This window comes from Gilliamella sp. Gris3-2 (genome assembly GCF_001690345.1).
GTDB classification, from domain to species: domain Bacteria; phylum Pseudomonadota; class Gammaproteobacteria; order Enterobacterales; family Orbaceae; genus Gilliamella; species Gilliamella bombi.
Genome location: NZ_LZHB01000008.1, coordinates 1 through 115,343 on the forward strand (window position 1 = coordinate 1; position 115,343 = coordinate 115,343).

A 115,343-nucleotide genomic window follows, 5' to 3' on the forward strand; every position below is an offset into this window, starting at 1 on the left:
CTTTTATCGTTTTAAAAAGGTAGTTGATATAACAAAAATATAATTTTATATATTATTAAGAATAATAATGTTAGAGGGCATGCCAATATGGCACGCTTTTTTTCGATATTAACATCTCATAAAAATTTTAATTTATTTTCGTATTTAACAATTCAATATTTTGTTAATCCATTATTACTTAATCAAAAATCATTAAGCTTAAGCCATTAACTTTTATTAATAGCAAATTTTAAGATTTTTATTAGATTCTTGAAATATTGCTTGCCATAAAACCAAAAATAAATAAAAATACATAAAAAGTGAATAAGTATTCAGTTTGAGGTGGTTGTTAAAATGAAAGAACGTACAACTGAGTTAGTTGATGGCTTAAGACATTCAGTACCTTATATTAATGCACATCATGGTAAAACATTTGTAATTTTGCTCACAGGCGCAGTGTTAAAAAGTAATAATTATTCAAGTATTATCAGTGATATTGGTTTACTTTATAGTCTTGGTATTAAACTTGTTATTGTTAATGGTGCTCGCAATCAGATTGATGAATCTTTAAAAAATCATAATATCACACCTAAATATTATAAAAATACGCGTATTACCGATGCAACAACACTGGACATCATTAAACAAGTTACTGGTTCATTACAACTCAATATTACCGCAAGTTTATCAATGAGTTTAAATAATACTCCATTACAAGGAGCTCATATCAGTGTTGTAAGTGGTAATTTTGTGATTGCACAACCTTTAGGGGTAGATGATGGGATTGATTATTGTCATACAGGTAAAATCCGCCGTATAAACAACGAGGCTATAGCTGAACAACTAGATCGTGGCTCAATTGTGTTACTAGGCCCTGTTGGCGTTTCGGTTACTGGTGAAAGTTTCAATTTAGCGTCTGAGGATGTCGCAACCGAAGTTGCTATTCGCTTAAAAGCGGATAAATTAATCAGTTTTTGCGCTGAACAAGGAGTACTAGATGAAAACGGTCGTGTTATTACCGACCTTTATCCTGTTGATGCGGATAATTATGTCAATAAAAAAGAGCAGCAAGGTAAGCCTTTATCTAGTGAAGCACGTTTTTTACGTGCAGCATCTAAAGCATGCCGTAGTGGGGTCAGACGAAGCCATTTGGTAAGTTATTTGGTTGATGGCTCAATTTTACAAGAATTATTTTCGCGTGATGGGATTGGAACACAAGTAGCGATGGAGCATTCTGAACAAGTGCGTTTAGCAACTATTAACGATATTGGAGGAATTCTAGAACTCATACGCCCACTTGAAGAACAAGGTATTTTGGTTAAACGTTCACGTGAGCAGTTAGAAATGGAGATCGATAAATTTACCATTATTGAACGTGATAATATGACAATTGGTTGTGCAGCGCTTTACCCATATCCTGAAGAAAAAATGGGAGAAATGGCCTGTGTAGCTATTCATCCTGATTATCGCAATTCATCTCGAGGAGATGACTTAATTGAAAAGTTAACAGAAAAAGCAATCCAGTTAGGGCTCGAAAAAATATTTGTTTTAACTACACGTAGTATTCATTGGTTTAGAGAAAAAGGTTTTAACCCTGCAGAAGTTGATAATTTACCGATTAAAAAGAAAAAACTTTATAATTATCAAAGGAATTCTAAAATTTTAATGCTTGATATTCTTTGACCTATATTTAAATAAGGTTGGGAGCGACTAAAATTTCTAATATTATAAATCTGGTATTAAATAATGGGATATTAACGCCAGCTATAAAAAGTAATTAGAATTAGTATGTTACAAAAGTATTTAAAATTTGCATTGTAAATGTTTTTTTTAAGTAAAACCCACGTGGTCGAGTTAAAATAATATCACCATTTTCACCAATTGCTTCCGTAAGAGCTTGCCCATTGGCTGCTTTAGGCCTAATTTGTAAATAAGTACCATATCGAGCAGTAATTTTTTCAACATGCCCTAGTGCTATCATATCCATTAACTCTTCCCAGTCTTGTTTGAGCTGTTGCTCTTGTTTTTTAGTTGGTGTCCACATAATAGGTTTTCCAACTTTTCTATCTGCGAGAGGAATAGTTCTTTCACCTTCTATCGGAATCCAAAGCACTTTTGCAAGTTTATATCTAACATGGCTTGTCTCCCAAATAACACCATGATTAGCCATTAATGGTGTGACACTAACGAAGGTTGTTTCAAGTGGTTTACCGTGTTTATCAACAGGAATAGTTTTAAGCTCTATACCAAGATTAGCAAAATCTTGCTCAGCTTTACTACCAGCATTTGCTCCTAAAAAAGTTTCAATAAGATTGCCTACCCAACCCTTTTGTTTATTTAGATTATTCGGTATAGGTATGTTTAAGTATTGTGCTATCTCGCCAAAAGTATAACCTGCTGCTAACTGAGCTCGTTGCAATAATTCTTGTTCACTATTAGGAAAAAATATAGGCATGGCAAAAATAGTTAACTTACTTGTTAAGAAAACACAGTCAATTATATTGACTGTGAATCTTAAAATAAAGAGTTATTAGCTTAACTTTTCAACCCAACTTGCATAGCTATTAATAATAAGGGCTAAGAATTCTTTACTTTTTTCAGTAATATTACCACTTTCATCAAAAGTAGAAGCTACATTACCAATATAAGCTTCAGGCTGTTGTAATGTCGGCATATCAAGAAATACTAATGATTGACGAAGTTGATGGTTAGCGCCAAACCCACCAATTGCACCTTGTGAAACGGAAACAATTGCAGCGGCTTTTTTAGACCAAATGCTCTTACCATAAGGACGAGAACCAATATCTATTGCATTTTTGATAACAGCAGGAACTCCACGATTATATTCTGGTGTCACAAAAATAACACCCTGACAATCGGCTACTTCTTTGCGGAAACGAGTATAAGAGGCAGGAGGGGTATCATTATCAATATCTTCATTATATAAAGGTAAATCGCCAATTTGAATAATTTGTAATGAAAGTGATGGTGGTGCAATTTTTTGAAAAACTTTTGCTACTTTTAAGTTATAAGAGTCTTTGCGCAAACTTCCTACCAGTACAGCAATTTTTTTACTCATCTTAAATCTCCACTTTTTTATAAGAGGTATTTTTAATACCTCTTAAATTAATAGTATTTGTTAATGTCCTGATGAGTCGACTTTTCGGCCTGCTTCAAATAAGAACCATGCACGTTGTTCTGTTTGATCGATCCACTCTTCAATTAAACTGGCAGTAGCGGTATCATTGTATTTATCACAAATATCATGTGCAACACGCATACGTTCTGTTAGTTTTACATTATCTTGGCATAGCTCGGCAAGCATATCTGATGGTTCAACGAAATCTGCATCATTATCAGAAATACTCTGTAATTTAGCAATGTGACCAATTGAGCGTAGAGTTGTGCCACCTAACTTACGGACACGTTCCGCAATCGGATCTGTCATTGCAAATAGCTCTTCACCTTGATCATCTAGCATTAAGTGGTAATCACGGAAATGAGGACCACTAACATGCCAATGAAAGTTTTTAGTTTTTAAATATAAAGCAAATACATCTGCTAAAACAGAATTCATTGCTCCAGAAATATCTTTTGATGCCTTTTGTCCTAAATCAGTAGGAAACAAAATAGCTGATTGTTGTAGTTTTTTAGCAGAAGCCGTACTTTTAGCCATGATATATTCTCCTTTAAATTGAATAATAAATACCCGTATTGACAAAATTACGCCAACTTAATGTTAATGTCCAATAAAAAACGTTAATTTTTTACTATCATTGCTATTTCAGTAACCTATGGTTTTTTTATCTCTTTCTTCTTTCTTGTTTTTATTTATATGAAACAATATCTTTCAAAATAAAAGAAAATATTTCAAAATGTGATTTAGTTAAAAGTTTTTATATTTCAAAGTTGATAGCATTAATGCGAAATTTAACTCAATAGGAGACAATATGATTGATGCTATTTCATTTGGTGCCGAATGGTTTATTGGTTTATTCCAAGAAGGCGGCAAGGTATTTGTGGGTATGGTAACAAGTATATTACCATTATTAATTTCATTACTCGTTGTGATGAACGCAGTGATTAAATTTATTGGGCAAGAACGTATTGAACGTTTAGCGCAAGCTTGTGCGGGCAATCCTGTTTCTCGATATCTATTATTACCACTTATCGGAACTTTCGTATTTTGTAATCCAATGACATTAAGCCTAGGTCGTTTTATGCCAGAGTTTTACAAACCGAGTTATTATGCAGCTTCATCTTATAGTTGCCATTCAATGAATGGACTCTTTCCACACGTTAACCCTGGTGAACTTTTTGTTTATTTGGGAATAGCTGCTGGTTTAACTACCCTAAATTTACCTTTAGGTCCTCTTGCTGTGAGTTATTTCCTTGTTGGTTTAGGTACTAACTTCTTTAGGGGGTGGATTACTGACTTTTGTACTGCCATTTTTGAAAGAAAAATGGGCATCAAGTTAGAAAGAAAAGTTCATCTATAATAAAAATAAGGAATATAAAAAATGGCAAAATTTATCCACATTGAAAAAGGCGAAGCAGGTTGGGGTGGACCTTTGGAACTTCCAGTTATTGCTGGTAAAAAAATTGTTTATATTGCAGCAGGTACTCGTCCAGCCATAGTTGACATTTTAGTTGATCTAACTGGTTGGGAAGCTATTGATGGTTTTAAAGATGGTGAGCCGCCTAAAGATGAAATTGGCGTTGCTGTGATTGATTGTGGAGGAACATTACGTTGTGGAATTTATCCAAAAAATCGTATACCAACTATCAATATTCATGCCACAGGTAAATCAGGCCCTCTGGCTCAATATATTGTTGAAGATATTTATGTTTCTGCGGTAAAACCTCACAATATCAAACTAATAGAAAAAGAAGGGAATGTTGTAAGCGAACCAGCAACAAACGATAAATCGTCTGAATTTAAAGATTATGACAGCAGCAAAAAAATTACTGAACAAAGCGATGGTTTGTTAGCAAGAATTGGTATCGGTATGGGTTCTGGCGTTGCTGTCTTCTTCCAAGCTGGCCGAGATACAATTGACACTGTACTGAAAACAATACTTCCTTTTATGGCGTTTGTATCGGCACTAATTGGTATCATCATTGCATCTGGATTGGGTAACTTTATTGCGCATGGGCTAGTACCACTGGCAAACAATCCGCTTGGATTGGTTATTTTAGCCTTAATTTGTTCATTTCCATTACTTTCCCCATTCTTAGGTCCTGGTGCGGTTATTGCTCAAGTTATTGGGACATTAGTTGGTGTTCAAATTGGACTTGGTAATATTCCACCGCATTTAGCATTGCCAGCATTATTTGCCATTAATGCACAAGCAGCATGCGACTTTATTCCGGTTGGTTTATCACTTGCTGAAGCTAAACAAGATACAGTTCGAGTAGGGGTACCATCGGTGTTAGTTAGCCGCTTTTTAACCGGTGCGCCAACAGTATTAGTTGCATGGGCGGTATCGTTATTTATCTATCAATAGATTGTCTAAAAAATGGGATGGTTCCATCCCATTTTAAACTAACGTTAAAAATAAAAAGCTTGGATTAAGTGAAAGCAAGAAATAAGAAGGTTAATGATGTCAAATATTATCTATCAATCAAAAATTAGTCAAATTGGTGAGTTTGCTCAAGATGCATTAACTGATGGTATGTTAATCCTGTTTAAAACTGGAGCACCAGCAGATTTAGCGGATTATTGTTTTGTGCATAGTCATGATGATTTAAAACAAGATTTACAAGTTGGGCAGACCATTTATCTAGGTAAACAGAGTTACAAAATTACCGCGGTGGGTGATGTTGCTAGCGTTAATTTCCGTGAATTAGGTCATATCACATTAAAATTTGATAGTAATAATCAAGCCGAATTACCAGGAACCATTCATATAGAAGGTGAAACTCCAAGTCAGCTTTTTGTGGGTGATGAAATTAGAATTGTAAATGATTAAGGAACATAAAAAATGAAACAAGTAGCAGTTGTTATAGGTGGCGGACAAACTCTTGGTGAATTCTTATGTAAAGGTATCGCTGATGCTGGATACAAAGTTGCCGTTGCAGATTTGAATGCCGCTAATGCAAACAAAGTTGCAGATGAAATAAATCAAAAACATGGCGCTGGCACGGCAAAAGGCTTTGTTGTTGATGCAACCAAAGAAGATAGTGTCATCAAGTTAGCACAAGACGTTGAAGCTACATTTAAACATGCTGACTTATTAGTCTACAGTGCAGGAATTGCACGTGCAGCTCCAATTACCAGTTTTGCATTAAGTGATTTTCAATTATCGGTTGATGTCAACTTAACTGGTTATTTCTTATGTGCGCGTGAATTTGCAAAATTAATGGTAAAACATAATACCGCTGGTCGTATTATCCAAATCAATTCGAAATCTGGAAAAGTGGGTAGCAAACATAATTCAGGATACAGCGCAGCCAAATTTGGTGGGGTAGGGTTAACACAATCACTTGCCCTAGATCTTGCTGATTGTGGTATTACTGTAAACTCATTAATGTTAGGTAACTTATTAAAATCCCCTATGTTCCAATCGTTAATACCACAGTATGCTAAAAAATTAGGTATTCCTGAAAACCAAGTGGAACAAGTTTATATTGATAAAGTTCCCTTAAAACGAGGTTGTGATTATCAAGATGTACTTGACGTATTGCTATTTTATGCAAGTGATAAAGCATCATATTGCACAGGGCAATCAATCAACATTACTGGTGGACAAGTGATGTTCTAGTTAAAATAAAGTGCGAAAGTTAATTTAAACTTATCGCACTTTTTATTCTAGCTTAAAAAAATGGAAAAATATTAAATATGACGACTACTCTAGTTGCTATAGCGCTTATTGCTTGGTGTATTCAAATTATTTTTAGTTGGTTTCAAATTCGTCGTTTCAATAAAGCGTTTCTAGCTTTAAAAAAAGGTTGCTACTTAGGTGTTGGTCGTAGTAAAAGTAAACGATTTAGACCAAGAGTATTAATCGCAATTTCATTAGATGAAAATAAAGTTGTGATTGATTCTATCATAATGAAAGGGATCACGGTATTTGCATTGCCTAAATCTATTTCCCAGCTCCATGGCTTATCTGTATCAGAAATAATCCCTGAAAAAATATTTCCAAACGACGTAATATCACAAAGTGCGTTGATTGTTGCCTTAACAGCAAAAAATTAATAATTATCTTTTATTTTGAAAAGTAATTTCTTTCATTATAAAGTATAATGGTTTGCAAAATAAAATTTCCTATATACTAATAATGATGGAATCATAATATGAAAGTAAGGCAACGACAAACAGCTATTTTAGAATACCTGCAAAATAATGGGCAAGTTAGTATTGATGAATTAGTTGAGTATTTCAAAACGACTGGAACTACAATTCGTAAAGATCTCACTCAACTCAGCCAAAGTGGTCTAGTTTTACGTACTTACGGCGGCGCCATGTTAAACCGTGAAATTGGTGATAGAGCTATTGATCATAAAACTTATATCAACATTGCATCTAAAAAATCAATTGCATGCGAAGCAGTTAAATTGATCCACGAAGGTGACTCAATTATTTTTGACTCTGGAAGTACTGTTGCTCAGATGATTCCTATACTGACAAGTTTCAATAATTTGACTATTATGACTAACAGCTTACACATTGTAAATGAACTTGTTGCACATAATAATGATCATACTATTATCTTATCAGGTGGCACTTTTCGCCGTAAATCGGCCTCTTTTCACAGTAACAGTGCATCAACTGCGGCCATATTTGAATCTTACACTTTTGATAAACTATTTATGGGGGCCGATGGGATTGATTTAGTAGGGGGCGTGACAACATTTAATGAAAGCTATCACGGCAGTGTTGCCATGAGTAAAGCTGCGGCAAAATTAATATTATTAGCTGACTCAACCAAGTTTGGCAGGCGTAGTCCTAATGTTGTGTGTGACTTAAATGCTGTTGATACCATCATCACCGACAATAAATTAGATGACAAATATTATGAAGCACTCATACAACGAGGCATCAAAGTCATTAAAGTAGACGTAATTGATAAAGAATAAAAAATAGCATTGTTTAAATGTTGCATTAGCGGGAATCTATTTGAGTGATGCAAATTATTAACAAAACAAATTTAATTTACTCAAAATTAAAAACCCGCTAAAGCTGAGTGGCTAACAAGCGTACCGACTTATCACCTTAAAATAACAATCTAGCACGAATTGTTCCTGGCACGTTTTTCAGTTTAGATAACAACTCTTCAGCCTTACTTTGTTTAACTCTATCGATATCAATAACAACATAACCAATCTGAGGATCAGTTTGTAAATATTGTGCTGAAATATTAAGCCCTTGTTCAGCGAATAACGTATTGATAGCAGTTAGAACACCAGGTTGGTTACGATGAATATTAATAAAACGACTAGAGCCTTTAGCTGGAATAGGTAAAGAGGCTTCAGGAAAATTAACTGCTGAAAGTGTTGCACCAGTATCAGAATATTTAGCTAGTTTACTTGCGACCTCAATCCCAATATTTTCTTGTGCTTCGCTAGTTGAACCACCGATATGCGGAGTAATAATTACATTATCAAATTGACATAATGGAGATTCAAAAGGGTCGTTGTTACTAGCAGGTTCTGTTGGAAAAACATCAATAGCTGCCCCACTGAGTTTATTGGCTTTCAAAGCTTTAGTTAAAGCCTCAAGATCGATAACTTTACCGCGTGAAGCATTGATTAAAATTGCGTCTTGTTTCATTGCATCAATTTCGTTATCACTAATCATTTTGATGGTTGTTGGATTTTCTGGCACATGCATTGAAACAATATCGCTTATTGCTAGTAATTCTTTCATTGTTGAAACTTGTTTAGCATTACCTAAAGGTAGTTTTGTTTCAATATCATAAAAATAAACATTCATCCCTAACGATTCAGCCAAAATACTTAGTTGGCTACCAATATGCCCATAACCAATAATACCCAAATTTTTACCACGAGCTTCGTGTGAACCTGTCGCAATCTTATTCCATTTTCCTCGGTGTGCTTTAGCATTTGCATCTGGTACTCGACGAAGTAATAATATTGCTTCGGCTAATACTAGTTCTGCTACAGATCGCGTATTTGAAAATGGTGCATTAAAAACAGGAATCCCTTTTACTGTCGCTGCATCAAGATCAACTTGGTTGGTACCTATACAAAAACAGCCAATGCCAGCAAGTTTAGGTGCAGAATCGATAATGTCCTTAGTTAATTGTGTTCTTGACCGGATCCCAATAAACCGGACATCTTTCAGAGCTTGCTTAAGTTCTTCAGGCGATAATGCGCTTTTATGATATTCAATATTGGTAAAGCCGGCGGATTTTAATATTTCAATTGCGCTAGGATGAACTCCCTCAAGTAATAAAAACTTATTTTCATCTTTGGTTAAAGTTTGAATAACCATTATTTCCTCTCTTTCCTTCAGCATACAAATTGGTACTTATAATTAAATACCATTATTAACTTTATTGTTGTAAATGATTTTATCTCAGCTCTTTTACACCCGTACTGCATCCAACAAGCGCAATATCAGCGCCTTTATTGGCAAATAATCCAACAGTAACCACACCTGAAATGCTATTAATTCGGTTTTCAAGCTCCATTGGTTTGGCAATGACAAGATCATGAACATCTAAAATCACATTACCATTATCAGTTATAACGCCTTGACGATATATTGGTTTACCGCCCAGCTTATATAACTCACGAGCAACATAGGAACGTGCCATTGGGATCACTTCAACCGGTAATGGGAATTTACCTAATACATCAACAACTTTTGATTCATCAACAATACAAATAAATTGTTTAGCAATGGCTGAAACAATTTTTTCGCGCGTTAAAGCTGCGCCACCACCTTTAATCATTTGCAACTGGTGATTAATTTCATCTGCACCATCGACATAGACATCCAAATAATCGACTTCATTACAATCGAGAACAGGAATACCATAGCTTTTTAATTTTTGGGTGGATGCTTCCGAACTAGATACAGTGCCTTTGATTTGATCTTTTATTGTAGCTAATGCATCAATAAAATGGGATGCGGTGGAGCCTGTTCCTACACCAATAAAAGAATCGGGTTTGATAAATTTTAAGGCTGACCAGCCTACGGCTTTTTTTAACTCGTCTTGTGTCATAAGAACCCCCTATTTTGAGGATAATTTTTCTTAAAAAAATAAAATTTTGAAAGCAAAATTGTTGAAGATATGGCATAGTACCCAATTAGAAAGCAAAAATCATTAGGATTTTAAGAATTAAATCAACTTTGTGATATGTTTAAAACTTATTACGATATTAAAGTAGATTTAATATTTGAGCAATGATTAAATCATTAATAAAGAGATTATGAAGCGTCCAGATTATAGAGCGTTACAAGCATTAGATGCGGTGATAAAGGAACGAGGATTTGAAAGAGCTGCTGATAAATTGTGTATTACACAACCTGCGGTTTCGCAACGTATCAAACAATTAGAAAGCTTTTTTGGTCAACAACTGCTAGTTAGGACCATTCCTCCGAAAGCAACCAAACAAGGTGAGCACCTGCTTGGCTTATTACATCAAGTTGAATTATTAGAACAGCAATGGTTAGGTGATAACGAGCAAAATGCCACACCGTTGTCGTTATCTATTGCGATTAATGCTGATTCTTTAGCAACTTGGTTTTTACCTGCGTTAAAACCAGTTTTAGATAAAAATATCTTACGTTTTGATATTCAAGTCAAAGATGAAGAACATACGTTAGAATTATTGCGTTTAGGGACAGTAGTTGGTGCGATTAGCATTCAAGCTAATCCTTTACCAGGTTGCTTGTCTGATTTATTAGGTGCTTTAGACTATATTTTTGTGGCTTCACCTGATTTTGCTAAAAAGTACTTTCCAACTGGGGTAACTCGATCATCTTTATTAAAAGCGCCTGCTGTTGCATTCGATCATTTAGATGATATGCATCAGGCCTTCTTACAAGAAAACTTTAACCTTACGCCAGGTAGTGTAATTTGCCATATCACTAGTTCATCTGAAGCTTTTGTGCAATTAGCTAAACAAGGTTCGGCCTGCTGTATGTTACCAAAGTTGCAAGTTGAGCAAGAATTAAAAAATGGTGAGTTAATTAACTTAACTGATGGGTTATATCAAAGACGTATGCTATATTGGCATCGTTTTGCTCCTGAAAGTAGTGTAATGCAAAATATCTCTGAAACCTTGATTCGTTATGCACAACAAACATTATCATAGCCTCAGGATTTAGATCACAAATAATAGATAAATTAAGTGATTTTTATACTGAAACACATACTTACCTGAAACTTTTTAACAAAATAAAGTCTATATTTAAAGAGCTGAAGATATGAGCCAATTAAAAAATGATCGTTATTTACGAGCTTTACAATGTTTGCCTGTAGACTATACACCAGTTTGGATGATGCGACAGGCTGGTCGTTATTTACCTGAGTATCGTCAATTAAGATCAAAAGCGGGTGATTTTATGACGATGTGTCAAACGCCAGAATTAGCTTGTGAGGTCACCTTACAACCATTACAACGATTTGAGCTTGATGCTGCTATTATTTTCTCTGATATTTTAACAATCCCTGATGCTATGGGGCTTGGCCTATATTTTGAATCGGGTGAAGGACCTAAATTTAAAAAATCGATATCTTGCATATCAGATATTGAACAATTACCCATCCCAGATCCAGAGCAATCACTTAAATATGTGATGGATGCGATTCGATTAACAAAAAAAGAACTCAATGGTAAAGTTCCACTAATTGGTTTTTCGGGAAGCCCATGGACACTAGCCACCTACATGATTGAAGGAGGCAGTAGCAAAGCATTCACCAAAATTAAAAAGATGCTTTATAGTGAGCCCAAAGCATTGCATCAACTACTTGAAAAACTTGCAAACAGTATCGCATTATATTTAAATGCACAAATTCAAGCGGGAGCACAATCGATTATGATTTTTGATACTTGGGGCGGCGTATTAAGTCATCAAAGCTATCAAACATTTTCACTTGACTATATGCAACAGATCTTATCGCAATTAAAACAAGGTAAAAAAAGTCAAGATATAACCTCGTACATTCCTGTTACTTTATTTACTAAAGGAGGAGGAATATGGCTTGATCGTATTATTAATACAGGTTGTGATGCGGTGGGAGTGGATTGGACTGTAAATTTAAGCCAGATTGCTCAAAAAGGGAAAATAGCAGTACAAGGGAATTTAGATCCTTCCGTTTTATATGCAGGAAAGCAAACAATTGAATCCAATGTAGAGGCCGTTCTTAATGAATATGGCTATCACAATGGGCATGTTTTTAATTTAGGGCATGGTATTCACCAAGATATCCCTGTAGATAATGTACAGCATTTGATTGAAGCGGTACATCGACTATCAAAAAGGTTTCATCATGATTAAAAATCCTGTTCAATTAAGGCTAGAAAAGTTACCACAATGGAAACAACGTCTATTTATGGTCTGCTTATGTGAACGAATGTATCCCAACTTTGTTTTTTATTGTCATCAACAACAAAATGAAGATGATGCTAAAAATTACAAAAAAATACTGGATTTAGTTTGGGAATCGCTATTAGTTGAAGATGTAAAAATTAATTTTGATTTACAGCTTGAGAAATTAGAACTCATTATTCCAACTGTAACTGATGATAGTCCTTATATGGTTTATCCAGCCATCGATGCTTGTCATGCACTTGGCGAGGTCTTACACTCTTACTTGAGTGGTGAAATCGCTGAACATATCGCTAAAGTCAGTAGTATATCAGCAACTACAGTTGCTGAATTTGAAATGACCAAAACAAATGTTACTCTTTCAGAAGATGAACAACAAACTTTGCCTAGTGTTATTGATGAATTTGATTTGCAGTGGGAAATATTTCGATTGCTACGCGAAGAAAATAATGAAATGAATGAGTTGATAAAAGGCTTGAAAGATGAAATTCGAGCAGCGGGAACTAGTAATATTGGTGTTTTTTTGAGCTATCAAGGCGTTTAAAGTGTAATTTTTAAAATTTTTATTAAATTTTTCTTTAATATTGGACAAATATAGACTACATTTAACAGCAATGTAATCTAAGCAACGTTTACAGTAACGACGCTAAAATATTAAGTTTTAGCTTCGTTTATAATGTTAACTTTAACAATAAAATAATATGTAAGGATATACCCATGAATAAAACAGAACTTGTCGACGCTATTGCTAGCAAAGCTGATATTACCAAAGTAGCTGCAAAAACGGCGTTGGAAGCTACATTAGCCGCTATTACTGAATCATTGAAAGCTGGTGAGCCAGTTCAATTAGTTGGTTTTGGTACATTTAAAGTTAATTCTCGTAAAGCTCGTACTGGTCGTAATCCAAAAACTGGTAAAGAAATTAAAATTGCAGCAAGTAAAGTACCAGCATTCGTATCAGGTAAAACTTTAAAAGAGGCAATCAAATAAGTTGCTTTTTCTTACTGTCAACTTGATTGATAGAAGTATTAGGTCATAGGGTATAGTCTTATGACCTTATCAACTCAATAAAAATACATTATTTTAAGGCAAATTGCTTTCGCTTTTTCTTGTTTATAAGTAGTATTAGAACCAAATTAAAATTATATTACTAATAATTTTAAGTGGTTATTTCAACCCATTTCGCTTGTAATATATCAATCAAATCTTGAGGCGCAATTTCAATTTCTAATCCTCTTCGCCCGCCTGATATAAACATTGTTGTGTGCTCACTTGCACTTAAATCAATGAGTGTGGGTAGTTGCTGTTTTTGACCGAGTGGACTAATTCCTCCCACCAAATAACCTGTTACCTTTTGAGCTAAATTAGGATCAGCTAAATCTATTTTTTTACATTTTAGTGCTTTTGCGACTTTTTTAAGATCCAAATGTCTATCGACGGGCAATACACAAACCGCTAACGTCTTATTATTACCGTTTAAACTTACAATCAAGGTTTTAAATACCTGTGTAGCTGTAACATTCAAACTGGGATCAAGTTTATTAACCGCTTCTTGCCCGTAGTTAGTTTGGTTGGGATCGTGTTTATATTGGTGGATATTAAATTTGATTTTTAGCTTTTTAAGTAAATCAATTGCTGGAGTCATAGCTTTTATCCAATAGATTTAGTTAAATCAAAATAGTATATGGTAAGCGATATCCTTACCAAAATAGAGTTGGTAAGGAAATGAATAACAATTAAAGAATTAATTAGTGGTCTTCTTTATTTTTATCATCATTGCTAGTAGACGGTGCTGCTGAGTTAGAGGCACTATTTGCTAGCGTATAAAGACGATAGAAAAAGCTAGTAACAAAAATATCAAAAAAGATACTACAGAAAGAGAAGATGGTATCAAGGACAAAATTGTCACTATCGAACGCAATAGCTAATTGAGTAAAAACCATCACGAATGCTAGGAAGATTAATACCATCAAAATAGCTGAGCGCCACTGGGTTTTTGATGACTGAATGCTTAATGAAAGTGAGTCAAGAATATTGTTTTGACCAGGTTCAACCAGCGAAGCAAAAAAGAAGTTACAAAAGATAATTAAAATTAGAATTGGAATCAGTAGTACTAAAAAAATTAATATAAAAATAAGTTCTTTAGGTAAAAGCAAATTTAAACTAATAAGTACTATAGATAACATAAATGAGACTAAAAATATAAAGACTCCAATGATAAGATAAAAAAGAATAATTTTTAATGTATTTGATAACGCTTTAGACAGTAATAGATTTAAATTAAGTTTATCGCTGATATAAAGGTTAGAAATAGTTGCTATACTAATTGCTTTTAAAATAATGCTAATTAATAATGTCAACATCACGAATAAAACATAGTTAGTTAAATTTTGTGAAAAATAGATTTGTTCAGCTAGATTTTGTTTGTCAAAGAAAGAATTAAAAAACGCATGAATTAAAGCTAGCGTTAGACTAACAAGAACAAATTGCGTAATGCGATTACGAATAAAATTGCATGTTTGTATAAAAACTAAAGAAAAAGAGATTTTTTTTTGCATTTCTATGTAAGTTCCTTATATGTGGTAACTGATTTAGTTACCACTATTATTTTTGAATGATTAAATTCGTAAATTAAGCTTGCAATAATGAAATATCCGCAACTTTTAAGAATAAATTTTGTAGCTTTTTCAAAAGTGCTAATCGATTAAGCCTAATCCCTTCATTGTCAACCATAACCATGACAGAATCAAAAAACGCATTCACTGCCTCTTTTAATGACGATAATTCAATTAACGCATCTTGATAACGGCTTTCACTAAAATACGGTGAAAGTTTATCGGTTAAAATCGCCAATTTTTTAGCTAATTCACCTTCTGCGCCTGTCTCTAGCAAGGCTGCATTGATCTGCTCAGGAATAGTAACCTCAATTTTAGATAAAATATTTGACACACGCTTATTAGCTTCGGCTAATGACGAGGCTTCGGGCAAGGTTCTAAAGTGAGTGACTGCCTTAACGCGTGCATCAAAATCAGCGGGTTTAGTTGGATTCAGTGCTAAAACTGCTTGAATCGTATCAATTGCAAAGCCTTGTTCTTGATACCAAGCTCGGAAACGACCCTGCATAAAATTAACAATATCGTCAACTACGTTTTTATTATTAAGCTTATCGCCATATAATGATGCGGCATAATTGGCTAATTCAACTAGATCTAAAGGCAGTGCCTTTTCAACAATAATACGTAAAACACCAATAGCAGCGCGACGCAATGCAAAAGGATCTTTATCACCTTTAGGATGCTGACCAATACCAAAAATGCCGGCTAAAGTATCCAATTTTTCAGCGATAGAAACTGAACAAGAAACAGCAGTACTTGGTAATTCATCACCAGCAAAACGCGGTTTATATTGTTCTTCAATGGCGGTTGCAACTTCAATACTTTCGCCATCTTTAAGGGCCAAATAACGTCCCATAATACCTTGTGTTTCAGGGAATTCAAAAACAGTATTAGTCACTAAATCGCATTTTGTTAATTTGCCCGCTCGTTTGGCTTGCTCAACATCAGCCCCAATTTTATCGGCAATAAAGCCAGATAACGATTCAATGCGAATTGCTTTATCCTTAACTGTTCCAAGCTGTTGTTGAAATAAAACTGTTTCAAGACGAGGCAAACGGTCTTCTAAACGTTGTTTTAAATCAGTTTGATAAAAGAATTCAGCATCGGCAAGGCGAGGGCGAACCACTTTCTCATTACCTGAAATTACAACTTGGGGATCTTTTGACTCAATATTAGCCACAAAAATAAAGTTTGGTAATAATTTGCCTTGTTTGTCATAAACAGGAAAGTATTTTTGATCGCCTTTCATGGTATAAACCAATGATTCAGCAGGAACCTCTAAAAATCGCTCCTCAAATTTAGCAGTTAACACAACAGGCCATTCAACTAGAGAGGAAACTTCTTCAAGCAAATTATCTGTTAAATCTGCTTTACCATTTAATTTTGCAGCTTCTTCTTCAGCTTGTTGTTTAATAATAGATTTACGTTTATCGTAGTCAGCAATTACCTTACCACGTTGTTCCAAAATTTCAGGATACTGGTCTGCATTATCAATAGTGAACTCTTGCTCACCCATAAAACGATGGCCACGAATAATACGATCTGATTTAATCTCTAAAATCGTACCAGGCACAAGCTCATCACCATACAACATGGTAACAGTATGACATGGACGAATAAATTCAACTTGGCGAGCCGCCCAATGCATTGGTTTAGGGATAGGTAATTTGCTTAATGCGGTTTTAACCATATCACATAACAAATTAACAACTGGCTGACCTTTTTGATTTTGAGTATAAGAAAGCCATTCACCTTTATCAGTTTGTATACGCTCAGCCTGATCAACTGTAATACCACAACCACGAGCCCAACCCTCAGCAGCTTTAGTTGCATTGCCATTGGCATCAAAGGCTGCGCTGACCGCAGGACCACGTTTAACAATTTGGCTATCGGGTTGCGTATCATTCAAATTTAAAACTTTTAATGCTAAACGGCGAGGCGATGCATACCAAAGCACTTCACCATGTTCCAAATTGGCATTATCAAGCTGTTGTATAAAATTAGCCGCAAAGCTTTCTGCTAACGTGCGGAGTGATTTGGGTGGTAACTCTTCGGTACCAATTTCCACTAAAAATGTTTTTTGCATAATCTTCTAATTCCTACTTTGATGCACTTTCGTTCGATTGTGAATTTTGGCACATAGGGAAGCCAAGTGCTTCGCGAGATGCGTAATAGGCTTCCGCCACCATTTTGGTTAATGTTCTGATGCGCAAAATATAACGTTGTCGCTCAGTTACTGAAATCGCTTTACGAGCATCAAGTAAATTAAAACAGTGGGCCGCTTTTAAGATGCGTTCATAAGCAGGTAGTGGTAGTGGTTTTTCTAACTCAAGCAAAAACTTGGCTTCTTTTTCGTGTTGTTCAAAACAATAAAATAAAAATTCAACATTGGCGTATTCAAAATTATAAGTGGACTGCTCAACCTCGTTTTGATGAAACACATCACCATAGGTTGTTTTACCAAATGCTCCATCACTCCAAACCAAATCATAAACACTATCCACGCCTTGAATATACATTGCTAAGCGCTCAAGTCCATAAGTGATTTCACCAGTAACTGGTTTACATTCAAGCCCACCAATTTGTTGAAAATAAGTAAATTGGGTTACTTCCATACCATTTAACCAAACTTCCCATCCAAGCCCCCAAGCACCAAGGGTTGGGTTTTCCCAATTATCTTCAACAAAACGGATATCATTAACAGTTGGATCAAGACCTAATTGTTTTAACGAACCTAAATAAAGCTCTTGAATATTATCAGGAGAAGGTTTTAAGATAACTTGAAATTGATAATAATGCTGAAGCCTGTTTGGATTCTCGCCATAGCGGCCATCGGTTGGGCGGCGAGATGGTTGAACATAAGCTGCATTAATAGGTTCTGGCCCAAGCGCTCGTAGGCAAGTCATCGGGTGAGACGTTCCCGCACCGACTTCCATATCCAAAGGCTGAATCACAGTGCATCCCTGATTAGCCCAGTAGTCTTGTAACGTAAGAATTAACCCCTGAAAGGTTTTGACATTAAACTTTTGCATGATGTTATCTTTATGGTTGAATTGGTTTTTCGATAATTTAAATAGTGCTATATATTATACTTTTTATCAATACTTGTGAAATGCCTAATCAGGCTCTGTCTAATATTGAATAAATGATTGATTTTTCTTTAAAAGTAAAAAAATTAAATAAAATCAATGCTCTACCTGAACGTTTTTTATGGAAAAGTAGAACCACATATAACCTTTTCTGATTAACATTAATTAATCTTTTAATATCAGCTAAATAGATTATATTTTATTGGTAATATGTAATGTACCTTATTTAGCTGTTGGATAAATAGCCACGACATTTATGTATTATTTTTATTGTCATTTGTTAAAAATTGACAAATTTCTTGTTGTGATTTGAGTGTTCTAATGTTTTGTAAGACTTCTGACGCTTGAACATAGTGCTGTTTTAAGTAAGCAAGCCATTGTTTGATGCGAGCAGAGTGATAAAGCGGTTTAGCATTATCAATAGATGATGTTGCATAGTGAATTAAAATTTCCATCACTTGTTGCCAATTTAATGCTGATTGCTCAGTTCGTATCATATTAGCTAGGTTTGGAATAGTTAAAATACCGCGCCCTAGCATAATGTCATTAGTTTGGCTTTGGCTTATGCAATTTTTTGCATCTGCAATAGAGAAAATTTCACCATTAGCAATAACAGGAATTTTTAAGTGCTGTTTGATTTGGCCTATTGTTTGCCAATCTATTTTTTCGGTTTTATAGCCGTCTTCTTTGGTCCTTCCGTGAATTGCTATTTCATTGGCTCCAGCAAGTTCAATTGCGTTGGCAATTTCGTGACAATGCGATTTATTATCCCAACCTAAGCGAATTTTGACTGATAATTTATTTGTTGTACCTATAGCTTGTCGTACCTGGCTGACAATATTAAATATCTGCTCTGGATATTGTAATAAATAAGCGCCACCGTGGCTGCCAACTACAGTTTTGGCTGGGCAACCAAAATTGATATCTATACCATAAGAACCTAATTCGATAGCTTTAATAGCATTTTCAGCCATCCACTCTGGTGACTGTCCTAAAATTTGGACACGAACTGGCGTGCCAGATTCGGTTTTTCCATTATTGTAAAGTTCAGGACATAGGCGATAGAAAGTCCTATTTGATAATTTGTGATGGGTCACTCTGATAAATTCTGTAACACAATAATCAAATTGGTTAATTTCAGTTAAAAGTTGCCTGACTTGATAATCAAGTACTCCCTCCATAGGAGCTAAAATAATTCGATTAATTTTCATTGAGAAACCTGATTGGTATTACCACTACCACAAACGGGACAATTAGGTTGTTTGGTAAATTTAACTTGGCTAAACTCCATTGTCATTGTATCAATCATTAATACACGACCAATTAATGGTTTTCCATATTGAGTTAACACTTTTATCGCTTCTAAGGCTTGCATGGAACCAAACATTCCAACAAGCGGAGCCATGACGCCGGTCTCAACACAAGTGAGTTGATCTTTACCAAATAAGCGACTTAAACAGTGATAACAGGGTTCATTAGGTTGGTATGTAAATACACTTAATAACCCCTCCATACGGATTGCCGCTCCAGAAACTAACGTTTTTTTTACTTGAAAGCAACAGCGGTTAATTTGCTCTCGTGTCACTAGGTTATCCGTACAGTCTATGACAATATCATGTTGTTTAATAAGTGAAATAAGCTTATTATCATCAAGTCGCTGATTTACTGTTTCAATTAACGTATTGGCATTTATATTGGTTAAGGCCTCTTTTGCCACCTCGACTTTGTATTGATTAATAAAGCTTTCGGTATATAAGATTTGTCGATTTAAGTTGGATTTTGATATGGTGTCAAAATCAACTAACGTTAATTTGCCTAAACCTGATGCCGCTAAATAGAGTGATGCAGCGCAACCAAGTCCGCCTAAACCAATGATCAGTGCTGAACTGTTTTTCAATATTTGCTGTTTATCAATATCGAAATCACGCAATGTGATTTGTCTATCATAACGAAACAATTCTTGATCAGTAAGTTCTAGCATATTGTGCGATTATTATTGTGGTTAATTATGAAGAAGCATTATAACAGAAACTTGGCACAACAATGTGCCAAGCTATTAAGATTATTTGTCAAAGCCAGATAGAAAGGTTAAATATTCCTCTTTGGTCATTAGTGGTTTATATTCTGACATCAGTTTCTGTGCAGGTTTGGCATCATCATAAAGTAAATCAATAATTGTACATGCCATCATTTGTGCAGGGCGGATGTAAGCCATTTCTTCATCAAATACCGTATAATCTTTACCATGTAAAACACCTCGAACTGAACCAATCCATGGGTGGCTAACAGGCATAATGTGAGATAAATCTCCAGTATCCGTACTACCTGTCATATGAGGCGCAATCCAAACATTATCAGCACCAATTAGATCTTGTGCATTACTTTGTAAAAAGTCATTAAGTGTTGGATTGTTTTGCAAAGGTAAATAACCTGGTAGATCTTTAATTTCACACGTTGCCCCAACAGCCATTGCTCCAGCTTTTAATGCTTGATTTATTCGTTCATTGGCATCAATCATGGCAGGCACATTGCCTGCGCGCACATAGCTTTCCATTCTGACATCGCTTGGAACTACATTTACTAAATCACCACCTTGGGTAATAATTGGATGGAATCTAATGTAGTCTTTTTCTTGAAATGTTTCACGAATAGCATGCACCCCCATCATTCCCATCATCGCAGCATTTAAGGCATTGACGCCAGCATGAGGCGCTGCAGCAGCATGTGCTGCCTCACCTTTATATTTAATTAATTTTCCGATAAAACCATTGCTAGTTGTTGATATTTCGATAAAACCATTTTGACGTTCATTAGGTACACTAGTTAAATGTATTTGTAATGCCATATCAATATCGTCAAACTCGCCACGTGAAATTAACTCTGGTTTGCCACCAATATATTTGATTTTACCTTCTTCTATTAAGCGATTTCGATAAGTGATTTCAACATATTCTTCAGCTGGAACAGCAAATGGTACGACATCGCCAGCTAAAAATTGCATAGCCCCTGAATCAATTAATCCCATCGTTACTGCCATCATATTTGCAATTTGAGCATTATGTCCACAGCAGTGCGCAGCACCAGATGTTTCGTCAGCAGCAGGGTGATCTGCACAAATAATAGCATCAAGCTCGCCGATAACGGCAATGCTATATTTACTACCTTTTCCTCCTTTTAGGCGACCTTTTACTCCTGTTATTGCTAATTTATTTTTAAATGGAATACCTAGTTTTTCAAAAGTTTGCTCAACTTTTTGAGCTGTTTTGTGTTCTTTATAACCAAGTTCAGGTTCTACCCAAATTGATTCAGCAATCGCCTTAATATCGGCTTTACGGTTTGCAATTGCACTACAAACCTTTTTTTTAAGTTCTTCTTTTGTCATAAATTAAATCCTAGTGCAAATTAGATAACACCTTCCCAATGCAAGGTGATTTGAGCAATGATTGCTGCCAAAATAAAAGTGCCTGAAAATACCGCTAATGAAACAGGAATAATTCGCCATGAGATACTTTTAAATAATGCTAAATCTTTACCAATAGCCAATCCAGCATAAGCAAGCACTGGGGTACAAACCGCTAATAAAGAAACCTTGTCAGTAAGTGAAACAACTTGTTCATGAAAAGGGAAAATAGGTGATGAAGCCACTGCGGCTACAACTGATACCCATAAAATAACTGGAAATTTGTTTAATACTGGAATTTTGCCAACAAAATAACCAACAATTGATATAACAACTAAAATTGATAACGCTTCTAATGACAGCATAAAATCAATTTTGTAACCTACTGTATTACCAGCAGCCATAATAATGGCAACTAAGATCAGTAAAAATATTGTTTCTAAACTTTTCATTATAGCGCTCCTTCTTTATTACGTCGTAAACGGGAAAAGATGTTATATAAGAAAGAGGCAAACGGTAGTGAAAATAATGTATAAATATAAATACCAACAACACTCGACATTAAGTTTGCTGTTGTTGCATAGGCTTTGATTTCACTAGCCATTTCTGGATAAAGGTCACTTATTGGAGCAAGTGATGCCGCCATCATACTACCACTTCCAACCCCAGCTCCCATGGCTAAAGCATAAGGATGGAGAATATCTAGTTTTGCCATCACACTGGCTAGTATACTCATCCAAATAGCACCATAAAGTGTGCCACAAACATACATCGCCATAACGCCTCGACCTTCAGCGGAATCCAATCCATATTTATCTGCAACAATTGCTATATTCGGTTCGCGAGCAACAGAATAAGTTGCACCTACAGCTTCCCGTTTCATGCCTAATATCATTGCTAGTGGCAAACCCAATAAAATCGTACCAGCAAAATGACCTAATTCCTGAAAAATTAATGCTAACTTAGCATCTTTTAGAATCATATCAATCTTAGGACCGACAGAAACGCCAAGCTTGGCAATAAGTAACATCAAAGTTACAATCATGATGGCGCTGGCATTATTCATATTTTTTAGTTTTAATATTTTTAATTTGGGAATACTTATTACTCCACCGATGATCATGGCGTATAACATCGGATACACGGCGATAATCCAAATAGACTGCTTACCGATAAACTCACATGCCAAAACAACGACTAGTGCAAGTAAATGCACTTTATAATCTCGTAAAACTTTCATTATTACTCCTTAATTTATTTAAAATATTTTTAAAGTATCGTTGCCCCTAATGTATTTTTAAAATGATTTAAAGCCCATTGATGACCGATTGGATCAAAGCTGGCTACTGCCTTTTTATGAATAAATATTTTATACCCTAAATTATAGGCATCTACTGCTGTGTGCAATATGCAAATATCAGTACAAACTCCTGTCAAATGGATTTCACTGATGCATCTTTCGCGTAATCGTAAATCAAGATCTGTCCCACAAAAAGCTGAATAGTGGCGCTTATTTATCCAATAGATATGATTAGTATTTTTATATTTTTGATAAAGGTTATCTAAACTACCAAATAATTGTTGTCCTAAAGTACCAATTATATTATGAGGCGGAAAAAGAGAATATTCAGGGTGAAATCTATCAGAAGGGTCATGAGAATCGATAGCAAAAACGATAAAATTATTATTTTTTATAAATGATTCTGCTAAGTTTAGCATTTCCGCTTCAATTTTTTGACCAGCTAGGCCTGTAGTTAAAGCTCCATTATCAGCAACAAAATCATTTGTATAATCAATTGAAATTAACGCTTTCATATCAAGTGTATAGGCTATTAAATAATATTAAAGCTTATTAATAAATATTTGATATGACAAGTTATTTTCAATAAGTAATTTGATTATGTTTTTTATAAAATTAAGATCTAATTGGTATCTTTTTGAATTTAATTTATTTTATAAAAACTTTTATAAAGTAAATTTATTATTAAAAACTAACTATAAATAAATTAAATGAAAATTATTTTAAATCATGGTCTTTATACCCTGATAAATTGCTCTATAATAATTATCATTATTGCTAATAGTACACAGGATATTTTAATGAGAACAATTTATTGCGGACAACTCAATGCAAGTTATATTAATCAAGAAGTAACATTATGTGGTTGGGTCAATAAACGCCGAGACTTAGGCGGTATGATTTTTATCGATATGCGTGATCGTGAAGGTATTGTACAAGTTTTTTTTGATCCTGATTATCAACAAGCATATCAACTTGCTGGTGAACTTCGTAATGAATTTTGTATCCAAATTAAAGGCAAAGTAAGAGCTCGTCCGGAAGGTCAAATCAATAAAGATATGGCAACCGGAGAGGTTGAAATTTTGGCAACTGAATTGACAATATTTAACCGTAGCGATGTATTGCCTCTTGATTTCAATCAAAACAACAGTGAAGAGCAACGTCTAAAATATCGTTATATTGACTTGCGTCGCCCTGAAATGGCAACGATCTTTAAAACGCGAGCTAAAATTACCGCATTTGTTCGTTCGTTTATGAACGAACATGGTTTTTTAGATATCGAAACGCCAATGTTAACCAAAGCAACTCCTGAGGGCGCACGAGATTACTTGGTTCCAAGTCGAATTCATAAAGGTGAGTTTTATGCGCTGCCACAATCGCCACAATTATTTAAACAATTGCTAATGATGTCAGGATTCGACCGTTATTATCAAATTGTAAAATGTTTTCGCGATGAAGATTTAAGAGCCGATCGTCAACCTGAGTTTACGCAAATCGATGTTGAAACTTCATTTATGACAGCAGAGCAAGTGCGTGATGTTATGGAGAAGATGATTCATGAGCTTTGGTTACATGTGAAAAATGTGGATTTAGGTAAGTTTCCTATTATGACTTTTGCTGAAGCGATGCGTCGCTTTGGAAGTGATAAGCCTGATCTGCGTAATCCGCTTGAAATTATTGATGTGGCTGATTTGGTTAAAGATGTTGATTTTAAAGTGTTTTCAACACCAGCTAACGATCCGAAAGGACGCGTTGCGTTGCTTTGTGTTCCAAACGGTGCACAATTAACACGTAAACAACTTGATGAATATACGCAATTCATTTCAGTTTACGGCGCAAAAGGTATGGCTTGGATTAAAGTTAATGAACGTTGCAAAGGGTTAGAAGGTGTACAAAGCCCAGTTGCTAAATTCTTTAATGAATTGCAAATGGAAGCACTGCTTAATCGTGCCAATGCTAAAGATGGTGATATTTTATTATTTGGTGCCGATAGCTATAAAGTAGTGAGTGATGCGTTAGGGGCATTACGTTTAAAAGTTGGTAAAGATTTAGGTTTAACCGATGAAAGTAAATGGGCGGTACTTTGGGTTATTGATTTCCCGATGTTTGAAGAAACAGATGAAGGTTTAAGTGCTATGCATCATCCATTTACGTCACCAAAAGATTATACACCAGAAGAACTTTTGAATAATCCTGAAAATGCTGTTGCAAATGCTTATGATATGGTAATCAATGGTTATGAGGTTGGTGGTGGATCGGTTCGTATTCACCGTAGCGAAATGCAACAAGCCGTCTTTTCAATTTTAGGTATTAATGAACATGATCAACGTGAGAAATTTGGCTTTTTGCTTGATGCATTAAAATATGGTACACCTCCTCATGCAGGATTGGCATTTGGATTAGATCGATTAAGTATGTTATTAACTGGAACGGATAATATTCGCGATGTAATAGCGTTTCCTAAAACTACAGCAGCAACTTGTTTACTTACTGATGCTCCAAGTCCAGCCAATATTGCAGCATTGACTGAACTTGGTATTGAAGTAAGTAAAAGATAGTGATATTTGATGCGAAAATTCAAAAAACCTGAATCTGTTCTGGTGGTGATTTTCTGCCAGACAACAAACCGTTGCCTTATGTTACAGCGCCAAGACGACCCTTGTTTTTGGCAATCAGTAACAGGTAGTATGGAAAATAATGAGCTACCACGAGAAACAGCAATTCGTGAGGTTTTTGAAGAAACAGGCATTGATATTATAGGGCAAAATCTTGAGTTAATTGATGCAAAGTATTCCGTTGAATTTGAGATTTTCCCGCAATTTAGACATAAATATGCACCAGAAGTTAAGCTAAATAAAGAACATTGGTTTTATCTGCCTATTATTAATGAGATAATACCAGTACTTACTGAGCATTTAGATTATCAATGGTTAACAATTGATGAAGCAATCAATCTTACTTTATCTCCAAATAACAGTAAAGCTATTGGTAATATTCACAATTTGATTAAATCTAATTAAGAGGTTTGAAAATGAAATTAAGCCTATATGCCGTTGCGTTGTCCTGCTTATGTTTTTTTGTACCAACTTGTAATGCCGATATAAATATAAAAAAGTGCCAACCTAATCAAAATGATTATATTATTTTCGATGAGTATGACGTTAAAATATCAGAGAAGATAATTGATTATAAATTACATGATCAACCTGAAAAACGTGAAAATAGTATTATTCAGATATTTGCTAATGAAAATAGTGATGATCGAAATGACTGGATAGCCTCGTTTCTATTTGATGATCAATCTGAACAATTTTTATTTTATCAAGCTGAGCAAGATAAATTTATTGAAATCGATAAAAAACAATTTGATGCCTTATTACCTAAAATAGTTGAGTGTAATCAAAATAAACAAGTACCTATATATAGTGAAAACTTTGATGCAGACTAGTTAAATATCAAAGCTACATTAGTATTAAGTATTAAAAATGATTTTAGGATTTGGTTAACTAAAGACTATTAAGTAACAGGGAGTAGTAATAAATGAATTTTTCAAATTTTAGAGATTTTTTAGATTATCTTGAACAACAAGGTGAATTAAAAAAAATTACTTTTCCTGTTAATCCTTATCTCGAAATGACCGAAATTGCTGATCGTGTTTTACGTAATGGAGGCCCTGCTTTATTATTCGAAAATCCGATTGGTTATGATATGCCTGTTTTATGTAATTTGTTTGGTACCGCTAAACGTGTTGCAATGGGAATGGGGCGTGAAGATACTTCAGCTTTGCGTGAAATTGGTGAGTTATTGGCATTTTTACGTGAACCCGAACCCCCTAAGGGCATACGGCAATTTTTTAATGTATTACCTAAGTATAAACAAGTACTAAATATGCCAGTCAAACATCGTTCTTCAGCACCATGCCAAGAGGTGATTTTTAAGGATGATGAGGTGGATTTGACTCGCTTACCTATTATGCATTGCTGGCCCGATGATGTAGCACCTCTGTTATCATGGGGACTGACTATTACTAAAGGCCCTTATAAAGATCGACAAAATGTGGGCATTTATCGCCTGCAACTTTTAGGAAAAAATAAATTGATCATGCGCTGGCTTTCACATCGTGGTGGTGCACTTGATTTTGCCGAATGGCAACAAGCACATCCAAACGAAAGATTTCCAGTTAGTATTGCTATTGGTGCTGATCCAGCCACCATTTTAGGTGCAGTGACACCAGTGCCAGATACTCTACCTGAATATGCTTTTTCTGGATTATTACGTGGTAGCCGAACAGAGGTAGTCAAATCGTTATCAAATGATTTAGAGGTTCCAGCTAGTGCAGAGATAATTCTTGAAGGTTATATTGATCCTAATGAGTTAGCATCAGAAGGTCCGTATGGTGATCACACAGGTTATTATAATGAAGTTGAGCAATTTTCCGTATTTACCGTAACGCACTTAACTCGCCGCAAAGATGCGATTTATCACTCAACTTATACAGGTAGACCACCAGATGAACCCGCAATTATGGGACTTGCTTTGAATGAAGTTTTTATTCCAATTTTACAAAAGCAGTTCCCTGAAATTGTTGATTTTTATTTACCGCCAGAAGGATGTTCATACCGTATTGCAATTGTTACTATTAAAAAGCAATATCCAGGTCATGCTAAACGAGTTATGATGGGAATTTGGTCGTATTTACGACAATTTATGTATACCAAATTTGTAATTGTCTGTGATGATGATATTAATGCACGTGACTGGAAAGATGTAATGTGGGCTATTTCGACACGTATGGATCCTCATCGGGATACGACTTTTATTGATAATACACCGATCGATTATTTGGACTTTGCTTCACCTGTATCAGGATTAGGCTCTAAAATGGGTTTAGATGCTACCAATAAATGGACAGGTGAAACAAATCGTGAATGGGGAAAGATAATTAAGAAAGATCCAAAAGTCATTGCCCATATTGACGAAATATGGGACGAATTAGGTTTATAGAATTGTATTTTTAGCTAATATTAATTGTATAAATAAAATAGCAACTATAAGAATTAAACAAAACTATTCCCTTTGCTTACAATTATGTATAATTATTTTAGATGTCATAATAATCATAAAAATATGAAAAAATTTCAAATATTATTAGTACTATTGTTATCTATTTCTTATAGTGCAATGGCTACAAATTATAAGACGCAATCAGATGATACTCAATTAAAGCTTAAAGCGTCAGATTCATTGCTCCCTTCTTTACGTTTGTCTGCAGAAAAAGGGAACTCAGAAGCTCAGTACTCATTAGGAAATATTTATAAACAAGGATTAGGTGTTGAGGTTAGTGATGTTCGAGCTTTTTTCTGGTATAAAAAAGCGGCTGAACAAGGGCTTGCCAAAGCACAAAATAATTTAGCATTTATGTACCAAAGTGGTTTAGGTACTGAACCTGATTTAAATAAAGCATTTAAATATTTTAAATTAGCGGCAGATCAAAATTATGCATTAGCTAAATATAATTTAGCTTTAATGTATAAAGAAGGCAATGGAGTAGAAAAAAACATACCGACTGCGATTGATTATTTTACACAGGCTGGTGATGAAGGTATTTATGACGCTTATCTAAATCTTGGTATTATGTATTTTTTTGGTGATGGCGTAAAAGAAGATCGCATGACGGCAGCTGATTGGTTTAGTAAAGCAGCTAAAGATAATATTCCAGAAGCACAATATTATTTGGGGTTAATGTCTGAAAATGGCGATGGTTTAACCCAAGATTATGTGGCAGCTAGCTATTTTTATACACAAGCGGCAGAGCATGGCCATGTATTAGCGATGTACAATTTAGCAATTATGTATGTAACAGGTACAGGAACTAAACCGGACAATACGCAAGCGGCATATTGGTTTACTAAAGCCGCTGAAGCTGGTAACGCTGATGCTCAATATAATATTGGTGTGATGTATGATGTAGGTGGAGGAGTGCCTAAAGACGAGGAAAAAGCCGTTGAATGGTATCTAAAAGCTGCAGAGCAGGGCAGTGTTGATGCTCAATATAATTTAGGTGTTAAATATCTAGAAGGTGAAGGTACGGATAAAGATCAAGAGCGTGCTATTTATTGGTTTACTAAAGCTAGCGAGCAAGGAGATCAAGACGCTAAAGCTTATTTAGAACAATTATTACCAGAAAATTAAAAAAGGCATTAGCCTTTTTTAATTTATCCAGAGTTTCTCATACCCGCTGCGATTCCTGAGATGGTGATCATTAGCCCTTGTTCAACTATAATGTTTTCATTATTATTATCGTTGTTTTTTCGTGAGCGACTTAGTAACTCTACTTGTAATAAGTTTAATGGTTCAATGTAAGTATTACGTAATGCTACCGACTCTGCGATCCAAGGTAAATCAGCCATTAAACTAATATCATCAGTGATAGTTAATACTGTATTGATATCTTGGGTTAGCAAATTTCTTAATTCTTCACCTAATGGCCATAATGCAGGGTCGACTAAACGTTGTTCGTAATATTGGTGAATATTTGGCGCAGATTTTGCGTAAACCATTTCAAGCATACCTAATCGGGCATTAAAGAAAGGCCAATTGTGGTACATCTCTTTAAGAATGTTTTGTCTGCCTTCTCCAATAATAGCTCTTAGTGCACTACCTGCACCGAGCCAAGATGGCACCATTAAACGGTTTTGTGTCCAAGCAAAAATCCAAGGAATAGCTCGTAAACTTTCAATCCCTCCACCTATTCGGCGCTTTTGTGGCCTTGAGCCTAGTGGTAATCTGGCTAATTCAACCTCTGGTGTTACTGCTCTAAAATAATCAACAAATTCAGAACGTTCTCGTACATAACTACGATAACAATTACATGAAATTTCTGACATTTCGTCCATGATACTGCGCCATTCCTGTTTAGGTTCTGGAGGTGGTAATAAGTTGGCTTGTAAAATAGCTGAGGTATAAAGCATAAGACTACTGAGAGCAACCTCTGGCAGGCCGAGTTTAAAGCGGATCATTTCTCCTTGTTCAGTAACTCTAAGTCCTCCTTTTAATGATCCTGGTGGTTGCGAAAGTAGTGCGGCATGAGCTGGTGCGCCCCCTCGACCAATTGATCCTCCTCGTCCATGGAATAACACCAAATTAATATTATATTTTTCAAATAAGTTAACTAATTCCTCTTGTGACCGATATTGTGCCCAAGACGCGGCAAGAGTGCCAGCATCTTTAGCCGAATCAGAATAACCTATCATTACCATCTGTTTACCTTGAATTTTATTATAATACCAAGGTATATCCAATAGTTTTTGCATGACTGATTTAGCATTATTTAAGTCTTCTAGAGTTTCAAATAACGGTACTATGGGAATGTGTTTTTGGCAGTCAACGATTTTTAATAATAGATAAACCGCTAAAATATCAGAAGGTGCTTTAGCCATTGAAATTACATAAGAAGCAATTGATTCTTCGCCTGCTTTTTTTATTACACGACAAGTGTCTAATACTTCTTGAACCATTTGATCTGGTTGCCAACTGTAAGGTAATAACGGTCGATTTGATTTTAACTCCGTTAATAAAAATGCTTGTTTTTCTTCTTCAGACCATTGAGCATAGTTACCTAAGTTAAGTTCTTTGGTTAATGCGTCGAGCGCTTCTGTATGTACTGAACTGTCTTGACGGATATCTAATCTGACTAATTGTAACCCAAAGCTTTTTATACGACGCAGTGTGTCTAACAATGGTCCATGAGCAATTGTTGACATTCCATTGTCAATTAACGATTCATAACATACATAAAGCGGATTCCACAACTGCTCATTTTTAATCAAAATATCGCAAGGCGCTAATATAGGTTCATTATTCAATAAAGCTTCAATATAGTTGTGAGTTTTGATTAAACGTGTTCGTAACTGCTTCATTACAGCTCGATATGGCTCTGAAACGTTTTTGTTTTTTTCATCTAACAGTTCAATGACCGAATTACTGCATTCCGTCATTGAAAGTTCACGAACAAGTATTTGAATATCTGCTAAAAATAACTCAATTGCCTTTAATCTGGCTTGTAACATGACTTTTTCTGTTATTTTTGCTGTGACATTTGGATTACCATCACGATCTCCCCCCATCCATGAGGTGAATTTAATAGGGACATGATCAACCGATAATTGTTCATCAAACGCATCAACTAATTGGTCATTAAGTTCACGTAAAAATAGAGGTACACCATTCCATAAGCTATCTTCAATGACTGAGAATCCCCATTTCGCTTCATCAATTGGAGTAGGGCGTTTTTTACGTATTTCATCAGTATACCAAGCCTGACAAACTAACTGCTTCAAACGTCGCATAATGCGCTCAATTTCGTAGTCAGCTAAATCATCATGGTCCAGTTGTGATAGACAGTTATTTATGGCTGTATAAGTATTAATCATCGTTCGGCGATTGATTTCGGTCGGGTGTGCGGTCAATACTAATTCAATTGACAAATCATTAATTGCTTTTGTAATAGTTTGATTTGAAAAATTAAGGTTTTTTAGTGTGCTAAATAATTCGGTCATTTTTTTAGGACTACTAGAAGCTTCCCCATGGGGTGAAATACCATAATACTCAGCGGCTGTATTGACCAAATTCAAAAACTGATTGAATGCCCGTGCAACATGTAATAAATCGTCATCATTAAGGTTTTCAATTAATTTAAGTAACTCATTATGAGCTTGAGTATCTCCTTGTTGAGCTGATTTTGATAATTGTCTTACCATTTCAACTAAATCAAATGTTTCATTACCGGTAGCACGTTTGATTGCGTTCCCTAGTAAAGTACCTAACATATTGACATTACTTCTCATTGATGAGTATTGGTTATTCATGATTTTCTCGTCTTCGATTTTATTATGCCTAAGCACCTTTAAGCTGTATGAATCAAAATGACAATTTAATGGGATAGGTATAATGTTGATTAATGTGCATAAGTTATACTTTATTACAATTTGATTTTGAATTTAAATAATAAAATTTTATGGTTTTTATTTGTTTTAGTTGTTTTAATTATATCTATCATGAAAAATTAGATTTCGAATGTTTATTCGATATTAGAAATATTCATTAGAAAACTTATTTAACAGGATTATTTTTTATGAATACAGTGGTAAACTGTATCTTGATATCATTTGGGTATATACTAGCTATATTATGAATACACATTGGATTATTTAATGATTGCTGTTTTTTATATCGCGTCGATTATTGCTGTCGTTGCTAGTATAAAAGTAATTAGTAGTTTACGTGTTGATAAAGCAATTTTATATCTTGTTATTTCACTTTTTGCTTCAGCATTAATATTTATTCTACTTAATACATATTATTCAGCTATTTTATATATTTTACTGTTTATTGGTGGATCGGTAACTCTTTTTTTACTTGTCGCTTCAATTTTGAAAATTAAAGATGATAATGTTGAAAACCACAAGCAAGGAATTAGTCCTAAAATCTGGTTAGGTCCACTTGTCTTAGCATTTGTATTATTAGTCGCCCTAATTTATAGTGTAGTAAGTACTGACTATTCAGAACTGAAAGAGTCTCATGAATTAATGCATGAAATGTCTAAATATGCATACATTTTGATAGCTGAATTGGCACTGTTTTTACTATTGGGCGCAGTTGTGATTGCTTATCATTTTATGCATCGGCTTATGTTGGAGAAATAATATGATTCCACTCATACATAGTCTTATTCTTGCTTCTATTTTATTTGTGATTGGTTTGTTAGGAATAATGATTCGACGCCATTTCTATTTTTTATTACTTAGCCTTATTATTATGAATAATGGGGTTATAGTTGCGTTGTTTGCAGCAAGTAGCTATTGGCAACAATCTGATGGGCAAGTACTTGCTATATTAGCAGTAATAACTGCCTTAGCCGAAGTTTGTGTCGGTCTTGCATTGATGATAAAACTATTTTACCGTCGAAAAACATTTAATATTGACTCATTGAGTGAAATGAAAGGATGAATTTACTTTATTTAACTATTATTGTTCCCTTATTTTCTTTTTTAGTATTGGTGAGCTTGGGAAGACATATCAGATCAATTAATGTGATAATTATTGGTATTACTACTATGCTGATAATAGCATTAATTACTGTATTTTCTTGTATCGATTTTAGTTCAAATACAGTACCTGATATGACCTTAGTTTATACTCGACCACTGTGGAATTGGTTTTCGGTAGGTGACTTTTCAGTACCTATTTCCTTAACCTTGGATGGATTATCATTAACCTTTTTAGCGTTGATTTCATTTTTTGGTTTTTGGGTCTATCTTTTTGCAGCTTGTGATTTAACTTCAAAAAAAGATATTTACACCTTTTATGCTTACAGTAATTTATTAATTGCTAGCATATTAACTATAATATTGGTCAATAATTTGTTTGTTATGCTAATGGGTTGGGAAGGTTTGAGTATAAGTGCATACTTGCTCATTGGTATTTACTATAAACAGCCTCGTAATGGTTATGCTGCAGTTAGAGCATTTGTGATTATGCATTTAACTGATATTTTTCTAATTATTGGTATATTTTTACTGTATCAAACTCTAGAAACATTAAATATCCGTGACGTTTTGACGCAAGCACATGATAATTTGGCTGTTGATTCTGATATCATATTTTGGATTACTCTAATGCTATTCCTTGGGGCAATGGGCAAGTCGGCACTATTTCCTATGCATTCATGGTTTGCTGAAACAACATTAGCTCCAATGCCTGCGATGGCTTTATTGCAATCTTCAACAGTAATTTTAGCTGGTGTCTATTTAGTTTTAAGACTTAGTGATTTGTTTATGATGTCGAGCGATGTTCTTGTTATTATAGCAATGATTTCATCATTGACTATATTATTTGCTAGCACCATTGCATTAGTGCAGTATGATATTAAACGAATTGTTACATATATTAATTTAACGCAAATTAGCTATTTATTTTATGCTTTTTCAACAAAAAGTTGGAGTTTATCTCTTAATTGCTTAATTAATTATGTCGTAACAAGCACATTGCTAATTTTAGCTTCATCTATTTTAATTAAGAAATGTCAAGGTGAACGAGATATCAGTAAACTAGGTGGTTTACTTAAAACGTTTCCGATGTTATATGCGATATTTTTGTTAATCATGCTATCACTTAGTGCTATGCCTTGGGTTTCATCATCATTTTATATTAAAGGCGATATCATATTGGGTTTAATGACTCAAGATAAATTGATATTAGGAACCATTGGTTTGTTTGGTATTTTACTTTCTAGTTTAGGTATTTGGCGCTTAATTTCAATGGTTTTTTATCGTAAACAAAAACAGTATGATTTTACTAAAACCAAGTGGTTAAGTTATTTACCAATTTTCATCTTATTAATATTTACTACAGCTTTATTTATCTACTTCCCATTACCAACTCAAGGTATTATTCCGATAGCTGAGTTAGATACTAATGGGCAGTTACCTTTTCAACTACTTCTAGTAGCTGTGACTGGATTGAGTTTTTTGATTGCTTATATTTTATATGCTCATCCAAATAGCGAAGTACAAGAAATTCTAAATACGCCAATGGTTAAATTCCTTTTACGTTTATGTAATAGTGATTGGCATTATGATTATTTATTGCATACTTTATTTGTTAAACCTTATGTCTATTTAGCCCGTTTTTTGAAAAAAGATCCACTAGCTTTTTGGGATAATTGGATAATGAGGGGAATCAAAAAAGTAAACGCGTTCACCGTTGATCTAGAAAATGGGCAAATTCGGTGGTATATGGTTTCGATGGTTATAGGTAGTATTTTCATATTAATGCTACTGATTTTTATTTAATAAAGGTGTAATCATTCATGTTATTATGGCTCGTTTTTTTACCTATAATAGGCGGATTTATTGGTTGGTTATGCCATGTATGTTTACAAAGAGGCGTTGTTTCAGCCAATGTACAAATGCGTTGGTCAAAATTACCAATAATTGTAGCTTTTATTACTATTTTTCTTACATTATTGATGTCGATATTATTATGGATAGATGCTATAAATATATTAAATCAAGGGGGAAATTGGGTAAAAGAAGTTAATCTAGAATGGATCCCTCTATTAGGAATTCGTTTTCATCTTGTCTTAGATGGTTTATCTATGGTTGTTATTACCTCAACCTTATTTATTGTATTATTGACTATTATCTATTCTAGTAAAGAAAGCTTAAACAATCTTGGTCTATTTTACTTATGTCTATTATTTATGACATCGGCAATCATGATGTTATTTGTAATCACTGACTTATTTTTAATGTTTTTCTTTTGGGAAGCTGTAGCAATCCCCATCTATTTTTTAATCTCCTTATGGGGACGACGAGATTCAAGTTCGCAATTGCGTTTTAATGGTGCAAGTAAATTCCTGATTTATACTCAAGTGAGCAGTTTACTTATGCTAATTTCGATAGTTTCATTAGCTTTGATTAACTGGAATTTAACAGGACATTGGACGTTTGATTATCAAGAATTAACCAAAACGCCAATTTCAAGTTATACTGAATTTTTAATTATGCTTGGATTTTTAGCTGCTTTTATCGTTCGTATACCATTTGTTCCATTTCATGGTTGGTTTATTGAAGCCCATATTGAATCTTCAACAACTGGCTCAATGATGATTAGTGGATTATTACTTAACACAGCTGCATTTGGCTTATTGCGTTTTGTTATACCATTATTTCCTAATGCATCAATCATTATTATGCCGTTAATGTTAGCATTTGCACTACTTACGGTTGTTTATGCTGCTTTACTTGCTTTTAACCAAACTGATATTAAAAAGCTAATAGCTTATATTCATATTGCTTTAATGGGATTTGTAACTGCAATAATCTATAGTGGTTCTGTTCTTGCTTATCAAGGTGTGGTTATTCAAATGATAGCCATCAATTTGGCAATCGTCGGTATGTTTATAATTAGTGGATTATTAGTTGAATGTTATTCAACGCGAAATATAAATCAATTTGTTGGGCTTAAAGAAAGAGTGCCTTATTTATCTTCTTTTACTTTGTTTTTTATATTGGCAGTGTTAGGCATTCCTGGTACGGCTAATTTTATTGGGAATTATATGATGTTGCTTGGTAGTTATAATGCTTTTTCCTATTATACAATTTTACTAGTAATTGGTTTATTATTACTGTCCATTTCATTTATTGTACGTATACAGCCAATTTTTTATGGTGTAGTTGATAAAGGAGCTGCAACAAAATGCCGGCTTAGTAAGAAAGATCTTTTATTATTATCAAGTATTTTAAGTGTACTTATTTTTATCGGTTTATATCCTCAAGTAGTTTTAGATATGTCTTATTCTGTCGTGAATCAAACACAGCAATACATAACCATAGAGCGGGTAGGGGAGTAATAAACTATGATAGCTTTATCTCCCATTTTTGTATTAAGTCTAGCCATCATCGTTTTTTTATCTTTACTATTTGCTTTTAAGCTAAGTACCAAAGGATGTGCTATTTTAACGGTATGCGGATTAACCTGTGCTTTAATTTGCTCTGTGATGGTTGGATATAAAATTTCTTTTAGTACTCAAGCTATTACTGATATCAGCAGTGATAATATGCAAATATCAGCATCGATTTCAGAGCCAGCTAAAGAACAAATCCGATCGAGTGAAGAAACTATTGCAATTGATACGGTGTCTACAGAAACGACCGAATCATCTAATGAAGATGAAACTTTAAATATTGATAGTAATACCGAAGATAATAGCATTGACAATAAAAATATCGATACTAATTCTAATTTTAGGGATAATTCGAATATTGATGATGAGTCAACAGACGAGTGGAAAGCACACCATATCACAGCTCTTTTTACTTGTGATGGCTATGGGCTACTTTACACCAGTTTGATTTTAATGATATCTATTTCAGTTGCATGTTTTGCTTATCGCTGGTTTAAACAAGAACAGAATCATCATGGATTATTTTATTTAATTTTACTTTTCATGGCATTAGGTGGTGTAACACTTGTTTACGCAAGCCATTTAATTGCATTTTTTATTGGGATCGAACTATTATCTATTCCATTTGTTGGATTAATTGGTTATCAATATACGCAGACTCATTCATTGGAAGCCGCAGTTAAATACATGATTTTATCTGCTATCGCCAGCGTGTTTTTATTAATGGGGATTGCTTTTTATTATGCAACTACTGGAGAACTTACTTTTAGTGGTTTAAGTTATCAACTCTCAACAATGTCTTATCCAAGTCTATTATTACTGATAGGTGTGTGCTTAATGCTAGTCGGCATCGGTTTTAAATTATCTCTTGTACCATTTCAACTTTGGTTACCAGATGTTTATCAAGGTGCACCAACAATAGTCGCCTTATTGTTATCAACAGTCGGAAAAGTTGCAATTTTTTGTGCTATCGCAAGACTTTTTTTATTGGCACCTATTGTTAACAATGAAACTATTCGTATTATTTTAGTTATTATGGCGTTTTGCTCTATTCTGTGGGGTAACTTATTGGCGCTAATGCAAAGTAGTTTAAAGCGACTATTAGCTTATTCATCGATAGCACATTTTGGATATTTATTAACGGCATTAATAGCTGTGCAATATCAAGTATTAGCATTAGAAACTATTGGTGTTTATCTAATTGGATATATTTTAGCTAATATCTGTATTTTAGGTGCGATCAGTTTAGATTCACACTCTGATGAACTTCAAGATCATGAAAACGAAATTGACCTATCAGGACTATTTTGGCGAAGGCCAATTCTAGCATTAGCCATGGGAGTTGGACTTTTATCTTTAGCAGGAACTCCCTTAACTGCGGGATTTGTTGGGCGATTTTTATTAGTGTTATTAGGTGTAACTGCCGAATTATGGTGGCTAGTCGCAGCCGTTGTTATTGGCAGTGCATTAGGCCTTTACTTCTATGCTCGCTTAATTATCAACCTTTATATAAGACCAGTTTGTCGTGATGATCTAATATCAAGCAAATCTTCAATTAAATTAAAATGGACTGATATTAGAATAAGTGAATTAATCATTGTGTTATGTGCTTTATTGACGATGCTTTGTGGAATATACCCTAAATGGCTATTTAATTTAGTCAGTATGGCGCAATATTTGACCACCTAATTACCATTTATCTGCCACATCGTTTTATTGGCGGAATTATATCAGCCTAGGTAGCATTGAATGCTTCGTTTTTATACTAGAACGCATAGTTACCTGAAACTTTTTGACAAGAAATAGTTAATAATAGCTTAATTTATTATGTTATAATTCCGACCTTTAAAATTTATTTTAATCAAGAGGACCAATATGGAATTTTTAATCTCTAATGCTTATGCAGCTGATGGTAACCAGCCAGGTGGTGATTATATTCTGCCAATTATGTTAGTTGTATTTGGCTTATTTTTCTATTTTATGATTATGCGACCTCAGCAAAAACGTGCCAAAGCTCATCGTGATCTAATGGCTTCTATTTCAAAAGGTGATGAAGTGTTAACTAATGGTGGACTTATTGGTCGTGTATCAAAAGTTAACGAAAATGGTTACATTGCGTTAGAATTAAATGATACGACTGAAGTTGTGATCAAACGTGACTTTATTACATCAGTCTTACCAAAAGGGACAATGAAATCATTATAATAGAAATAGTATTTATTCGCTATTATTGTTCATTGTATTAATTACCTAATACCACAAGAGAATATGTCGTGTTAAACCGTTATCCTTTGTGGAAGTACATTATGTTGGTCGTCGTAATTTGCCTCGGCCTTCTTTATGCACTTCCAAATATTTATGGTGAAGATCCTGCTATACAAATTTCAGGATCAGATACTGCTGAAATTAACGTTGCTACGCAAGATAAAATCAAAAAACTTTTAACTGATAATCATATCGAACCAAAATCACTGGTTTACGAAAATAAGTCCATTTTAATTCGTCTTGGTGATAACGATACACAGCTTAAAGCAAAAGAAATTATATCCGAAGCATTAGGTGAGCAGTATATCGTTGCATTAAATTTAGCACCAGCAACACCAACTTGGCTTACGGTGTTAGGTGCAGAACCAATGAAGCTTGGTCTCGATTTACGCGGTGGTGTTCACTTTTTAATGGAAGTTGATATGACAACCGCATTAAGTAAACTCACCGAACAATCTATTGAAAACATAAAAACCGAATTTACTAATAGCAAATTAAATTATAAAACGATCAGTAAAGATAGTAATCAGCAAATTTTAATACAATTTGACAATACTGAAGATCGCAATAAAGCTATCACTAAGATCAACGGTATACAAGATTTCAAAGTTGTTTCTCAAAGAGATAATGCTATTGTAATTAATGTTAGTGAACAACGGTTACAACAAGCCAAAAATGATGCTGTACAACAAAACACTACAATTTTACGAAATCGTGTTAATCAGTTGGGTGTAGCTGAACCAATTGTTCAACGCCAAGGAGCAGATCGTATAGTTGTTGAATTACCTGGTATACAAGACACAGCATTAGCTAAACGCATTTTGGGAGCAACAGCAACACTTGAATTTAGACAAGTTAATGAAGAAAGCTCTCCTAACTTGCCAGCTATCTTAAAGGGTGATATGCGTGTTCCTTATGGCTCAGAAATTAAATATATGGAGAACGGCCGCCCAGTATTACTTTATAAGCGTATTGTATTAACAGGGGATCATATAACTGATTCTTCATATCGTACTAATCAATATGGCCAACCCGAAGTTGCAATTACTCTTGATGGCTCGGGGGGTAAAAGAATGTTTGATTTTACCCAAAAAAATCTTCATAAAGCGATGGCAACATTGTTTGTTGAATACAAAGACACTGGTAAACGTGATGAAAACGATAAACCAATTCTTGAAAAACAAGAGCGTGTTATCAATGTAGCAACGATTCAAGGTATTTTCAGTGACCGTTTTCAGGTAACGGGTATTGGTAATATTGATGAAGCTAAAAATTTATCATTATTATTACGTGCAGGAGCTTTAATTGCTCCGATTCAAATCATTGAAGAGCGCACTGTTGGACCATCAATGGGGCAAGAAAATATAACTCAAGGGTTAGAATCTTGCGCATGGGGTTTAGCGATTTCAGTCATCTTTATGTTAGTGATGTATCGTCTGTTTGGCGTATTTGCTAGCCTTGCGTTAGTTGCTAACTTAATTTTAATTGTTGGTGCAATGTCTTTACTTCCTGGGGCAACGCTAAGCATGCCAGGTATTGCGGGTATTGTGTTAACCGTTGGCATGGCTGTTGATGCCAACGTACTGATTAATGAAAGAATAAAAGAAGAACTTAGCAATGGACGCAGTGTTCAGCATGCAATTAATGAAGGGTATGCTGGTGCTTGGAGCAGTATTTTTGACGCCAACCTAACAACATTAATTACAGCTGTTATTCTTTATGCTGTTGGTACAGGCTCAATTAAAGGCTTTGCCATTACATTAGGCATCGGTATTGTAACATCAATGTTTACATCGATTGTTGGTACTCGCGCATTAGCCAATCTTATTTATGGCGGACGCCGTGTTAATAAGTTATCAATTTAGAGGTTTATTGTGGTTATTAATAAAAAAGAAAATCATGATGTTAGAGATTTAAATCATGGTCGCAGAGTCCTCGACTTTTTAAAATTTGGCTTTATTGCTTTTGTTATTTCAATGTTATTGGTAGTTGCATCGTTTGTGGTTATTTTTGTTAAAGGATTTAATCTAGGACAAGACTTCACTGGCGGTACGACAGTAGAACTCACAGTAACAAAAGTGGTTAACCTTGATGACCTTCGTAACAGTTTACGCGACGCTGGCTATCATGAGCCGATAGTACAATATTATGGTAGCAGTAAAGATATCATTATTCGATTACCTTCAGCTAAACAAGAAGATGGCAGTACGTCATCTGCTATTGATAATGCACTAGGTACAAAAATTTCCAATTTAATACATAAAGATATTGATGCCGATGCTCAAATCAAACGTATTGAATTTGTAGGACCAACAGTAGGCTCTGAACTTGCCCAAGATGGTATTTTGGCAATCTGCGCCGCATTAGTGTGTATTTTAATCTATATTGCCTTTCGTTTTGAATGGCGATTTGGTACTGGTGCCGTTGTTGCCTTAGCGCATGATGTTATCATCACCGCAGGTTATCTATCGTTATTTGAACGAGAACTAGATTTAACTATCATTGCTGCAATGTTATCGATAATTGGTTATTCGCTCAATGATACCATTGTAGTTTTCGACCGAATTCGTGAGAATTTTAGAAAGATTCGACGAGCAGAGCCTTATGATGTTATCAACATCTCGTTAACACAAACATTGCACCGTACTTTGATGACATCAGGAACAACCCTTGCAGTAGTCATCATTTTGTATATCTTTGGCGGTTCAATGTTAAAAGGTTTCTCTGAAACATTAGGCGTTGGTATTGTGCTTGGTACAATCTCATCAATTTATGTGGCTGCGTATATGTCACTCAAATTAGGCGTAAAACGTGAACACTTTATGCCACCAAAAATTGAAGCTGAAGGTGCAGATCAACCTTCAATATTGCGTTAATTATGTGAACTCTGCCATTAATTGGCAGAGTTTTATTAGACTGTTTTTCAAACAAATAGTACCAAACTAATTGACACTTATCGTTTAGTTGCATATTATTAGCCACAGTTTTATCCCTTTCATTTGGGGCCATAGCTCAGCTGGGAGAGCGCAACGCTGGCAGCGTTGAGGTCAGGGGTTCGATCCCCCTTGGCTCCACCAATTCAATATTCTGTAAGATCCTTTAAAACCCATTAAAATACAAAAAATCAGCGAATCTTTTACTAGCAGGATATAAACAAAATTTTTAGTTATATTATTGTGTTATTGGGCGGTATCAATGAAAAACGAAATTGATTTAATAAATAAAAAAATCAATTAATTATTGAATATCTCCAAATATTAAACTCAATTCTATTAAAAGTGCACAATCAATTTTGTATATATAAATATAGTGCAATGATGACATCTACTAAGTGATACTTTTGTGCATAATCTAATAGTGATAGGATATAAAAAGTTAAATAAACAAAAGGTATAAAATCGTGACTTATAAACCTACCCAAGCGCCAAACAAATGTGAGAATATGAACCACATTCGTGCCGAAATAGATCAGATTGACCATTCCATAATTAAATTGCTTGCTACACGCTTTGAATACGTCAAAGCTGCCAGTAAGTTCAAGAAAAATACCACTGACGTACAAGCCAAAGAACGTTTTGACAGTATGCTAGAGCAACGAAAACAATGGTCGAATGAATTAGGACTTAATGGCGAAATCATCAAAGATCTATATGCAAATCTAGTACGATATTTTATCGATGAAGAATTGAAATATTTCAAAAACAAAGAAAATAAAAACAGAGATTTCATTAAAAATATTTAGATAAGATATTGATTTTATGTTATCTTTAAAGATATGAATGATCTCATAAGAAGTAGGTGACATGGCTTATGCAACTAAACAGCAGTTATTAGATGAAATAAACAAAACGGCCAAGTTGTTTATTGATGAGTTTACAGTTTTGTCTGAATCACAAAAAGACACCTTAGTGGAGGGTGTTGATCGTACTCCAGCACAAATGATTGCTTATCAACTAGGTTGGCTTAATTTGGTGAAATCTTGGGATGATGATGAGCTTGCTGGTCAAACACCTGAATTACCGGCCCCTGGATACAAATGGAATCAATTGGGTAATTTGTATCGGCAATTTTATAAAACATATCAATACCTATCATTACAGGCATTAATTCAAGCATTTAATCAGCAAATCACCATTTGGAATGATTGGATTCAATCTTTGAACGAAGACACTTTGTTTATAAAAGATAGCCGTAATTGGACTAAACCTTATCCTGAATCTTGGACTGTTGCTCGATTTATCCATATCAATTCTGTGGCGCCTTTTAAATCGTTTAGAGCAAAAATAAGAAAGTGGAAAAAGCTAAATGCATCAGTTTAAAATTATATTCAATATAATGTAAGGAGAATAATATGGCCTTTACAGAAACAGAACGACAGCAGTTGATGGAGCTTAAATTCGTGGGTACCAAAATTATTGAAAGGCTTGAAGAGATGAAGTTCGCTTCTTTCGATAAATTGCGTAATGCTAGTTTAGATGAAATCCTTAACAAAGGTGCATTATTAATAAGTTCAACTTGTTGGAAAAATAGCCATCAAGCAAAAACGGCAATAAGTAATATTTTGAGTTTAGTCAACAATACGTAATATCCCTTTTTATGAGCAGCAAGTGCATCCAACTTTTCAATTGAACAATGATAGTCAATTTTTTGATTTCGTATCTATTTTTAAGATATTTATACTGAAACGTATAATTACCTGAAACTTTTTTACAAAAATTGTAAAGTTTTGCCGACAATGTCGGCAAAGCAGGAATTAAGCAAAGCCTTTCAAACCAACTACATGCACATGTTCTTGGTTATTGATAACTTTACGTACGAGTTTATAGGTTGTTCCTTTTTCAGGACTGATGTTTTCTGGAGCAGCAATGATTAATTGCATTTCTAATCGTTCACAAAGTTCAAATAGTGTTGCAATTGATTTGGCATCTAGTCGAGCTGCTTCATCTAAGAATAGTAGACGACATGGCAAAATATCTTTATTCCGAAGTCGCTTGGATTCTTCTTCCCAACTTTGAATCACCATAAGTAAAATTGACATACCTGTACCAATTGCTTCACCCGTTGATAATGCACCGCTTTCAGCACGTAACCAACCATCTGCACCTCGATTCACCTCAACATCCATTTCAAGATAATTTCGATAATCTAGCAGTTCTTCACCAATATTTTGAGCAGTTCGTTGTCCCATATCAATATGTGGATTTAAACGTTGATAGAGTTTAGCTAACGCTTCTGAGAAGGTAATACGATTATTACTAAATAGATCTTGATGTTCATTTTGCTCATCGGCAAGTGCAGCTAAAAGAGTTGAATGAGCTTCGCGAACATTGACATTTAAACGCACGCCATTAACTTGACCAAATGCCACTGCTTGTAATCCTTGGTTAAGCATACGAATACGATTTTGTTCGCGCTGTATGGTTTTACGAATAATATTCGATACACTCTTCGAGCTAATTGCCAGTTGCTGTTCACGCGAAGTGAGTTCTTCTGTTAAGCGTGACAATTCAATTTCCATCTGTTCAATGGCTTCAATTGGATCGTCAGTTTTAACAATATCTTGGCGAATTCGTTCACGCAAATGTGCGTAAACAGCGATATAGAATTGGATTTTACGTTCTGGGCGTTTTGGATCTTCTGATAGTCTTAATACATCCCGTAAATGTTCATTGTCATTAACAGCTAAACGTAAGGAACCTAATGCTTTATCTGACATTGAGCGCAATTCATCAGCACTTAAATAAGCAAGTTCACGTCGATGTAAACGCCGTTCCACACTATTTTCTTTAACAAGCCTTAAGACTAAACACCACCCCGCTTTGGCTTGCACTACCTGTTCGCGTAGGTGCTTATAATCTCGCAGTGTTTGAGTTAGTCGTTTTTGTAATTGTGTCATTTCGCTTTCGCACATAATGAGTTGCTTTTCAAGCGATGTACAATGTTGACGATTATTATTTAATTTTTGATGGATTTCATCACGACGTAATCGAGCACGTTCTTCAGTGATCGCATCGGCTTTTACCCCAATTTGTTCAATTTCTTTTTGTAGCTCATGCAACATATCTCGCTTAGTTTCAAATGCACTTTTAAGCGAAGCTAGCGTTTGGTTATATTGATTGTATTTGTCTTGATACTGTTGCATCTGACTGCGCGCTTCAGTTCTTTGAACTTCGACGACTTCTAAGCGAGAACGTAATTTTTCATTTAAATCACTATTTTCATTTAGCATACCAGCCGAGTCTTCATAGCTAAAGTGGGCACGACGTTGCATTACTTCAGTTAAGGCAAAAACTTGTTGGCGGATAGTCTGTTGTTGTGCTTTAACTGTATTGTATTGTTCTCGTAAAGCCTCATTTTGTTCAGGATCACTTTGTAAAACAGCTAAAATTGGTTCAAGTTCTGAAACGGTATTACCATTACGACTAACATATTGCGCAGATTCTTGTGCTTGTGCTACTTGTTCACGTAAATCGTCAACCCTATCGGCCAGATCATCATCAGCCAATAAATGCATTTGCGCAACCAAGCGATTTATGGTTGCTAATTGTTCTTTGCAATTAGTAACTTGTTGCTGATTTTGTTTATCAATACTTTCCTGAGACGATAATTGTCGTTCAATTTCAGTGCGTCTTGTCGTTAATTTTTGCGCTTCAGCTTCAGGATCGATATCAAAAGCAACTCCTAAATGTTGACCAATAAATTGCCCAACATTTTGTTCAATTCGTTGTAATTTTTGTAAATCAAATGAGATAGTTGCATAGCGCTCATGTAATTCATCACGTTCGGCAGATAATTTTTCAAGGTGAATCTCACGAGCTGCACGACCAAATAGTGGTACTTTAGGAAAGCTTGAGAATCGCCATTGACGATCGCCCGTTTTGACAAGTACCGCTTTATTCATCTCCTCACAATCAAAAACACTATCATCAAATGATGAAGGATCACCTTCGATAAAATAGATATCTTCAGGGTAATCTTCATCACTTGCGGTAAGGTTTTCTAATTGCTGTTTAACTAATGATAAATCTGGTACAACAATAGCTTGTCTTGATGGACCATATAATGCAGAAAAGTAAGGTGCATCATCAATTGTTACATCTTCATAAATTTCAGAAAGTAATACACCATTAAATCGTTCTGCTAACGAAGACAAACGTCCATCATCGACACCACTAGGTTGATTTAGTTGCTCAATTTGAACATCTAATTGGTTGCGTCTAAAACTAATTTGGTCTCGCTCAGTAACAAGTATTCGCTCTTTTTCTAGCAGTTTTTGCATATGTTGAGTGACATCTTGACTGTTATTAAACTGTTCGCTAGTTTGTTCTTGTAAAGCGATTAATGCATCTTGTGCTTTCAACCATAATGGAGCTTTTTGACGATAATCAGCTATTTTTGATTGAATTTGTTCAAGCTCTTGCCTAAATTCGATACGTTTTTCGCTAGATTCATTAGCTCGTTCGGCTGTTTCGTCTAATTGCAATTCAAGTTCTTGCTTTAAATCATCTAGTTCATCGTAATTAACTTGGCGTTCAATACGTTTACAAAATTGTGTTAATAACGATTCTGCTTCTTTTTGTTCAAAAAATCGTTGTTCTAGCTCATCTAGTTGTAGCTGTAAATGCTCGGCTTGTTCTGCTTGGTAACATTGTGATGGCCATTGTCTTAATGCTTCTTTAGCTGCCGCAAAAGCGTCACTTCGGGTAACATTGCCGACTAATTTAATCACTAATTGATAAGCACGGTCAAACTGATTAATTGCCGCATCAGATACACTTAATTTTTGCTCAAGTTCAAGAACTTGTTCCGTGATCTCTTTTTGCTTTTCTTCAAACAATTCATAGTGATTTTCAATATTACTAATATCTAATTTTGGTAACTGGCATAATGACTGAGCATTTTTTAACGCCTGTAAGGCCTGTTGGTATTGAATTGCACGTGTTTGTTGAACATCAAGAGCCTGTTGATAATCAGCTAATTGAGTCTTGATTTCGTCAACTTCTTGTTCTGTTTGTTCTACTTGCTCACGATAGGTTTGGTACTGTTCATTCGCTTCAAGTACCACTTCGTTTTGTTCTTCTAACTTTAAGTTTAAATCATCTAAATCTGCTTGATAACGGTCGATTTTTTCCTGTTGACGTAATGCAGTTTGCGCTAAATTGAGGTGATCATTAGCAGCCTGTAAATCGGTTTCCAAATCATTTTGCGCATCTTGATATTCTTTAAGTTCTTTTGCCATTTCAACTTGGCGGTATTGATTGCTTATAAGCAGATCTTGCGTTTTAAACATGTCACGACGCAGGCCAAGTACTGATTCTATATGAACTCGGCGTTCATTATTATGGCGCATATAATCAGCTGCCACATAATTAGTTGACTCAGTAATTAAGTGTTTAAATAAGTCACGATCTGATTGAGTTACTCGAATAGCTTCTAACGTCATCCGATTCTCGCGTAATGCGGCTTCCATATCTTGGAAAGCTTTTCGCACACCACTATTTTCTGGTAATAAATAATCACGTAGGGAACGAGTAATAGCACTTGAGATACCACCATAAAGTGATGCCTCAATCAAACGGTAGTATTTACTTCTATCAGATGGAGAGCGTAAGCGTTTTGGTAAAATACCAAAATCAAACATAACCGAATGATAATCAGTAATTGAGTTAAATTGTTTAAAGATAATGCCTTCCATTGATTCGGCTTTATCTTTTAACTCTGGTAACGATAAAATTCGCGCTTGTTTATCATTTAAACGCTCCGTAACCAACTCTGTTGGGCTTACACTGATAGATAATCCTTGCAATAAAAAAGGCTTGATATCGACTTTTTTGTCTCGCCCTGCTACTTGTTGCAAACGTACACCACAAATAATTCTTTGATTCCGTGAGTTAATTACGTCCAGCATAGAATAACAGACGCCTGGTTTTAATTTACCATGCAAGCCTTTATCTCGTGAGCCTGATGTGGCTCCAGCTTCGGTTGTATTTCTAAAGTGTAATAAAGTTAAGTCAGGTATTAATGCAGTTACAAATGCCGCCATGGTAGTTGATTTACCAGCACCATTACCACCAGATAATGTCGTAACTAATTGGTCAAGCTCAAAAGTTCGTGCAAAAAAACCATTCCAGTTAATTAGCGTTAATGAGTGAAATTTACCGTGTCCAATCATGATTATTCAGTCTCCTCATTAACATCTTCATCTTGTTCTTCATTATTATCATCTAAAATAAGTGCTGATTCGATTTTAATTGCTTCGCCATCTCGAATTAGGCGTAATTGCGCTTCTTGTGCGTCATCACTACTTCGTACATCCGCACCAAAACGGAAAATTGATTCGTTAATGCGAAAACGGCTACTGTCATTACCAACAATAAAAAAAATCATACCTAGTCGACGCAGGCGATTTAGCGCTGTTTTCACTTTATCAAATAGTTTTTGGCGATCTAAATCTGAACCTGTTGAACGTTGGTTTACTAATCTGAGTAACTTACTTTCATCTGCTAATGAAACCAGTTCATCAAACAATTCTTGTAAGGTAAAAATCCCCTCATGCGCTAATCTCTCGGGACTTAAATACAAATAACAAAGTACTTTGCCAACAAGCATATCAAGCTCCGATAATACTGAACGAGGAATCAATGTTGTTGAGCGAGGACGAAGATAGAAAAATCCTTCAGGCGCACGGATTAGCTCAACATTATAACGTTGATAAAATTGTTCAAGCTCAAGTTGAAAATCCATTAGAAAAGCATGATGATCAAGCTCATCAATACCAATATGACGGCCAGAGCGTAGTAAACTATCCAGTTCTGGAAAGATCGGATTAGCAATTGCTTGGGCCAACTTAACGGGCATATATTTATCGATAGAAGCCTGAGAACTAGCGACTATGCGCCCCATAACTTCATCTAGATGATGTGCAGTTTGTTGTGTTTCGAAATCGTTAGTATCTGTTGATGACATGTGCTTGTACCTTAGCTCCATAATCGTTAATAGGTTTCCATTCGGCAGGAATTCCAAGCCAATCATCTTCAGCAATACCGAGACGAATGGCTTGATCAATAAATAATCTTGCTATATCAAAATGTTGTTCGCGCGGGAACTGAGCCAAATAGCTATGAATGGTAGCGCCCATATCAAGTGGTTTATTTTCTTGCTTAAATACCATTAAATTTTGTTCAATATGAGCAATAATATGTTCTTGAATCTCTTCAATCATTTCAAATTCAAGTTCCGACGGTAATTCCCCAGTTACTTCAGCATCATGTAAAGCCAATTCTTCATCACGCATATCTAGTAAGCGATCGGCATTAGCAAAAGTGAGTGACCAAGGCAAATCAAAGTATCCTTGAATCGATTTTCGTAAGCGTTGTGAAAACACACGATTTTTATCTAGATCAATAGCAGTACGAATAAATTTATGAACATGGCGATCATAACCGATCCAAAGGTCAATCGCTTTTTGCCCCCAACCAATAATGCGATCTAGTTTACCTTGCAGATCCATAACTACATTGTTGATTTTATCGAGTTCTGGATTATCAAGCGTCGCATCTTGTATTAAAAGTAAACTGGCTTGTAATTTATCACCTGCAGCAGCCAAAGTATCTTGTAACTCCCGCAATGTTTGTGATGTTTCAGTCAGCAACCCTTCACAACTGCTAATTGCTGCTTGCCAATCTTGACTTAATAGGGCAGAAATATTTTGTTTAACATCAGCTTGTTGTTCATCCATCACTCGTTGTGTGATATCGATACTATCAAAAATTTCAGCGACTGAATATTTTAATGGAGCAAAGACATTTCGATGCCAATGTAAATCATCACCACCTTCGATGGCTGCATCTGCAGCTCGTTTTAACTCTTGCGCAACAATAGATAACTGAATGGATAAACGCAGCGTTGAGAATTCACGTTGGCGAATATAATAATCAGAAATACCTATACCTAACGGAGTTAAACGATAAATCGAGAAACCGTCTGTCATTTCACTTGCAAAACGTGTGATTAAGCGTTGGCGTACCAAATCATTGATAGCATTATTGGCTCGCAATGTAATAGTGTCTTCACTCTGCTCGAAAATTTGTGAAACATGCCTAAAAGCATCAATTAATTCAGATTCCGTCATTTCACCGTCAAAACGTTCGCTATTTAATACGGCAATAGCTAATAAAAAAGCTAACCTTTCCACAGGCAAAGCGATCGAAAAATCATTCTTTTTTGCCCAAGAGACCAGTTCTGGCACTGATTGGGAAAAATCAATCATAAAAAATCCTTAATTCAAGGAGAACAAAATCGAATCATGCCTTAAAGTTTACACTTCAAGGTAGACACAAAAATAACGCCAATTATATAACAATATAGAGTAAATTTGTAATGGAATTCGATGAAAGCATTAAAACTGTTTTATTTAAATTATAGCTATTTCGATATAGCCTTATAATATTAATTAATAAATATTACTCAAATAATTTAAAAATCTTATTTCTTGAATAAAAAATAGATTCACTACTCGCACAGAACCCTATTTATGCTAAAATCAACTTACATACAATAAACTAACATAAGGACGTAACGAAATGCATATCGGTATACCTAAAGAACGGTTAGCCAATGAAGCTAGAGTTGCAGCGACTCCTTTAACTGTTGGACAACTGTTAAAACTGGGTTTTACAGTTTCCGTAGAACAAGGCGCTGGCCATGCTGCTCATTATGAAGACCAAGCTTTTATTGATGCTGGGGCTACAATTCAAAATGCACAAGACATTTGGCAAAATGATTTAATTTTGAAGTTTCATGCGCCAAGCGACGATGAAATTTCTTTAATGAAAGAGGGTTCAACCCTTATTAGTTATATTTATCCAGCTCAACATAAAGAACTATTAGAAAAGTTAGCCGCCAAAAATATTACTGTAATGGCTATGGATTGTGTACCACGTATTTCACGTGCACAATCTCTAGATGCATTAAGCTCAATGTCTAATATTGCTGGTTATCGTTCAGTTATTGAAGCAGCAAACCAATTTGGTCGATTCTTTACAGGGCAAGTTACTGCTGCTGGTAAAGTACCTCCAGCTAAAATATTAGTTATTGGAGCAGGTGTTGCAGGCCTAGCAGCAATTGGTGCTGCAGTAAGTTTGGGTGCAATTGTTCGTGCTTTTGATACTCGCCCTGAAGTTGCCGAACAAATTAACAGCATGGGCGCTGACTTTTTAGAGTTAGATTTTGAAGAAGAAGCAGGTTCTGGTGACGGTTATGCTAAACAGATGTCAGCGGCCTTTATTGAAGCTGAAATGGCACTGTTTGCAGAACAAGCTAAAGATGTTGATATCATCATAACAACTGCACTAATTCCAGGTAAACCAGCTCCAAAACTCATTTCGAAAGAAATGGTTGAATCAATGAAACCGGGTAGTGTTATAGTTGATTTGGCTGCATTAACTGGTGGTAACTGTGAATTAACTAAACCAGGTGAAATTTTCGAAACAGATAACAATGTTAAAATTGTTGGTTATACTGATTTAGCTAATCGTATGCCAGCACAAGCATCACAGCTTTATGGTACTAACATTGTTAACCTATTAAAACTGCTTGCTAAAGAAAAAGACGGTAATATTGATATCAATTTTGAAGATGTTGTAATTCGTGGTGTAACTGTGGTTAAAGATAAAGAAATCACTTGGCCAGCACCACCGATTCAAGTATCTGCTCAACCTCAGAAAAAAGCAGCAGAGCCAATTGTTAAACCAGAACCAAAGCCAATGGATCCTCGCAAAAAATATGGTATTTTAGCTTTAGTTCTCATTGCTTTCTTCTGGCTTGCAAACTCCGTTCCTGAAAGCTTTTTAGGGCATTTTACTGTATTTGCATTATCTTGCGTTGTTGGTTACTACGTTGTATGGAATGTTACACATTCTTTGCATACACCTCTAATGTCGGTAACTAATGCAATTTCTGGAATTATATTAGTCGGAGCAATTTTGCAAATCAGTGATGATAATGGCTTAACTACGGCAATTGCTTTTGTTGCTATTTTAATTGCTAGTATCAATATTTTTGGTGGATTCTTTGTTACCCAAAGAATGCTAAAAATGTTCCAACGTGGCAAGTAAAGGAGAGCATAAATTATGTTAAGTAATGGAATTATTCAAGCGGCATATGTAATTGCTGCGTTGCTTTTTATATTCAGTTTACGCGGTCTATCTAACCAAGAATCTGCCAAATCAGGTAATATTTACGGTATGATTGGTATGGCTATCGCTCTTATTGCTGCAGTTGCAAGTATTAAAGGCGGATTACACTGGATAGTTATTGCAATGATTATTGGTGCTGCAATTGGTTTATATTTGGCTAAAAAAGTTGAAATGACTCAAATGCCAGAACTTGTTGCACTACTTCATAGCTTTGTTGGAATGGCTGCTGTTCTAGTTGGTTTAAACAGTTATTTAGATCCACACATTCAAAATTTTCAAGGTGGAGAGTTAACTGTGCATTTAGTAGAGATTTTTGTTGGTGTCTTTATCGGCGCAGTAACCTTCTCTGGCTCTGTTGTCGCATTTGGTAAATTAAATGGACGCATTAGCTCAAAACCATTATCAATTCCAAATAAACATTATTGGAATCTAGCAGCAATTGTTGTTTCTACCATTTTAATGTTTACTTTTGTTGAAGTAAAAAGTGGCGCTGGTGCAACAATTAGTTTGTTGATCATGGCAATTATTGCATTCGTGTTTGGTTTCCATCTTGTTGCTTCAATTGGTGGTGCTGACATGCCTGTTGTTATTTCAATGCTAAATTCTTATTCAGGTTGGGCAGCAGCAGCAGCAGGCTTTATGTTAGGCAATGATCTATTAATTGTAACAGGCGCATTAGTTGGTTCATCAGGCGCAATTCTTTCATATATTATGTGTAAAGCGATGAACCGCTCATTTATTAGTGTTATTGCTGGCGGTTTCGGTAGCGATGGTAGCACAGCTAGTTCATCAGATGAAGAACAAGGTGAATACCGTGAAATGCAACCAGCCGAAGTTGCGCAAACATTAAAAGAAGCCCGCTCAGTTATTATTGTTCCTGGATATGGTATGGCAGTTGCTCAAGCTCAAGGTGCAGTAAGTAATATTACTGAAAGACTACGTGGTATGGGTATAAAAGTTCGTTTTGGTATTCACCCAGTAGCAGGACGTTTACCTGGGCATATGAATGTATTATTAGCCGAAGCAAAAGTCCCTTATGATATTGTATTAGAAATGGATGAAATCAACGATGACTTCCCTGATACTGATGTGGTTTGGGTAATTGGAGCTAACGATACAGTCAACCCAGCGGCAGAAGAAGATCCAAATAGCCCAATAGCAGGCATGCCTGTTCTTGAAGTTTGGAAAGCAAAAACGGTTGTTATTTCTAAACGCTCAATGAATACTGGTTATGCAGGTGTACAAAACCCACTATTCTTTAAAGAAAATAGCTATATGCTATTTGGTGATGCTAAAGACAGTGTTGAAAAAGTACTACAAAACCTTTAAGTATCACTAAATATTACTGCGGCTTTTGCCGCAGTATATTTCTAAAATAGGCACTTAATTTAAATTCACCTTAGCTAAAAAATCGATTATTTGATCCGTTATTTCACGGTGTATCTCTGTCCTTGTGCGATTCCCACCATCTTTACAAATGATTGCTTCTCCTTTAGCCTCTTGCTCTAAAATATCTATAGCATCTGATTTACAAATTTGCATGAAACTAAAATGCGTTGCATCAGGGATAACAATATAAGTTGATAATGATTTTGAAAGAAACTGTTGTAAATAACCAGATTCTAGCTCTACATTCATATCACCAACATCAATACCAGCGCCAATGATTAAAGAAGGAAAAGCAATATTTTTCAAACTATCTGCAGTAAATCCTCTAACTAATCCAGCATCTAAAGAAATAAATGACTTTATTCTCTGATCTGACATGTTTTTATTTAATTGTGGGTTATCCAGTCCAAGTTCATTTACTAACTGGCAAGCTTTTAAATGTGAATGTATAGTGCAATCTTGTTTAAAAAGATCTGTATCAAACCTTGCTCCAGCAAGTGCAGCTACTGTCCAACCGCCAAGGGAATGTCCAATAGATGAAATTTTATTCATATCAATATAGTTTGCCAAAAACTCATCTATTTGTAACGCATCAATAGTTTTACTTAGATCTTGAGGACGTAACCACAATTTAGTAGATTGAGTAATATCTTTATTAAAATAAGTAGTTCCCGGATGATTTGGTGCAGCAACAATATATCCCCTATCTGCCAGTTCATAAGCAAGCCAATTTAAACTTTGCCAACTTCCTCCATAACCATGCGAAATAACAATCAAAGGATGTTTACGATAATTTGAAATAGATGCTGCATTAGGAATGACTTTAGAACCGTAAAAAACGGCATTATCGCCAATAGCTACTGCTCTTTGTTGAGCATCTGTCGGATACCATATTGCAATATTTAAAGGTCTACTGTCTTCTTTGCTATAATAGATTTCCTTAAATCCCACATTTGAATAAGCATAGTTGAAAAAGGGAAAGGACAAAATAAGCGAATAAAGCAAAAAGTATAGTTTAGTCATGAAATTAATTTCTATTTAACAATGTTTCTCTTTTTTTTAATGCTACAGTATGAATAACAAAAACACAATAAATAGTAATAGTAAAAATCAGTAATTAGTAGATATTCTTATTGAAAATAATTAATTGCTAAACAGCATAAAATTTTAATATTACGACCAAATTAGAATTTTGAGATTGGATTTGGGGTAGTATAACGATTAATGACTATCTTTTTTGATTTGTTCTTTATGATATAAATAATAAGCTCCACGAGACACCATTCTTAGTTGAAAAATAAGATCTTCAATTAATTTTTGTCTTTGTACTGTGTCAAAATCAATTGCTTCAGCTCCCGCATTAAAAGCAATAGTGACCATCGCTTCTGCTTGAGCTTCATTATAATGGTGAGGCATTTGGTTAGCATTATCAAGATAATCCACAAGTTCGACAATAAAGTGTTGAATTTCACGGGCAATAGCAGATCGAAAAGCGGCTGACGTCCCCGCTTTTTCACGAAGAAGTAATAAAAAGACCTTCGGATTCTTATCAATAAATTCAATGAATGTGGTCACCGATGTCCGTAATACACTACCACCTTTTTCAATACGCTTACGTGCTTGTCGCAATAATTGACGAAGAGTTAAACCGCTTTCATCAACCATGGCTAAACCCAACTCATCCATATCACGAAAATGACGATAAAATGAAGTAGCAGCGATTCCAGCTTCACGCGCTACTTCTCGCAAACTTAAACTTGTAAAACCTTGCTCAGCATTAAGTTGATTAAATGCTGTTTCAATTAAAGTACGGCGAGTTCTTTCTTTTTGTTGAGCTCGAACACCACCGGTCTTGATATTTTTCATTTGATAGCTCAGTTATAATATTTTTGATTTACTACCTACCCCTAAATTGATTTGATTAATAATCGTTCTTTCTCAGCAAATACTTTAGGCATATGCTCCCGGATTGTTTTAGCTATTGTTTCATAACGGGAACGTAATGGTGAACCAGGACGATAAATAAGAGCAATGCTGCGTACAGGTACAGGATCAGTACAAGGAATATAGCAAATATTATCACGAATTCGCTCGTTAGGTATAGCAAGTTCAGGAAATAAAGTAATACCGCGACCAGCAGAAATCATACTCCTAAGCGTTTCAAGACTAGTAGCTTTAAATTGTTTATCTTCATCAACTCCAACTTGAAAACAGTATCCCATTGCATGATCTCGTAAACAGTGACCATCTTCTAACATTAAGAATTTTTTACCTTTTAAGCTAGAAAGTTTAACTGTATTTTTGCTAGCTAATTCATCAGTAGCAGGAACAGTTAAAAACATGGGTTCATCAAATAAAGGTAGTTCAATAAATTGTGATGTTTCTTTGACTTGTGCAATGATTGCGCAATCAAGCTTGCCGCTTTCGAGTTGAGCAACAATATTGGCGGTTTGTGCTTCGTGCAAGTAAAGTTCCAACTGAGGAAAAAAGTCATGTAAAACTGTAATGACATGAGGTAAAAGATAAGGTGCTATAGTAGGGATCAGGCCTACATGCATTGGTCCAGACATTTCTTCGCCTTGACGGCTAGCCATTTCTTTTAAAATTTGGATATTACGCAAAATCTCTTTGGCTTGTTCAACTAGCATCATACCAGTTTGAGTAAATAGTACTTTGCGACTTGTGCGCTCTAATAACATTACGCCTAATTCATCTTCTAATTTTCTAATTTGACCACTGAGAGTTGGTTGACTCACATTGCAAGCATCAGCAGCTTTACGGAAATGGCGAAATTCAGCTAACGAAACAAAATATTCCAAATCACGAATGTTCATAATGTCCCCAATAAGTTATCAGTTAATGGTATATACTCAAATAACTTCTATTATGTAATAGTTATAACAAATAACATCAAAAGCGCTTTATAATTTATCAAATTATAAAGCGTTATTAATTATATTTTGTGATACAAATAAGTAAAAAGAAGTTCTGAGTACAGTTTTATTCCATCTTAATTAGCTAATTAAATACACTAATCAGAGTAAAACAAAGTTTATTTTTTTATTAGATGTTGTTAATATTACTATACGAGACACTATTGTTGATAATTATGTTTAAAAAATCAAATAGAATATTTAAGTCATCTAAAAAAATACAATTTTATTGAACGAAAAAATACCAATTCCAAGAAAAATGGAAACTTATTAGCAATTACTATATAATTGCGCGCTATATTATTATGAAGCAAAAAAACTTTTTGAGGTGCACCATTTTTAAACAAGTTTCACGCTTTTATCGAAAGTTTTTTCACAATGAAGACGAACAAAAAGCTAGCTATGTGTCCATTCCTCGTAATGAACATAATATATCTCGTAAAGAGATTAGTGAAAACGCATTAAAAGTCCTTTATCGATTAAATAAACAAGGGTACGAAGCTTATCTAGTCGGGGGATGTATCAGAGATCTTATCTTAGGTAAAACACCAAAGGATTTTGATATCACAACGAATGCTACGCCAGAACAAATTCAGAAAATTTTCCGTAACTGTCGCTTAATAGGAAGACGATTTCGTCTTGCTCATATTATATTTGGGAAAGAAATTATTGAAGTTGCAACATTCCGCGGTGAGCACGATTCTCAAAAAGGACAAACCAATATATCTAAACGTTCGCAGTCAGGTATGCTATTACGTGATAATGTCTACGGAACCATTGAGCAAGATGCTATCCGTCGGGATTTCACTATGAATGCACTTTACTATAATGTAAATGATTTTACTTTACGTGATTATTGCGGAGGATTAGAAGATTTACAAAAAGGCATTATTCGATTAATTGGTGATCCGCAAACACGTTATCGAGAAGATCCTGTTAGAATGCTAAGGACAGTCCGTTTTGCCGCAAAACTGAATATGAAAATTGAACTAGCTACTGCTAAGCCAATTAAACAGCTTGCATCATTATTAAGAAATGTACCTTCAGCACGACTTTTTGATGAGTCCATTAAATTATTACAAACTGGGAATGGTTACAAAACTTATAAGTTACTAAGAGAGTATGGCCTTTTTGAACAACTATTTCCTGTTATTGAGCATCTATTTGCTAACAATCCAAACAGTTATTTAGAGAAAATCATCGAACAAGTTTTAAAAAATACTGATTATCGCATTGCCAACAATAAGCGAATTAATCCAGCATTTTTGTTTGCAGCCTTTTTCTGGTATCCAATAATTGAACAAACACAAGCAACGTGTATCGAAAGTGGTTTGCCATTTCATGATTCGTTTTCGATGGCAATTAACGAAGTACTAAGTGAACAATGTAAAAGTATTGCTATACCTAGACGCTTAACGAGCATCATGGGTGATATTTGGCGTTTACAGCTACGAATGAAGAAACGGAATGGTAAACGAGCGTTTGCCATTTTAGAACATCCTAAGTTTAGAGCTGCTTATGACCTTTTAGAAATGCGAGCCTCAATCGAAAAAGGAGAGCTCTTGCAGTTAGCTAGGTGGTGGGATGAGTTTCAAAATACTACAGCCGAAAAAAGAATAGCAATGGTAAAACAGCTTAATAAAATAAATAAACGCATAGGGAAACGTTAATTTTTAATTCGCACTTTTATAAATAACCGCTATAATGCTGCAATTAAAATAATCAAAAATAGCTTTAGAATCATTGATGAAAAATTTAACGCCTTCTCTTATTGCTATAGCCGTTACTCTTTTTTTGTATAATAGCTCTAGTTATGCTTTAGATTTACCTAAAACCGTTGTAAGCAATAATCCTCAATGCCTTATAGACGTTCCTAAGTTTGATCGCCCTTTAGTTAATGGAGATATAGATACTTTACCCGTAAATGCTGAAGCTAATCAACTTGAAGCAATCTACCCTAATATTGCTATATATAAAGGTGAAGTATTAATAGAACAAGGCAACCGAACGGTTCAAGCAGACAAAGTAACAATTGATACTCAAGATAGTAATAATAGAATAGTAACATTAGAAGGTGATATTACTTATCAAGATAATTTAATAAAAATGAAAGGCGATAAAGCATCAATGAATCTAAATAACAATGATGCAGATATGATCCCAAGTGAGTATCATCTTGTCAATAGGCTTGGTCGCGGTAATGCAGATAAAATGCAACTTGAAAAAAATCGTTATGTTATTTTAAAAAAAGGTAGTTTTACATCTTGTCCTATTAATGACAGCACATGGGATATTAAAGGAACGACCGTTATTCATGACAACGAGGAGCAATTTCTAGAGGTCTGGAACGCTGTATTTAGTATTGGTAAAGTGCCTGTTCTATACTCGCCTTATTTACAATTACCAACTGGTAATAAACGCCGTTCAGGATTATTAATGCCTAATTTCGGCTATGACAGTATCGATGGCATTGATTTTTCAATACCTGTTTATTGGAATATTGCACCAAATTATGATGCAACCTTTACCCCAAGAGTATTAGAAAAACGAGGTCTACAATTGCAAACAGAATTTCGTTATTTAAACGAAATAGGTTTAGGTACACTTGCATTTGACTGGCTTCAACACGATACTAAATATAATGAAGATAGAGACAATCGTTTTAATGGTAACAATTATGACGACAATCGTCACCGTTGGTTATTTCATTGGAAAAATGATGAATTAATTAACTATAATTGGCGCTTTTATGCAGATACAACTCGAGTTAGTGACAATCAGTATCTTACAAACTTAAGTTCTAAATACGCCTCCCAAACTGCAGGATATTTAACGCAGTATTATAAAATTGCTTATAATGATGAAAATTGGGATATTATGTTAGGCTATCGACACTTTCAACCATTCCATTCAGAATTAAAAAATTCGCTTTATCAAACTCAACCACAATTGGATATGAATTATTATAATAATGATTTGGGGCCATTCAAATTTAGAGTATTCTCTCAAGTATCTCGCTTCTTGACGTCTGGAAAAAGTAAACCTAAGGCATGGCGAGCACATTTTGAACCAACGCTTAATTATACTTTATCCAATTCTTGGTCATTATTAACCACTGAAACTGGGATTATGGCAACTCATTATAATCAAGATAATATCAATAAAAATATTGAACAATATAAATATTTAGATAAAAAGGTAAATCGCTTTTTGCCTAAGTTTAGCATTGATGGTAAAGTCATCTTCGAGCGTGATGTTCCATTTATTAATGGCTATACGCAAACCTTAGAGCCTAGAGTAAAATATATCTATATTCCCTATCGAAACCAATCTAATATTAGCGACTATGATTCCACTATATTACAGTCAGATTATATTGGTCTATTTAGAGATCAACCATATAGTGGTTTAGATAGGATTGCTTCAACCAATAAAATATCAACTGGTGTAACAACTCGATTTTATGATAATAACAAGGTTGAAAAATTTAACTTATCTATTGGGCAAATTACTTATTTCACCAAATCAAAAACGAGTGAACACAATAATGATTTAGATGAAAACTCCGATACAGGCAGTATTACTTGGGCATCGGATAACTTTTGGCGTATAAGTAATGATATAATCTTTAGAAGTGGCGTTCAGTATGATACTCGAATTGATACAATATCATTAGCCAATGCAATATTTGAATACCGGCCAACTGGCGATAAGTTAATCCAATTATCATACCGATATGCAAACCGTAACTATATTGATACTGTCGATAAGAATCCATTTTATAGAGGCTATAGACAAGATATTTCACAGGCAGGAATGATGACCGCTTGGCCATTATCGCAAACATTCAATGCTGTTGGTTCATATTATTATGACGTTAAATTAGAACAAACTACAGATGGTTCTATCGGATTGAATTATAGTGATTGTTGTTGGGGAACAACAGTACAATATGGTAGAAAATTGACGGACTGGGATAATACTTCTCGCAAAAGTAAATATGAAAATAAACTATCGATTAACTTCGAATTAAAAGGATTGGGTAGCAACCGAGATACCAAAGCTAAAATGCTTAATTTCGGTAAACTACCGTATAATACAGCATTTGAATAAAATATTTTTGTAACTATAAGATTACCAATAAATTTATTACTAGCTGTCTATGCTGAAAAACAAAATGAGTTAAGTGAATATGAAATTATTAAAACTATTAATAGCATTAAATCTAAGCATAACTTTAGGAATTATAACTCCGTTATCTGCTAATGCAGCTCCGAAAGTTGTAGAACAAGTTGCTGCGGTTGTTAATAACAATGTCATTTTAGAAAGTGATGTTAATGATATGTTAAAAACGATTAAAGCTAGCTCAGATCCTAAAAATCTACCTAATGATAAAATACTTAGACAACAAATTATTGAACGTTTAATTATTGAAAATTTAATTTTACAAAAAGCAGCTAAAGCTAAAATTACAGTTAGTGATGACGAGGTAACTGATGCTATTAATAGAATTGCAGCAGAAAATGGTATGAGCATCGACCAACTTAGAAGTAGACTTTCGATGATGAGAATAAGTTATGGTGCCTATCGTGAAAGAATTCACAATGATATGCTAATAGATAAGACTCGAATGCATGAAGTTAGATCAAGAGTCAGAATTTCAGAAAAAGAAATAGAAAATTTAGCAAAAAATATTGCTCGTCAACCAACCAATAATATTGATGTAAAAATAAGCCATATTTTGATTTCTGTTCCAGAAAAAGCATCAAAACAACAAATTGATAATGCAACAAATAAAGCACGAGATATCATTAATCGAGCTCAAAAAGGGGAAAGTTTTGCTAAATTAGCCACTTCATATTCAAACGATGATTTTGCATTAAAAGGTGGTAGTATGGGGTGGCGTAAACTTAATGAATTACCTACTATCTTTGAAGAGCGATTAGTACGAGCTACAAAAGGTAGTATTATTGGACCTATACGTTCTGGGGTTGGTCTACATATTCTAAAAGTTGATGATACTCGTTCAGAAGCACCAAGAACCTTCACAATTGAAGAGGTAAATGCGCGCCATATACTGATTAAAACAAATGTATTATTCACCGACCAAATTGCAAAACAAAAGCTAAGTGATATCCGTAAATCAATTACTAGTGGAGCCACAACTTTTGAAGCAGCAGCTAAAGCTAACTCTGAAGATACAGGCTCGGCAAGTAAAGGGGGCAACTTAGGTTGGAATCGTCCTGAAATTTATGATAATAGCTTTAGGACTGCTCTGATTCAGTTAAAAAAAGGAGAAATTAGCCAACCAATAAAATCAGCCTACGGTTGGCACTTAATCCAATTAATTGATAAAAGAAAAGCTGATGGAACAAATGCAATGAATAAAGATCAAGCTTATCGACTCATTTTTAATCGTAAATTTTCTGAAGAAGCCCAAGTATGGATTCAAGAAATAAAAGGCGACGCTTATATTAACATTACAGGTGAAGATAAACATGAATAACCGTGTTCACCAAGGGCATTTTGCCCGTAAAAGATTCGGACAAAATTTTTTACATGATGATTACATTATCGAAAGCATTGTTTCAGCTATACAACCTAAAAAAGATCAAGCACTAGTCGAAATCGGTCCTGGGCTTGCGGCATTAACAATACCTATCAGTAAACATATTGATCATTTGACAGCTATAGAGATAGATAGAGATCTAGCTAATAGATTAATTGAAAATCCATTTTTAAATAATAAATTAACGGTTATTGAACAAGATGCCCTGACCTTTGACTTTAATCAGTTAGCCGATCAATTAGGTAAACCATTAAGAGTATTTGGTAACTTACCTTATAATATCTCGACACCGTTAATGTTTCATTTATTTGAACATACAAATATCATCACTGACATGCATTTTATGCTACAAAAAGAAGTGGTAACTCGATTAGTTGCATCGCCTAACAGTAAACATTATGGTAGATTGAGCGTTATGGCTCAATATTATTGTCAGATTATTCCTGTTCTTGAAGTACCACCAACATCATTTAAACCTGCTCCAAAAGTTGACTCTGCTGTTGTTAAATTAATACCTTATAAAGAAAAGCCTTATCTTGTTAATGATATAAAAATACTTTCTCGCGTAACTACAGAGGCATTTAACCAACGACGTAAAACTATCCGTAACAGTTTAAGTAACTTGTTTACTGTTGAACAATTAACTGAATTAAATATTGATCCTAATTTACGTGCCGAAAACTTAACAGTACAGCAATACTGTCAACTTGCAAATTCATGGAGTTAACAGGAATGGCAAACTTACTTATTGGTGATATTCATGGTTGTTATGATGAGTTTATGCGTTTACTTGAAAAAGCAAAATTCTCATCATCGGATATTTTATGGTTAACAGGAGATCTAGTTGCTAGAGGTCCAAAATCATTAGAAGTTCTAAGATTTGTTAAACATAATACTAACCAAATTCGATTGGTATTAGGTAATCATGACCTACATTTATTATCAATTTATGCCAATGTTACCCCTTCTAAAAAGAAGGATAATCTTGATGAAATTATTCGTGCACCAGATTTTGGTGAATTAATGGAATGGCTACGTAGACAGCCATTGGTCCAAATTGACGAATCATTAAAGTTAATTATGACCCACGCTGGTATTTCACCACAATGGGATATCGAAACACTAAAAAAATGTGCTCATGATCTGAATGTTATGTTATCTAGTGATTCCTATATCCTATTCCTTGATAAAATGTATGGCAACTTTCCGGATGAATGGTTTCCTGAACTACAAGGATTAGATAGATTGCGTTATATTGCTAATGCATTAACTCGTATGCGTTTTTGTTATGAAGATGGTCGATTAGATTTTTATTACAAAAAATCACCTGAGCAAGCACCTTCGAAACTTAAACCTTGGTTTTTATTACCAAGCAAAATTCCAAACGAGTATGCAGTTGCCTTTGGCCACTGGGCTGCATTAAATGGAAAAGGTACACCAGATAATGTTTATGCACTCGATACAGGATGTTGTTGGGGGGGGAAATTAACGTGCTTACGATTTGAAGATAAAAAATACTTTAAAAAGAAAAATATTGAAGTAAAAAATTAGATAAACTATCTATGAAAGGATCATTTATTATGTCTGCTTTATCTGTCATTAAATCAATATGGAAAGTGATTAACTTAATAAGAGAAATATTTCTTAATCTAATATTTCTAATTATTATTATTTTAATCTTTAGTGTCATCGCATTAGTCCAAGAAACACAAAAAAAAGAAATTATTCCACAATATGGAGCATTGGTGTTGGATATTGAAGGAGTAATTGTTGACAATACATTATACGGTGATGAAATTTATGCTTTACAAAGCAAAATCTACGGTAAGAAAGTAAACACTTCTCGTGAAAATAGTTTATTTGAATTAACTCAAAAAATAGCTCAAGCCACAGCAGATCCAAAGATTACAAGTATGGTTCTTAAATTAGATCATTTTGTCGGTGCTGATGTGAGTTCGCTACAGTATATTGGTAAATATTTAACCAAATTTAGTAAGGCGAATAAACCAATTTATGCTTATGGTTCTAACTTCAATCAAAGCCAATATTATTTAGCCAGCTATGCTGATAAAATATATTTAACACCACTTGGCTCAGTTAATGTATATGGTCTAGCGGCCAACAATCTATACTATAAAACTTTGCTTGATAATTTAAAAATTAACACACATGTTTTTAGAGTAGGAACTTATAAGTCAGCCATCGAACCATTTATTCGTGATGACATGTCAGAAGAAGCAAAAAGCAATACGACACGTTGGTTAACACTTATGTGGAACAATTATCTTCAAGACATTTCAACACAACGGAAAAAGGCCGATACCCAATTGGTTCCAACTCCAGAGGCTATGTTGACCAATTTAAAAGAGGCTAATGGTAATATGGCTCAATATGCTATGTCTAATGGATTGGTCGATGAAATTGCATCTAATTACCAATTTGAATCTGAGCTTAATAAGCAGCATCAAATCAGCATTTATGATTATCAACTTAAGTCAAAAGATACAAATTTAGATAGCGATAACGGAAGCAATAAACCACTAATTGCGGTTGTATTTGTAAATGGCACTATTACCGATGGTGAAAATAGTAGTAATATCGCTGGTAGTCGAGACATTGTTGAACAATTGAGAAATATCCGTATAAATTTAAATAAACATAACACACAAGCAATAGTATTGCGAGTAAATAGCCCAGGAGGGAGTGTGGATGCGTCAGAAGCAATTCGTAGTGAATTAGAAGCATTACGTGATTACCAAATTCCTGTTGTTATCTCTATGGGAGGAATGGCTGCATCGGGTGGATACTGGATATCAACAGCATCAGATTACATAGTTGCAAACCCAAATACAATTACCGGTTCTATTGGTATCTTCGGTATTATTCCAACATTCGAAAAATCTTTATCTCATATTGGTGTTTATAGCGATGGTTTAACTACCTCTCCATTAGCAAGTAATAACTTTGCGCAAGATCTACCAACCGAAATGAACCAACTAATTCAATTAAATATTGATAATGGCTATCAAACATTTATTTCGTTAGTAGCAAAAGCACGAAATATGACAACCGAACAAGTCGATAAAATTGGACAAGGACAAGTTTGGTTAGGTTCAGAAGCAAGTAAGATTGGACTTGTTGATAAATTAGGTGACTTTGATGATGCAATTGAAACAGCTGCAACATTAGCTAATTTAACTGATTATGAAATTGACTGGCAAAAGCCAAAAGGAAATTGGTTTAATGCATTTTACTCAGATATGATAGCCATGTTACCTAAATCAACGGCAGAAATATTTTTTGAACAACTTCCTGCAGCAAAACAACTTCAACAGCATGTTTCTTTATGGAATAAGTTTAATGATCCACAAAATCGCTATATTTATTGCTTAAATTGTGCTGATGTTCGTTAATATACTTTTGCTTATTATCTGCCACTGTTGTGGCAGATAATAATTTCTTTCTCACTCTAATTTATAATTTGAGGAAAAACGTGAGTTGTTTTACTGCACGATTAAAATAATCTTCTAAACTACTTATAGGCAGTTGCTTAAAATCTGGTTTTATCTCTTTCAAATTATTAAATATTTGCTTATTATATGGTATCTTGATTAAAGGATATATACGTTTTTTTCCTTCTAATTCATTTGAAGACAAGTTGGTTTAGTATATTTTTGATTGATAAGATGACTATTATAAAATCTAACAAATGAAATACTGTGAATTTTCAATTAATCATAAAACAGTATAAAATCCTGAATATTTTTTACAAAATATAACCCCAAAAGTGAATAGTTATGTAAATACCTTATAGTTAGTTTACAACTTAGGTTAAAATTTGTTGCTTGTTTTAGCGTTTTATATCCAGTAAGACTATTGTCAAATAGCCACAAAAAGCGCAAATAATTCCTACAATTAAATATATATCTTATTTATCTCCCTTGTATTTCACTAGCTGGTAGAAGTTTAGTTGTTATTGATAAAATTGAATAAAATCAATACTCTACCTGAATGATTTTTGCTGTTCATCTTATTGCTTCATTAACATTAAAAAAATATTTAAAATTTAATAATGAAGGTATTAATTGTAAAATTGAAAAAAGTATTAATAATTCAAACTAAAATAATCAGTAAAAATAGCGTACAATAGCGCAATATTAAACACAAGCTTATTATAAATAGATTAGGAATTTAGTATGACCGGCAAATTTATTGTCGTCGAAGGGCTTGAAGGGGCAGGTAAGACCACCGCTATTGATATCGTTGCTCGTATTTTAAATCGACACAATATTGGCGATTTGCAGTTTACTCGAGAGCCAGGTGGAACAGCGATTGCTGAGGCATTACGCAATATTATTAAAAATGGTTTAGATAATGAGCTTTTGACTGATAAAGCCGAATTATTGATGTTATATGCCGCACGTATTCAGCTGATCGATAATGTAATTAAACCAGCACTTCATGCAGGTAGATGGGTTATTGGTGATCGTCATGACTTATCAACGCAAGCTTATCAAGGAGGTGGGCGCCAGTTAGATAAAGTTTTTATGATGACATTGAAAGAACAAGTGTTAGGTGATTTTAAACCTGATCTTACTTTATATTTGGATATTGATCCTCAAATAGGATTAATGCGAGCAAGATCTCGAGGTAAACTCGATCGCATCGAGCAACAGTCATTGCCGTTTTTTGAACGAACTCGTCAAAGTTATTTAGAACTTGCTAAACAAGATAAAACCATCATTACAGTTGATGCAGGAAAATCAATCGACAATGTGAATGGGCAAATTGAACAAATTTTAACTGCATGGTTAACTAAACAGGTTGATATTGAATGATCTTAAATGACTATCCTTGGCTTTCTTTGCCGTATCAGCAATTAGCTTCTGGAATTATGCACAAACGGGCTCATCATGCTTTATTAATTAATTATGTCCAAGGTAGTGGTGAAGATGAGTTTGTTTCAAAGATTGCAAGCCGTTTATTATGCCAATCTTCACAGCAATTGGAGCCGTGCTTAAACTGCCATAGTTGCCAATTATTTTTGTCTCACCATCACCCTGATTATTATGTAATAACCAATGAACAATCTAAACAGTCAATAGGTATTGATCAAATCCGTAAAATATCAAACAAAGTTTACGAAAAATCTCAGCAAGGTGGAAATAAAGTTATTTGGATAAAAAACGCAGCTTTAATGACCGAAGCTGCCGCCAATGCATTGTTAAAAACGTTAGAAGAACCACCAGAAAACACATATTTTATTTTAAGTGATGAACATAACAGCAAATTGCTTCCAACAATTCACAGTCGCTGTTTTTCTTATTTTTTACCTATTCCTAAATTGGAACAATCCATTGAATGGTTAAAAAGTCAACGCAATCAGCAATACAGCGATAATGAGCTTGCTTCAGCATTATTATTGAGCGAAAATGCACCTCTAAAAGCACTTGCACTATTGGTACCTGAAAAGTGGCAACAACGAAAAGCATTTTGTGATCATTTGTTAGAAGTTGTACCACAAAACAATTATTGGCAACTAGCTAAAACCTTTGATCATGAAGAATTTATTGAAAGAGTTATTTGGTTTTGTGCTTTATTAAGTGATGCGCTTAAAGCGAAGCAAAAAGTGGGGCGTTTTATTGTTAATCGTGATCAAGTCCCATTGGTTCGACTGCTCGCAACTAAAAGCAATGAAAAAATTTCTGAGCTCTATAATTTATGGTTGCAGGCAAGAAATCAGTTATTAACTGTTACTGGATTGAATAAAGAATTGATTGTTTATAATGTACTTGCTCAATCCGAATTGATTAGCTAGCAAAAAGTAAAGTATTTTATAAAGGGTTTAGTCAAAAATTTTCAGTAAAGTATACTGTTAAGTAATAAGGATTGCAGTGAGTTATTTATCTATAGAGTTTGGTTTACTCTTTATCGCTTTCTTTGCCTTGTATTGGGGATGTCACTTATCACCCAAAATACAAAATATTCTACTTTTAGTAGCAAGTTATCTTATTGTTGGCAGTTATAGCTGGCAATTTTCGCTTATCCTTTTTATTTATACATGTGCAATCTATTTGTTCTCAGTACTGATTGCTACATCTGAGCGTCACTCAAAACGATGGTTAATTTTAGGATTATGCTTATCAATAATTAATCTGGCGTTGTTTAAATATTTTGATTTTTTTCGTTATGAGTTGCAGGATCTACTTAATTTATTAAATTTACCAGTTTTACTACCTGTTATAACCGTACTAATTCCAATAGGCATCTCATTTTATACTTTCCATTCGGTAAGTTATTTAGTCTCGGTAAAAAAGAAAGAGTTACCCGTCGCTAACTTTTGGGATTTTGCCTTATTTTTGTCTTTTTTTCCAAGTATTATTGCAGGTCCTATTAACCGAGCTAAAGAATTTTTACCTCAAATTAGCATCAGTCAGCCTCGTAAAATTTTAGAGCCATTTCGTGCATTTACGTTGCTTATCTTGGCCGTAATCAAGGTTTACTGTTTAGGTGGTTTAATCAATGAATATTGGGTTAAACCAATATTTGCTAACCCGTTAGAATTTAGTGTAATTGATTTACTAGTAGGTCTTTATTCTTATGCAATGCAAATTTATTTAAATTTTTCAGGGTATACTGATTTAGTTACAGGTATTGCCTTATTGCTAGGATTTCGTTTACCAATTAACTTTAATTTCCCTTATTTAGCATTAAATTTGAGAGATTTTTGGGCACGTTGGCATATTAGCTTATCTCGTTGGATTCGCGATTATATTTATATTCCTTTAGGAGGAAGTCGTCGAGGTTTTATTCGGACTCAAATCAATGTCATGTTGGCAATGTTACTATCTGGATTATGGCATGGCGCTGGCATTAATTTTATTATTTGGGGGGCATGTCACGGCATTGGTATTGTGGCACTCAACATTGGCGATCGTTATTTTGGGCAAGATTGGATAGCTACACGTTCACCATGGATAGCACGGTTATTAACATGGCATTATGTCTGTTTCACATGGTTATTTTTTAATAGTGACAGTTTACCTGATTCAGTAGATTATATGACAGCATTAATGCATAACTTCTTGATAGAACCACATCATGCAGGGGCATTTTTAGTGATTTGTTTCATTTACTTTGCCTACCCGATGTGTAAAACTTTTACTGATTGGTTTATTATGCAGTTAACCAAAATACCGCATTTATATTTACCATTGATTTTTATTTTAATTCTGTGGTTGGTTATTTATATTGCACCATCAGGTATGCCAAACTTTATTTACGCTAATTTTTAATTATATTAATTTAATTATGATGATATATAAAAAATCGTTCTCAAAAAATAATAAAAAACCAAAATCTAGTTTGAAACGGCAACGTCATAAATCGCTGAATAAAAGTGTAATTAAAAAAAATCTTCACAAAAAAACAAACACACCTCTCGTTTTTACTGGCAGCCCTTTATCAGCTCGTTATATATTAGTTATAATGTCGGTTACTGCTATTGCATTAATTGCGATTTATTATAAATCTATATTGATTTATTGCCAGCAAGCATACCATACTGATTTATTTGATGGTAATACGATTGCTTCCCAAGAAATTTCACCACAAGATATTGAAAAAAACTACATTGATGAGCAAAATGATCAAGAACATATAATCACACAAGCATCAACTTCACTTACTCAACCGATTGATGTTGCTTTACCCGTTACTGAAAATAAAACATCCAAGTTAGCAACGGATGAGTTTGATGAGATAAAACAAAATAAAAAAATCGAAGAAGTAGTTACAGACAAAAATCTAAAAAGTGAAGATACTGGTGCGGATTACAATTTAGAGATATATTCTGATACTACTAATCAAAATAAGCAAGAAATAGCATCTGTACTTCAAGATAGGAATGATGAAGTTCATAAGGATATTGAATCAATCCATGAACCACTACCGATTGTTCTAACAAGTAATGATAAGGTATTTTTTGCAGGTGACTCTTTAATGCAAGGCGTTGCACCATATGTAAAAAAAATGTTGTTTAAGCAATATAAAATAGAAAGTATTGATTTGAGCAAACAAAGTACAGGACTTGCTTATCCAAGTGCCTTCGATTGGCCAAAAACAATTAATGATAATTTAATTGCTGATCCTTCAATAAAATTATTGGTCGTTTTTCTTGGTGCTAATGATCCTTGGGATTTTCCTGTTAAAGGTTATGCCAAATACGCTAAATTTAAATCTGAATTATGGGAAGAGCACTACCGTTTGCGTATTGCATCTATTTTAAATAGTGCTATAGAAAATGATGTTCAAGTACTTTGGCTTGCTGCGCCTTGTATGCGTAAACACAAATTAAATAATGGAATGGTTTATCTAAATAATTTATATAAATCTGAAATAGAAAAAACTCAACAACATTTCTTAACAACAAACGAATTATTGGGTTGCACATACGAAAAGTTCAGTAATTTCATAGAAACCGATAAAGCCAAAATTAAAGTAAGAGTTGATGATGGGGTTCATTTTACACCAACTGGTCAAAAAATTTTGGCAAAAGCGATTATGGAACAAATAATTTATAAAGAATTAGAGGATACCTTTAATGATTAAATCTTTAAAGTATATTATAACCGTAATTGCAGTAACAATTACCGTTGGTTGTAGTGTAGCTGAAAGTAAAACCTCCACGGTATCTACTATTGTTGATTTTGGTGATCCTAATGCTAAACAATTTGCAATGCGTTTAAAATCGTTAGAGGATAATAAAAAAACGGATCAAGTGGTCAATATTACTCAATTTGGTGATTCGCATTCAGCCGCTGATTTTTTTACTGGTGAGTTAAGAACATTAATGCAACAAAAGTATGGTAATGCTGGTATTGGCTGGATAACGCCTGTAGCTATAAAAGGACAAAACCATGCAGCTGTTACGTGGAGTTCTAAAAATTGGAATGTGCTAAGTAGCCGAACTTTAAGTAACTTGGATTTTCCTATGGGTGGTTTTATTGCTAAACCAAATAAAGATTTTGCCACTATCCGAATTACACCAAGAGGCTCTAATAATAAAGATTGGCAAGTTAAGTTAACCTTTAAAACACTTAAAAATAACACAAATTCATTAGCGCTTTATGATGCTAATAATCATAAAATTAATTTAAGCAATACTCCAAAATCAAATACTTGGCAAACAGCTTCGGTTGTTTCTAAAATGCCATTGGTTATAAAAGGTCAAAAAGATATAGAGCTTGGTGGAATTTGGTTGACTCGTTATCAACAACCAGGTGTTATTGTTTCATCTATTGCCACTAATGGAGCTAAACAGACAATTTGGCAAAAGTGGGGGAAAGATTGGTTTAAAGAACTGTCTATATCACAAAGTGATTTAATTATTTTAGAATACGGGACAAATGAAAGTTTTGATGGAGCATTAGATGCTAATCAATATCGAAAAAATTTAGTGAATAATATTAGACTGATTCGTAAAACATTACCCAATGCTACGATCTTGATAATGACACCGCCTGATACTATGGCAAATGAAACAAATATGCCTAAGTCTTTTGCAAAGATAATGGATATTCAAAAACAAGTTGCTAAATCTGAAAAAACATTATTTTGGGATTGGCAAGTGGCAATGGGGGGAAAGTATTCTATTAAGCAGTGGCGAAAACGGGGGTTAGCACGCCCAGATTTAGTGCATCAAACTTTACGAGGTTATAAAGAAAGCGCTCGTATTTTTTATGCTGATTTGAATGAATTTGTTAGAAAGAATAGCTAAGAATTTTGATTAGAAGGAATAAATGAGTTATGGCATCACCAATTATTGTTGCAGTTGATTTTCCAGATGTTAAATCGGCATGGAATTTTATTGATCGTGTAGATCCCAAAGATTGTCGCATTAAAATTGGTAAAGAGCTTTTTACACATGCAGGACCTGACTTTATCAAGCAAATTATGAAAAAAGGTTTTGATGTTTTTTTAGATCTTAAATTCCATGATATTCCAAATACTGTCGCAAAAGCAATTGCTGCAACTGCTGACCTTGGTGTGTGGATGACCAATGTTCATGCTAGCGGTGGTTCACGCATGATGACAGCTGCTAAAGATGCGCTTTATTCATATGGTAAAGATGCCCCTATTTTGATTGCAGTAACAGTATTAACTAGCATGGAGTTAGCAGATCTACAAGAAATTGGTATTAACGTATCACCTTTAGAGCAAGCAACCAGATTAGCAATACTTGCTAAAAACTGCGGGCTTGATGGTGTAGTATGTTCAGCGAAAGAAGTACAAAGTTTTAAAACCCGTTTGGGCAGTGATTTTAAATTGGTGACACCAGGTATTAGACCAGTGGGTACTAATTCTGATGACCAAAGGCGTATTATGACGCCTCAGCGAGCTCAAGCTGCAGGTTCTGATTATTTAGTCATTGGACGCCCAATTACCCAAGCAGAAGATCCTGCTAAAGCTTTACAAACAATTTTAGCAACACTAGATACAAGTAAGAGTTAATAATATTATTATGTCTGATAATTCACTTGTTTACTCGACCGATAAAGGTCGAATTAAACCGACCCAAACACTTATCTCACGCCCTAAGGGGGATGGTATTATTCGAATTCAACGACAAACATCAGGCCGTAAAGGTAAAGGTGTTTGTGTTATTACTGGATTTGATATCGATCATACTCAATTATTACAGTTAGCAGTAGAATTAAAAAAACGTTGTGGTTGTGGGGGAGCAGTTAAAGATGGTGTTATTGAAATACAAGGTGATAAACGTGATTTATTAAAGTCATTGCTAGAAGATAAAGGATTTAAAGTAAAGCTAGCAGGTGGCTGATTTAGTTTATAAAATTAGCGCCCACAATAAAAATGGACGCTAATTACAGCACAATAGATTTTAATTAGAACGATAACTACGCATTTTTTTACTGATCTCTCGACGTTCTTTTGAAATTTCAGCATTTTTAATAATGTAATCATCAACACGATCATCGTAATCGCTTTTCATGTTCGCAATAATTGCTTGAAGCTCTTCATAAGTCATATCTGGTTTAATATATTCGCTCAAGTTTTCAAGTAGCAGTACTCTTTTTTGGTTGTCACGAATTTTCTTCTCGTTATCTGATATTTCACGTTTTAATTTATTCAAACGGCGTGATAAACGAATGTATTCTAATACATCTTGAAACGATGGTGCGGTTGATTTTTCCTTGTCCATCTATAACCCCTTATTTCAAAAAATGGAAAATAAACTTCTACCAATTATATACCAATAATTTTTTAAGATCATATTAATTATATTTTTAAACAAAATGATATTTCAGTAGATTAGTTATCTGTTGAGTGTTAGCTATTTTAAATTCGATTTTAAGCAGATTTTATTTCTAAATCTTTATCAAAATATTTTTTTATTTTATAAGGTTATTTGCAAAATAACATAAAAATAAAAACAGCTATTAAGAATTAGTGCAAAGTATTGTACAATACATTCAAATTTGTAAAAAGTGCCAGAATGAGAGAATCATAATGAGCTGGATTGAAAAAATTCTTAGTAAAAATAATATATCGTCAGATCATAAAAAGGCGAATATTCCTGGTGGCGTTTGGACAAAATGCACTAACTGTGATCAAGTCATTTATCAAGCTGAACTCGATCTTAATTTAGAGGTCTGTCCAAAATGTGATCACCATATGCATATCCCTGCCCGAGTGCGTTTATATCGTTTTTTAGACGAAGGTTCGGATATCGAAATTGGTGCAGATCTTATGCCTAAAGATATCTTAAAATTTAAAGATACTAAAAAATATAAAGATCGATTAACAGCAGCTCAAAAAGAAACTCACGAAAAAGAAGCAATGGTTGTCATGAAGGGAACATTGCTTGGCGTACCAGTAGTTGTTGCTTGTTTTGAATTTGCTTTCATTGGTGGTTCAATGTCTTCTGTTGTTGGTGCATTATTCACTCGCGCCGCAGAGCAGGCCATTGAGGATAAATGCCCTTTAATTTGCTTTTCAACAAGTGGTGGTGCACGAATGCAAGAAGCGCTATTCTCATTAATGCAAATGGCAAAAACGAGTGCTATTCTTGCTAAAATGCAAGATGAAGGTTTACCATATATTTCAGTAATGACCGACCCTACCATGGGAGGTGTATCGGCAAGTCTGGCAATGTTGGGTGACATTAATATTGCTGAACCTAAAGCACTAATTGGTTTTGCTGGTCCTCGAGTGATTCAACAAACTGTTCGTGAAACATTACCAGAAGGTTTTCAACGTAGTGAATTTTTACTTGAAAAAGGGGCAATTGATATGATCATTCATCGCAAAGATATGCGTTCTAAAATTGCCAGTTTAGTAACAAAATTAATGAAACTACCTGATCCGTTTAATGAAGTTACTCTTAACGAGACAGCTTAATTGAGTATGACAAATAACCAACTGAATGCCATGTCAGATCTAAAGACATGGCTTTATTATTTAGAACAACTACATCCTATAACTATTGACTTAGGTTTAGAACGAGTAAAAGCTGTAGCTCAGCGCCTAGATTTATTACAACCAGCGCCTTATATTTTTACCGTTGCTGGCACTAATGGCAAAGGAACAACTTGTCGAACGCTTGAAATGATATTACTTGAAGCGAATTTAAAAGTTGGTGTTTATAGCTCTCCCCATTTATTACGTTTTACTGAACGGGTACGTATTAATAATCAAGAATCAAGTGAACAACAAACCGTAAAAGCCTTTGTAGAAATAGAACAAGCCAGAGGTGATATATCGCTTACCTATTTTGAATATGCAACACTTGCTGCACTTTATCAATTTAAACAAGCAAAATTAGATGTAGTTATATTAGAAGTTGGTCTTGGTGGGCGACTTGATGCAACTAATATCGTTGATGCTGATGTGGCAGTTATTACAACTATTGGTATTGATCATGTTGATTATTTAGGTGATACCCGTGAAAGTATCGGACGTGAAAAAGCAGGCATTTTTAAACCTAAAAGTATTGCTATTGTTGGTGAGCCAGATGTACCAGCATCTATTTTAAATGTGGCTAAATCTGTGAATTGCTCTATTTATAGGGTAAATTGTGATTGGCGTTACCAACAACTTAATAAAGATTTATGGTCATTTGAATCGGCAATAAGACAGTATAAAAATTTACCTATTGCCAATGTTCCTTTAGCTAATGCAGCAACTGCAATTGCAGCTATAAGTTATTCATCACTTAAAATAACACAAGATGAAATAACTAAAGGATTGGCAAAATCAAATTTAATCGGGCGTTTTCAAATTATTCAAACATCGCCACTGGTTATTCTTGATGTAGCACATAACCCACATGCAGCAGCTTATTTAACACAACAATTAGAAAAACTAAAAGCAGAATATTTGCAAGTAGGCAAAGTTAGATTTGTTGTTGGTATGCTTAAGGATAAAGATATTAAAAGTACCTTATCCATCTTAAAAGGTGATAGATGGTATTGTGCTTCACTTTATGGTGAACGAGGTTGTAGTGCTGAAGTATTAAAACAGCACTTATTTAATGAAGGTGAGTTTAATGTATCAGCATTTGATACTGTATCTAAAGCCTATCAAAAGGCAATGCAAGATGCTAAAGAAGATGATATCATCGTGGTATGTGGCTCATTTCATACTGTATCGGATGTGTTAACTGAAATTGAGCATTAAGTGGAATTAGTCATGGTAGACAATCAAGAAAATAATCCCAATAGAGTAAGAAATTGCCTTGTAGGTTTTGCTACATTACTACTTATTATTGCAGCAATAGCCCCGTGGATTATAACGGATAAACCTAACTTACGAACGACAACAACACCAATTTTGCAACCTGAAGTGGTTACGCAGCAAAATCAAGTGGTAGTACCATCTGATGATGTTGATGACAATTTTACCCATAATATATCAGATGTTCCTTACCTATCTGGCTCAGATCAAGATCTAAATTCATCAGCTTCATCTGATATTGTTGATGATACTGACGATTCAACAAATATAATTCAACCTTCAATGTCACAGCAAGAATCTAAACCTTATATGATTCAACTTACGGCTTTAAAAAATAAACAAAAAATAGAAGAGTTAATTGCATTATTACGATTAAATAATTATAGCGTTAGAACAATACCTGATAACCCAGAACCTAATCAGTTAATTAAGTTACAGGTTGGCCCTTATGCTAAAAAAGAGCAAGCTGAACAAGTCATTATTAATTTAAATAACCTAACAAAATTAGAAGGTATTATTATTACTAATTGACCGTTGTGCTACTTGTTTTTAAGTTGTAAAGAATAATTATTATTAATAAAAAGTTGTGAGTTATTATGATGAACTGGGCTGATTTTACGATTATTGGTGTAATTGCTTTTTCTGCATTAATTAGCGTTGTTCGAGGTTTTGTTCGAGAAGCGTTATCATTAGTTAGCTGGATATTAGCTTTTTTTATTTCCAGTCAATTTTATATTTATATTACTGATTATTTAACTTATTTTGATAGTGATGTTATACGTATTGCTGTAGCAATTGTTATTTTATTTATTGCTACCTTATTGGTTTGTTCGATTGTGTCTTATGTTATTGGACAATTATTAAAAAAAACGGGATTATCTGGTACTGATCGTTTATTAGGTATCTGTTTTGGTGTATTACGAGGCGTTTTAGTTGTTGCAGCTATTCTCTTTTTAGTTGATACTTTTACGCCGTTATCACAATCACCTTACTGGATTCAATCTCAGCTAATTCCGCATTTTAGTTTTATTATTCGCTGGTTTTTTGATTTTATACAACGGTCTTCTTCGTTTTTAATACAATAAATTTGGGGTAACCATAGTATGTGTGGTGTTGTTGGTATTGTTGGGAATAGTTCTGTTAATCAATCTATTTATGATGCATTGACTGTTTTGCAACATCGAGGGCAAGATGCAGCAGGTATTGTGACTATTGATAATCAAAATCGATTCCGTTTACGCAAAGCGAATGGTTTAGTCAAAGATGTGTTTCAAGAGCATCATATGCAACGGTTGCAAGGTAATTTGGGCATAGGACATATTCGTTATCCTACCGCAGGTAGCTCAAGCCCATCCGAAGCGCAACCTTTTTATGTCAATTCACCTTATGGTATTGCGCTTGCTCATAATGGAAATTTAACCAATACTGATCAGTTGCGTAATAAAGTGTTCGAACTTGCAAGGCGTCATATTAATACCAATTCCGACTCAGAGGTGCTACTCAATATTCTTGCTAATGAACTTGACAAATTTCCCACCTATCCACTAACTGCCGACAATATTTTTACAGCAATACATAATGTTCATAACATAATTAAAGGCGCATATGCCTGTGTTGCAATGATTATTGGGCATGGTCTTGTTGCTTTTCGTGATCCTTATGGAATACGGCCATTAGTTATTGGTAAACGGGTACTTGAGAATCAGAAAATTGAGTACATGGTTGCCTCTGAAAGTGTAGCATTAGATATTCTCGATTTTGAGTTTATACGTGATGTCGAACCAGGTGAGGCAATTTATATTACTCAAGATGGACAATTATATTCTCAGCAATGTTCGGATAACCCTCAATATTATCCATGTATTTTTGAATATGTTTATTTTGCAAGACCTGATTCTTTAATGAATGGTGTCTCAGTTTATCAATCACGTATTCAAATGGGGCAAAAATTGGGGGCTAAAATAGCAAGAGAATGGAAAGATGTTGATATTGATGTAGTCATCCCTATTCCCGAAACATCTTGTGATGCCGCTCTTGAAATTGCACGTATTTTAAATAAACCTTACCGGCAAGGGTTTGTTAAAAATCGCTATGTTGGACGCACCTTTATTATGCCAGGGCAAAGCGCACGTAAATTGTCTGTAAGACGAAAACTCAATGCTAACCGTATTGAATTTGAAGGCAAAAATGTCTTATTAGTTGATGATTCGATTGTACGAGGAACAACCTCAAAAGAAATTCTCGAAATGGTACGTTCTGTTGGAGCTAAAAAAGTCTATTTAGCGTCTGCTGCGCCAGAAATCAGGCATCCAAATGTTTATGGGATAGATATGCCAGTTGCCCGTGAACTTATTGCTTATAACCGAACAGTTGATGAAATAGCAAAAAATATTGGTGCTGATAAGGTTATATTTCAAGATTTATCTGATTTAATTAATTCAATTACAGAACAAAACTCCAACATTCATCATTTAGAGTGTTCTGTTTTTGATGGAAAATATGTTACCGAAGGAATTGATGATAGCTATTTATCATTATTAGAACAGAAAAGAAATGAAACTAAAAAATCTTCAGACATTAAAGAATCAGAAAACTTAGAGATTTATAATGAAGGTTAATAAATTGTGAAAATATAAAATACAATATAAAGGCCTAAATTATCAATTAGGTCTTTTTTTTATTTAGAGAATAATTTTATAATTTATTTAGCTAGTTACCTACAATAAATTCTTTAATATCAAAAGAAATAGCAATTCCTCACTACTCAACTAGATCTACATCCACTATTAAATTTACAAAACTTTACAAATCTTAATAAATCTTTACTTAATAAATTGAATAATAATGATAAATAAAAAATATATAAAAAACTCAACAAAAAACATAACAAAAAACATAACAAAAAACATAACAAAAAAGTAATAAATTATTTTGATAAATGACATTTTTGTAATAGAATTGCAAAAATTAAAAAATAGTTGTAAAAATCTAAATAGTAAAAGTTAATAAGAAATAATTATATTGCTATTCAAAATTAGAAATTGATATTGGCAATAGATTTCATATTATGCGCTTTATTGGTGAAATATAAGGAACATTAAGATGAGAAAGAATCTTAATTTAACGATTATCTCTGCATTTGTAATAGCTACATTAGGATGGCAATCAGCTTTTGCTTCTGAAGCTCAAGTATCGCAAGGTCCTATAGATAGCAATAAAATAATTGAGTTAAAAGATGGTACGAAAGCTCGTGAGATGCTTAACAATCAGCAACGTAGTCTTTATCAAATTGCACTTTTAAGTAGCATCTCTATTTCAGAATTACGTGCAATGAATGCGGGGCGTTTTGATAAAAAAGATGTTGTTGAGATTGGTGAGCGTATCGTTCTGCCTGAGAATTCGCCATTGTTACCTGCAATTAAATTAAACGATGATAAAAAAGATGAACATGCCAATTTGCCTCAATTAGGATCAGATGATAATTATGATGTAAAAGAGGATAAAGACGCACTATCAACTCAAATAGCTTCAACATTACAAACTTTAGCTAGCCAAGACTGGAAACAAATAACTTCGCCAGACAATGGTGGTCTATCCCAACATTTAAAAAACAAGGGTAAAGATTACGCAGAAAGTTATGTACGAAATGGGGTTAAAAACCAAGTTGTTGATCCAGTACGTAATGCTGTACAGGATTTTTTAGGCCGTTTTGGTACTGCTCAGTTACAATTTGATTTAAGTGATAAAGGCGAATTTAACAATGTCAATTTGAAGTTATTTAGCCCATGGTATGACACAGAAGATACATTAATATTTAGTCAAATATCATTTCAGGAATATGAACACAACCGTCGAATAGGTAACTTTGGTATTGGTCAGCGTTGGGATGTTGCTGATAAAAAATGGTTACTTGGTTATAACGTATTTTTTGACCATGATTTCCAGCGTTCACACAATCGTTTAGGTATTGGTGCCGAAGCTTGGACTGATTATATGAAATTTGCTGCTAACTATTATCATCCGTTATCAGACTGGAAGGATTCTAAAGATTTTGATGATTATTTAGAACGAGCAGCAAGAGGCTTTGATGTTCGATTCCAAGGATATTTACCACAATATCCACATTTGGGCGGATCACTCATGTATGAACAATACTATGGTGATAAAGTTGCTTTATTTGGTAAAGATAATTTACAAAAAGATCCGCGAGCAATTACTGTCGGTCTTGATTATACACCAGTTCCACTTTTCACTATTAAGGCTGAGCATAAACGAGGTCAAGACAATAAAAAGGCAACTAAAGCTGAACTTACAATGAACTATCGTATAGGTACACCGTTAAAAGATCAGTTAGATCCAGATATGGTTCAATCTGCTCGTTCCTTAAAAGGTAGTCGTTATGATTTAGTTGATCGTAATAACTATATCGTTCTTGAATATAAAGAAAAGAAAATATCGGTCGATTTAGGGCTTGAGCAAACTCAGTTAATTGAAGGACAAGCCTATCCGCTAAATATCAGTGTTCACAATGCTAAGAAGTTATCAAGTTTAGTATGGTCTGGTGATATGCTTGAAATTGACGCTGGAGGTGGTTTTTTATGTATTGCTACAGGTGGATGTACGGCTTCTTCATGGCTTAATCCACCAGCCGATGTAAATAATTGGCAAATTGTTGCTCCTAGTTATGTTGATCAAGATGGTCAGCGTCGCCCAGTTAGTACAAATGGCAAATATTCTTTATCAGTATCAGTCACTGATAGTCGAGGAAAATCTGCAACATCTAATGCTGTAAGTTTTGAAGTGTTACCCGACCCAGCAGTGCGTAAAATTGGTGTATGGGCAATTGATAAAGATGGAAATAAAACAGCAATGGCGATGAATCCAGCCGATGGTGTAAGTACAGTCACAGTGTTGGCGACATTGGTTAAACCTAAGGTTCCGAATGGTTCAATTGCATCAGGGCAAGATGTAGATGGTTTTAGTGACGAAGAACTTATGGAACGTATACCAAATACTTTTGAATCAGTACTAAAAGGTTGGACAGCAACAAGTAATGGTAAAAAATTAACACTGATTAATGGTACATCTGGAAATGTTACTGCTTGTCCTGCTCAAGAAGCATGCGTTATTGTAAAGTCTTTTGAAAAAGTCAAAAAAGGCCAAAAAGTATCAGCTAAGGCCTCGACTGCAGCTGGTGTTGAAGTAATTGGTGATAGTTATACTTTAGATGTTGCCTCAAATGTTGAGGGTATTGTTGATTTTTCTATCGAGATTGAGCAGTTTGGCTCCTCATTTAATAAAGCGTCTGTAGATTTTTCTGGCGGTAAAGCTGGATTATTAGAAGTTTATCGTAAGGATGGTACATTAGTTGCTCAACAAAACGGTCATTTACTTGTATTTGATCCTCAAGGACCAAAAGAGTGGAAAGTCGATAGTGAATATTACGTTAAAGCTTATGCTTCTGATGGCATAACCGAAATTGTGAATCCTTTTGTTATCTGGTCATTGGTTGGTTCAAATGAAAAGGCATGTCCAGGTCAAGCTGCAACAGCTGAGTTGCCAGACTCATTATCAAATGCCAATGGTCCATGGTTTAATGTTGCCATGGGAGAAAATGCACACTACACAATAAAAAGTTTAAAAACAAATAGTTATGCTTCATTGGGCAAAAGTATCGATAAGGTTGCTGGAGCACCAACGTATTTAAATTTAGAACCAATAAATGTATCACAGCTAGCATGTGCAGGAGATCAAGGATTTAAACTGCAAGTAGTTGTTAACTAATAGTGATTAAAAGGCTAGTAGAGTAATAGATTTTAGGCTAGCGAATGAATTCGGTAGCCTATAATAGGGAACACCAACAAAATGGTGTATTTATATAAATACAACATGTTAATTTATAGAGAAAAATAGGAAGTTAAACATGAAAAATTTTACAATTAAAAAAGTTGCATTAGGCTTATTTTTAGCTGGTTATGCAGCAAGCAGTGCATTTGCTTTAGTTGCTCAGACTCAAAGCGTTATTGAAGGTAATGCTCCAGTGCTTTATTCTAGATCTGATAGTACAACAGCTCATACTCTTAGTGTAAAATTTGCCTCTGACGACAAAGGTCAAAACCTACTTGGCAAAGATGATAAAATCAATGTTGGTAACTATATGGTTATTTCATATGATCTAAGAGATGCCGATGGTGATGAAGATACTGGACAGATTTTAAAATCACTTAAGCTTCACATCCTAGTAGGGGGCGAATGGAAATCTTATAGTGAAGATGCCCTTGAAACTAGTCGAGATGAAGGTAAAATTATAATTAAAGTTGATGATAAATTTACTGGTGCAACTAAAATCGGTTTCACTTTACAAGAAAGAACTGAGTTTGGTTTACCGAGTGAAGGTCAATGGTTAAGGGTTGCTAATATCTGGAACAACGAAAAGCCAGGCACATCTAAGGATGAACCAACCACACCACCTGGTGATAACGATAAACCAGGTCCTAGTGAAAACCCTGATGATCTTCCTTCAGTTCTTGGTCCAATTATTTCTTCAGACTTCAAACTTGCTATTTATAAAATAGGTGATAATGGTGTTGCAGATGAGGGGAAAGACTATGCTACTACTGCTGCTGCAATCCCTAAATATGGCGACAAATTTGTAGTTAAGGTTTTAAATAATAATGGTGATGATTTCACATCTTCATTCAATTTTGAATGGAAGCTTAAAGGTAAGTATGGCAAATCTGGAGAAGAAGTTGATGCACAAGATGACGTGCTTACTAAAGGTACTACAATTGTACTGGGTGCTGAGAAAGGCAATGATGGTAAGTGGAAGCAAACTCATAACTCAATGTACAATTCTGTGTACAAAGCTGGTGCTCAAGGTTATTTCCTACAAGTTAACACAAAATAACTTGAAATTTGATCATATGCAGTGTGCAAAACAAAACCACTCTTCGGAGTGGTTTTTTATTGACTATATGCATAACTTGGTGATGCTTTATATTATTTAAATGTTGTTATAAAATAACTAGAAATCTAATTTACTATCATCAAATATGATTATTCCTTGGCAAAATCTTGATCCACAAACATTAAATAACCTAATTGAATATTTTGTATTACGTGAAGGCACTGACTACGGTTTACAAGAAAAATCACTCCAAGAAAAAGTTAATGATGTTAAACTTCAATTAGAGAATGGTTCGGCAGCACTTTTTTGGTCTCAATTACATGAAACAATTGATATTAAACTAATTAAATAGCAGTTAAAATGATTGTTTGTATATGATTTAGTGCGTAACTTTGTTATAGTGTTAGTGTTGTAACTAAAATGGAGAGGTAGGATTAATGATTGGTAAACAACAGTCGGATACAACGTTAGAATGGTTTTTATCTCATTGCCATATTCATAAATATCCAGCTAAGAGTACCCTTATACATCAAGGCGAAAAAGCAGAAACTCTCTATTATATTTTGAAAGGCTCTGTTGCGGTATTGATTAAAGATGATGAAGGCAACGAAATGATTTTGTCTTACTTAAATCAAAATCAGTTTTTAGGCGAATTAGGTCTTTTTGAAGAAGACACAGAGCGAAGCGCTTGGGTTAAAGCTAAAACAAGTTGTGAAGTGGCCGAAATTTCATACAAAAAATTTAAGCAACTTGTTCAAGTTAATCCTGATATTTTAATGCGTCTTGCCAGTCAAATGGCTAGCCGATTACAAGTAACATCTGAAAAAGTTAGTAATTTAGCATTTTTAGATGTTGCAGGGCGTATAGCACAAACACTTCTAAATCTTGCTAAACAACCCGATGCAATGACACACCCTGATGGTATGCAAATCAAAATTACGCGTCAAGAAATAGGTCAAATTGTTGGCTGTTCGCGTGAAACAGTTGGTCGAATTTTAAAAATGCTTGAAGATCAACATTTGATTTCTGCACATGGTAAAACTATTGTAGTTTATGGTACGCGTTAATTGGACAAAATAATATAATTAATATAATGATTGCGACAATATGAGATATTGCATGACACAAGAAAGATCTATTCCTAGTCATGTGGCTATAATTATGGATGGTAATGGTCGCTGGGCACAGCAACATAACCAGTTACGAGTTATTGGTCATCGAGCAGGCTTGAAAGCAGTTCGAAAAATTGTAGCTTATGCGGCAAAAATAAAGATAAAAGTCCTTACTTTATATGCTTTTAGTAGTGAAAATTGGAAACGTCCACACAATGAAGTTTCTGCCCTAATTTCCCTTTTTATTTATGCATTAAATCGTGAGATAAAAAGTTTAAATAAAAATAATGTTCGTTTGAATATTATTGGTGATATTTCTCGCTTTAGTGAACATTTACAAAATATGATTATTCATGCGCAAAATTTAACGAAAAACAATTCTGGACTAGTACTAAATATTGCAGCTAACTATGGCGGACGTTGGGATATTTTGCAGTCAGCAAAAAAAATTGCTATGCAAGTTACTAACGGAGAAATCAGTTTAGATGATATTACTGAGGATCGTTTTGGCTCAACAATGTGTATAAGCGAATTTCCTGAAGTGGATTTAGTTATTCGTACTGGCGGAGAATATCGAATTAGTAATTTTTTGTTATGGCAAATTGCTTATTCTGAACTCTATTTTACCAATACCTTATGGCCTGATTTTAATCAATCTTTATTCGATGAAGCAATCAATGCATTTAATGCCAGAGAACGACGCTTTGGTGGTATTCATAATAAGGAGCATTCATGTTAATCCATCGCATACTTGCTGCAATTGTGCTTATTCCGCTTGTGGTAGCAGTTCTTTTTTTTGTTCCATTACCCGTGTTTTCTTTCACTATTATTCTGGTTTGTGGATTAGCCGCATGGGAGTGGACTCAGTTTCTTCATATTAGAAAAAAATATTTAAAATTAATTTTTTCTTTTTCAACAGTTATTTTATTGGGCATACTTTATTTGGTTCCGGATTCTATTGAATTTAAAATGAATTTATATAGTATAATTTTATTTTTATCAATCATATGGTGGTTAACTGCTTTGTTTTTAGTAAGTAGCTATCCAACCACGACAAAGTATTGGTGTAATTCAATCTTTATAAAGTTACTATTTGCTTTTTTTACGCTAGCACCGTTCTTTATTAGTATGGTCGAATTAAGAGCAATTAACTACAATTCTAATTCTTATACGGGTGCAATTTGGTTGCTTTACGTCTTTGTGCTAGTATGGGCGACAGATACTGGAGCTTATTTTGTTGGGCGATCATTTGGTAAACGAAAATTAGCGGCAAAAGTATCCCCGGGTAAAACTATAGAAGGATTCATAGGCGGTATTAGTGTAGCAATTGCAATTAGTTTAATTGCTTACATACTTAACATGTTTGACATGACTTTCAGTACATTTTTTATTAGCTCTTTGTTAGCGATTTTAGTTTCGGTTTTAGGTGATTTAACTGAAAGTATGTTTAAGCGTGAAGCAAATATTAAAGATAGTGGTCACTTAATTCCTGGTCATGGTGGAATTTTAGATCGCATTGATAGCTTAACTGCTGCCGTTCCTGTTTTTGCTACATTAGCTTTTTACTTATTATAAAAGGTAATAGATTTTGTTGTGGTCGCTGTTATTGTTTGTTATTACCATGAGTATATTAGTTACTATTCATGAGTTTGGACATTTTTGTGTTGCTCGTTTGTGCAAGGTTCAAGTTGAATGTTTCTCAATTGGTTTTGGTAAAAAAATATGGTCTCATAAATTTTTAAGCGGAACCGAATTGGTAATTGCTATGATTCCGCTTGGTGGTTATGTTAAAATGCTCGACGGTAGAGCAACAACATTATCAAGCAATAACGAAAACTTTGCATTTGATAGAAAAAAAATTTGGCAAAGAACTGCAATTATTTTTGCTGGTCCATTTGCTAATTTTATATTAGCCTTAATTATCTATTGGATCATTTTTTTGATGGGTGTAGTTGTTTATCCTGTTAAAATAAAAGAAGTTATACCTAATACACCAGCTTCTAAAGTAATAATTCCAGCTGGTGCAGAATTGAAAACTATTGATAATATAAAAGTAGAAACATGGAATGACGTAAATTTAGCCTTAATTGCGGCAATGGGAAAAGCTAATGTGTCTTTTTCTTATATCGATAGCTTTGGTGATGATAACCAGAAAGAAGTTAAAAAAAATGTAGATATCAGTAATTGGCATTTTGATATAGAAAAGGATTCGACAATTACCGCATTTGGTTTTGTTCCTGAAAAGGTGAAAGTTTATCCAATTGTGAGTAAAATTGTATCGGGTTCGGCTGCTGAGAAAGCAGGTCTGCGTGTTGGGGATAAAATTATTGGTTATAATGATCACTCATACGTTGATTGGAATGATTTTTCCAATACAATTAAAACAGCTCAAGCAATGATGTTAAAGGTTAATCGAGGAAATATAGATATTTATCTTAAACTCGTGCCAACTATTGGAATAGATGGAAAAGGTGTCGCTGGTTTGTATCCCAAGTCTGATGCAAGAATTATGCAGTATGGTTTTTTAGAAAGTTTTAATAAAGGTATGGCGCAAACAGTGTTAACCACGAAGTTAACGATTCGTTCGCTTTATCAATTAGTAACAGGTGTTATTGGTCTAAAACATTTGTCTGGACCAATAACAATAGCAAAAAGCGCAGGGCAAACAGCAAGTTATGGTTTTACCTCTTACTTATATTTTCTAGCTTTTATTAGTATAAGTTTGGGCGTTATCAATCTTGTTCCATTACCTATGTTAGATGGCGGGCACCTTGTTTTTTTATTATTTGAAAAGATAAAAGGTAAAGCCTTATCAAATGAAGTACAAGAACGATTTTCTCGTATTGGCTTTTTTTTATTGATGGTAATAATGGGAATTGCACTATTTAATGATATTTTACGATTGTGATGGGATGAGGTTATAAACATTTACGATGAAAATAAATAAATTACTTATAGCATCTTTGTTGTTTAGTACTACAGCAGTATATAGTTCCAATGCATTTTGTGTTGATGATTTTGTAGTAAAAGACATCAAATTTGAAGGTTTGCAACGTGTTACTGTTGGAGCAGCATTACTTGAAATGCCTATTCAAGTCGGTGATTATGTTAATGAAGCTGATTTAGGCCGTATCATTAAATCACTATATTCTAGTGGAAACTTTGATAATATTACCGTTTCTCGTGATGGTGATAGGTTAATTGTTCATGTTCAAGAACGCCCTACTATTGCTAGCATAACTTTTTCTGGTAATAAGTCTGTTAAAGATGAGATGCTGAAAAAAAACCTAGATAGTTCGGGTATTCGTGAAGGTGAAGCATTAGATCGTACTATGCTTTCTGGTATAGAAAAAGGCTTAGAAGATTTTTACTATAGTGTTGGTAAATATAATGCTCAAATCAAAGCTGTTGTAACTCCGTTGTCACGTAATCGTGTTGATTTAAAATTAGTTGTAGCTGAAGGTAAATCGGCACTAATTGATCAGATTAATATTGTTGGTGCTAAAGCTTTTTCATCTGAAGAACTTATTTCGCGTTTTACTTTGCGTGATGAAGTATCTTGGTGGAATATGTTTGGAGATCGCAAATATCAAAAACAAAAATTGGCAGCAGATTTAGATGAATTACAAAGTTTTTATTTAAATCGTGGTTATGCTCGTTTTAACATTGAGTCAACGCAAGTTAGTTTAACGCCAGACAAAAAAGGCATATACGTTACAGTTAATATTCATGAAGGTGAACAGTATAAGTTATCTCAACTTGAATTTATGGGTAATTTTGCTGGCCATAAAGGCGAGATTTCCAAAATTGCTAATGAAAAAGTAAAAGTTGGTGAACTTTATAATGGTAAAAAAATTACTGAAATTGAAGATGGCGTTAAGCGTCTACTTGCTAATTTCGGTTATGCGTACCCTAGAGTATCAATTCAGCCTGAAATGGATGATGTCGCACATACGGTTAAATTAGTTGTTCTTGTTGATGTGGGTGAACGTTTTTATGTTCGTAAAATTAAAATAGTTGGCAATACTGTAACCAGCGAAAGTGTAATTCGCCGTGAGCTTCGACAAATGGAGGGGGCTTGGTTAAGTAATGGATTAGTTGAATTAGGTAAAGAACGTTTAAACCGACTTGGATTTTTTGATACTGTTGAAGTTAATACTGAACGTGTGCCTGGTATTGATGATCAAGTTGATATTATTTATAAAGTTGCTGAACGTAATACTGGTAGTATCAAATTTGGTATTGGTGTTGGTTCTGATAGTGGTGTTAGTTTCAATGCCGGTATTTCTCAAGATAACTGGTTGGGAACAGGTAACAGTGTCTCATTTGATGTTAACACAACTGATACAGATAAAACTGCATCTATTTCTATCGTTGATCCTTATTTTACTGTTGATGGTGTAAGTTTAGGGGGTAGTATTTATTATAATACCTATAAAAATGACGATAAAGATGATGAATCAGAATATTCAAGTAAGACTTGGGGCGCATCAGCTAATTTAGGATTCCCAATTAGTGAAAATAATTTTGTTCGTTTTGGTTCTGAATTTGCTAACCATAAGTTATCTGGTATGCAAGCGCAATATGGAATGTGGCGTTATTTCAACTCCATGGGTGAAAAAGTGAACAATAAAAGTTCTATTTCATTTGATACTAATGATTTATTGTTAAATGCTTATTGGACATATAACTCTTTAGATCGTGGATTTTTCCCTACTGATGGACTTAAAATAACAGCTAATGCTAAAGTTACAGCACCATTATTTGAAAATAGGTTCTATAAACTAGTCTCAGATGCGTCTTACTATTATCCTATTGACAATGACCATAACTGGATCTTTTTAACTCGTGCTCGATTAGGCTATGGTGGCGGTTTAGGTGGAAAAGAGTTACCTTTTTATGAAAACTTCTATGCTGGTGGTGCCTCTGTGCTACGTGGGTTTAAATCAAATACTGTAGGTCCTAAAGCGGTATATCTTAATAAAAGTGGAGTTTGCGATAGCTTAGATAATACATCTGGATGTACAAAATCAAAAGATGCTGTAGGTGGTAATGCTATAGCTTTTGCAAGTACAGAGCTAATACTTCCAACGCCATTTGCTAGCGAAAAATATGCTGATAATATTAGAACATCACTATTTTTCGATGCAGGTACTGTATGGGATACTGAATGGAATTTAAAAGGAAAAAATATCCCTGATTATAGTTCCCCATCGGATATTAGGATGTCTGCTGGGCTTGCTGTGCAATGGATGTCTCCATTAGGTCCTTTAGTCTTTTCTTATGCTCAACCGTTTAAGAAATATGATGGTGATTCAACTCAACAGTTTCAATTTAATATAGGTTCTACATGGTAATTCCATGTTATACAATAGAAAACAAATAGGTGATTAAAGTGAAAAAAATTATATATTTTCTTAGTGTTAGTACGGCATTACTTTTTGCAAGCTTTGTAAATGCTGAAGTAAAAATTGGTGTAGTCGATGTTATGTCAGTATTACAACGTATGCCGCAACGCGAATCGGTTGGTAAAGCATTGGATAGTGAATTTGAAGCAAGAGCTAAATCATTACAAGCTGAAGAAAAGAAAGCAAATGAAGCTGCTGCACGATTAAAAAAAGATGGTTTAACATTGTCTTCATCTGAAAAAACGAAATTAAATAAAACAATTTCTGATTTTGAAAATAAAGCTAAGGCTTTTTCTGCAGATTATCGTAAGCGTGAAACAGAAGAAGCAGAGAAATTATTAATTAAAATCCAAGAAGCTATTAAAGATATAGTCGCAAAAGAAAAATACGATATTATTTTAAAAGCAGAAGCCACCTTATCAGCTTCAGATGCGGTTGACATTTCAGACAAAGTGTTGGAAAAGGTTAAAAAATAATGTTTTCCTTTCGTTTAGAGCAATTAGCTAAGCAACTTGATGCTAGGTTATATGGTGATGGTGATTTAGCCATCACTGGTATAGCATCAATGAATAGTGCTATATCAGGTCAAATTACATTTTTATCTGATAAGAAATTACAAAAGAATTTATTAGAATGCAAAGCTTCTGCTGTGGTAATGACAGAAGAGGGTCTTGAGCATTGGAATGGTGCAGCCCTTATTGTAAAAGATCCATACCTTGCATATGCAAAATTAGCACAATACCTAGATACTACTCCAGCTCCAGCTAAGGATATAGCTACATCAGCAGTGATTGATTCGACTGCTCAATTAGGTAGTAATGTTTCTATTGGCGCTAACGCTGTTATCGAAAGCGGTGTGATATTAGGAGACGATTGTATCATTGGTGCAGGGTGTTTTGTTGGAAAAAATACAACAATAGGTGCAGGTACAAAATTATGGGCTAATGTTTCTATTTATCATAATTGTATTATTGGAGAAAATTGCCTGATTCAATCTGGGACTGTAATTGGTGCAGATGGATTTGGTTATGCTAATGATAAAGGGAAGTGGGTTAAAATTCCTCAATTAGGGCGTGTTGTCATTGGCAATAACGTTGAAATTGGTGCCTCAACGACAATTGATCGCGGTGCTCTTGATGATACTATTATTGGTAATGGTGTTATTATTGACAATCAATGTCAGATTGCTCATAACGATGTAATTGGAGATCATACGGCCGTTGCTGGTGGCGTTATTATGGCTGGAAGTTTAACTATTGGTCGACATTGTTTGATTGGTGGTGCAAGTGTTATTAATGGACATATGGAAATATGTGACCAAGTTACAGTAACAGGTATGGGTATGGTAATGCGCCCAATTAAACAGCCAGGTGTTTATTCATCAGGTATTCCATTGCAAGAAAACAAAGTATGGCGAAAAACGGCATCATTAGTTTTACATATTGACGAAATGAATAAACGCTTGAAAGCGCTTGAGAAGAAACTATTAAATGTCTCGACGTAGACGATTGCGGTCGGTATAATGCATGCCTATTTTTTAATTTTTTAGCTCAATTATCGTTTTTATATAATTATGAGCAAATAATATTCAATAATTTCGAGGTATAAACATGCAAGTTTCGGTAGAAACAACACAAGGATTAGGTCGACGTTTATCTATTACAATTAAAGCTGAAGATATTAAAAAAGCGGTTGATAAAGAGCTTATTAATACAGCAAAAAAAGTACGCATTGATGGTTTTCGTAAAGGAAAAGTGCCTTTAAAAATTGTTGAACAACGTTATGGTGCTTCTATTTTACAAGATGCTTTAGGCGATTTGATGCAACGGAATTTTGTTGACGCTATTATTCAAGAAAAATTAAATCCAGCTGGAGCTCCGACTTATACTCCACAAGAATATAAAAATGGTGAAGATTATACATTTACTGTTGAATTTGAAGTTTACCCAGAAATAAAAGTTGAAAATTTAGATAAAATTGAAGTTGAAAAACCAGTTGCAGAAGTTGCTGATGCAGATGTTGAAACAATGATTGAAACATTACGCAAACAACAAGGTACTTGGAAAGAAGTTGAAAAAGCGGCTGAAGAGCAATATCGTGTTACTTTGGATTTTGTCGGTCAAGTTGATGGTGCCGAGTTTGAAGGTGGTAAGGCTAATGATTTTGCTTTAGTGTTAGGGCAAGGTCGTATGATTCCAGGTTTTGAAGATGCAATTATTGGTCATAAAGTAGGTGATAAGTTTGATATTAATGTGACTTTCCCTGAGGACTATCATGCTGAAAACCTAAAAGGTAAACCTGCTGTATTTGCATCTACACTTAAAAAGGTTGAAGAACTTGAATTACCTGAACTTACCGAAGACGTTGTTAAACGCTTTGGTATTGTAGATGGTACCGTTGAAAGTTTGAGAGCTGAAGTTCGTAAAAATATGACAAGAGAACTCAACGCAACAATTCGTAACAAAGTTAAAACACAAGCTATTGATGGTTTAGTTAAAAATAATGAGATTGATGTACCTGTGGCATTAATCGATCGTGAAATTGATGTGTTACGTCAACAAGCCTTATCTCGCTTTGGCGGTAATGTCAAACAAGGTATGGAATTACCGAAAGAACTATTTGAAGCTGAGGCTAAAAAACGTGTTGCTACAGGCTTATTATTTAGTGAAATAATTGAAAGTAATAAATTAACTGCAGACGAATCGCGTGTTCAAGCATTAATTGATGAAATTGCGACTGCATATGAAGATCCAAAAGAAGTTTCAGAATATTATCATAAAGATAAAAAAGCGATGGAGAATATTCGAGCTGTTGCATTAGAAGATCAAGTTGTAGATCTGTTATTAGCTAGTGCGAAAGTAACAGAAAAGAATTATTCATTTTCTGAATTAATGAATCAGCAGATAGCTTAATCTATTAGCTTTTTCATTTAATTTAAAAACGCTCACTTTTAAGCCCAAATATGTATTATCTGTTTGGGCTATTTTGTTAATTAGGAGATAAAAATGCCTTTTGAATCATATATGGGTGTTATTCCAATGGTAGTTGAACAAAGCTCTCGGGGTGAACGAGCTTATGATATTTACTCACGGTTATTAAAAGAGCGAGTTATATTTTTGACGGGTCAAGTTGAAGATAATATGGCAAACCTTATTATTGCTCAAATGTTATTTCTAGAAGCAGAGAATCCTGATAAAGATATCTATTTGTATATCAATTCACCTGGTGGGGTTGTTACAGCTGGCATGGCTATTTATGATACAATGCAATTTATAAAACCAGATGTTAGTACAATTTGTTTGGGACAAGCTTGTTCAATGGGGTCATTGCTTTTAACAGCTGGAGCTAAAGGTAAACGTTATTGCTTACCAAATGCACGTGTCATGATTCACCAACCATTAGGTGGTTTTCAAGGACAGGCTTCTGATATCCAAATACATGCACAAGAGATTTTACAGGTAAAAAACCGGCTAAATAATATTTTAGCAATGCACACAGGTCAAGATATTAGTGTGATTGAAAAAGATACCGACCGTGATAATTTTATGTCTGCCGATAAAGCAGTTGAATATGGTTTAGTTGATGCCATATATAGTAAACGATCTTAATGTTGGGTAGGTGATAAACGTGAATAAAGAAAGTTCAGAAAAATTACTCTATTGTACTTTTTGTGGTAAAAGTGAGCATGAAGTCCGTAAACTTATTGCTGGTCCATCATCTATTTATATTTGTAATGAATGTATAGGATTATGTAATGATATTTTAAAAGAAGAGAAAAAAAGTTTTCTTTCTCATGAAGAGTTTATTAGTAAACCATTACCAACACCACACGAAATTAGAGAGCATCTTGATGAATACGTAATTGGTCAAGAAAGAGCTAAAAAAGTTTTATCTGTTGCTGTTTATAATCATTATAAGCGCTTACGTAACCATGCTAGTCGTAGTGATGTTGAATTAGGCAAAAGTAATATTTTGCTTATAGGACCTACTGGTAGCGGTAAAACATTATTAGCTGAAACATTAGCTCGTTTTTTAGATGTACCTTTTGCTATGGCTGATGCAACAACACTAACTGAAGCTGGTTATGTTGGTGAAGATGTAGAAAATATTATTCAAAAATTATTACAGAATTGTGATTATGATGTTGAAAAAGCTCAGAGGGGGATTATTTACGTTGATGAAATCGATAAAATTTCACGAAAATCGGATAACCCATCTATTACTAGAGATGTTTCTGGTGAGGGAGTTCAACAGGCTTTATTGAAAATTATTGAAGGCACTATCGCTTCTGTTCCGCCAAAAGGTGGACGTAAACATCCTCAGCAGGAGTTTTTGCAAGTAGATACTTCAAAAATTCTATTTATTTGTGGTGGTGCATTTAGTGGTTTGGATAAAGTCATTGAGAATCGTGTATCAATTAATACAGGAATAGGTTTTGGTGCTGAGGTAACAAGCACTAAAAATAAACTTTCTGAGTCGGAGCTATTAGCAAAAATTGAAGCAGAAGACTTAGTTAAGTTTGGTTTAATTCCTGAGTTTATCGGAAGATTACCTGTTATAGGAACATTATCCGAATTAGATAAAAATGCCTTAATTAATATTCTAACGGAACCTAAAAACGCTTTAACTAAACAATTTCAAACTTTGTTTGAGTTAGATGGTGTTGAGCTTGAGTTTACGAGAGAAGCCTTGGATGCTATCGCTATAAAAGCGATGCAAAGAAAAACAGGAGCGAGAGGTTTGCGTTCAATTGTTGAAAATATATTATTAGATATAATGTATGACTTACCATCAATGAATACTATTAACAAAGTAATTGTTGAAAAAGACACCGTTGAACAATCTCTAGCACCGAAATTAATCCATCGTGAAGATGCTGAAATCTCGGCTTGAAATATATATTTGCCATCATAAATATGATGGCAAGAGCTATACCTCAAATTAATATTAAGGCAAAATTTCAGTAAATACTGTCAAGATGTTCTAGAATTAATGTATGTTAAAACAAAAAAGATAGGCTTGAATATCTAAAAATGAACCCAATATCTATCTAATAGATTTGTACTACTAGAGAGAATAAAATGAAAATAAAACGAACTAAACAAATGATTATGCCTATTTTACCATTGCGTGATGTTGTTGTATTTCCTCATATGGTAATTCCTCTCTTTGTTGGTAGAAGTAAATCAATACGTTGCTTAGAAGGTGCAATGGAAATGGATAAGCAAGTCTTTCTTGTAACCCAAAAAAATCCTTCTCAAGATGATCCTGATATAGATGATTTATATGATGTCGGAACTGTGGCTAATGTTTTACAATTACTTCAATTGCCAGATGGAACAGTAAAAGTTCTTGTTGAAGGTATTGCAAGAGCTAAAATGAATGACATTGTTGAGAACAACGACAATGAATATTTTATTGCAAAAGTCAAACCATTAAGTGAAGTAAAAAAAGCCGCGGATATAAGTGAAGCCATGATACGCTTGACTTTATCTAACTTTGATGAATACTCAAAACTAAACAAAAAAATAACTCAGGAAATTGTTGATTCTATACATTTTTTGAAGGAACCTTCACGTTTAGCCGACTCTATTGCTGCAACTTTATTTTTGAAAGTTGAACAAAAACAAGAGATTTTAGAAACCGCTAATCTTATAAAGCGTTTTGAATTGCTTATTTCATTGATGGAATCAGAAATTGATTTACTACAAGTTGAAAAAAATATTCGACACCGAGTTAAACAACAAATGGAAAAGGCTCAAAGGGAGTATTACCTCAATGAGCAAATTAAAGCGATTCGTAAAGAGTTAGGCGATATAGATAATAAACCTGATGAATATGAAGAATTAAAAGAAAAAATTACTAAAGCTAAAATGCCAAAAGAAGCTACAGACAAAGCATTAGCTGAGCTTAATAAACTTAAAATGATGCCAGCGATGTCTGCTGAGGCAACGGTTGTTCGGGGATATATTGATTGGATGCTTCAAGTTCCTTGGTATAAGCGTAGTAACGTTAAAAAAGATATTGAAGCTGCACAAAAAGTTTTAGATAAAGATCATTATGGACTTGAACGTGTAAAAGATAGAATTTTAGAATATTTAGCAGTTCAAGGGCGTGTTAATAAAGTTAAAGGTCCAATTTTATGTTTAGTTGGTCCTCCTGGTGTGGGGAAGACCTCACTTGGACAATCAATTGCTAAAGCGACAGGACGTCAGTATATACGAATGGCGCTTGGTGGTGTACGTGACGAAGCTGAGATACGTGGACATAGGCGTACATATATAGGTTCAATGCCAGGTAAATTAATTCAACGTATGGTAAAAGTGGGGGTTAAGAATCCGTTATTTTTATTAGATGAGATAGATAAGATGGCATCGGATATGCGTGGCGACCCTGCATCTGCATTATTGGAAGTGCTTGATCCTGAACAAAATAATGCTTTTAGTGACCATTATTTAGAAGTTGACTACGATTTATCTGATGTGATGTTTGTTGCAACGGCTAACTCTATGAATATTCCTGCGCCATTATTGGATAGGATGGAAGTTATTCGTCTTTCTGGTTATACAGAAGATGAGAAATTGAATATAGCAAAACAACACTTAATTGCTAAGCAGATAGAAAATAATGGTTTGAAATCAAAAGAAATTAGTATTGATGACTCAGCTATTATTGGAATCATTCGTTATTATACACGGGAAGCTGGAGTTCGAAATCTAGAAAGAGAGATTGCAAAAATTTGTCGTAAAGTTGTTAAGCAATTAGCATTAAATAGCAAATTGAAAAAAGTAACGGTAACACAAGATAACTTAAAAGATTTCTTGGGAATACAGCGTTTTGATTACGGTAAGGCAGATAATGAAAACCGTATTGGGCAAGTTATTGGTCTTGCGTGGACAGAAGTTGGTGGAGACTTACTTACTATTGAATCAGTAAGTGTACTAGGTAAAGGAAAATTGACTTACACTGGTTCATTAGGTGATGTTATGCAAGAATCGATTCAAACGGCATTAACAGTTGTTCGATCTCGTGCAGAAAAATTGGGTATTAATAGTGATTTTTATGAAAAACGCGATATCCATGTACATGTGCCTGATGGAGCAACGCCAAAAGATGGACCGAGTGCAGGTATCGCAATGTGTACTTCACTAATTTCAACATTAACGGGTAATCCAGTTCGTTCTGATGTTGCTATGACTGGCGAAATAACATTACGTGGTGAAGTTTTACCTATCGGCGGATTAAAAGAAAAATTATTAGCTGCACACCGAGGAGGAATTAAAACTGTATTGATTCCAATGGATAATGTTAAAGACTTGGAAGATATTCCTGATAATGTAAAATCTGAAGTTGATATACATCCAGTAAAATGGATTGATGATGTGCTTACAATTGCATTGCAGAATAATCCATTTGGTATAGAGCCAGTACCAACAACTAGAAAAGCTATTAAGAAATTAAAAAATAGCGTCGATAATTCAGCTATATTAAACTAGTTATTTATTAATTTAATAAAAGATCAACTCTATGTTGATCTTTTTTTTATGCTACATAACATTCGGACAATAGCCAATTTAGTTAAATATGCTATACTTTTATAATTCAACATTTGGTATGGAGAATCGCAATAAATGATGGAGACAATCCGAACAGCAGCAAATAATATTGTTGTTAAGATTATTTTTGCAATAATTATTTTATGTTTTATTTTCACTGGCGTCGGATTCTTAGGTTTTGGTGGCAGTGTAAGTGTTCAAGATCAACAGAAATATATCGCAAAAGTTGATGGTGAAGGTATTAGTCGGGCCGAATTCGAAGCTCAAGCTAAAGCAGTAACAGCGAATGCTGGAGGTGATAGTTCTTTTATCAAAAAATTACGCCGTAATGTTTTATCTTATCAAATTGATAATTATTTAGCTTATAAATTTTCAGAAAAAGTTGGTGTAGCTATTAGTAATGATCAAATCAAAAAGTTTATCAAAAAACAAAAAGAGTTTTTTAAAGATGGTAAATTTGATAATCAGACATATTTAAACCTTCTAGCTGAAAATAATTTTACTCCAGATAGTTATGCTGAAATTATAAGAACTGTATTACAGCAACAACAGACTGTTAATGCCATAATAAATAGTAATTTTATTCTGCCAATTGATTCTGAAATAGCTTCTCTTAAAAATCAAACTAGAAGTGTATATGCTACTTCTGTTAATGCTTCTGTAAGTGATGTTGATGAGTCGAATGTTACGTTGGATGATGAACAAAAATATTATAATGAACATTTAAAAGAATTTTTCAAAAATGAGCGTGTAAAAGTTAAATATATTATGACTTCTGACGAATCTTTGAGAAAAACAATTAGTGTCACTGAAAAAGAAATTAAAAATGAGTATGATAAAAATATTAAAACTTATTCATATCCTGCTAAGAGAGCTTATAGTGTAATTTTTGTGACTAATAAAGAACAAGCTAATGAAATTGCAAAGGATCTTTTGTCTGGTTCTGATTTTGATACTATTGTTAAAACTGTTAATCAGAATCATGATATTTCACCTTATGGCAAAAATGGTTCATTAGGCTGGTTTGCTGATGATGATTCATTACCTCAAGTTTTTAAAGATGCTCAATTGAAGAAAGTAGGGAAAATTTCATCGCCAATAACCGTTGATGGTGGTTACGCAATAGTGAAATTAGATGGTATACAACCTAAAAAAGTTATGGATTTTGATTATGCTAAATACCAAATCAGGCCAAAGCTTACTGAACAAAAAATACAAAAAGCATTAGAAAATGAAGAAAATAGAATTAAAACTGCATTACATGATTCTCCTAAAAGTATTGAAGATCTTGCCAACAAACTTGGATTTGAAGTAAAGACCTCAAATTGGATATCTTTCAACGATAAGTTTTCACTTGCTGCTCATCCAGAGGTTAGGGATGTGATTTTTAGTGAAGAAATGATAGTCGATGGTAAGGCAACGAATAAAGTTTCTGATTTAATACCTGTAGATAGAAGTTTTGGGAAGTATGATTTTGTTGTACAAACAGTTGATTATCGTCCTGAAGGTATAGCTCCATTTGATGAAGTTAAAGAAGATATCCATAATAAACTTTTTACAGAGATGGCTCAAAGCCAGTTTAAATCTAGTGTTGATAATATATTGACTCAACTTAACGAAACTGGAAAAGCCAAAAATGTCCAATTTGCAAAAAAATATGTTTTGAATCGAAATTCAACAGAACTTGATCAAAAAGTTGTTAATATGGTCTTTAATTTAAATCCTTCAGTATCTGGGAAGACTGTTTATGGTGTGGAATTTTTAGATGATAAAAATGCTTATATTGTTGCGCTAACTAAGGTAGATACCCCAAAAGAATATGAAGATATTTCTTCTGAGTTATTACCTTTATTTATTAATAATATGCATTATTATCTTGCTGCTGACATACGCTCTAAGGCTAAGATAGAAATTATGCCTGATTCCAATTTGTGATTTAACTCCCAAAATAGTAGAAATAATTGAAAAAATGAAAAGTCACTTAGGTGGCTTTTCTCATTTTTATTATTAATGAAATTTTTTTATTTGATGAAGTGAGATAGTTATAAAGCAAATTTAATTGCGTAACTATTTTATGAGGTTAATCAAATGAAAGTATTTTCACTATTATGTATTATATTATCAAGTTTTATTTTTTCGAACATAAGCTTTGCTAATTCGGTTCCAGAAACACCAACTTCCGTTAAACAAGAACAAAAACAAGTTGCTCAAGTAAATATCAATACTGCAACAGCAGAAGAATTATCAAAAGTATTAACTGGGATTGGGGCAAGTAAAGCTCAGAAGATAATAGAATACCGAGAAAAGTTTGGCCCTTTTGTTTCAGTTGAGCAGCTAAAGGAAGTTTCAGGTATTGGACAGGCAACATTGGATAAAAATGCTGGTAAAATAATATTATAATTTATTATCTCCACTAATTAGTATTGGTGGAGATAATATCACTTTAATTATCAATGGGATCGACATCAATACTCCATCTTACTTTTGATGTTTCACTCCATTTTCCTATTACGATTAATAGTTGATCCAAAATTTTCTGTAATTGTTGTCTACTTGTATGTTGAAGTAGTAATTGCCAACGATGATATCCTGCCTTTTTCGGTTGACTTGCAGGCATTGGCCCCAACTGCCATAAAGTATTATTACTATGTTCTTTTAGCCAATCATGCACATGTTGTAAGAATGCTGGAGCGTAATGATTGTTACGATCAGCTGCACGAATTAATGTTTGGTAACTAAACGGAGGTAATTGTGTATGTTGCCGTTCTTGTAACGTTAATTTGGCAAATTTTTCATAACCTTGAGTTAGTAAAATATTGAGCAAAGGGTGATCTGGATGATATGTTTGTAAAATAACTTGCCCAGCTTTAGTTTCTCGACCCGCTCTTCCTGATACTTGAGTATAAATTTGGGCAAATCGTTCAGTTGCCCGAAAATCATTTGAAAATAAAGCACCATCCACATCAACAATTCCAACCAAGGTTACATCTGGAAAATGATGTCCTTTAGCTAAAATTTGTGTACCAACTAGAATGTGTGCACCTCCTTGTTGGATACTTTGTAAATAGTTATCTAATGCACCTTTTTTACTCACTGTGTCTCGATCAATGCGACTAATCTTGATATTAGGAAAAAGGATTTCAAGTTGTTGTTCAAGTTGTTCTGTCCCAAACCCAATAGGCATTAAATGTGTTGATCCACATTTTGGGCATTGTTTAGGAATTATCCTTGGTGTATCACAATAATGACATATAAGTTTGTGTTGTTTTTGATGTAGTGTATAAGGTCTATCACAGCGAGGACATTCAGCAATCCAACCGCAATCATGGCATATTAATAATGGTGAAAAACCTCGGCGATTTAAAAATAGTATTACCTGATTATTATTTGATAAATGTTTTTTTATTTGTTCAATTAATGGTTGAGATAAACCTGCAGTAAGTACTAACCCACGAAGATCCAAAATTGACTGTTTGGCTAGCATTGCATTACCGGCTCTTTCGGTTAATTGTAATAAATGATATTTGTGATTTTGTACATTATTGAGTGTTTCAAGCGACGGTGTTGCGGAGCCTAAAACAATTGGAACATTGTTAAATTTTGCTCGAATAATTGCTAAATCTCGGGCATTATAACGCCAACCTTCTTGTTGTTTATAGGAACTATCATGCTCTTCATCAATAATAATCATTCCTAAGTCTTTAAAAGGAGTAAAAAGTGATGAGCGAGTGCCAACAACAATAGCATTTTCACCATGTTTACTTCTTAGCCAAACAGTGAGTCTTTGTTTATCCGTTAATCCTGAGTGCAAAATATCAATTGGCGCATTAAAGCGTTTTTTGAAACGTCCAATTGTTTGTGGTGTTAACCCAATTTCTGGAACTAGTACTAATGCTTGCTTACCTGTAGCTAATATATTAGATAGTATATTTAAATATACTTCTGTTTTACCCGATCCAGTCACTCCTTCTAATAAAAATACTTCAAATTGATGATTTTTTTTGTTGATTGTTTCTATAGCATAGGTCTGCTCTTTATTTAACTGAATTGAACTAGTATTTGTTGAAAAATTGGTTTGCCATTGAATACTATCTGATTGACAGTTTACTTGTTCTATAAGATTTTTTTTCTGTAATTTTTGATAGATAGTACTACTTACTTCATTTTCAGAAGGGGTATTATTTCTGAATGATGATAATAATAATTTTTGTTTCGGAGTCCGTGATAATGATTTTAAATCAATATTTTTACCCAATTGAGTTAATTGCCATCGTTTGGTGTCTTCCTTGATTGCTTTTCGCCCTTGTCGTAATAAAACAGGTATAGAATGAAAAAGAACTTCGCCAATAGGATAATGGTAATAACTAGCAGCCCAGTTTAACAACCGCCAAATAGAAGGTGTAAAAACAGGTTCAGTATCAATAACAGTTGTAATCGTTTTTAAGCTTTCAATATCAAATTCGGTTTTTTCGTCAATACTAACAATAATTCCTATTGCGTCACGTTTACCAAAAGGAACTTTAACCCGCATTCCAACTTGAGCTGGTTTGGTTAATTGATAATCAAATATTTGGTAAAGTGGTACCGGTAAGGCTATATGAGCGATAAGCATTAAAAAATCACAGGTATTATAATTTATATAAAGCTATATTGTACGCAGTTTTTACATAACCCGCAAAAGTTATAAAAACAATCTAGTTTTTATTCATCTAGATTTATTACATTAATAGCCTTAAAAGGATTAGTAGTAACTATTAATAAAATTTGCTATCTTGGTAAAAATTGATAATTAATAAAATAGTAGAGATTAAAGGATGAGTGAATCATTTTCGCACATTAATCAGCGAGGTGAAGCCTGTATGGTTGATGTCTCAGAAAAACTAATAACAACACGCGAAGCAAGAGCTGAGTCATTAGTCTTAATGAATGCTGAAACATTGAAGATGATTATTGAGGGTAAACATCATAAAGGCGATGTTTTTGCAACAGCAAGAATTGCAGGGATTCAAGCTGCTAAAAAGACTTGGGAGCTTATTCCGCTTTGTCATCCACTTTTTTTGAGTAAAATTGAAATTAACATAGAAGTAGATCAAATAAAAAATTGTGTCCGAGTTCAATCGCTTTGTCGATTGAATGGGCAAACAGGTGTTGAAATGGAAGCAATGGTTGCCGCATCTATTGCAGCATTAACCATTTACGACATGTGCAAAGCGGTTCAAAAAGATATGGTGATTTCTCAAGTAAGATTGTTGACGAAAAGTGGTGGTAGGTCAGGGGAGTTTATTGCTCAAAAGGTTTAATAGATAGAAAATGAATAAAGTTATTTTTTTCGCTCAAATTAGAGAATTAGTTGGGACTGAGAGTGTTATGTTAGATGCTAATCAACTTCCAGTTTCCTATCTTATCGATCAGTTAAGTGAACGTGGTGAACAATGGTTTTTGGCATTTAAGGAAAACTCTGTTTTATGCGCTGTAAATCAAACGTTGGTTGATTTTGATTATATTGTGAAAGAAGGCGATGAAATCGCTTTCTTTCCTCCTGTAACAGGTGGATAATATTATGGATCTTATCAAGGTTAGTGAGCAGCCGATTGATATTAATAAGTTAAACGATTGGCTTTCACAATTACCACAAGATGGTGCTGTTGTCTCTTTTATGGGCAAAGTTCGTAGTAATGAAAAACAAACGATAAGCTTATTTTTAGAACATTATGCAGGAATGACAGAGAAGGTCTTGGCTAATATCATAGCCCAAGCTAGAGAGCGGTGGCAATTAAGTCGAGTTGCGGTAATTCATCGAGTAGGTGAAATTAGCGCAAACGAAAAGATTGTTTTTGTGGGAGCAAGTAGCGCACATCGTTCAGATGCGTTTGCAGCAGTAGAGTTCATTATGGATGTATTAAAGAACGAAGCGCCTTTTTGGAAAAAAGAACGAACGCCCCAAGGCGAAACTTGGGTTGAAGCAAAAAAAACAGATAAAGAAGCTTTGAGAAAATGGTATTAGTATTTATTTAGTATATAATGATATTAAGTTATGTCATTCTTTTTTAACGAGAGGTAATTAATGAGAAATTATTCACCTAATGGTTCGATTATTGAACAATCTAGTAATCGCGTGCAAACATACATGAGTCATGTTTATGGTTGGATGACCGTCGGATTACTATTAACAGCTCTGGTTGCTTGGTTTGCATCCAATAACTATGAGCTTTTGAACGTTTTATATCAAGGTATGTGGGTATTGCTTATTGCTGAATTTGCTTTAGTTTTTGCCATTTCTGGATTGATTAATCGTCTCTCTGGAGCTGTTGCGACAACATTATTCATGCTTTATTCGGTTTTAAATGGTTGCACATTTTCGATTTATTTTATTGTTTATACTTCATCATCAATAGCAAGTGTATTTTTTATTACTGCTGGAATGTTTGCAGCTTTGGCTCTTTATGGTTATACCACTAAACGTGATTTGTCTGGTTTTGGACGCTTTTTATTTATGGGATTAGTGGGTATTATAATCGCTTCGCTCGTTAATATCTTCATGCAAAGCCAGCCGTTGATGTGGGCTATTACGTATATTGGTGTATTTGTTTTTGCTGGATTAACAGCTTATGATACACAAAAACTGAAAGAGTTAGGCGATCAATTATCGCAGGATGATCCTAATATGTTTAGGCGATTTGTTATTTTAGGTGCACTAACCCTTTATCTTGATTTTATTAACTTATTCATTATGTTGTTAAGAATTTTTGCAGATCGTCGATAACTGTATTTCATTCAACTAAAAGGGCTCTAAATTGAGCCTTTTTTGTTAAAATTTTATTAGAATCGTATTTTTTTAGTGCTAGTTTGTTAAAAAGTTTCAGGAAAGACTATGTTTCAATATAAAATACAGTAAAATTCTTATTATAATGAATTAATAACTTACTTAACACTATGAAAAAATTATACTATTTTGCCTTAATTAATCTATTTATTTCATCAATACTATCAATTCGTTTTTTTCTTGTCCCTGAGGCATCATTTAATTGGCCGAGTGTGACATTTTCAATATTTGCTGTATTGGGGCATTTTTTCTCGGCTTATTTATTACTTTTGGTTATTTGTATACCTCTTTTATGGTTTAAACAAGCTATTCGCAATATTATTTTAGCTGCAATATTTAGCTTTATTCAAATTGGATTATATATCGATACTATTGTATTTCAACAGTATCGATTTCACGTAAATCAATCTGTCTTATCCATGGTTTTGTCTGGACAGGTTGTCGATTTTTCGATAATTACCTATTTTTTAATGTTTACGCTTATTGTTGTTGTATTTTGCACCGAGTATTTTATTCTTTACTTGCTCAATAACAAATTAACTTCATTGCATAAAAATTCAAGAATTGTTTTATTATCAACAATATTTCTTTTTAGTTCATTTTTAATTAGTCATGTTGTGCACATGATTGCATTTTATTATGCTTATTCGCCTATTATGGTAGTGAAAGAATATATTCCACTTTATCGACCATTTACGTCAAAAAGAATCATGAATTTTTTTGATGAAAAAGGGCAACGAAAAGTCGTGTATAACAAAGATAATAGTAATGCTAGTGTTGATTACCCCAAAAATCCTTTAGTGATTAATCCGGAAAATAAAAAAACTAAAAATATTATGTTTATTGTTTTGGATTCTTGGCGATATGATACGTTTAGTGAAGAAATTTCGCCTAATACATTTCGTTTTGTTAAGCAGAATAATGGGGTTATTTTTGATAACCATTATTCAACTGGTAATGCAACACGTACAGGTATTTTTGGTTTGTTTTATGGTATTCCAGGTACTTATTGGGATTCATTTTTACGAAATAGTGTTCCTTCACTCTTTATCACAACACTACAGAAAGAAAACTATAATATTGGGATTTTTACATCAGCTAAAGTAACTGCTCCAGAATTTGATCGAACAGCCTTTGTTACCATTAAAAATTTAAGAATTAGTAGTAAAGATGGTTCGGCATCTAATCGAGATAAACAAATCACTGATGATTGGCTTGCATGGTATAAACTACGAGATACATCTAGACCGACATTTTCTTTTTTATTTTATGATTCTCCTCATGCTTATGATTTTCCTAATGATTTTTATGTGAAGTTCAAACCTATTGGGGATCTTAATTATATGACATTGAGTAATGACACCGACCCTTTGCCTATTTTTAATCGTTACAAACAAAGTGTTTATTATGATGATTATTTACTACAAAATATTTATGATGAGCTTGTAGAATCAGGTTCGTTAGATAATACAATATTGATTATTACAGGTGATCATGCTCAAGAGATGAATGATAATAAATTAGGATTTTGGGGGCATAATGGTAATTACACAGATGCACAAACAAAGGTGCCTTTTATTATTATTGGTGGTAAAGAATTAGAGAGCCTTAAAAATAATAGTACAAAAATAACAAGCCATGAAGATGTCGTTCCAACCCTAATGAAACATTATTTATATGTGAAAAATGATATAAGTGATTATTCGACAGGTTATGATTTATTTAATCCTATAACTGACCGTAACTGGCTTTTGATGTCTAATTATAGTTCTTATGCGGTGAGAACATCTGATAATATTTATCTTGTTAATCGATTAGGTATTAGTCATTATATGGATTTACATAATCGTGAAGTTGATGAAGTGCCAAATTATCAATATATTCAAGAAGCAATGAATCATATGCGTTATTTTTCTCAATCAGGAAAAAATAGCTTAATAAATAAAAACAATTAATTATTAATATTAAGTTGATAATACGGTTAAATTATATAAAGCGATTTCAGGTGAAACATCTTATGATGTTTTTGGAGGATTATTTCAATCATGAAGTGTGAATAGCTCAATTCTTTTTTACAAATAATTGATAAAAATTTGGATATATAATTGATTTTATTGTTTTCATTTGTGTTAATAAAGATCCTATATATCAATAAAACAGAGATCACATTAATGTTGTTTTTGGCGTACTTTTGTTTAGCATATGATATATTAAAACTCTTTATGATTTGCTTTTAGAATAACGACATAGAGCAAATTAACACTTATGACAATAAAGTAACAATAATTGCCTTGATACCACTAAAACCGATGTAAAGGCCCTTTTATAATTTCATTAATTTGCATTATAAAAATACCTTGTTAAAATAAACCCGAAGCAAATTAAAGCATTATTCAAAAACGATATAATATTATTATTTTTAATTTATAAAAATATGGCTGGTTTGTATGATTCTGGAATTTAAAAATTATAAAAATGATCTCTTAAATCAAAGTACAATAAAAGATAAATATTAAGAATGGGTTTTATGGCTAATTTTCTAAAAAAAACATTTGGGGCATTAACTCTAGGTTATTTGATACGACAATATCTATTTTGTTTAATATTTGTTGTACCGCTTTTTTGTTTAATCATATTTAAGTTTAAAAATCCTGAAAGTATATATTTAGGTGTATGTATTTTAATACAATGGGGATTATATCCATATTCTAGATTTGTTTATGAAGGTGTTGTGAATTACATAGTTGGGGATAATTTATTTATTGTACGAACAGAATTGTTCTTAATAGTAAAAATATGGACAATGGCGCTGTGTTTTGGTTTTGCTTGGTTACTTGCTCCACTAGGTTTATTATATTTATATTTTCGATCGCCTTAGTTAGATGGATTTACCTTGCTATGCATTATTAAAAATATAAGTAATATAGCAATGATAATTCTGATACTTACTTTATATTGGGCTTTCTTTTTTATCCAAGCATGACTACTCACTAAAATTAGACGTACTTTTTTATAGTATTGCTGTATTAAAAGGTTATATTATGAATTGTTATAAGTTAGCAAGATAAAGCAGATTAACACTTGTAATAACCAAGTAAAAAACTACCAAACTATTACTAGCATAAAACACAATGCTACCAAGAGAGATTTATGAATCAACAAAATACCAATAATTGCCTTGATACGACTCAAACCGATGTAAAACGCTCTTTTATAATTTCAATTATGCATAAATTAGTTCCTTTTTCGATGATTTGGGTAAGTTTAGTTTTAATGTATGGCGTAATATGTATGTACACTAACACTGTTGGACAAGATGAGTTTTACCGTTTTATCTTCTTTTTGCGTAGCCCTTTTATTGTGGTGCTTAATTGTATTGCATTATTTATTAGTGTTTACCATTCAATAGTTTGGTTTAATTTAATACCCAAAGCTTTACCTTGCACAATATTTAATAAAAAATCTAACGCATTATTACTGATTGCGGGACTGTGGATGGTGATGCTAACTGTTTCGATTTTTTTATTTTTATTTGTATTGAAGTGAGTGGTATTGAATTAATGAAAAATCAACAAATTCAAGTTAAAAATACTGATGGAAAAGTCATAAAAGGATTATTTGCTTTAGGCGGTACATGGGCTGCAATTTTTTTACCAGTTGTGCTTGTCATTTTGGCATTTATTATTCCTTTTGGCGATGCAATAACACGTTCTTATATTCTTAAAATAGCCAATAAAGAAATTGGTAAAGTTTTTTTATTTTTGATGATTTCATTACCTATCTGGTGTGGATTACAACAAATTTTATCCATTTTACACGAGCGAAAAATCTATCCTAAACGTGAAAAATTACTGACGTTTGGATTAGCATTAGCATGGACATTACATGCTATTTATATATTGTTTATTCGAATGTAAGAGATATTTTTTGAATTGTAAGAACAACGGCAAAAATACACAAAACGTTATTAATCAAATCACGTTTTGTGTATTTTTAAGACTAATAATAAGTAAGTTCGCGGGTAATAGTTGTCTGTTTACCACCGTTATTATTTTTAATTTTAATTGCTGTTAGCCAATCGTTTTTTTCATTAAAGGTTGAAAAATTAGTTACATAATGAGCCGCTTCTTTGCCTGATGACATATAAGTAGCTTCAATGGTTGTTAATCGATGATGACCATTATCATATTGATACGAAAAATCACTCTCATTTTTCATATTATTACTAAATTGATACAACACTTTGGTTAACTGTTGCTCTTGATATCCAAATGTATAAATTGAAGCCCCTTTTTGTTCTTTACCTGTATAGTTACCATTCTCATCAGTTTCTTTAAGTAGCCATTGTACATTTTTATTGATAAGACAATTATTACTGTCGTATACATAATTATCTGTTTCAAAAAAGACAAAATCGGTAGCTTTTTTAGTTTGCTGTGATACGACAATTTTGCCTTGTTCATCGGTATTAAATTGGATAATGCTGTTAGTTTTATCTTCTACATCTTCAATGATATTTTCCCAACCAGATTTATTTTTTTGTAGGTGTTCCGAGTAAATACGGGTATTTTTATCTGAATAAAGATCATAATGGCTTTGTGTGATAAGTCCGTTAGAAGCATATTCTAGTTCGTGCTTAGCTGTAGAGCTGTTAGTATCCGTTCCCAATTTGGTAGTTGAAGTCCGAATCTCTTGTTTAATATTTCTTACTGGTGAGTCAATATAATCGAGGATTTGAAAGATATAGTTATTTGCCTCAACTATATTCTGAATAGGATTATCACTACAGGTTATCGCCATGGCATTTATTGGAATTATTGATAAGCAAGGGGTTAATAAAAAAGGTAGTATTCGTTTTTGCATAATAAACCTGCTAAATAGATTGGTATATTGACTTATTAACAATGGTTTTATTATAAACCATTGTTAAATTATTGCGTTGCATATTTATTTTCTACGCATTAACAAGGCATCTTCCCAACTGACCTCTCTATCTTTTTTCTTATCTCGCTGTAGATCTTGTTGAGATTCATCCTTATGAGTAAATTGCTCTGTTTTGTCAATTTTATCTTTATGTATCATAGTGTTACTTTTCTTTCGAGGTGGCTTATCTAAAAATGAAAGTAATGCTTTTGTATATTCATCTTCAGGAGAATAGAAGATCTTCTCACGTGAGCCTTGCTCAATAATACTACCATCTTTCATAACAACCACTTGGTGACACATAGTGTAAACCAACGCTAAATCATGGCTAATAAACAAATAACTAAGCTGATGCTTTTCTTGCAATGATTTCAGTAAATTAATAATTTGTTTTTGAATAGTATGATCCAACGATGAAGTAGGTTCGTCTAAAATCAATAATTCAGGCTGTAAAATTAAAGCTCTAGCAATAGCTATTCGTTGACGTTGCCCTCCAGAAAACTCGGTCGGATAGCGATAACGCATATCTGGATCAAGGCCAACTTCTTGCATAATATCGATTACCGCTTGTTCACGCTGAACTTTGTTTAATTTTTTATGAGTCATTAATCCTTCACTAATAATTTGCTCAACATTGAGGCGAGGATTAAGCGAAAAGAACGGATCTTGAAATACTACTTGGATACGGCTTCGAAATGGTAATAATTTTTTACCAGTCAAATTTTGTATCGGATGGCTGTCAAATACAATTTTGCCCTGTGATTTAATCAATCGTAGAATAGCTAGTGCTGTAGTGCTTTTACCCGATCCTGACTCACCTACAATACCAACCGTTTCACCTTGGTGTACAGCAAACCCAATATTGTTGATAATTTTCTTCTTTTGGCTGCTAAATAAACGTTTTTTGGTAATGACTTCAACATTAAGGTGATTAACATTAAGTAATATTCCAGGTGAATCGGGCAATGGTACAGGTTCACCTTTTGGCTCTGAATTCAATAGTGTTTGAGTATATTCATGCTGTGGACGTAAAAAGACACGCTGTTTATTATTGTATTCAATAATTTGGCCCTGTTGCATAACAGCCACTTTATCAGCAAGCTTTTTAACAATACCAAGGTTATGCGAAATAAAAAGCATACTCATATTGAGTTCTTTCTTTAACTCTTTTAGTAACTGAATAATTTGTGCCTGTACAGATACATCTAGTGCTGTTGTCGGTTCGTCAGCAATAAGTAACTTTGGATGCGTTAATATTGCCATAGCAATCATTACTCGCTGCCTTTCGCCACCAGATAGTTGATGAGGATAAGCTGATAATTTACTTTTTGGTTCCTTAATGCCTACACGATCAAGGTATTGTAAAATTTCGCCACGAGCTTGATTACGCTTCATTCCTCGATGTAACGCCAGCACTTCATAAAGTTGCTTTTCAACTGTATGTAGAGGATTTAATGACACCATCGGTTCTTGGAAGATCATGCTAATTTCATTGCCACGAACTTTACGAAGTTCTTTATCTGGCGCATGTAATAATGATTTTCCTTCAAACAAAATATCACCAGTAGGGTATACCACTTGTTCTTTACGTAGTAGTCGTAAAATTGATAATGCGGTAATGCTTTTCCCTGAGCCTGACTCTCCCACTAAAGCAAGTGTTTCTTGCTCATTAATATCAAAACTAACATTACTTACTACTTGCGATAGTAAATGCGTACCACGTTTAAATGCAACACTTAAATCCTGAACGGATAATAAAGGAGAACTCATTAATACACTCCTTTGTTTGGATCAAATGCATCTCTTACTGCTTCACCAATAAAAATAAGCAGTGACAGTAAAGTTGCAATAACTAAAAATGAACTGATGCCAAGCCAAGGAGCTTGTAAATTGTTTTTACCTTGTAGTAATAATCGTCCTAGTGATGGCGAATCAATCGGTAAACCAAAACCTAAAAAATCTAGCGCTGTTAGTGTTGTTATCGAGCCACAAAGTATAAAAGGTAAAAAGGTTAATGTTGCCACCATGGCATTAGGCAAGATATGACGAAACATAATTTTAGTGTCACTAACTCCCATTGCTTTAGCTGCACGAATATAATCAAAATTGCGAGTACGCAAAAATTCAGTACGCACTACACCTACTAAAGCCATCCAACCGAATAATACGGTAATACCTAATAACCACCAAAAATTAAGCGGTAAAATACTAGCTAATAGAATAATAACAAATAGCTCTGGTAACCCACTCCATATTTCTATGAAACGTTGACCGATTAGATCAATTTTACCTCCATAATAGCCTTGTATAGCCCCAAAAATGACACCAATAATTGAAGTGAAAATCGTCAAGAAAATCGCAAAAAACATAGATATGCGAAAACCGTATAAAATATTGGCTAATACATCGAAACCTGCATCGGTGGTGCCTAACCAATGTGATGCCGAAGGCGGCGTTGGAAACGTGTTTGATGTATCATAAATTAATGTATTGTAGCTATAACGAAATGGCGCCCATAAAATCCAGCCATTAGCTTCTATTTTATTTTGTACAGCAGGATCAAGAAAGTTGGTTTGCGTGGCTAATTGTCCACCAAATTCCGTTTCTGGATAAAAATGAAAAATCGGCGAATAGTAATTATCCTGATATTTAATAAAAATTGGTCTATCGTTAACAATAAAATCAGCAAATAAGCTAATCACAAAACAGATCATAAATAACCAAAGTGAATAATAACCACGACGATTCTGTTTAAATCGTTGCCAACGCTGTTGATTAATAGAGTAATGGGTGGTCATTAGTTGCGAGCCTCAAAGTCAATACGTGGGTCAATCATCATATAAGATAAATCAGATAATAATTTAGTAATAAGGCTGATTAATGTAAAAATATACAATGAACCAAAAATCACTGGGTAATCACGTTGTATAATTGCCTCATATCCCAATAGCCCAAGTCCATTAAGCGAAAAGATAATTTCAATCAATAATGAACCAGTAAATAAAATACCAACAAAAGCTGCAGGAAAGCCCGATACAATCAGTAATGTTGCATTGCGAAAAACATGTTTATATAAAATTTTTCTTTCACTTAATCCTTTAGCACGTGCGGTTATTACATATTGTTTGCGGATTTCATCTAAAAATGAATTTTTAGTTAGCATGGTGAGTGATGCAAAACCGCCAATGACCATTGCAATAGTGGGTAAACAGATATGCCATGCGTAGTCTTTTATTTTGCCCCAAAAATCGAGTTGATCAAAATGGTTCGATATTAGCCCACGTAGAGGAAAAATATCCCAATAACTACCGCCAGCAAATAATACAATAAATAAAACTGCCAATAAAAAAGCAGGTATCGCATAGCCAATAATAATTAATGTACTTGACCAAAAATCAAATGCAGAACCATCCTTCATTGCTTTGCGAATGCCTAACGGGATTGAAATGAGATAAACAATCAAAGTACTCCATAATCCTAATGAAATTGAAACATGTAAACTTTTGGTAATTAAACCTAGTACCGATTCACTTTTAAAAAAACTATTACCAAAATCAAATAATATATATTTCTTTAGTGTTTCGATATAACGTTCAAATATCGGTTTATCAAAGCCGTACTGCTTTTCTATCATTGCGACAACTTGGGGATCAAGACCGCGTGAACCGCGATAATTTGATTCATTTTTATATTGCTGCACTGGCGTAGATGAGCCACCACTCCCAGGCAATAGCCCTTGCCCTGCTTGCGGTCCGTTTTCAATCATAGCAAGCGCCTGATCAACGGGTCCACCTGGCGCAACTTGTACAATAAAAAAGTTGATAGTTAAAATCACAAACAATGTTGGAATAATCAGCAACAGTCGACGAATAAGGTAATTGATCATATTAATGTTCCCGATTTTTAGGTAGGCTAGCTGCTTTGTTTGCATCATACCACCAACTATCAACTCCGATTGCATAAGTAGGTTGTATAGCTGGTTGCCCAAATTTATTCCAGTATGCATAATACGTTTTACTGTTATACCACATTGGAATCATTGGATATTCTTGCGTTAAAATCCGATCAAGCGCTCGTCCTAGCGGGACTAACTCTTCTTGATTATCCACATGTTTGGTGATTTCAGCAATAATGGCATCAATAGCCTTATTATGCAAACCCGAAGCATTCCATGATGAGTTAAGATACTCGCTTCCCCAAAGCAATAGCAAATTAGAGCTTGGGTAATTTACGGCATAATAATCACGTGCAACCATATCATAATCACGTTCACGAACACGTCGTAATTGTTGTGCTGAATCTAGCAAGGTAATATTCATGGTGATCCCCAAACGTGCTAAATTTTGTTGAAAGGGAATGGCATATTTAATATCACTACCGAGGTAACTGATCAGTTCAAATTCAAATGGTTGCTGTGTTTTAGTGTTAATCAGCTTACCGTCTTTAACTTCCCAGCCCGCTTGTTTTAATAATTCTGCTGCCTTTAATAAATTATCACGATTAAAGCCCTGACCATCACTTTTTGGCACATAATAGGCATTGCCGAAAGCACGCTTTGGAATAATATCTTTATAAGCATTAAGCCATTTTAATTCTTGCTCACTAGGTGTGCCGATTGCGGCATAAATGGTATTTTCAAAAAAACTATAAGGTCTTTTGTAACTGTCATAATAAAAGGCATGATTTAGCCATTCAAAATCAAATGCCAAGGTAATGGCTTCACGAACTTTAATATCTTTAAATAGATCTTTTTGTAAATTAAACGCAAGCCATCTAGTGTCGGTAGCTGTTTGAACTGGTTTTTCTTGTTTAATAATATGGTTAGAATCAAAATATCGACCTTGATATTGAGTAAACCAGTTTTTAGGTTGATCTTCAGCACGCAAATCATATTCGCCAGCTTTAAAGGCTTCTAGCGAAACGTTATCATCCATATAATAATCAATACGTTTTTCGTCAAAATTATCTAAGCCTTTATTAATAGGTAAATTACGTGCCCAATAATTCGGATTACGTCGATAAACAACATATTGCCCTAATTTATATTCGCTAATGTAGTATGGACCACTACCAACTGGTGGTGTAGTTAGTGGTTCAGAAAGATCATGATCTTTCCAAAAATGTTTCGGCATAACTCGCATACTACCAACGAATGAAAAGAGTTTTTCCCGATCGGAATCGGGAATATCAACACGCACATGGTGATCATCTATTGCCTTAACTGTAATGCCTTTATTATAAACACGATACGGAGGCACGCCTTCGGTCATAAATTTGTGAAAGGTAAACTCAACATCATGGGCAGTTATTGGTTTCTCATCTTGAAAACGAGCGTTGGAATTAATAGTAACCTCAGCCCAACGATAACTATCAGAATAAGTTATTGATGTCGCAATAAGTGGATAAAAACTAGTAATATCATCAGCCGTATTGGTAAAAAGCGTGTCATATAACGCTCCCGAATTTCGCTCAGGTGCTCCACGGCTAGCATAGCGATTCAAATTATCAAAAGAGCCAACTTCAGCCAGTTTAATTACTCCACCTTTAGGTGCATTAGGATTTACATAATCAACATGTTGAAAGTCAACATGATACTTTGGTTGACCTGAAAGTGAAAAGATGGTTTTGTGGTAAATTACCTCACGTTTTTCAGTAGGAATAACGATATCAATTTGTTTATCCTGAGATGATTGAACAGGAATATTAACATCGATTTCTTCCTCAGTTTGAGGTGAAATTGTTTGCGGTAAAATTTGTTGTTCTTCATCGGCAAAAGCAGGTGCAGAACAAATGGCTATACCGCTTAGGCAACTCAAGATGAATAATATTTTTGTAGGTTGTTTAATTCGACTAATCATCCTAATTCCGTTCCTGCTTTTATTTAACAATAACATGTTTATATTACTTTTTATTTATTATTAACAAATTCAAATCATTTAAGACAATCATCATCGCCTAGCTAGGGTGTCTATTTTGCCAAACTTCAACTAAATGAGCAAAAACTAATTAATAAAGTTTATATAAAATGATAATGTTAGCGAAAAGCATACCGTTATTTTTAGATTAAACAAGCTATATTGAATCAATTATACATTTTATATTTTTCAATATGATTAACTATGCCTTACATAAATTGGGATATATTGACAGCTATCTTTTTGTGAAAAAGTTTCAGGTAACTATACGTTTCAGTATAAATATCTTGAAAATAGATAAGAAATCAAAAAAACGATTATCATTGTTCAATTAAAAGTTGGATGTACTTACCACTCATAAAAGAAATATTACGTATTGTTGGCTAAACTCAAAATATGAATTATTACCGTTTTTGCTTGATGACTGTTTTTCCAACAAGTTGAACCTGATAATAACGTACTTTTGTTAAGAATTTCATCTAAACTAGCATTACGCAATTTATCGAAAGAATCGAAGTGCATATCTTCAAGTCTTTCAATAATTTTGGCATCCACGAATTTAAGCTCCATCAACCGCTGTCGTTCTGTTTCTGAAAAGGCAATATTATTCCCATTACGTTATATTAAATATGCTTTTAAAATAATGTATGTTTGTAGCTTTTTTAAGTAGGCGCCTATTAATATTTTATAGGCATAATGCTTTGTTATTAATAGATTTTATTGAGATTATATTATAACAACATTTTTATGCCTTTTCTTTTTATTACAAACTCAAGATCTTTTAATTACCTTGAAGAATTGCTAATAAATCCTCCGAAGCTTTAACTGCGTGAATTCGTGTTAGCGTATCTTCAGCAATCACAGCTCGGGTTAGTTGACGTAAAATATCTAAATGTTCATTGGCTTTTGCAGCAATACCAATGACAACATAAGCTATATTATTATCTTCGTCCCAATTAATTCCTTCAGGATAATATATGATTTTGATTCCAGTTTGGATAACGCTATCACGTTTTTCCGTTGTGCCGTGTGGAATGGCGATTCCGTTACCTAAAAAAGTCGAAATTTGTTTATCACGATCAAACATTGCTTGGGTATAGTCATCTTTGACTAACTTAGCTTGGATCATCTTTTCTGATACATCTTTAATTGCTTCTTTTTTAGAATAGGATCCAGTTACGATTGAAATATCATGTACTGTCAAATTTA

The 115,343-nt window shown here is 34.0% G+C and carries 101 protein-coding genes, 1 tRNA gene and 1 pseudogene (1 of these 103 running past the window's edge); 72 read left to right on the forward strand and 31 right to left on the reverse strand.

The annotated features are described in order from the left end of the window. Positions 1 to 333 precede the first annotated feature (333 nt). The gene (gene argA, locus A9G32_RS01475; protein WP_065590277.1) at positions 334 to 1,662 is read left to right on the forward strand and encodes an amino-acid N-acetyltransferase; all 1,329 of its coding nucleotides are present in this window, start codon (positions 334 to 336) and stop codon (positions 1,660 to 1,662) included. A 100-nt stretch (positions 1,663 to 1,762) separates the two neighbouring features. On the opposite strand, the gene mutH is transcribed toward argA, so the two are convergent. The 3 genes from mutH to A9G32_RS01490 all read right to left on the reverse strand — a co-directional run bounded on the left by mutH (position 1,763) and on the right by A9G32_RS01490 (position 3,655). Then, positions 1,763 to 2,434 (reverse strand): DNA mismatch repair endonuclease MutH, encoded by a 672-nt coding sequence (gene mutH, locus A9G32_RS01480; RefSeq protein WP_141672740.1) that lies wholly within the window; start codon positions 2,432 to 2,434, stop codon positions 1,763 to 1,765. A gap of 75 nt (positions 2,435 to 2,509) precedes the next feature. Then, complete coding sequence (locus tag A9G32_RS01485) at positions 2,510 to 3,058, reverse strand: NADPH-dependent FMN reductase (protein WP_065590279.1); 549 nt, start codon at positions 3,056 to 3,058, stop codon at positions 2,510 to 2,512. A 60-nt stretch (positions 3,059 to 3,118) separates the two neighbouring features. Further along, a complete protein-coding gene (locus A9G32_RS01490; RefSeq protein WP_034913453.1) occupies positions 3,119 to 3,655 on the reverse strand; it encodes a Dps family protein in 537 nt (178 codons plus the stop codon). 274 nt (positions 3,656 to 3,929) lie between these two features. Here A9G32_RS01490 and srlA point away from each other — a divergent pair, with 274 nt between their 5' ends. The 6 genes from srlA (at position 3,930) to srlR (ending at position 8,061) form a co-directional block, all read left to right on the forward strand. Then, entirely contained in the window at positions 3,930 to 4,478 is a 549-nt protein-coding gene (gene srlA / locus A9G32_RS01495; protein WP_034913455.1) for a PTS glucitol/sorbitol transporter subunit IIC, read from the forward strand. A gap of 21 nt (positions 4,479 to 4,499) precedes the next feature. Beyond that, positions 4,500 to 5,486 carry a PTS glucitol/sorbitol transporter subunit IIB gene (gene srlE / locus A9G32_RS01500; RefSeq protein WP_065590280.1) on the forward strand — a complete coding sequence of 329 codons (987 nt, stop codon included), beginning with the start codon at positions 4,500 to 4,502 and terminating at the stop codon, positions 5,484 to 5,486. 96 nt (positions 5,487 to 5,582) lie between these two features. Continuing rightward, positions 5,583 to 5,951: a PTS glucitol/sorbitol transporter subunit IIA gene (locus tag A9G32_RS01505; RefSeq protein WP_065590281.1), complete on the forward strand. Its 369-nt coding sequence runs from the start codon at positions 5,583 to 5,585 to the stop codon at positions 5,949 to 5,951. A 12-nt stretch (positions 5,952 to 5,963) separates the two neighbouring features. Continuing rightward, positions 5,964 to 6,743: a sorbitol-6-phosphate dehydrogenase gene (srlD, locus tag A9G32_RS01510; protein WP_065590282.1), complete on the forward strand. Its 780-nt coding sequence runs from the start codon at positions 5,964 to 5,966 to the stop codon at positions 6,741 to 6,743. 77 nt (positions 6,744 to 6,820) lie between these two features. Next, positions 6,821 to 7,180, forward strand: a complete 360-nt coding sequence (gutM, locus tag A9G32_RS01515) for a transcriptional regulator GutM (RefSeq protein ID WP_065590283.1) — start codon at positions 6,821 to 6,823, stop codon at positions 7,178 to 7,180. Positions 7,181 to 7,278: 98 nt separating this feature from the next. Continuing rightward, entirely contained in the window at positions 7,279 to 8,061 is a 783-nt protein-coding gene (gene srlR / locus A9G32_RS01520) for a glucitol operon DNA-binding transcriptional repressor SrlR (protein ID WP_065590284.1), read from the forward strand. A gap of 136 nt (positions 8,062 to 8,197) precedes the next feature. On the opposite strand, the gene serA is transcribed toward srlR, so the two are convergent. Next, the gene (gene serA, locus A9G32_RS01525) at positions 8,198 to 9,439 is read right to left on the reverse strand and encodes a phosphoglycerate dehydrogenase (protein WP_065590285.1); all 1,242 of its coding nucleotides are present in this window, start codon (positions 9,437 to 9,439) and stop codon (positions 8,198 to 8,200) included. A 79-nt stretch (positions 9,440 to 9,518) separates the two neighbouring features. After that, entirely contained in the window at positions 9,519 to 10,175 is a 657-nt protein-coding gene (gene rpiA / locus A9G32_RS01530; RefSeq protein WP_065590286.1) for a ribose-5-phosphate isomerase RpiA, read from the reverse strand. A 208-nt stretch (positions 10,176 to 10,383) separates the two neighbouring features. Between rpiA and A9G32_RS01535 the strand changes: the two genes are divergently transcribed. The 4 genes from A9G32_RS01535 (at position 10,384) to A9G32_RS01550 (ending at position 13,498) form a co-directional block, all read left to right on the forward strand. After that, positions 10,384 to 11,271 carry a LysR family transcriptional regulator ArgP gene (locus tag A9G32_RS01535; RefSeq protein ID WP_065590287.1) on the forward strand — a complete coding sequence of 296 codons (888 nt, stop codon included), beginning with the start codon at positions 10,384 to 10,386 and terminating at the stop codon, positions 11,269 to 11,271. 112 nt (positions 11,272 to 11,383) lie between these two features. Continuing rightward, positions 11,384 to 12,457, forward strand: coding sequence for a uroporphyrinogen decarboxylase (hemE, locus tag A9G32_RS01540; protein ID WP_065590288.1), 1,074 nt, complete (start codon positions 11,384 to 11,386; stop codon positions 12,455 to 12,457). Beyond that, entirely contained in the window at positions 12,450 to 13,052 is a 603-nt protein-coding gene (locus A9G32_RS01545; RefSeq protein WP_065590289.1) for a YjaG family protein, read from the forward strand. The genes hemE and A9G32_RS01545 overlap by 8 nt, the downstream gene beginning before the upstream one ends. Positions 13,053 to 13,225: 173 nt before the next feature. Continuing rightward, positions 13,226 to 13,498, forward strand: coding sequence for an HU family DNA-binding protein (locus A9G32_RS01550; protein ID WP_034912351.1), 273 nt, complete (start codon positions 13,226 to 13,228; stop codon positions 13,496 to 13,498). Between the two features lie 169 nt (positions 13,499 to 13,667). Here the strand turns inward: A9G32_RS01550 and ybaK are convergent, their stop codons facing one another. The 10 genes from ybaK to A9G32_RS01600 form a co-directional block, all read right to left on the reverse strand. After that, a complete protein-coding gene (gene ybaK, locus A9G32_RS01555; protein WP_065590290.1) occupies positions 13,668 to 14,153 on the reverse strand; it encodes a Cys-tRNA(Pro) deacylase in 486 nt (161 codons plus the stop codon). A gap of 103 nt (positions 14,154 to 14,256) precedes the next feature. Beyond that, a complete protein-coding gene (locus tag A9G32_RS01560) occupies positions 14,257 to 15,066 on the reverse strand; it encodes a hypothetical protein (RefSeq protein WP_065590291.1) in 810 nt (269 codons plus the stop codon). A gap of 73 nt (positions 15,067 to 15,139) precedes the next feature. Further along, entirely contained in the window at positions 15,140 to 17,212 is a 2,073-nt protein-coding gene (gene glyS, locus A9G32_RS01565) for a glycine--tRNA ligase subunit beta (RefSeq protein ID WP_065590292.1), read from the reverse strand. A gap of 10 nt (positions 17,213 to 17,222) precedes the next feature. After that, positions 17,223 to 18,155 (reverse strand): glycine--tRNA ligase subunit alpha, encoded by a 933-nt coding sequence (glyQ, locus tag A9G32_RS01570; RefSeq protein WP_065590293.1) that lies wholly within the window; start codon positions 18,153 to 18,155, stop codon positions 17,223 to 17,225. Between the two features lie 311 nt (positions 18,156 to 18,466). Next, positions 18,467 to 19,423, reverse strand: coding sequence for a tRNA dihydrouridine(16) synthase DusC (gene dusC, locus A9G32_RS01575; protein ID WP_065590294.1), 957 nt, complete (start codon positions 19,421 to 19,423; stop codon positions 18,467 to 18,469). Continuing rightward, the gene (locus tag A9G32_RS01580) at positions 19,420 to 20,193 is read right to left on the reverse strand and encodes a molybdopterin-synthase adenylyltransferase MoeB (protein WP_065590295.1); all 774 of its coding nucleotides are present in this window, start codon (positions 20,191 to 20,193) and stop codon (positions 19,420 to 19,422) included. Before A9G32_RS01580 ends, dusC begins: the two co-directional genes overlap by 4 nt. Positions 20,194 to 20,274: 81 nt before the next feature. Continuing rightward, positions 20,275 to 21,594 (reverse strand): amidohydrolase, encoded by a 1,320-nt coding sequence (locus A9G32_RS01585; RefSeq protein WP_065590296.1) that lies wholly within the window; start codon positions 21,592 to 21,594, stop codon positions 20,275 to 20,277. A 20-nt stretch (positions 21,595 to 21,614) separates the two neighbouring features. Further along, a complete protein-coding gene (locus tag A9G32_RS01590; protein WP_065560819.1) occupies positions 21,615 to 22,064 on the reverse strand; it encodes a hypothetical protein in 450 nt (149 codons plus the stop codon). Beyond that, the gene (locus A9G32_RS01595; RefSeq protein ID WP_065590297.1) at positions 22,064 to 22,852 is read right to left on the reverse strand and encodes a DUF3100 domain-containing protein; all 789 of its coding nucleotides are present in this window, start codon (positions 22,850 to 22,852) and stop codon (positions 22,064 to 22,066) included. Before A9G32_RS01595 ends, A9G32_RS01590 begins: the two co-directional genes overlap by 1 nt. Before the next feature lie 29 nt (positions 22,853 to 22,881). Further along, positions 22,882 to 23,427: a cysteine hydrolase family protein gene (locus A9G32_RS01600; protein ID WP_065590298.1), complete on the reverse strand. Its 546-nt coding sequence runs from the start codon at positions 23,425 to 23,427 to the stop codon at positions 22,882 to 22,884. A 285-nt stretch (positions 23,428 to 23,712) separates the two neighbouring features. Between A9G32_RS01600 and aspS the strand changes: the two genes are divergently transcribed. The 5 genes from aspS to A9G32_RS01625 all read left to right on the forward strand — a co-directional run bounded on the left by aspS (position 23,713) and on the right by A9G32_RS01625 (position 29,104). Next, positions 23,713 to 25,470 (forward strand): aspartate--tRNA ligase, encoded by a 1,758-nt coding sequence (aspS, locus tag A9G32_RS01605; RefSeq protein ID WP_065590299.1) that lies wholly within the window; start codon positions 23,713 to 23,715, stop codon positions 25,468 to 25,470. A gap of 9 nt (positions 25,471 to 25,479) precedes the next feature. Continuing rightward, complete coding sequence (nudB, locus tag A9G32_RS01610) at positions 25,480 to 25,932, forward strand: dihydroneopterin triphosphate diphosphatase (protein WP_065590300.1); 453 nt, start codon at positions 25,480 to 25,482, stop codon at positions 25,930 to 25,932. A gap of 11 nt (positions 25,933 to 25,943) precedes the next feature. Beyond that, on the forward strand, positions 25,944 to 26,360 hold the full coding sequence (locus A9G32_RS01615) for a hypothetical protein (protein WP_065590301.1): 417 nt from the start codon (positions 25,944 to 25,946) through the stop codon (positions 26,358 to 26,360). A 92-nt stretch (positions 26,361 to 26,452) separates the two neighbouring features. Continuing rightward, positions 26,453 to 27,916: a 4-hydroxy-3-polyprenylbenzoate decarboxylase gene (gene ubiD, locus A9G32_RS01620; protein ID WP_065590302.1), complete on the forward strand. Its 1,464-nt coding sequence runs from the start codon at positions 26,453 to 26,455 to the stop codon at positions 27,914 to 27,916. 123 nt (positions 27,917 to 28,039) lie between these two features. Then, entirely contained in the window at positions 28,040 to 29,104 is a 1,065-nt protein-coding gene (locus tag A9G32_RS01625; RefSeq protein WP_065590303.1) for an SEL1-like repeat protein, read from the forward strand. A 23-nt stretch (positions 29,105 to 29,127) separates the two neighbouring features. On the opposite strand, the gene ppc is transcribed toward A9G32_RS01625, so the two are convergent. After that, positions 29,128 to 31,779 carry a phosphoenolpyruvate carboxylase gene (ppc, locus tag A9G32_RS01630; RefSeq protein WP_065590304.1) on the reverse strand — a complete coding sequence of 884 codons (2,652 nt, stop codon included), beginning with the start codon at positions 31,777 to 31,779 and terminating at the stop codon, positions 29,128 to 29,130. 345 nt (positions 31,780 to 32,124) lie between these two features. Here ppc and A9G32_RS01635 point away from each other — a divergent pair, with 345 nt between their 5' ends. The 12 genes from A9G32_RS01635 (at position 32,125) to A9G32_RS01690 (ending at position 43,230) form a co-directional block, all read left to right on the forward strand. Then, a complete protein-coding gene (locus A9G32_RS01635; RefSeq protein ID WP_034912407.1) occupies positions 32,125 to 32,616 on the forward strand; it encodes an NADH-quinone oxidoreductase subunit J family protein in 492 nt (163 codons plus the stop codon). 1 nt (position 32,617) lies between these two features. Continuing rightward, positions 32,618 to 32,920 carry an NADH-quinone oxidoreductase subunit NuoK gene (gene nuoK / locus A9G32_RS01640; RefSeq protein WP_034912410.1) on the forward strand — a complete coding sequence of 101 codons (303 nt, stop codon included), beginning with the start codon at positions 32,618 to 32,620 and terminating at the stop codon, positions 32,918 to 32,920. A 107-nt stretch (positions 32,921 to 33,027) separates the two neighbouring features. Then, positions 33,028 to 34,764, forward strand: a complete 1,737-nt coding sequence (locus A9G32_RS01645) for an NADH-quinone oxidoreductase subunit 5 family protein (RefSeq protein WP_176701299.1) — start codon at positions 33,028 to 33,030, stop codon at positions 34,762 to 34,764. A 17-nt stretch (positions 34,765 to 34,781) separates the two neighbouring features. Further along, positions 34,782 to 36,326, forward strand: a complete 1,545-nt coding sequence (locus tag A9G32_RS01650; RefSeq protein WP_065590306.1) for a complex I subunit 4 family protein — start codon at positions 34,782 to 34,784, stop codon at positions 36,324 to 36,326. A 6-nt stretch (positions 36,327 to 36,332) separates the two neighbouring features. Continuing rightward, positions 36,333 to 38,069 carry an NADH-quinone oxidoreductase subunit N gene (locus A9G32_RS01655; RefSeq protein WP_065590307.1) on the forward strand — a complete coding sequence of 579 codons (1,737 nt, stop codon included), beginning with the start codon at positions 36,333 to 36,335 and terminating at the stop codon, positions 38,067 to 38,069. A 186-nt stretch (positions 38,070 to 38,255) separates the two neighbouring features. After that, the gene (yajC, locus tag A9G32_RS01660) at positions 38,256 to 38,585 is read left to right on the forward strand and encodes a preprotein translocase subunit YajC (protein WP_065590308.1); all 330 of its coding nucleotides are present in this window, start codon (positions 38,256 to 38,258) and stop codon (positions 38,583 to 38,585) included. Positions 38,586 to 38,653: 68 nt separating this feature from the next. Continuing rightward, on the forward strand, positions 38,654 to 40,510 hold the full coding sequence (gene secD, locus A9G32_RS01665; protein WP_081296705.1) for a protein translocase subunit SecD: 1,857 nt from the start codon (positions 38,654 to 38,656) through the stop codon (positions 40,508 to 40,510). Between the two features lie 15 nt (positions 40,511 to 40,525). After that, on the forward strand, positions 40,526 to 41,521 hold the full coding sequence (secF, locus tag A9G32_RS01670) for a protein translocase subunit SecF (protein ID WP_065590368.1): 996 nt from the start codon (positions 40,526 to 40,528) through the stop codon (positions 41,519 to 41,521). Between the two features lie 125 nt (positions 41,522 to 41,646). Further along, a tRNA-Ala gene (locus A9G32_RS01675) sits at positions 41,647 to 41,722 on the forward strand. A gap of 323 nt (positions 41,723 to 42,045) precedes the next feature. Further along, entirely contained in the window at positions 42,046 to 42,387 is a 342-nt protein-coding gene (locus tag A9G32_RS01680; RefSeq protein WP_202983932.1) for a chorismate mutase, read from the forward strand. Positions 42,388 to 42,448: 61 nt separating this feature from the next. After that, positions 42,449 to 42,964, forward strand: a complete 516-nt coding sequence (locus A9G32_RS01685) for a ClbS/DfsB family four-helix bundle protein (protein ID WP_065590310.1) — start codon at positions 42,449 to 42,451, stop codon at positions 42,962 to 42,964. A 32-nt stretch (positions 42,965 to 42,996) separates the two neighbouring features. Next, a complete protein-coding gene (locus tag A9G32_RS01690) occupies positions 42,997 to 43,230 on the forward strand; it encodes a hypothetical protein (protein ID WP_065590311.1) in 234 nt (77 codons plus the stop codon). Positions 43,231 to 43,398: 168 nt separating this feature from the next. On the opposite strand, the gene mukB is transcribed toward A9G32_RS01690, so the two are convergent. From mukB to mukF, 3 genes are read right to left on the reverse strand one after another with little or no spacing between them, the layout of a single operon-like run. Further along, positions 43,399 to 47,817: a chromosome partition protein MukB gene (gene mukB, locus A9G32_RS01695; protein ID WP_065590312.1), complete on the reverse strand. Its 4,419-nt coding sequence runs from the start codon at positions 47,815 to 47,817 to the stop codon at positions 43,399 to 43,401. Between the two features lie 2 nt (positions 47,818 to 47,819). Further along, positions 47,820 to 48,548, reverse strand: coding sequence for a chromosome partition protein MukE (mukE, locus tag A9G32_RS01700; protein ID WP_080702356.1), 729 nt, complete (start codon positions 48,546 to 48,548; stop codon positions 47,820 to 47,822). 43 nt (positions 48,549 to 48,591) lie between these two features. Then, the gene (gene mukF, locus A9G32_RS01705; protein WP_065590313.1) at positions 48,592 to 49,914 is read right to left on the reverse strand and encodes a chromosome partition protein MukF; all 1,323 of its coding nucleotides are present in this window, start codon (positions 49,912 to 49,914) and stop codon (positions 48,592 to 48,594) included. A 313-nt stretch (positions 49,915 to 50,227) separates the two neighbouring features. On the opposite strand from mukF, the gene pntA reads away from it, so the two are divergent. Beyond that, a complete protein-coding gene (gene pntA, locus A9G32_RS01710; RefSeq protein ID WP_065590314.1) occupies positions 50,228 to 51,760 on the forward strand; it encodes a Re/Si-specific NAD(P)(+) transhydrogenase subunit alpha in 1,533 nt (510 codons plus the stop codon). A 15-nt stretch (positions 51,761 to 51,775) separates the two neighbouring features. Beyond that, positions 51,776 to 53,170 (forward strand): Re/Si-specific NAD(P)(+) transhydrogenase subunit beta, encoded by a 1,395-nt coding sequence (pntB, locus tag A9G32_RS01715; RefSeq protein ID WP_065590315.1) that lies wholly within the window; start codon positions 51,776 to 51,778, stop codon positions 53,168 to 53,170. Between the two features lie 54 nt (positions 53,171 to 53,224). On the opposite strand, the gene A9G32_RS01720 is transcribed toward pntB, so the two are convergent. The 3 genes from A9G32_RS01720 to oxyR form a co-directional block, all read right to left on the reverse strand. After that, the gene (locus A9G32_RS01720) at positions 53,225 to 54,253 is read right to left on the reverse strand and encodes an alpha/beta hydrolase family protein (protein ID WP_065590316.1); all 1,029 of its coding nucleotides are present in this window, start codon (positions 54,251 to 54,253) and stop codon (positions 53,225 to 53,227) included. Between the two features lie 198 nt (positions 54,254 to 54,451). Further along, positions 54,452 to 55,096 (reverse strand): HTH-type transcriptional repressor FabR, encoded by a 645-nt coding sequence (gene fabR, locus A9G32_RS01725; protein ID WP_034913785.1) that lies wholly within the window; start codon positions 55,094 to 55,096, stop codon positions 54,452 to 54,454. A 41-nt stretch (positions 55,097 to 55,137) separates the two neighbouring features. Next, a complete protein-coding gene (oxyR, locus tag A9G32_RS01730) occupies positions 55,138 to 56,064 on the reverse strand; it encodes a DNA-binding transcriptional regulator OxyR (RefSeq protein WP_065590317.1) in 927 nt (308 codons plus the stop codon). A 404-nt stretch (positions 56,065 to 56,468) separates the two neighbouring features. Between oxyR and pcnB the strand changes: the two genes are divergently transcribed. From pcnB to yciH, 13 genes are all read left to right on the forward strand, one after another. After that, complete coding sequence (gene pcnB, locus A9G32_RS01735; RefSeq protein WP_065590318.1) at positions 56,469 to 57,833, forward strand: polynucleotide adenylyltransferase PcnB; 1,365 nt, start codon at positions 56,469 to 56,471, stop codon at positions 57,831 to 57,833. Between the two features lie 76 nt (positions 57,834 to 57,909). Continuing rightward, positions 57,910 to 60,276: an LPS assembly protein LptD gene (gene lptD / locus A9G32_RS01740; RefSeq protein WP_065590319.1), complete on the forward strand. Its 2,367-nt coding sequence runs from the start codon at positions 57,910 to 57,912 to the stop codon at positions 60,274 to 60,276. A 79-nt stretch (positions 60,277 to 60,355) separates the two neighbouring features. Beyond that, positions 60,356 to 61,669 (forward strand): peptidylprolyl isomerase SurA, encoded by a 1,314-nt coding sequence (gene surA / locus A9G32_RS01745; RefSeq protein ID WP_065590320.1) that lies wholly within the window; start codon positions 60,356 to 60,358, stop codon positions 61,667 to 61,669. Further along, positions 61,662 to 62,459: a 16S rRNA (adenine(1518)-N(6)/adenine(1519)-N(6))-dimethyltransferase RsmA gene (gene rsmA, locus A9G32_RS01750; protein WP_065590321.1), complete on the forward strand. Its 798-nt coding sequence runs from the start codon at positions 61,662 to 61,664 to the stop codon at positions 62,457 to 62,459. The genes surA and rsmA overlap by 8 nt, the downstream gene beginning before the upstream one ends. A 5-nt stretch (positions 62,460 to 62,464) precedes the next feature. Continuing rightward, positions 62,465 to 63,283: a bis(5'-nucleosyl)-tetraphosphatase (symmetrical) ApaH gene (gene apaH / locus A9G32_RS01755; RefSeq protein WP_065590370.1), complete on the forward strand. Its 819-nt coding sequence runs from the start codon at positions 62,465 to 62,467 to the stop codon at positions 63,281 to 63,283. Positions 63,284 to 63,312: 29 nt separating this feature from the next. Continuing rightward, entirely contained in the window at positions 63,313 to 65,145 is a 1,833-nt protein-coding gene (gene sppA, locus A9G32_RS01760; RefSeq protein WP_141672742.1) for a signal peptide peptidase SppA, read from the forward strand. A gap of 783 nt (positions 65,146 to 65,928) precedes the next feature. Next, positions 65,929 to 66,570, forward strand: a complete 642-nt coding sequence (gene tmk, locus A9G32_RS01765; protein ID WP_034910296.1) for a dTMP kinase — start codon at positions 65,929 to 65,931, stop codon at positions 66,568 to 66,570. Then, positions 66,567 to 67,550 (forward strand): DNA polymerase III subunit delta', encoded by a 984-nt coding sequence (gene holB, locus A9G32_RS01770; RefSeq protein WP_065590323.1) that lies wholly within the window; start codon positions 66,567 to 66,569, stop codon positions 67,548 to 67,550. Before tmk ends, holB begins: the two co-directional genes overlap by 4 nt. 76 nt (positions 67,551 to 67,626) lie before the next feature. Beyond that, entirely contained in the window at positions 67,627 to 69,027 is a 1,401-nt protein-coding gene (locus tag A9G32_RS01775; RefSeq protein ID WP_065590324.1) for an MBOAT family O-acyltransferase, read from the forward strand. A 16-nt stretch (positions 69,028 to 69,043) separates the two neighbouring features. Continuing rightward, the gene (locus tag A9G32_RS01780) at positions 69,044 to 70,342 is read left to right on the forward strand and encodes an SGNH/GDSL hydrolase family protein (protein ID WP_065590325.1); all 1,299 of its coding nucleotides are present in this window, start codon (positions 69,044 to 69,046) and stop codon (positions 70,340 to 70,342) included. Further along, entirely contained in the window at positions 70,335 to 71,510 is a 1,176-nt protein-coding gene (locus tag A9G32_RS01785) for a GDSL-type esterase/lipase family protein (RefSeq protein ID WP_065590326.1), read from the forward strand. The genes A9G32_RS01780 and A9G32_RS01785 overlap by 8 nt, the downstream gene beginning before the upstream one ends. Positions 71,511 to 71,539: 29 nt before the next feature. Beyond that, positions 71,540 to 72,244, forward strand: coding sequence for an orotidine-5'-phosphate decarboxylase (pyrF, locus tag A9G32_RS01790; protein WP_034910287.1), 705 nt, complete (start codon positions 71,540 to 71,542; stop codon positions 72,242 to 72,244). Between the two features lie 10 nt (positions 72,245 to 72,254). Next, a complete protein-coding gene (yciH, locus tag A9G32_RS01795; RefSeq protein WP_065590327.1) occupies positions 72,255 to 72,575 on the forward strand; it encodes a stress response translation initiation inhibitor YciH in 321 nt (106 codons plus the stop codon). A 60-nt stretch (positions 72,576 to 72,635) separates the two neighbouring features. On the opposite strand, the gene tmaR is transcribed toward yciH, so the two are convergent. Continuing rightward, positions 72,636 to 72,956: a PTS system regulator TmaR gene (gene tmaR / locus A9G32_RS01800; RefSeq protein ID WP_034910282.1), complete on the reverse strand. Its 321-nt coding sequence runs from the start codon at positions 72,954 to 72,956 to the stop codon at positions 72,636 to 72,638. 308 nt (positions 72,957 to 73,264) lie between these two features. Between tmaR and accD the strand changes: the two genes are divergently transcribed. The 21 genes from accD to A9G32_RS01905 all read left to right on the forward strand — a co-directional run bounded on the left by accD (position 73,265) and on the right by A9G32_RS01905 (position 98,873). Then, a complete protein-coding gene (gene accD, locus A9G32_RS01805; RefSeq protein ID WP_065590328.1) occupies positions 73,265 to 74,155 on the forward strand; it encodes an acetyl-CoA carboxylase, carboxyltransferase subunit beta in 891 nt (296 codons plus the stop codon). 6 nt (positions 74,156 to 74,161) lie between these two features. Beyond that, positions 74,162 to 75,433, forward strand: a complete 1,272-nt coding sequence (folC, locus tag A9G32_RS01810; RefSeq protein ID WP_065590329.1) for a bifunctional tetrahydrofolate synthase/dihydrofolate synthase — start codon at positions 74,162 to 74,164, stop codon at positions 75,431 to 75,433. Between the two features lie 12 nt (positions 75,434 to 75,445). Beyond that, the gene (locus A9G32_RS01815) at positions 75,446 to 76,021 is read left to right on the forward strand and encodes an SPOR domain-containing protein (protein WP_065590330.1); all 576 of its coding nucleotides are present in this window, start codon (positions 75,446 to 75,448) and stop codon (positions 76,019 to 76,021) included. Between the two features lie 68 nt (positions 76,022 to 76,089). After that, entirely contained in the window at positions 76,090 to 76,575 is a 486-nt protein-coding gene (locus tag A9G32_RS01820; RefSeq protein ID WP_065590371.1) for a CvpA family protein, read from the forward strand. A gap of 18 nt (positions 76,576 to 76,593) precedes the next feature. Continuing rightward, a complete protein-coding gene (gene purF / locus A9G32_RS01825; protein WP_065590331.1) occupies positions 76,594 to 78,108 on the forward strand; it encodes an amidophosphoribosyltransferase in 1,515 nt (504 codons plus the stop codon). A gap of 484 nt (positions 78,109 to 78,592) precedes the next feature. Then, entirely contained in the window at positions 78,593 to 81,274 is a 2,682-nt protein-coding gene (locus tag A9G32_RS01830) for an inverse autotransporter beta domain-containing protein (RefSeq protein WP_065590332.1), read from the forward strand. 139 nt (positions 81,275 to 81,413) lie between these two features. Continuing rightward, positions 81,414 to 82,397, forward strand: a complete 984-nt coding sequence (locus tag A9G32_RS01835; protein ID WP_065590333.1) for a hypothetical protein — start codon at positions 81,414 to 81,416, stop codon at positions 82,395 to 82,397. Between the two features lie 145 nt (positions 82,398 to 82,542). After that, a complete protein-coding gene (locus A9G32_RS01840) occupies positions 82,543 to 82,749 on the forward strand; it encodes a YheU family protein (protein WP_065575078.1) in 207 nt (68 codons plus the stop codon). A gap of 85 nt (positions 82,750 to 82,834) precedes the next feature. Further along, positions 82,835 to 83,464 (forward strand): cAMP-activated global transcriptional regulator CRP, encoded by a 630-nt coding sequence (gene crp / locus A9G32_RS01845; protein ID WP_034910269.1) that lies wholly within the window; start codon positions 82,835 to 82,837, stop codon positions 83,462 to 83,464. A gap of 52 nt (positions 83,465 to 83,516) precedes the next feature. Then, positions 83,517 to 84,248 (forward strand): isoprenyl transferase, encoded by a 732-nt coding sequence (locus A9G32_RS01850; protein ID WP_218055805.1) that lies wholly within the window; start codon positions 83,517 to 83,519, stop codon positions 84,246 to 84,248. Continuing rightward, positions 84,242 to 85,084, forward strand: coding sequence for a CDP-archaeol synthase (locus A9G32_RS01855; RefSeq protein ID WP_065590335.1), 843 nt, complete (start codon positions 84,242 to 84,244; stop codon positions 85,082 to 85,084). The genes A9G32_RS01850 and A9G32_RS01855 overlap by 7 nt, the downstream gene beginning before the upstream one ends. Positions 85,085 to 85,100: 16 nt before the next feature. Then, positions 85,101 to 86,417, forward strand: a complete 1,317-nt coding sequence (gene rseP / locus A9G32_RS01860) for an RIP metalloprotease RseP (RefSeq protein WP_255306811.1) — start codon at positions 85,101 to 85,103, stop codon at positions 86,415 to 86,417. A gap of 25 nt (positions 86,418 to 86,442) precedes the next feature. Next, on the forward strand, positions 86,443 to 88,866 hold the full coding sequence (gene bamA, locus A9G32_RS01865; protein ID WP_065590336.1) for an outer membrane protein assembly factor BamA: 2,424 nt from the start codon (positions 86,443 to 86,445) through the stop codon (positions 88,864 to 88,866). Positions 88,867 to 88,904: 38 nt separating this feature from the next. Further along, entirely contained in the window at positions 88,905 to 89,393 is a 489-nt protein-coding gene (locus A9G32_RS01870) for an OmpH family outer membrane protein (protein ID WP_065590337.1), read from the forward strand. Further along, positions 89,393 to 90,421: a UDP-3-O-(3-hydroxymyristoyl)glucosamine N-acyltransferase gene (gene lpxD / locus A9G32_RS01875; RefSeq protein WP_065590338.1), complete on the forward strand. Its 1,029-nt coding sequence runs from the start codon at positions 89,393 to 89,395 to the stop codon at positions 90,419 to 90,421. Before A9G32_RS01870 ends, lpxD begins: the two co-directional genes overlap by 1 nt. 106 nt (positions 90,422 to 90,527) lie before the next feature. Beyond that, positions 90,528 to 91,829, forward strand: a complete 1,302-nt coding sequence (gene tig / locus A9G32_RS01880; protein WP_065590339.1) for a trigger factor — start codon at positions 90,528 to 90,530, stop codon at positions 91,827 to 91,829. Positions 91,830 to 91,922: 93 nt separating this feature from the next. Next, the gene (gene clpP, locus A9G32_RS01885) at positions 91,923 to 92,525 is read left to right on the forward strand and encodes an ATP-dependent Clp endopeptidase proteolytic subunit ClpP (RefSeq protein ID WP_065590340.1); all 603 of its coding nucleotides are present in this window, start codon (positions 91,923 to 91,925) and stop codon (positions 92,523 to 92,525) included. A 10-nt stretch (positions 92,526 to 92,535) separates the two neighbouring features. Next, positions 92,536 to 93,810 (forward strand): ATP-dependent protease ATP-binding subunit ClpX, encoded by a 1,275-nt coding sequence (gene clpX / locus A9G32_RS01890; RefSeq protein ID WP_065590341.1) that lies wholly within the window; start codon positions 92,536 to 92,538, stop codon positions 93,808 to 93,810. 188 nt (positions 93,811 to 93,998) lie between these two features. Continuing rightward, complete coding sequence (lon, locus tag A9G32_RS01895; protein WP_065590342.1) at positions 93,999 to 96,413, forward strand: endopeptidase La; 2,415 nt, start codon at positions 93,999 to 94,001, stop codon at positions 96,411 to 96,413. A 135-nt stretch (positions 96,414 to 96,548) separates the two neighbouring features. After that, on the forward strand, positions 96,549 to 98,408 hold the full coding sequence (locus tag A9G32_RS01900; RefSeq protein ID WP_065590343.1) for a SurA N-terminal domain-containing protein: 1,860 nt from the start codon (positions 96,549 to 96,551) through the stop codon (positions 98,406 to 98,408). A 153-nt stretch (positions 98,409 to 98,561) separates the two neighbouring features. Beyond that, complete coding sequence (locus A9G32_RS01905; protein ID WP_065590344.1) at positions 98,562 to 98,873, forward strand: ComEA family DNA-binding protein; 312 nt, start codon at positions 98,562 to 98,564, stop codon at positions 98,871 to 98,873. Between the two features lie 43 nt (positions 98,874 to 98,916). Here A9G32_RS01905 and priA read toward each other — a convergent pair whose 3' ends face one another. Beyond that, positions 98,917 to 101,085 carry a primosomal protein N' gene (gene priA / locus A9G32_RS01910; RefSeq protein ID WP_065590345.1) on the reverse strand — a complete coding sequence of 723 codons (2,169 nt, stop codon included), beginning with the start codon at positions 101,083 to 101,085 and terminating at the stop codon, positions 98,917 to 98,919. 202 nt (positions 101,086 to 101,287) lie between these two features. On the opposite strand from priA, the gene moaC reads away from it, so the two are divergent. The 8 genes from moaC (at position 101,288) to frdD (ending at position 107,213) form a co-directional block, all read left to right on the forward strand. After that, positions 101,288 to 101,773, forward strand: a complete 486-nt coding sequence (gene moaC / locus A9G32_RS01915) for a cyclic pyranopterin monophosphate synthase MoaC (protein ID WP_065590346.1) — start codon at positions 101,288 to 101,290, stop codon at positions 101,771 to 101,773. Between the two features lie 10 nt (positions 101,774 to 101,783). Continuing rightward, positions 101,784 to 102,029 carry a molybdopterin synthase sulfur carrier subunit gene (moaD, locus tag A9G32_RS01920; RefSeq protein ID WP_065590347.1) on the forward strand — a complete coding sequence of 82 codons (246 nt, stop codon included), beginning with the start codon at positions 101,784 to 101,786 and terminating at the stop codon, positions 102,027 to 102,029. A 4-nt stretch (positions 102,030 to 102,033) separates the two neighbouring features. Then, complete coding sequence (gene moaE / locus A9G32_RS01925; protein ID WP_065590348.1) at positions 102,034 to 102,477, forward strand: molybdopterin synthase catalytic subunit MoaE; 444 nt, start codon at positions 102,034 to 102,036, stop codon at positions 102,475 to 102,477. A gap of 60 nt (positions 102,478 to 102,537) precedes the next feature. Continuing rightward, on the forward strand, positions 102,538 to 103,236 hold the full coding sequence (locus A9G32_RS01930) for a Bax inhibitor-1/YccA family protein (protein WP_065590349.1): 699 nt from the start codon (positions 102,538 to 102,540) through the stop codon (positions 103,234 to 103,236). 170 nt (positions 103,237 to 103,406) lie between these two features. Then, the gene (locus A9G32_RS01935; protein ID WP_065590350.1) at positions 103,407 to 105,251 is read left to right on the forward strand and encodes a sulfatase-like hydrolase/transferase; all 1,845 of its coding nucleotides are present in this window, start codon (positions 103,407 to 103,409) and stop codon (positions 105,249 to 105,251) included. 572 nt (positions 105,252 to 105,823) lie between these two features. After that, positions 105,824 to 106,174: a hypothetical protein gene (locus A9G32_RS01940; protein WP_065590373.1), complete on the forward strand. Its 351-nt coding sequence runs from the start codon at positions 105,824 to 105,826 to the stop codon at positions 106,172 to 106,174. A 272-nt stretch (positions 106,175 to 106,446) separates the two neighbouring features. Then, positions 106,447 to 106,842: a hypothetical protein gene (locus A9G32_RS01945; RefSeq protein ID WP_051634141.1), complete on the forward strand. Its 396-nt coding sequence runs from the start codon at positions 106,447 to 106,449 to the stop codon at positions 106,840 to 106,842. A gap of 14 nt (positions 106,843 to 106,856) precedes the next feature. Continuing rightward, positions 106,857 to 107,213, forward strand: a complete 357-nt coding sequence (gene frdD / locus A9G32_RS01950) for a fumarate reductase subunit FrdD (protein WP_065560802.1) — start codon at positions 106,857 to 106,859, stop codon at positions 107,211 to 107,213. A gap of 82 nt (positions 107,214 to 107,295) precedes the next feature. Here the strand turns inward: frdD and A9G32_RS01955 are convergent, their stop codons facing one another. The 7 genes and pseudogenes from A9G32_RS01955 to A9G32_RS01985 all read right to left on the reverse strand — a co-directional run. Next, positions 107,296 to 108,159 carry a hypothetical protein gene (locus A9G32_RS01955; protein WP_065590351.1) on the reverse strand — a complete coding sequence of 288 codons (864 nt, stop codon included), beginning with the start codon at positions 108,157 to 108,159 and terminating at the stop codon, positions 107,296 to 107,298. Positions 108,160 to 108,405: 246 nt separating this feature from the next. Further along, positions 108,406 to 109,989: pseudogene (gene yejF / locus A9G32_RS01960) on the reverse strand (microcin C ABC transporter ATP-binding protein YejF); the annotation flags it as partial. After that, positions 109,989 to 111,017: an ABC transporter permease gene (locus A9G32_RS01965; RefSeq protein ID WP_065574164.1), complete on the reverse strand. Its 1,029-nt coding sequence runs from the start codon at positions 111,015 to 111,017 to the stop codon at positions 109,989 to 109,991. The pseudogene yejF and the gene A9G32_RS01965, both read right to left, overlap by 1 nt. Beyond that, a complete protein-coding gene (locus tag A9G32_RS01970; protein WP_065590353.1) occupies positions 111,017 to 112,105 on the reverse strand; it encodes a microcin C ABC transporter permease YejB in 1,089 nt (362 codons plus the stop codon). Before A9G32_RS01970 ends, A9G32_RS01965 begins: the two co-directional genes overlap by 1 nt. 1 nt (position 112,106) lies before the next feature. Further along, on the reverse strand, positions 112,107 to 114,077 hold the full coding sequence (locus A9G32_RS01975; protein ID WP_081296708.1) for an extracellular solute-binding protein: 1,971 nt from the start codon (positions 114,075 to 114,077) through the stop codon (positions 112,107 to 112,109). A gap of 426 nt (positions 114,078 to 114,503) precedes the next feature. Then, complete coding sequence (locus A9G32_RS01980; RefSeq protein ID WP_218055807.1) at positions 114,504 to 114,689, reverse strand: hypothetical protein; 186 nt, start codon at positions 114,687 to 114,689, stop codon at positions 114,504 to 114,506. Between the two features lie 226 nt (positions 114,690 to 114,915). Beyond that, positions 114,916 to 115,343: the 3' portion of a PTS sugar transporter subunit IIA gene (locus A9G32_RS01985; RefSeq protein WP_065590355.1), read on the reverse strand. Its footprint extends 10 nt past the window's final position; 428 of the gene's 438 nt are visible here — the last part of the coding sequence; its start codon lies off the right edge, out of view — the gene reads right to left on this strand; the stop codon is at positions 114,916 to 114,918.

Coding starts and splice junctions, on each gene's coding strand:
- A9G32_RS01595 (WP_065590297.1), bottom strand. CDS start 22,852: ATGAAAGTTTTACGAGATTATAAAGTGCATTTACTTGCACTAGTCGTT.
- A9G32_RS01930 (WP_065590349.1), top strand. CDS start 102,538: ATGAGAAATTATTCACCTAATGGTTCGATTATTGAACAATCTAGTAAT.
- pntB (WP_065590315.1), top strand. CDS start 51,776: ATGTTAAGTAATGGAATTATTCAAGCGGCATATGTAATTGCTGCGTTG.
- A9G32_RS01970 (WP_065590353.1), bottom strand. CDS start 112,105: ATGATCAATTACCTTATTCGTCGACTGTTGCTGATTATTCCAACATTG.
- A9G32_RS01850 (WP_218055805.1), top strand. CDS start 83,517: ATGACACAAGAAAGATCTATTCCTAGTCATGTGGCTATAATTATGGAT.
- purF (WP_065590331.1), top strand. CDS start 76,594: ATGTGTGGTGTTGTTGGTATTGTTGGGAATAGTTCTGTTAATCAATCT.
- rpiA (WP_065590286.1), bottom strand. CDS start 10,175: ATGACACAAGACGAGTTAAAAAAAGCCGTAGGCTGGTCAGCCTTAAAA.
- A9G32_RS01975 (WP_081296708.1), bottom strand. CDS start 114,077: ATGATTAGTCGAATTAAACAACCTACAAAAATATTATTCATCTTGAGT.
- A9G32_RS01935 (WP_065590350.1), top strand. CDS start 103,407: ATGAAAAAATTATACTATTTTGCCTTAATTAATCTATTTATTTCATCA.
- accD (WP_065590328.1), top strand. CDS start 73,265: ATGAGCTGGATTGAAAAAATTCTTAGTAAAAATAATATATCGTCAGAT.
- A9G32_RS01945 (WP_051634141.1), top strand. CDS start 106,447: ATGAATCAACAAAATACCAATAATTGCCTTGATACGACTCAAACCGAT.
- tmaR (WP_034910282.1), bottom strand. CDS start 72,956: ATGGACAAGGAAAAATCAACCGCACCATCGTTTCAAGATGTATTAGAA.
- A9G32_RS01645 (WP_176701299.1), top strand. CDS start 33,028: ATGCTGATAATAGCATTAATTACTGTATTTTCTTGTATCGATTTTAGT.
- A9G32_RS01780 (WP_065590325.1), top strand. CDS start 69,044: ATGATGATATATAAAAAATCGTTCTCAAAAAATAATAAAAAACCAAAA.
- oxyR (WP_065590317.1), bottom strand. CDS start 56,064: ATGAACATTCGTGATTTGGAATATTTTGTTTCGTTAGCTGAATTTCGC.
- serA (WP_065590285.1), bottom strand. CDS start 9,439: ATGGTTATTCAAACTTTAACCAAAGATGAAAATAAGTTTTTATTACTT.
- pcnB (WP_065590318.1), top strand. CDS start 56,469: ATGAAGCAAAAAAACTTTTTGAGGTGCACCATTTTTAAACAAGTTTCA.
- yajC (WP_065590308.1), top strand. CDS start 38,256: ATGGAATTTTTAATCTCTAATGCTTATGCAGCTGATGGTAACCAGCCA.
- fabR (WP_034913785.1), bottom strand. CDS start 55,096: ATGAAAAATATCAAGACCGGTGGTGTTCGAGCTCAACAAAAAGAAAGA.
- A9G32_RS01840 (WP_065575078.1), top strand. CDS start 82,543: ATGATTATTCCTTGGCAAAATCTTGATCCACAAACATTAAATAACCTA.
- aspS (WP_065590299.1), top strand. CDS start 23,713: ATGAGAACAATTTATTGCGGACAACTCAATGCAAGTTATATTAATCAA.
- A9G32_RS01535 (WP_065590287.1), top strand. CDS start 10,384: ATGAAGCGTCCAGATTATAGAGCGTTACAAGCATTAGATGCGGTGATA.
- argA (WP_065590277.1), top strand. CDS start 334: ATGAAAGAACGTACAACTGAGTTAGTTGATGGCTTAAGACATTCAGTA.
- surA (WP_065590320.1), top strand. CDS start 60,356: ATGAAATTATTAAAACTATTAATAGCATTAAATCTAAGCATAACTTTA.
- A9G32_RS01820 (WP_065590371.1), top strand. CDS start 76,090: ATGAACTGGGCTGATTTTACGATTATTGGTGTAATTGCTTTTTCTGCA.
- moaC (WP_065590346.1), top strand. CDS start 101,288: ATGAGTGAATCATTTTCGCACATTAATCAGCGAGGTGAAGCCTGTATG.
- A9G32_RS01545 (WP_065590289.1), top strand. CDS start 12,450: ATGATTAAAAATCCTGTTCAATTAAGGCTAGAAAAGTTACCACAATGG.
- A9G32_RS01585 (WP_065590296.1), bottom strand. CDS start 21,594: ATGACAAAAGAAGAACTTAAAAAAAAGGTTTGTAGTGCAATTGCAAAC.
- priA (WP_065590345.1), bottom strand. CDS start 101,085: ATGCTTATCGCTCATATAGCCTTACCGGTACCACTTTACCAAATATTT.
- A9G32_RS01855 (WP_065590335.1), top strand. CDS start 84,242: ATGTTAATCCATCGCATACTTGCTGCAATTGTGCTTATTCCGCTTGTG.
- A9G32_RS01615 (WP_065590301.1), top strand. CDS start 25,944: ATGAAATTAAGCCTATATGCCGTTGCGTTGTCCTGCTTATGTTTTTTT.
- crp (WP_034910269.1), top strand. CDS start 82,835: ATGATTGGTAAACAACAGTCGGATACAACGTTAGAATGGTTTTTATCT.
- pntA (WP_065590314.1), top strand. CDS start 50,228: ATGCATATCGGTATACCTAAAGAACGGTTAGCCAATGAAGCTAGAGTT.
- nudB (WP_065590300.1), top strand. CDS start 25,480: ATGCGAAAATTCAAAAAACCTGAATCTGTTCTGGTGGTGATTTTCTGC.
- hemE (WP_065590288.1), top strand. CDS start 11,384: ATGAGCCAATTAAAAAATGATCGTTATTTACGAGCTTTACAATGTTTG.
- gutM (WP_065590283.1), top strand. CDS start 6,821: ATGACGACTACTCTAGTTGCTATAGCGCTTATTGCTTGGTGTATTCAA.
- A9G32_RS01655 (WP_065590307.1), top strand. CDS start 36,333: ATGATAGCTTTATCTCCCATTTTTGTATTAAGTCTAGCCATCATCGTT.
- A9G32_RS01690 (WP_065590311.1), top strand. CDS start 42,997: ATGGCCTTTACAGAAACAGAACGACAGCAGTTGATGGAGCTTAAATTC.
- yciH (WP_065590327.1), top strand. CDS start 72,255: ATGTCTGATAATTCACTTGTTTACTCGACCGATAAAGGTCGAATTAAA.
- bamA (WP_065590336.1), top strand. CDS start 86,443: ATGAAAATAAATAAATTACTTATAGCATCTTTGTTGTTTAGTACTACA.
- srlR (WP_065590284.1), top strand. CDS start 7,279: ATGAAAGTAAGGCAACGACAAACAGCTATTTTAGAATACCTGCAAAAT.
- pyrF (WP_034910287.1), top strand. CDS start 71,540: ATGGCATCACCAATTATTGTTGCAGTTGATTTTCCAGATGTTAAATCG.
- A9G32_RS01815 (WP_065590330.1), top strand. CDS start 75,446: ATGGTAGACAATCAAGAAAATAATCCCAATAGAGTAAGAAATTGCCTT.
- nuoK (WP_034912410.1), top strand. CDS start 32,618: ATGATTCCACTCATACATAGTCTTATTCTTGCTTCTATTTTATTTGTG.
- moaE (WP_065590348.1), top strand. CDS start 102,034: ATGGATCTTATCAAGGTTAGTGAGCAGCCGATTGATATTAATAAGTTA.
- A9G32_RS01560 (WP_065590291.1), bottom strand. CDS start 15,066: ATGCAAAAAAAAATCTCTTTTTCTTTAGTTTTTATACAAACATGCAAT.
- apaH (WP_065590370.1), top strand. CDS start 62,465: ATGGCAAACTTACTTATTGGTGATATTCATGGTTGTTATGATGAGTTT.
- sppA (WP_141672742.1), top strand. CDS start 63,313: ATGTCTGCTTTATCTGTCATTAAATCAATATGGAAAGTGATTAACTTA.
- mukF (WP_065590313.1), bottom strand. CDS start 49,914: ATGATTGATTTTTCCCAATCAGTGCCAGAACTGGTCTCTTGGGCAAAA.
- mukE (WP_080702356.1), bottom strand. CDS start 48,548: ATGGGGCGCATAGTCGCTAGTTCTCAGGCTTCTATCGATAAATATATG.
- A9G32_RS01955 (WP_065590351.1), bottom strand. CDS start 108,159: ATGCAAAAACGAATACTACCTTTTTTATTAACCCCTTGCTTATCAATA.
- A9G32_RS01490 (WP_034913453.1), bottom strand. CDS start 3,655: ATGGCTAAAAGTACGGCTTCTGCTAAAAAACTACAACAATCAGCTATT.
- A9G32_RS01485 (WP_065590279.1), bottom strand. CDS start 3,058: ATGAGTAAAAAAATTGCTGTACTGGTAGGAAGTTTGCGCAAAGACTCT.
- clpP (WP_065590340.1), top strand. CDS start 91,923: ATGCCTTTTGAATCATATATGGGTGTTATTCCAATGGTAGTTGAACAA.
- lpxD (WP_065590338.1), top strand. CDS start 89,393: ATGTTTTCCTTTCGTTTAGAGCAATTAGCTAAGCAACTTGATGCTAGG.
- ubiD (WP_065590302.1), top strand. CDS start 26,453: ATGAATTTTTCAAATTTTAGAGATTTTTTAGATTATCTTGAACAACAA.
- tig (WP_065590339.1), top strand. CDS start 90,528: ATGCAAGTTTCGGTAGAAACAACACAAGGATTAGGTCGACGTTTATCT.
- ybaK (WP_065590290.1), bottom strand. CDS start 14,153: ATGACTCCAGCAATTGATTTACTTAAAAAGCTAAAAATCAAATTTAAT.
- tmk (WP_034910296.1), top strand. CDS start 65,929: ATGACCGGCAAATTTATTGTCGTCGAAGGGCTTGAAGGGGCAGGTAAG.
- A9G32_RS01635 (WP_034912407.1), top strand. CDS start 32,125: ATGATTGCTGTTTTTTATATCGCGTCGATTATTGCTGTCGTTGCTAGT.
- A9G32_RS01785 (WP_065590326.1), top strand. CDS start 70,335: ATGATTAAATCTTTAAAGTATATTATAACCGTAATTGCAGTAACAATT.
- srlA (WP_034913455.1), top strand. CDS start 3,930: ATGATTGATGCTATTTCATTTGGTGCCGAATGGTTTATTGGTTTATTC.
- A9G32_RS01685 (WP_065590310.1), top strand. CDS start 42,449: ATGGCTTATGCAACTAAACAGCAGTTATTAGATGAAATAAACAAAACG.
- srlE (WP_065590280.1), top strand. CDS start 4,500: ATGGCAAAATTTATCCACATTGAAAAAGGCGAAGCAGGTTGGGGTGGA.
- ppc (WP_065590304.1), bottom strand. CDS start 31,779: ATGAATAACCAATACTCATCAATGAGAAGTAATGTCAATATGTTAGGT.
- glyQ (WP_065590293.1), bottom strand. CDS start 18,155: ATGCAAAAGTTTAATGTCAAAACCTTTCAGGGGTTAATTCTTACGTTA.
- A9G32_RS01940 (WP_065590373.1), top strand. CDS start 105,824: ATGGCTAATTTTCTAAAAAAAACATTTGGGGCATTAACTCTAGGTTAT.
- rsmA (WP_065590321.1), top strand. CDS start 61,662: ATGAATAACCGTGTTCACCAAGGGCATTTTGCCCGTAAAAGATTCGGA.
- A9G32_RS01650 (WP_065590306.1), top strand. CDS start 34,782: ATGTTATTATGGCTCGTTTTTTTACCTATAATAGGCGGATTTATTGGT.
- A9G32_RS01550 (WP_034912351.1), top strand. CDS start 13,226: ATGAATAAAACAGAACTTGTCGACGCTATTGCTAGCAAAGCTGATATT.
- A9G32_RS01590 (WP_065560819.1), bottom strand. CDS start 22,064: ATGAAAAGTTTAGAAACAATATTTTTACTGATCTTAGTTGCCATTATT.
- mutH (WP_141672740.1), bottom strand. CDS start 2,434: ATGCCTATATTTTTTCCTAATAGTGAACAAGAATTATTGCAACGAGCT.
- A9G32_RS01625 (WP_065590303.1), top strand. CDS start 28,040: ATGAAAAAATTTCAAATATTATTAGTACTATTGTTATCTATTTCTTAT.
- frdD (WP_065560802.1), top strand. CDS start 106,857: ATGAAAAATCAACAAATTCAAGTTAAAAATACTGATGGAAAAGTCATA.
- lptD (WP_065590319.1), top strand. CDS start 57,910: ATGAAAAATTTAACGCCTTCTCTTATTGCTATAGCCGTTACTCTTTTT.
- A9G32_RS01905 (WP_065590344.1), top strand. CDS start 98,562: ATGAAAGTATTTTCACTATTATGTATTATATTATCAAGTTTTATTTTT.
- A9G32_RS01720 (WP_065590316.1), bottom strand. CDS start 54,253: ATGACTAAACTATACTTTTTGCTTTATTCGCTTATTTTGTCCTTTCCC.
- A9G32_RS01900 (WP_065590343.1), top strand. CDS start 96,549: ATGATGGAGACAATCCGAACAGCAGCAAATAATATTGTTGTTAAGATT.
- holB (WP_065590323.1), top strand. CDS start 66,567: ATGATCTTAAATGACTATCCTTGGCTTTCTTTGCCGTATCAGCAATTA.
- A9G32_RS01835 (WP_065590333.1), top strand. CDS start 81,414: ATGAAAAATTTTACAATTAAAAAAGTTGCATTAGGCTTATTTTTAGCT.
- moaD (WP_065590347.1), top strand. CDS start 101,784: ATGAATAAAGTTATTTTTTTCGCTCAAATTAGAGAATTAGTTGGGACT.
- mukB (WP_065590312.1), bottom strand. CDS start 47,817: ATGATTGGACACGGTAAATTTCACTCATTAACGCTAATTAACTGGAAT.
- A9G32_RS01600 (WP_065590298.1), bottom strand. CDS start 23,427: ATGAAAGCGTTAATTTCAATTGATTATACAAATGATTTTGTTGCTGAT.
- folC (WP_065590329.1), top strand. CDS start 74,162: ATGACAAATAACCAACTGAATGCCATGTCAGATCTAAAGACATGGCTT.
- A9G32_RS01965 (WP_065574164.1), bottom strand. CDS start 111,017: ATGACCACCCATTACTCTATTAATCAACAGCGTTGGCAACGATTTAAA.
- A9G32_RS01830 (WP_065590332.1), top strand. CDS start 78,593: ATGAGAAAGAATCTTAATTTAACGATTATCTCTGCATTTGTAATAGCT.
- lon (WP_065590342.1), top strand. CDS start 93,999: ATGAAAATAAAACGAACTAAACAAATGATTATGCCTATTTTACCATTG.
- dusC (WP_065590294.1), bottom strand. CDS start 19,423: ATGAAAATTAATCGAATTATTTTAGCTCCTATGGAGGGAGTACTTGAT.
- A9G32_RS01580 (WP_065590295.1), bottom strand. CDS start 20,193: ATGCTAGAACTTACTGATCAAGAATTGTTTCGTTATGATAGACAAATC.
- A9G32_RS01505 (WP_065590281.1), top strand. CDS start 5,583: ATGTCAAATATTATCTATCAATCAAAAATTAGTCAAATTGGTGAGTTT.
- srlD (WP_065590282.1), top strand. CDS start 5,964: ATGAAACAAGTAGCAGTTGTTATAGGTGGCGGACAAACTCTTGGTGAA.